106 protein-coding genes, 1 tRNA gene and 1 pseudogene (2 of these 108 only partly in view) are annotated in these 112,676 nt (G+C 60.8%); 63 read left to right on the top strand and 45 right to left on the bottom strand.

Going from position 1 to position 112,676, the window contains the following annotated elements; translation table 11 throughout:
- The 3 genes from F8N66_RS21365 to F8N66_RS21355 all read right to left on the bottom strand — a co-directional run.
- On the bottom strand, positions 1–226 hold the beginning of the coding sequence (locus tag F8N66_RS21365) for a FecR domain-containing protein (RefSeq protein WP_150772071.1). It extends 788 nt beyond the left edge of the window; only the first 226 of its 1,014 coding nucleotides appear in the window; it begins with the start codon at positions 224–226; the stop codon falls past the left edge of the window.
- Entirely contained in the window at positions 226–726 is a 501-nt protein-coding gene (locus F8N66_RS21360) for a sigma-70 family RNA polymerase sigma factor (protein WP_150772070.1), read from the bottom strand. The genes F8N66_RS21365 and F8N66_RS21360 overlap by 1 nt, the downstream gene beginning before the upstream one ends.
- A gap of 161 nt (positions 727–887) precedes the next feature.
- Entirely contained in the window at positions 888–1,598 is a 711-nt protein-coding gene (locus tag F8N66_RS21355) for a GntR family transcriptional regulator (RefSeq protein WP_150772069.1), read from the bottom strand.
- Positions 1,599–1,794: 196 nt separating this feature from the next.
- On the opposite strand from F8N66_RS21355, the gene lapG reads away from it, so the two are divergent.
- Both lapG and lapD read left to right on the top strand, forming a co-directional pair.
- The gene (gene lapG, locus F8N66_RS21350) at positions 1,795–2,487 is read left to right on the top strand and encodes a cysteine protease LapG (protein WP_150772068.1); all 693 of its coding nucleotides are present in this window, start codon (positions 1,795–1,797) and stop codon (positions 2,485–2,487) included.
- Between the two features lie 14 nt (positions 2,488–2,501).
- A complete protein-coding gene (gene lapD, locus F8N66_RS21345; RefSeq protein WP_150772067.1) occupies positions 2,502–4,448 on the top strand; it encodes a cyclic di-GMP receptor LapD in 1,947 nt (648 codons plus the stop codon).
- A gap of 85 nt (positions 4,449–4,533) precedes the next feature.
- Here the strand turns inward: lapD and F8N66_RS21340 are convergent, their stop codons facing one another.
- Positions 4,534–4,899: a tryptophan synthase subunit beta gene (locus F8N66_RS21340; protein ID WP_150772066.1), complete on the bottom strand. Its 366-nt coding sequence runs from the start codon at positions 4,897–4,899 to the stop codon at positions 4,534–4,536.
- Positions 4,900–5,129: 230 nt separating this feature from the next.
- Here F8N66_RS21340 and F8N66_RS21335 point away from each other — a divergent pair, with 230 nt between their 5' ends.
- Genes F8N66_RS21335 through F8N66_RS21320 form a run of 4 tightly spaced genes read left to right on the top strand, consistent with a single transcriptional unit; the run spans position 5,130 to position 8,824 of the window.
- Positions 5,130–6,026 carry a TauD/TfdA dioxygenase family protein gene (locus F8N66_RS21335; protein WP_150772065.1) on the top strand — a complete coding sequence of 299 codons (897 nt, stop codon included), beginning with the start codon at positions 5,130–5,132 and terminating at the stop codon, positions 6,024–6,026.
- 18 nt (positions 6,027–6,044) lie between these two features.
- Positions 6,045–7,070 carry an ABC transporter substrate-binding protein gene (locus tag F8N66_RS21330; RefSeq protein ID WP_150772064.1) on the top strand — a complete coding sequence of 342 codons (1,026 nt, stop codon included), beginning with the start codon at positions 6,045–6,047 and terminating at the stop codon, positions 7,068–7,070.
- Between the two features lie 5 nt (positions 7,071–7,075).
- Positions 7,076–7,936, top strand: coding sequence for an ABC transporter ATP-binding protein (locus F8N66_RS21325; RefSeq protein WP_150772063.1), 861 nt, complete (start codon positions 7,076–7,078; stop codon positions 7,934–7,936).
- Between the two features lie 21 nt (positions 7,937–7,957).
- On the top strand, positions 7,958–8,824 hold the full coding sequence (locus F8N66_RS21320) for an ABC transporter permease (RefSeq protein ID WP_150772062.1): 867 nt from the start codon (positions 7,958–7,960) through the stop codon (positions 8,822–8,824).
- 74 nt (positions 8,825–8,898) lie between these two features.
- On the opposite strand, the gene F8N66_RS21315 is transcribed toward F8N66_RS21320, so the two are convergent.
- Positions 8,899–9,921, bottom strand: a complete 1,023-nt coding sequence (locus F8N66_RS21315) for an RHS repeat-associated core domain-containing protein (protein ID WP_150772061.1) — start codon at positions 9,919–9,921, stop codon at positions 8,899–8,901.
- 276 nt (positions 9,922–10,197) lie between these two features.
- Here F8N66_RS21315 and F8N66_RS21310 point away from each other — a divergent pair, with 276 nt between their 5' ends.
- From F8N66_RS21310 to F8N66_RS21295, 4 genes are all read left to right on the top strand, one after another.
- Positions 10,198–11,118, top strand: coding sequence for a LysR family transcriptional regulator (locus F8N66_RS21310; RefSeq protein WP_150772060.1), 921 nt, complete (start codon positions 10,198–10,200; stop codon positions 11,116–11,118).
- A gap of 293 nt (positions 11,119–11,411) precedes the next feature.
- Positions 11,412–12,944: an MFS transporter gene (locus tag F8N66_RS21305; protein WP_150772059.1), complete on the top strand. Its 1,533-nt coding sequence runs from the start codon at positions 11,412–11,414 to the stop codon at positions 12,942–12,944.
- Positions 12,945–12,969: 25 nt separating this feature from the next.
- Complete coding sequence (locus tag F8N66_RS21300) at positions 12,970–14,037, top strand: HlyD family secretion protein (RefSeq protein ID WP_150772058.1); 1,068 nt, start codon at positions 12,970–12,972, stop codon at positions 14,035–14,037.
- Entirely contained in the window at positions 14,034–15,605 is a 1,572-nt protein-coding gene (locus F8N66_RS21295; RefSeq protein WP_150772057.1) for an efflux transporter outer membrane subunit, read from the top strand. Before F8N66_RS21300 ends, F8N66_RS21295 begins: the two co-directional genes overlap by 4 nt.
- Positions 15,606–15,620: 15 nt before the next feature.
- Here the strand turns inward: F8N66_RS21295 and F8N66_RS21290 are convergent, their stop codons facing one another.
- The gene (locus F8N66_RS21290) at positions 15,621–16,379 is read right to left on the bottom strand and encodes a slipin family protein (protein ID WP_150772056.1); all 759 of its coding nucleotides are present in this window, start codon (positions 16,377–16,379) and stop codon (positions 15,621–15,623) included.
- A gap of 2 nt (positions 16,380–16,381) precedes the next feature.
- Positions 16,382–16,915, bottom strand: a complete 534-nt coding sequence (locus F8N66_RS21285) for an NfeD family protein (RefSeq protein WP_150772055.1) — start codon at positions 16,913–16,915, stop codon at positions 16,382–16,384.
- Positions 16,916–17,111: 196 nt separating this feature from the next.
- Between F8N66_RS21285 and F8N66_RS21280 the strand changes: the two genes are divergently transcribed.
- The 18 genes and pseudogenes from F8N66_RS21280 (at position 17,112) to F8N66_RS32215 (ending at position 32,421) form a co-directional block, all read left to right on the top strand.
- Positions 17,112–17,573, top strand: a complete 462-nt coding sequence (locus F8N66_RS21280; RefSeq protein WP_150772054.1) for an aminoacyl-tRNA deacylase — start codon at positions 17,112–17,114, stop codon at positions 17,571–17,573.
- A 129-nt stretch (positions 17,574–17,702) separates the two neighbouring features.
- Positions 17,703–17,948 carry a DUF2789 domain-containing protein gene (locus tag F8N66_RS21275; protein WP_150772053.1) on the top strand — a complete coding sequence of 82 codons (246 nt, stop codon included), beginning with the start codon at positions 17,703–17,705 and terminating at the stop codon, positions 17,946–17,948.
- 81 nt (positions 17,949–18,029) lie between these two features.
- Positions 18,030–18,275, top strand: a complete 246-nt coding sequence (locus F8N66_RS21270) for a type II toxin-antitoxin system Phd/YefM family antitoxin (protein ID WP_150772052.1) — start codon at positions 18,030–18,032, stop codon at positions 18,273–18,275.
- Positions 18,265–18,546, top strand: a complete 282-nt coding sequence (locus F8N66_RS21265; protein WP_150772051.1) for a type II toxin-antitoxin system RelE family toxin — start codon at positions 18,265–18,267, stop codon at positions 18,544–18,546. The genes F8N66_RS21270 and F8N66_RS21265 overlap by 11 nt, the downstream gene beginning before the upstream one ends.
- A gap of 194 nt (positions 18,547–18,740) precedes the next feature.
- Positions 18,741–19,169 (top strand): MarR family winged helix-turn-helix transcriptional regulator, encoded by a 429-nt coding sequence (locus F8N66_RS21260; RefSeq protein ID WP_150772050.1) that lies wholly within the window; start codon positions 18,741–18,743, stop codon positions 19,167–19,169.
- A complete protein-coding gene (locus F8N66_RS21255) occupies positions 19,166–21,238 on the top strand; it encodes an FUSC family protein (protein WP_150772049.1) in 2,073 nt (690 codons plus the stop codon). The genes F8N66_RS21260 and F8N66_RS21255 overlap by 4 nt, the downstream gene beginning before the upstream one ends.
- Positions 21,235–21,444: a DUF1656 domain-containing protein gene (locus F8N66_RS21250; protein ID WP_150772048.1), complete on the top strand. Its 210-nt coding sequence runs from the start codon at positions 21,235–21,237 to the stop codon at positions 21,442–21,444. Before F8N66_RS21255 ends, F8N66_RS21250 begins: the two co-directional genes overlap by 4 nt.
- Complete coding sequence (locus F8N66_RS21245) at positions 21,441–22,328, top strand: HlyD family secretion protein (protein WP_150772047.1); 888 nt, start codon at positions 21,441–21,443, stop codon at positions 22,326–22,328. Before F8N66_RS21250 ends, F8N66_RS21245 begins: the two co-directional genes overlap by 4 nt.
- A complete protein-coding gene (locus F8N66_RS21240; protein ID WP_150772046.1) occupies positions 22,325–23,773 on the top strand; it encodes an efflux transporter outer membrane subunit in 1,449 nt (482 codons plus the stop codon). Before F8N66_RS21245 ends, F8N66_RS21240 begins: the two co-directional genes overlap by 4 nt.
- A gap of 93 nt (positions 23,774–23,866) precedes the next feature.
- On the top strand, positions 23,867–24,502 hold the full coding sequence (locus tag F8N66_RS21235) for an NADH:ubiquinone oxidoreductase subunit N (protein ID WP_150772045.1): 636 nt from the start codon (positions 23,867–23,869) through the stop codon (positions 24,500–24,502).
- Positions 24,503–24,772: 270 nt separating this feature from the next.
- Entirely contained in the window at positions 24,773–26,278 is a 1,506-nt protein-coding gene (locus tag F8N66_RS21230) for a YdgA family protein (RefSeq protein ID WP_150772044.1), read from the top strand.
- 209 nt (positions 26,279–26,487) lie between these two features.
- On the top strand, positions 26,488–27,051 hold the full coding sequence (locus F8N66_RS21225; RefSeq protein WP_150772043.1) for a YbhB/YbcL family Raf kinase inhibitor-like protein: 564 nt from the start codon (positions 26,488–26,490) through the stop codon (positions 27,049–27,051).
- A gap of 87 nt (positions 27,052–27,138) precedes the next feature.
- Positions 27,139–28,842 (top strand): vWA domain-containing protein, encoded by a 1,704-nt coding sequence (locus F8N66_RS21220; RefSeq protein WP_150772042.1) that lies wholly within the window; start codon positions 27,139–27,141, stop codon positions 28,840–28,842.
- 29 nt (positions 28,843–28,871) lie between these two features.
- Entirely contained in the window at positions 28,872–29,453 is a 582-nt protein-coding gene (locus tag F8N66_RS21215) for an RNA polymerase sigma factor (RefSeq protein WP_224790511.1), read from the top strand.
- Positions 29,450–30,061: a hypothetical protein gene (locus tag F8N66_RS21210; RefSeq protein WP_150772040.1), complete on the top strand. Its 612-nt coding sequence runs from the start codon at positions 29,450–29,452 to the stop codon at positions 30,059–30,061. The genes F8N66_RS21215 and F8N66_RS21210 overlap by 4 nt, the downstream gene beginning before the upstream one ends.
- Before the next feature lie 80 nt (positions 30,062–30,141).
- On the top strand, positions 30,142–30,351 hold the full coding sequence (locus F8N66_RS21205) for a hypothetical protein (protein WP_150772039.1): 210 nt from the start codon (positions 30,142–30,144) through the stop codon (positions 30,349–30,351).
- Between the two features lie 180 nt (positions 30,352–30,531).
- Positions 30,532–31,563, top strand: a pseudogene (locus F8N66_RS32220) (cache domain-containing protein); the annotation flags it as partial.
- Between the two features lie 93 nt (positions 31,564–31,656).
- Complete coding sequence (locus F8N66_RS32215; protein ID WP_412070750.1) at positions 31,657–32,421, top strand: methyl-accepting chemotaxis protein; 765 nt, start codon at positions 31,657–31,659, stop codon at positions 32,419–32,421.
- Between the two features lie 64 nt (positions 32,422–32,485).
- Here F8N66_RS32215 and F8N66_RS21195 read toward each other — a convergent pair.
- Positions 32,486–32,562: transfer RNA gene (locus F8N66_RS21195), tRNA-Arg, on the bottom strand.
- Positions 32,563–32,911: 349 nt separating this feature from the next.
- On the opposite strand from F8N66_RS21195, the gene gabD reads away from it, so the two are divergent.
- The 3 genes from gabD (at position 32,912) to F8N66_RS21175 (ending at position 37,170) form a co-directional block, all read left to right on the top strand.
- Complete coding sequence (gabD, locus tag F8N66_RS21185) at positions 32,912–34,354, top strand: NADP-dependent succinate-semialdehyde dehydrogenase (RefSeq protein WP_150772036.1); 1,443 nt, start codon at positions 32,912–32,914, stop codon at positions 34,352–34,354.
- A 187-nt stretch (positions 34,355–34,541) separates the two neighbouring features.
- Complete coding sequence (gene gabT / locus F8N66_RS21180; protein ID WP_150772035.1) at positions 34,542–35,819, top strand: 4-aminobutyrate--2-oxoglutarate transaminase; 1,278 nt, start codon at positions 34,542–34,544, stop codon at positions 35,817–35,819.
- Between the two features lie 136 nt (positions 35,820–35,955).
- On the top strand, positions 35,956–37,170 hold the full coding sequence (locus F8N66_RS21175; protein ID WP_150772034.1) for a response regulator: 1,215 nt from the start codon (positions 35,956–35,958) through the stop codon (positions 37,168–37,170).
- A 126-nt stretch (positions 37,171–37,296) separates the two neighbouring features.
- Here F8N66_RS21175 and F8N66_RS21170 read toward each other — a convergent pair whose 3' ends face one another.
- Both F8N66_RS21170 and desA read right to left on the bottom strand, forming a co-directional pair.
- Entirely contained in the window at positions 37,297–38,286 is a 990-nt protein-coding gene (locus tag F8N66_RS21170) for a GGDEF domain-containing protein (protein WP_150772033.1), read from the bottom strand.
- Between the two features lie 283 nt (positions 38,287–38,569).
- Positions 38,570–39,751 carry a delta-9 fatty acid desaturase DesA gene (gene desA, locus F8N66_RS21160; RefSeq protein ID WP_150772032.1) on the bottom strand — a complete coding sequence of 394 codons (1,182 nt, stop codon included), beginning with the start codon at positions 39,749–39,751 and terminating at the stop codon, positions 38,570–38,572.
- A 147-nt stretch (positions 39,752–39,898) separates the two neighbouring features.
- On the opposite strand from desA, the gene dibA reads away from it, so the two are divergent.
- The 6 genes from dibA (at position 39,899) to F8N66_RS21130 (ending at position 46,330) form a co-directional block, all read left to right on the top strand.
- Complete coding sequence (dibA, locus tag F8N66_RS21155) at positions 39,899–41,818, top strand: phosphodiesterase DibA (protein ID WP_150772031.1); 1,920 nt, start codon at positions 39,899–39,901, stop codon at positions 41,816–41,818.
- A 288-nt stretch (positions 41,819–42,106) separates the two neighbouring features.
- The gene (gene oscA / locus F8N66_RS21150; RefSeq protein WP_007975618.1) at positions 42,107–42,289 is read left to right on the top strand and encodes a sulfur starvation response protein OscA; all 183 of its coding nucleotides are present in this window, start codon (positions 42,107–42,109) and stop codon (positions 42,287–42,289) included.
- 153 nt (positions 42,290–42,442) lie between these two features.
- Positions 42,443–43,456, top strand: a complete 1,014-nt coding sequence (locus tag F8N66_RS21145) for a sulfate ABC transporter substrate-binding protein (RefSeq protein ID WP_150772030.1) — start codon at positions 42,443–42,445, stop codon at positions 43,454–43,456.
- 175 nt (positions 43,457–43,631) lie between these two features.
- A complete protein-coding gene (gene cysT, locus F8N66_RS21140) occupies positions 43,632–44,450 on the top strand; it encodes a sulfate ABC transporter permease subunit CysT (RefSeq protein WP_008055402.1) in 819 nt (272 codons plus the stop codon).
- A gap of 13 nt (positions 44,451–44,463) precedes the next feature.
- Positions 44,464–45,336, top strand: a complete 873-nt coding sequence (cysW, locus tag F8N66_RS21135) for a sulfate ABC transporter permease subunit CysW (RefSeq protein ID WP_150772029.1) — start codon at positions 44,464–44,466, stop codon at positions 45,334–45,336.
- Positions 45,337–45,340: 4 nt separating this feature from the next.
- A complete protein-coding gene (locus F8N66_RS21130) occupies positions 45,341–46,330 on the top strand; it encodes a sulfate/molybdate ABC transporter ATP-binding protein (RefSeq protein WP_110965778.1) in 990 nt (329 codons plus the stop codon).
- A 97-nt stretch (positions 46,331–46,427) separates the two neighbouring features.
- Here the strand turns inward: F8N66_RS21130 and F8N66_RS21125 are convergent, their stop codons facing one another.
- A complete protein-coding gene (locus F8N66_RS21125; RefSeq protein ID WP_150772028.1) occupies positions 46,428–46,949 on the bottom strand; it encodes a DUF962 domain-containing protein in 522 nt (173 codons plus the stop codon).
- 85 nt (positions 46,950–47,034) lie between these two features.
- Here F8N66_RS21125 and F8N66_RS21120 point away from each other — a divergent pair, with 85 nt between their 5' ends.
- Positions 47,035–47,721 carry a Crp/Fnr family transcriptional regulator gene (locus F8N66_RS21120; RefSeq protein ID WP_150772027.1) on the top strand — a complete coding sequence of 229 codons (687 nt, stop codon included), beginning with the start codon at positions 47,035–47,037 and terminating at the stop codon, positions 47,719–47,721.
- A 139-nt stretch (positions 47,722–47,860) separates the two neighbouring features.
- On the top strand, positions 47,861–48,226 hold the full coding sequence (locus F8N66_RS21115) for a response regulator (protein WP_150772026.1): 366 nt from the start codon (positions 47,861–47,863) through the stop codon (positions 48,224–48,226).
- 132 nt (positions 48,227–48,358) lie between these two features.
- On the opposite strand, the gene F8N66_RS21110 is transcribed toward F8N66_RS21115, so the two are convergent.
- Positions 48,359–49,363 carry an AraC family transcriptional regulator gene (locus F8N66_RS21110; RefSeq protein WP_150772025.1) on the bottom strand — a complete coding sequence of 335 codons (1,005 nt, stop codon included), beginning with the start codon at positions 49,361–49,363 and terminating at the stop codon, positions 48,359–48,361.
- Positions 49,364–49,463: 100 nt separating this feature from the next.
- On the opposite strand from F8N66_RS21110, the gene F8N66_RS21105 reads away from it, so the two are divergent.
- The 8 genes from F8N66_RS21105 (at position 49,464) to F8N66_RS21065 (ending at position 57,149) form a co-directional block, all read left to right on the top strand.
- Positions 49,464–50,537, top strand: coding sequence for a fatty acid desaturase (locus F8N66_RS21105; protein WP_150772024.1), 1,074 nt, complete (start codon positions 49,464–49,466; stop codon positions 50,535–50,537).
- Between the two features lie 481 nt (positions 50,538–51,018).
- Complete coding sequence (locus tag F8N66_RS21100) at positions 51,019–51,600, top strand: alpha/beta hydrolase (protein WP_150772023.1); 582 nt, start codon at positions 51,019–51,021, stop codon at positions 51,598–51,600.
- A 49-nt stretch (positions 51,601–51,649) separates the two neighbouring features.
- The gene (locus tag F8N66_RS21095; protein ID WP_150772022.1) at positions 51,650–52,573 is read left to right on the top strand and encodes a sigma 54-interacting transcriptional regulator; all 924 of its coding nucleotides are present in this window, start codon (positions 51,650–51,652) and stop codon (positions 52,571–52,573) included.
- Positions 52,574–52,845: 272 nt separating this feature from the next.
- Positions 52,846–53,628 (top strand): MetQ/NlpA family ABC transporter substrate-binding protein, encoded by a 783-nt coding sequence (locus tag F8N66_RS21090; protein ID WP_150772021.1) that lies wholly within the window; start codon positions 52,846–52,848, stop codon positions 53,626–53,628.
- Between the two features lie 558 nt (positions 53,629–54,186).
- Positions 54,187–54,852: an amino acid ABC transporter permease gene (locus tag F8N66_RS21080; RefSeq protein ID WP_150772020.1), complete on the top strand. Its 666-nt coding sequence runs from the start codon at positions 54,187–54,189 to the stop codon at positions 54,850–54,852.
- On the top strand, positions 54,833–55,492 hold the full coding sequence (locus tag F8N66_RS21075) for an amino acid ABC transporter permease (RefSeq protein WP_150772019.1): 660 nt from the start codon (positions 54,833–54,835) through the stop codon (positions 55,490–55,492). Before F8N66_RS21080 ends, F8N66_RS21075 begins: the two co-directional genes overlap by 20 nt.
- Positions 55,489–56,271, top strand: coding sequence for an amino acid ABC transporter ATP-binding protein (locus tag F8N66_RS21070; RefSeq protein WP_150772018.1), 783 nt, complete (start codon positions 55,489–55,491; stop codon positions 56,269–56,271). Before F8N66_RS21075 ends, F8N66_RS21070 begins: the two co-directional genes overlap by 4 nt.
- A complete protein-coding gene (locus tag F8N66_RS21065) occupies positions 56,268–57,149 on the top strand; it encodes a transporter substrate-binding domain-containing protein (RefSeq protein ID WP_150772017.1) in 882 nt (293 codons plus the stop codon). The genes F8N66_RS21070 and F8N66_RS21065 overlap by 4 nt, the downstream gene beginning before the upstream one ends.
- 141 nt (positions 57,150–57,290) lie before the next feature.
- Here the strand turns inward: F8N66_RS21065 and F8N66_RS21060 are convergent, their stop codons facing one another.
- Positions 57,291–58,451, bottom strand: coding sequence for an AAA family ATPase (locus F8N66_RS21060; protein ID WP_150772016.1), 1,161 nt, complete (start codon positions 58,449–58,451; stop codon positions 57,291–57,293).
- On the opposite strand from F8N66_RS21060, the gene F8N66_RS31540 reads away from it, so the two are divergent.
- The 5 genes from F8N66_RS31540 to F8N66_RS21040 all read left to right on the top strand — a co-directional run bounded on the left by F8N66_RS31540 (position 58,450) and on the right by F8N66_RS21040 (position 66,291).
- A complete protein-coding gene (locus tag F8N66_RS31540) occupies positions 58,450–58,593 on the top strand; it encodes a hypothetical protein (protein WP_191623032.1) in 144 nt (47 codons plus the stop codon). The genes F8N66_RS21060 and F8N66_RS31540 overlap by 2 nt on opposite strands.
- A 54-nt stretch (positions 58,594–58,647) precedes the next feature.
- A complete protein-coding gene (locus tag F8N66_RS21055; RefSeq protein WP_150772015.1) occupies positions 58,648–59,751 on the top strand; it encodes an efflux RND transporter periplasmic adaptor subunit in 1,104 nt (367 codons plus the stop codon).
- Positions 59,748–60,815, top strand: a complete 1,068-nt coding sequence (locus F8N66_RS21050; RefSeq protein WP_150772014.1) for an efflux RND transporter periplasmic adaptor subunit — start codon at positions 59,748–59,750, stop codon at positions 60,813–60,815. The genes F8N66_RS21055 and F8N66_RS21050 overlap by 4 nt, the downstream gene beginning before the upstream one ends.
- Positions 60,812–63,853, top strand: coding sequence for an efflux RND transporter permease subunit (locus F8N66_RS21045; RefSeq protein ID WP_150772013.1), 3,042 nt, complete (start codon positions 60,812–60,814; stop codon positions 63,851–63,853). Before F8N66_RS21050 ends, F8N66_RS21045 begins: the two co-directional genes overlap by 4 nt.
- A 182-nt stretch (positions 63,854–64,035) precedes the next feature.
- Positions 64,036–66,291 (top strand): glycoside hydrolase, encoded by a 2,256-nt coding sequence (locus tag F8N66_RS21040; RefSeq protein ID WP_150772012.1) that lies wholly within the window; start codon positions 64,036–64,038, stop codon positions 66,289–66,291.
- 38 nt (positions 66,292–66,329) lie between these two features.
- Here the strand turns inward: F8N66_RS21040 and F8N66_RS21035 are convergent, their stop codons facing one another.
- The 13 genes from F8N66_RS21035 to F8N66_RS20975 form a co-directional block, all read right to left on the bottom strand.
- Positions 66,330–66,956 (bottom strand): class I SAM-dependent methyltransferase, encoded by a 627-nt coding sequence (locus F8N66_RS21035; protein ID WP_150772011.1) that lies wholly within the window; start codon positions 66,954–66,956, stop codon positions 66,330–66,332.
- A gap of 158 nt (positions 66,957–67,114) precedes the next feature.
- Positions 67,115–67,468, bottom strand: a complete 354-nt coding sequence (locus F8N66_RS21030; protein WP_150772010.1) for a DUF6124 family protein — start codon at positions 67,466–67,468, stop codon at positions 67,115–67,117.
- A gap of 448 nt (positions 67,469–67,916) precedes the next feature.
- Positions 67,917–68,561 carry a methionine ABC transporter permease gene (locus F8N66_RS21025; RefSeq protein ID WP_150772009.1) on the bottom strand — a complete coding sequence of 215 codons (645 nt, stop codon included), beginning with the start codon at positions 68,559–68,561 and terminating at the stop codon, positions 67,917–67,919.
- Entirely contained in the window at positions 68,551–69,672 is a 1,122-nt protein-coding gene (locus tag F8N66_RS21020; RefSeq protein ID WP_150772008.1) for a methionine ABC transporter ATP-binding protein, read from the bottom strand. The genes F8N66_RS21025 and F8N66_RS21020 overlap by 11 nt, the downstream gene beginning before the upstream one ends.
- Positions 69,673–69,674: 2 nt before the next feature.
- Complete coding sequence (locus F8N66_RS21015; RefSeq protein ID WP_150772007.1) at positions 69,675–70,484, bottom strand: MetQ/NlpA family ABC transporter substrate-binding protein; 810 nt, start codon at positions 70,482–70,484, stop codon at positions 69,675–69,677.
- A 130-nt stretch (positions 70,485–70,614) separates the two neighbouring features.
- Complete coding sequence (locus F8N66_RS21010) at positions 70,615–71,973, bottom strand: LLM class flavin-dependent oxidoreductase (protein WP_150772006.1); 1,359 nt, start codon at positions 71,971–71,973, stop codon at positions 70,615–70,617.
- Positions 71,973–73,166, bottom strand: a complete 1,194-nt coding sequence (locus F8N66_RS21005; RefSeq protein WP_150772005.1) for an SfnB family sulfur acquisition oxidoreductase — start codon at positions 73,164–73,166, stop codon at positions 71,973–71,975. The genes F8N66_RS21010 and F8N66_RS21005 overlap by 1 nt, the downstream gene beginning before the upstream one ends.
- Positions 73,167–73,189: 23 nt before the next feature.
- Positions 73,190–74,431, bottom strand: coding sequence for an SfnB family sulfur acquisition oxidoreductase (locus F8N66_RS21000; protein ID WP_150772004.1), 1,242 nt, complete (start codon positions 74,429–74,431; stop codon positions 73,190–73,192).
- 367 nt (positions 74,432–74,798) lie between these two features.
- Positions 74,799–75,521 (bottom strand): hypothetical protein, encoded by a 723-nt coding sequence (locus F8N66_RS20995; RefSeq protein ID WP_150772003.1) that lies wholly within the window; start codon positions 75,519–75,521, stop codon positions 74,799–74,801.
- Between the two features lie 473 nt (positions 75,522–75,994).
- Entirely contained in the window at positions 75,995–76,750 is a 756-nt protein-coding gene (gene tcyN / locus F8N66_RS20990; RefSeq protein ID WP_150772002.1) for an L-cystine ABC transporter ATP-binding protein TcyN, read from the bottom strand.
- Positions 76,751–76,754: 4 nt separating this feature from the next.
- A complete protein-coding gene (gene tcyL, locus F8N66_RS20985) occupies positions 76,755–77,420 on the bottom strand; it encodes a cystine ABC transporter permease (RefSeq protein WP_150772001.1) in 666 nt (221 codons plus the stop codon).
- Positions 77,420–78,214, bottom strand: a complete 795-nt coding sequence (gene tcyJ, locus F8N66_RS20980; RefSeq protein ID WP_150772000.1) for a cystine ABC transporter substrate-binding protein — start codon at positions 78,212–78,214, stop codon at positions 77,420–77,422. Before tcyJ ends, tcyL begins: the two co-directional genes overlap by 1 nt.
- A 296-nt stretch (positions 78,215–78,510) precedes the next feature.
- Positions 78,511–79,503 carry a D-cysteine desulfhydrase gene (locus F8N66_RS20975; RefSeq protein WP_150771999.1) on the bottom strand — a complete coding sequence of 331 codons (993 nt, stop codon included), beginning with the start codon at positions 79,501–79,503 and terminating at the stop codon, positions 78,511–78,513.
- Positions 79,504–79,693: 190 nt separating this feature from the next.
- On the opposite strand from F8N66_RS20975, the gene epsC reads away from it, so the two are divergent.
- Positions 79,694–80,620: a serine O-acetyltransferase EpsC gene (gene epsC, locus F8N66_RS20970; protein ID WP_150771998.1), complete on the top strand. Its 927-nt coding sequence runs from the start codon at positions 79,694–79,696 to the stop codon at positions 80,618–80,620.
- A gap of 338 nt (positions 80,621–80,958) precedes the next feature.
- The gene (gene betT / locus F8N66_RS20965) at positions 80,959–82,914 is read left to right on the top strand and encodes a choline transporter BetT (RefSeq protein ID WP_191623035.1); all 1,956 of its coding nucleotides are present in this window, start codon (positions 80,959–80,961) and stop codon (positions 82,912–82,914) included.
- Positions 82,915–82,923: 9 nt separating this feature from the next.
- Here the strand turns inward: betT and F8N66_RS20960 are convergent, their stop codons facing one another.
- Positions 82,924–83,184, bottom strand: a complete 261-nt coding sequence (locus F8N66_RS20960) for a hypothetical protein (protein ID WP_150771996.1) — start codon at positions 83,182–83,184, stop codon at positions 82,924–82,926.
- A 136-nt stretch (positions 83,185–83,320) separates the two neighbouring features.
- Complete coding sequence (locus tag F8N66_RS20955; RefSeq protein ID WP_150771995.1) at positions 83,321–84,061, bottom strand: SDR family oxidoreductase; 741 nt, start codon at positions 84,059–84,061, stop codon at positions 83,321–83,323.
- A 115-nt stretch (positions 84,062–84,176) separates the two neighbouring features.
- On the opposite strand from F8N66_RS20955, the gene F8N66_RS20950 reads away from it, so the two are divergent.
- Together F8N66_RS20950 and mgrA are read left to right on the top strand one after the other, a co-directional pair.
- A complete protein-coding gene (locus tag F8N66_RS20950) occupies positions 84,177–85,067 on the top strand; it encodes a LysR family transcriptional regulator (protein WP_150771994.1) in 891 nt (296 codons plus the stop codon).
- A gap of 194 nt (positions 85,068–85,261) precedes the next feature.
- Entirely contained in the window at positions 85,262–86,299 is a 1,038-nt protein-coding gene (mgrA, locus tag F8N66_RS20945) for an L-glyceraldehyde 3-phosphate reductase (protein WP_150771993.1), read from the top strand.
- A gap of 140 nt (positions 86,300–86,439) precedes the next feature.
- Here the strand turns inward: mgrA and tauD are convergent, their stop codons facing one another.
- The 7 genes from tauD to F8N66_RS20905 form a co-directional block, all read right to left on the bottom strand.
- Positions 86,440–87,282, bottom strand: a complete 843-nt coding sequence (gene tauD / locus F8N66_RS20940; protein ID WP_150771992.1) for a taurine dioxygenase — start codon at positions 87,280–87,282, stop codon at positions 86,440–86,442.
- 131 nt (positions 87,283–87,413) lie between these two features.
- Positions 87,414–88,247 carry a taurine ABC transporter permease TauC gene (gene tauC, locus F8N66_RS20930; RefSeq protein ID WP_150771990.1) on the bottom strand — a complete coding sequence of 278 codons (834 nt, stop codon included), beginning with the start codon at positions 88,245–88,247 and terminating at the stop codon, positions 87,414–87,416.
- Complete coding sequence (gene tauB / locus F8N66_RS20925) at positions 88,244–89,038, bottom strand: taurine ABC transporter ATP-binding subunit (protein ID WP_150771989.1); 795 nt, start codon at positions 89,036–89,038, stop codon at positions 88,244–88,246. The genes tauC and tauB overlap by 4 nt, the downstream gene beginning before the upstream one ends.
- Before the next feature lie 15 nt (positions 89,039–89,053).
- Positions 89,054–90,031 (bottom strand): taurine ABC transporter substrate-binding protein, encoded by a 978-nt coding sequence (gene tauA, locus F8N66_RS20920; protein WP_150771988.1) that lies wholly within the window; start codon positions 90,029–90,031, stop codon positions 89,054–89,056.
- A 242-nt stretch (positions 90,032–90,273) separates the two neighbouring features.
- Positions 90,274–91,857, bottom strand: a complete 1,584-nt coding sequence (gene gshA, locus F8N66_RS20915) for a glutamate--cysteine ligase (RefSeq protein WP_150771987.1) — start codon at positions 91,855–91,857, stop codon at positions 90,274–90,276.
- A gap of 271 nt (positions 91,858–92,128) precedes the next feature.
- A complete protein-coding gene (locus F8N66_RS20910) occupies positions 92,129–92,512 on the bottom strand; it encodes a PaaI family thioesterase (RefSeq protein ID WP_150771986.1) in 384 nt (127 codons plus the stop codon).
- Positions 92,512–94,836 (bottom strand): Tex family protein, encoded by a 2,325-nt coding sequence (locus F8N66_RS20905; RefSeq protein WP_150771985.1) that lies wholly within the window; start codon positions 94,834–94,836, stop codon positions 92,512–92,514. Before F8N66_RS20905 ends, F8N66_RS20910 begins: the two co-directional genes overlap by 1 nt.
- Before the next feature lie 360 nt (positions 94,837–95,196).
- Between F8N66_RS20905 and ompR the strand changes: the two genes are divergently transcribed.
- Positions 95,197–95,937, top strand: a complete 741-nt coding sequence (ompR, locus tag F8N66_RS20900) for a two-component system response regulator OmpR (protein WP_020795794.1) — start codon at positions 95,197–95,199, stop codon at positions 95,935–95,937.
- Between the two features lie 115 nt (positions 95,938–96,052).
- Complete coding sequence (locus tag F8N66_RS20895) at positions 96,053–97,366, top strand: ATP-binding protein (protein ID WP_150771984.1); 1,314 nt, start codon at positions 96,053–96,055, stop codon at positions 97,364–97,366.
- Positions 97,367–97,502: 136 nt separating this feature from the next.
- On the opposite strand, the gene rimK is transcribed toward F8N66_RS20895, so the two are convergent.
- Both rimK and F8N66_RS20885 read right to left on the bottom strand, forming a co-directional pair.
- A complete protein-coding gene (gene rimK / locus F8N66_RS20890; protein WP_007972871.1) occupies positions 97,503–98,408 on the bottom strand; it encodes a 30S ribosomal protein S6--L-glutamate ligase in 906 nt (301 codons plus the stop codon).
- Positions 98,405–98,866 (bottom strand): ATP-dependent zinc protease, encoded by a 462-nt coding sequence (locus F8N66_RS20885; RefSeq protein ID WP_191623034.1) that lies wholly within the window; start codon positions 98,864–98,866, stop codon positions 98,405–98,407. Before F8N66_RS20885 ends, rimK begins: the two co-directional genes overlap by 4 nt.
- Before the next feature lie 233 nt (positions 98,867–99,099).
- On the opposite strand from F8N66_RS20885, the gene F8N66_RS20880 reads away from it, so the two are divergent.
- The 3 genes from F8N66_RS20880 (at position 99,100) to F8N66_RS20870 (ending at position 102,424) form a co-directional block, all read left to right on the top strand.
- On the top strand, positions 99,100–99,504 hold the full coding sequence (locus F8N66_RS20880) for an RNA-binding S4 domain-containing protein (protein WP_150771982.1): 405 nt from the start codon (positions 99,100–99,102) through the stop codon (positions 99,502–99,504).
- Positions 99,505–99,798: 294 nt separating this feature from the next.
- Complete coding sequence (gene hslO / locus F8N66_RS20875) at positions 99,799–100,701, top strand: Hsp33 family molecular chaperone HslO (protein ID WP_150771981.1); 903 nt, start codon at positions 99,799–99,801, stop codon at positions 100,699–100,701.
- Positions 100,702–100,882: 181 nt separating this feature from the next.
- Entirely contained in the window at positions 100,883–102,424 is a 1,542-nt protein-coding gene (locus F8N66_RS20870) for a phosphoenolpyruvate carboxykinase (protein WP_150771980.1), read from the top strand.
- 60 nt (positions 102,425–102,484) lie between these two features.
- Here F8N66_RS20870 and F8N66_RS20865 read toward each other — a convergent pair whose 3' ends face one another.
- From F8N66_RS20865 to F8N66_RS20850, 4 genes are all read right to left on the bottom strand, one after another.
- Positions 102,485–103,339, bottom strand: a complete 855-nt coding sequence (locus tag F8N66_RS20865; protein WP_150772083.1) for a DMT family transporter — start codon at positions 103,337–103,339, stop codon at positions 102,485–102,487.
- A 43-nt stretch (positions 103,340–103,382) separates the two neighbouring features.
- Positions 103,383–103,736 (bottom strand): DUF1493 family protein, encoded by a 354-nt coding sequence (locus tag F8N66_RS20860; protein WP_150771979.1) that lies wholly within the window; start codon positions 103,734–103,736, stop codon positions 103,383–103,385.
- Positions 103,737–103,855: 119 nt separating this feature from the next.
- Positions 103,856–104,146: a hypothetical protein gene (locus F8N66_RS20855; RefSeq protein ID WP_150771978.1), complete on the bottom strand. Its 291-nt coding sequence runs from the start codon at positions 104,144–104,146 to the stop codon at positions 103,856–103,858.
- 391 nt (positions 104,147–104,537) lie between these two features.
- Positions 104,538–105,602, bottom strand: a complete 1,065-nt coding sequence (locus tag F8N66_RS20850) for a S8 family peptidase (RefSeq protein WP_150772082.1) — start codon at positions 105,600–105,602, stop codon at positions 104,538–104,540.
- 269 nt (positions 105,603–105,871) lie between these two features.
- On the opposite strand from F8N66_RS20850, the gene F8N66_RS20845 reads away from it, so the two are divergent.
- Positions 105,872–107,806, top strand: a complete 1,935-nt coding sequence (locus tag F8N66_RS20845; protein ID WP_150771977.1) for an ATP-dependent DNA helicase RecQ — start codon at positions 105,872–105,874, stop codon at positions 107,804–107,806.
- 91 nt (positions 107,807–107,897) lie between these two features.
- Positions 107,898–108,329, top strand: coding sequence for an acyl-CoA thioesterase (locus F8N66_RS20840; RefSeq protein WP_412070742.1), 432 nt, complete (start codon positions 107,898–107,900; stop codon positions 108,327–108,329).
- 65 nt (positions 108,330–108,394) lie between these two features.
- Here F8N66_RS20840 and F8N66_RS20835 read toward each other — a convergent pair whose 3' ends face one another.
- From F8N66_RS20835 to F8N66_RS20820, 4 genes are all read right to left on the bottom strand, one after another.
- On the bottom strand, positions 108,395–108,877 hold the full coding sequence (locus tag F8N66_RS20835) for a glycine zipper domain-containing protein (RefSeq protein WP_150771976.1): 483 nt from the start codon (positions 108,875–108,877) through the stop codon (positions 108,395–108,397).
- A 352-nt stretch (positions 108,878–109,229) separates the two neighbouring features.
- Complete coding sequence (locus F8N66_RS20830; RefSeq protein WP_150771975.1) at positions 109,230–111,578, bottom strand: FdhF/YdeP family oxidoreductase; 2,349 nt, start codon at positions 111,576–111,578, stop codon at positions 109,230–109,232.
- Entirely contained in the window at positions 111,575–112,414 is an 840-nt protein-coding gene (gene fdhD / locus F8N66_RS20825) for a formate dehydrogenase accessory sulfurtransferase FdhD (protein WP_150771974.1), read from the bottom strand. The genes F8N66_RS20830 and fdhD overlap by 4 nt, the downstream gene beginning before the upstream one ends.
- Before the next feature lie 92 nt (positions 112,415–112,506).
- Positions 112,507–112,676 carry the 3' end of a LysR family transcriptional regulator gene (locus tag F8N66_RS20820; RefSeq protein ID WP_150771973.1) on the bottom strand. It continues 718 nt past the right edge of the window, so the window shows 170 of its 888 coding nt (coding positions 719–888); the start codon falls outside the window, past its right edge — the gene reads right to left on this strand; the stop codon is at positions 112,507–112,509.

Here is a 112,676-nt window from a genome sequence, read left to right as displayed (position 1 = left end):
CGCCGGGCACCGCTCGCAGGTTGTTGCTCAACTCCGAATGCAGCGACTGCACCCGCTGCCAGGCCAGCTCGTGTTCATGGTGCGCCGCGCGCCAGACATCGCATTGCTGGCGCAGCTTGGGGTTGGCGGCGTTATTGCGCAGTCGCAGCAGCCAGTGGATGGCTTGCTTGACCACCTGTTGCTGCGGCTCCGCGTGCCGGTTCAGCGAGAGGTTATCGACCGGCATCAGGCGTGATACCGCAGCGTGTAGCAATGGAAAAGCGCATCGGCCACATAACGCTCCACCGAGCGCAGGGACAATCCCATGTGCTCGGCAATCTGCTTGTGGGTGAGGCCTTCGCACTGTGCCAGCAAAAATGCCTGGCGCACTTTCGGCTTCAGGCCTTCCAGCAGACGGGCGATGCTTTCCAGCAATTCGAGTACCAGTGCCCGGGATTCGGCGCTGGGCGTTTCGGCCTCGGGCAAATGGGCGATGGTTTCCAGGTAGGCACGTTCGATTTCTTCCCGACGCCAATGATCGATCACCAGGCCGCGTGCAATGGTGCGCAAAAAAGCGCGAGGCGCCTTCAACTCCAGGCGCTCGGTTCTTTGCAGCAGGCGGACAAAAGTGTCCTGGGCCAGGTCCGCGGCATCGGCGGCATTGCCCAGTCGGGCGCGCAGCCACCTGTTGAGCCAACCGTGGTGGCTGCTGTAGAGCGCCTGTACTGCAAACTCGGGTGAGGACATGAACAAGACTGCCCGGACGTCACAAATGATAATTAGTCGCATTGTCATCAAGGGACGGGGAATTTGCAACAGCTGTCGGGGCTTACGTCAGTGCGAGCGCGATATCGTTCATTCGTGAGCAAGCCCGCTTTTGCCTGGGGCGAGGGCTGGACGCCGGGGTTCTATTTCGAGGTCTTTGCGCCCTGAACTTCGGCACTATTGAGGTAGCGGGTAATGACTTCCACCCCACGATTGAGGTGATGTTCCAGCAGCCTGATTGAGGTTTCAACGTCACGATGTTCGGCAGCCAGCAACAGCGCCCGGTGATCTTCCTGGGACAACTTGCCCAAGCCCATGGCTTCCAGGTTGAAGCGCAGGAAACGTTCCTCCTCGTTCAACCCGTCTTCAACCAGTTTCAACAGGCGTTTGTTGGGTGCCTTGCAATAAAGCGACATGTGGAAGAGGCGATTGAGCCGGCCGATCTTGCTGTAGTCGTGTTCGGTTTCCAGTTCGTCGATATAGCGGGCGGCCTGTTCCAGATCCTCGGCCTCAAGCAGCGGGACCGACAGGCGCAGCGCTTCGGACTCCAGCAGGATCCGCAGTGCGTAGGTTTCAGCGGCATCGCCCTGAACCAGCGGCGCAACCACGGCGCCTTTATGGGCGACTACGCTGAGCAATGCCTGGGCTTCGAGCTGGCGCAAGGCTTCGCGCACGGGCATGCGGCTGACGCCAAACAGGTCGGCGAGGTCTTGCTGCCGCAGGGCAATGCCCGTTGGCAAGCGACCATCGAGAATGGCCGAGCGCAGGGTTTCTTCGATCACCGAGCGTGCCAAGTGAGCGGGAATCGGCCCGTCGACCTTGATACTGCTGAGAGGGTTGGGCTTTTGTGTCACTACAACGCACCCTGATTGACTGAAATAATTTTGGATCCAACTGACACTAGTGACTGCCTGAGCGCTTGTCAAACCTGCATTAGAGCGCTTCACCTTCAGTTTAGCGCGCCCGCGGTGATCGCACCGTGCCATTGTTTTTTAACGGGCTAACCTACACCATCAATCGACTTCGACCTGCCTTCCTGGATGCCTCGCCTTGGCGGTACGTTTCCCCCTCCCCCGACTGTTGCGCTGGCCTTGCAGTGCGTTGCTGCTGGCCGGGGTGATGCTGGGCGCTGTACAGGCCGATTGGGATTTTTCCCTGATCAGCCGCAGGGCGCAGGCATTGTACGGAACTTTGGGCGAAGGCCGGCAGCGCATTGAAGACTGGCAACAATTACTGGCCACCGAGCAGCAGGCCAGTGAGCTGGAGCAGCTCAACCGGGTCAACCGTTTCTTCAACCAGCGCATGCGCTACGTTGAAGACATCGACCTGTGGCACCAGGACGATTACTGGGAAACCCCGATCGAGGCCTTGTGGAAAGGTGCCGGCGATTGCGAAGACTACGCTATCGCCAAGTACTTCAGTCTTCGCCATCTCGGCGTTGCCAGTGACAAGTTGCGCATCACCTACGTAAAGGCGTTGCGCCTGAACCGCGCGCACATGGTGCTGACCTACTACGCAAGCCCGGACGCCATGCCGCTGGTGCTCGACAGCCTGATCGACCCGATACAGCCCGCCAGCCAACGTACGGATTTGCTGCCGGTCTACGCTTTCAATGCAGAGGGGCTGTGGTTGCCGGGCGCCAAAGGCAACCAGAAGGTCGGTGATACCAAGCGCCTGTCCCGGTGGCAGGATCTGCTGAAGAAAATGCAGGCCGAAGGATTCCCGGTCGAGACCATTCACTAGGAGCACGCCCACAGATGTCTTTGTTCAAACAGCTGTTGATTGCTATCTGCCTGTTCCTGGTCGTCGCCTTCACCGGCAGCTTCATGGTCAGCCTGGAGAGTTCGCGCACCCAGTACGTCAACCAGTTGCGCTCCCACGCCCAGGATGCAGCGACGGCACTGGCGCTGTCCCTAACGCCGAACATCGACGATCCGGCGATGACCGAGTTGCTGGTCAGTTCGATCTTCGACAGCGGTTATTACGCGAGCATCCGGGTGGTTGATCTGTCCAGCGGCAAGACCCTGGTCGAGCGCAGTGGCATTCCCGCCGATACACGCGTGCCGGACTGGTTCGTCCGGCTGATCGGCCTGGAGCCTGCCGGTGGCGACGCGATCGTCAGCCGCGGTTGGGAGCAGGCGGCGCGGGTCGAAGTGGTCAGCCACCCGATGTTCGCCCTGGCCAAGCTGTGGCAAAGCGCCTTGGGCAGCCTGGCGTGGTTGCTGATCTGCGGCGTGGTCAGCGCGGTGCTGGGCGCGCTGTTGCTGCGTCGGCAATTGAAGCCGCTCGACTACATGGTCCAGCAATCCCACGCCATCGCCCGTCGCGAGTTCCTCAGCTTGCCGCAGCTGCCGCGCACCCCTGAATTGCGGCGTGTGGTGCAGGCCATGAACCAGATGGTCGAGAAGCTCAAGGCGCTGTTTCAGGAACAGGCCGAGCGCAGCGAAAAACTGCGGGTCGAGTCCTATCAGGACAACCTGACCGGGTTGGCCAACCGCCGTTATTTCGAAATGCAATTGAACGCGCGGGTGAGTAACCCCGAGCAGGCCAGCTCCGGTTACTTGCTGTTGTTGCGCGTCAAGGACCTGGCCGGCCTGAACCAGCGCCTGGGCGGTCAACGCACCGATGCGTTGCTCCAGGCGGTGGGCGAGCAACTGTCCCGCGAGTGCGCGCGATACCCCGAAACCCTCAACCTGGTCACCCGGATCCGTGGCGGCGAATTTGCCGTGCTGGCGCCAGGGCTGGTGCGCGAGGAAGCGTTGCAACTGGCGCAGCACCTGGACACGGCCATGGCCAGCCTGCATGCGACCGGCGCCACCGACGTGGCCTCGGTCGCCGCGATCGGGCTGGCGCCTTTTGTTCATGGCGACGCCCCGCAAGCGGTGCTCGGGTTGGCGGATCAGGCATTGGCCCAGGCCGAAGGCCAGGTTGATTCGAATTGGGTCTGCCTGGATCACGGTGCCTTGACCGACATCGGCGATGACCATCACGCCTGGCACAACCTGTTGGATCGGGCGTTGAATCAGCGGCAATTCAGACTGTATTTCCAGCCGGTGGTGGCCAGTCAGGACACGCAACTGGTGCTGCATTACAAAGTGCTGTCACGGCTGATCGATGATCAGGGCCAGAGCATTGCGGCCGGGCGCTTCCTGCCGTGGTTGCAACGCTTCGGCTGGAGCGCGCGGCTGGATCGGCTGATGCTGGAACTGGTGCTGGAGCAGATGGCCGATCACGACGCGTCGCTGGCGCTGAACCTGTCGTCGGCCACCCTGGAAGATCCGCAGGCGTTGAACGCACTGCTCGAACGGCTGCGTGCGCATTCCAATCTGGGGGCGCGGCTGACCCTGGAAATCGGCGAAGAACAATTGCCGGAGCAAGCCATGCTCGAAGACCTGACGCGGCGTTTGCGCGGGCTCGGGTTCTCGCTGAGCCTGCAACATTTCGGCGGGCGCTTCAGCATGATCGGCAACCTGGCGCGGCTCGGGTTGGCGTACTTGAAGATCGACGGCAGTTACATCCGCGCGATCGACCAGGAGAGCGACAAGCGCCTGTTTATCGAAGCCATCCAGCGCGCGGCCCACAGCATCGATTTGCCGTTGATTGCCGAACAGGTAGAGACAGAGGGTGAGTTGGCGGTGATTCGGGAGATGGGGGTGTATGGGGTGCAGGGGCGGTTGGTGGGTGAGCCTGGGCCTTGGGATTGAGCCCAAAAGATCGCAGCCTTCGGCAGCTCCTACCAGGGTACGCGTCTCAACTCAGGCGCTGCCGAGGGCTGCGATCTTTTCGGTATCAGATAAACCCTTCCTCATCATCACCCACCAGATGACTTAACCCGCCCAACGCTTCCCGCGCCTGGGTCCGGTCCATCAGTTTGGCCTGCGCGGCGGCCGGCAGGTCGGTGACGAGAATGACGCCTTTGCTGATCAGCACCTCGATCAAGTCGTCGAGTACCCGGATCATTTCCAGGTCGCTCTGCTTGAGTTGCTTGAGCTGTTTAATCTGCTTGAGCTGGTTGAGGCTGGTGGCCATGACTTCGTTGGCAAACCAGGCCTGGAGATCAGGGTGGTCGGCCGGCAGCGTTTCCGTGGATTCGGCGTAGGCTTCGGCTTCGACGCGCATCAGTTGTCCTTCCCTATTGCGTTGCACGTAGAACATGGAGCATCCCTCAGAAGTGAACCGCGTCATGCTGTCAGCAGCATAGGCGAAATACGCCATATGGTTATTCACTAACGGTATTTAAAATCCTGTTCTTATATCTATAAAGTCACACCCCTGCGTACCTGCCGACCAATCGGCGCGCCGCACGACACGAACCAACACGACATCCGTGAGTTTCTGATCGACGTGCGCGCCCCCTTTGTGCGTGCCGTGCGTGGGAGTGATTTATGTCTTCAGCTACGGCTACCCCAAGCGCCGCGACCATCGCGCCGCAGTTGTTCGAAATCCGTCCGTTCAGTGGCGCCGTCGGCGCCGAAATCATCGGCCTGGATCTGTCCCGCCCGATCAATGATCAGGACTTCGCCCGCATTCACCGTGCGCACCTGGATCATCACGTAGTGGTGTTCCGTGACCAGCGCATTACCCCCGACCAACAGATCGCGTTCAGCCGTCGTTTTGGCGTGTTGCAGATCCACGTGCTCAAACAGTTCCTGCTGGCCGGGCATCCGGAAATCCTCATCGTTTCCAATATCGTCGAGAACGGCCTGAACATTGGCCTTGGCGATGCCGGCAAATTCTGGCACTCCGATCTTTCCTACAAGGAACTGCCAAGCCTGGGCTCGATGCTGCATGCCCAGGAGCTGCCATCGGAAGGGGGCGACACCTTGTTCGCCGACATGCACAAAGCCTGGGACAGCCTGCCCGAGGCGTTGCGCAAAGCGGTCGAAGGCCGCTCGGCGGCGCACTCCTACACGGCGCGCTACAGCGAGACCAAATTCGAAGGCAACTGGCGCCCGACGCTGACCCCGGAGCAACTCGCCCAGGTGGCCGAAGTCATCCACCCGGTGGTGCGCACCCACCCGGAAAACGGCCGCAAGGCGCTGTTCGTCAGCGAGGGCTTCACCACCCGCATCGTCGGCCTGCCGGAGGACGAGAGCCAACAATTGCTGGCCGAGCTCTACGCCCACAGCGTGTTGCCGCAAAACATCTACCGCCATCAGTGGCAGGCCCATGACCTGGTGTTCTGGGACAACCGTTCGTTGATCCACCTGGCTGCCGGATGCCCGAGCTACCTGCGCCGCAAGTTGTATCGCACCACCATTCAGGGCGACGCGCCTTTCTGATTTGCCGGAGATTTGATCATGTCCAAACGTCTTCCCTTTGCACCGCTGGCCGCGGCCATCGGCCTGGGTTTCAGCCTGATCGCCGGCAGCCTGGTGGCGCCCACCGTGGCCCACGCCGAAGGTGAAATCCGCATTGCCGAACAATTCGGCATCGTCTACCTGTTGCTCAACGTCGTGCGCGATCAGAACCTGATCGAGAAGTACGGCAAGCAGGAAGGCATCGACATCAAGGTCGACTGGACCCAGCTGTCCGGTGGCGCGGCGGTCAACGATGCGTTGCTCTCCGGTTCCATCGACATTGCCGGTGCCGGCGTCGGCCCGCTGCTGACCATCTGGGACCGCACCCACGGCAAGCAGAACGTCAAGGCCGTGGCCTCCCTGGGCAACTTCCCGTACTACCTGGTGAGCAATAATCCGAAGGTCAAAACCATCGCCGATTTCACCGAGCAGGACCGTATCGCGGTGCCGGCGGTGGGCGTATCGGTGCAGTCGCGCTTCCTGCAATACGCGGCCGCCAAGCAGTGGGGCGACAAGGAATTCAATCGCCTCGACAAGTACACCATCGCGGTTCCGCACCCCGATGCCACGGCGGCGCTGATCGCTGGCGGTACCGAGCTGACCGGGCACTTTTCCAACCCGCCGTTCCAGGATCAGGCGCTGGAAAACAAGAACGTGCACGTCGTGCTGAACACCTACGACCTGCTCGGCCCGAACTCGCCGACGGTGTTGTTCGCCACCGAGAAATTTCGCAACGAAAACCCGAAAACCTACAAAGCCTTCATCGACGCGCTGACCGAAGCCGCCACCTTTGCCCAGAACGATAAAGGCGCGGCGGCGGACACTTACCTCCGTGTCACCAAGGCCAAGATCGATCGCGCCGCGTTGCTGAAAATCATCGACAACCCGCAGTTCGAATTCAGCGTCACACCGAAAAACACCTATCCGCTGGCCGAGTTCCTGTACCGCGTTGGTGCGATCAAAAACAAACCGGATTCGTGGAAGGATTACTTCTTCCAGGACGCCAAACCGCTGCAAGGGAGCTGACAAAAATGAACGCCCCTTTGCAAGGCCACACGGTCAGCAAACCGGCCACGGCAGCCCAAGCGCTGCTGTCGGTCGATAACGTCAGCCTGGAATACCGCACGCCGCAACGGGTGGTGCGGGCGACCCATCAAGTCAGTTTCGAAATCGATCCGGCGGACCGCTTTGTCCTGCTCGGGCCGTCCGGTTGCGGCAAGTCGACCTTACTCAAGGCCGCCGCCGGGTTCATCCAGCCAGTGGAAGGCGAGATCCGTTTACAGGGCCAGCGCGTCGATGCGCCGGGGCCGGACCGGATCGTGGTGTTCCAGGAATTCGATCAACTGCCGCCCTGGAAAACCGTCAAACAGAACGTGATGTTTCCGCTGCTGGCCTCTCGTACCCTGAAGAAAAAAGAAGCCGAAGAACGGGCGCTGCACTACCTGGAGAAGGTCGGCCTGGCGGCGTTTGCCGACGCCTATCCGCATACCTTGTCCGGTGGCATGAAGGCACGGGTGGCCATCGCCCGGGCCTTGGCCATGCAGCCGAAAATCCTGCTCATGGACGAACCCTTCGCCGCACTCGATGCGCTGACCCGACGCAAGATGCAGGAAGAGTTGCTGCTGCTCTGGGAAGAGGTGCGTTTTACCTTGCTGTTCGTCACGCATTCCATCGAAGAAGCGCTGGTGGTGGGCAACCGCATTCTGTTGCTGTCACCCCATCCGGGTCGGGTGCGGGCGGAGGTCCACAGTCATCAATACGATCTGCACAGCCTTGGCGGCGTGGCGTTTCAGGCGTCAGCGCGACGCATTCACCGGTTGTTGTTTGACGAAGGCCAGTCGCCGGAAACCGAGCGCGAGCTGGATTTCGCCGACATCCGCATCGCTTATTGAGCCAGTTGAGAGGAGGGCCCGATGAGCCATTTATCATCCCCGCGTGAAGAATTTGAAACCGTACTGCATCCCCTCACCAGCGTGCCGCTGGAGCGCGAACTGCCCCTCGGCCAACGATTGTGGCAACAGGGCTGGATTCGCAAAAGCCTGATCCTGATACTGCTGGCGGTGTTGTGGGAAGTGGTGGCCCGCGTGCAGGACAACGACCTGCTGCTGCCCAGCTTCCTGCAAACCTCGCACGCGCTGTACGACGGCTTGCTCAGCGGCGAACTGCTGGGCAAGGTGTGGATTTCCCTGGTGGTGCTGCTCAAGGGCTACCTGATCGGCATCGTCCTGGCGTTCGGCCTGACCACGCTGGCGGTGTCGACCCAGTTCGGCCGCGACCTGCTCAGCACCCTGACCTCGATGTTCAACCCGCTGCCCGCCATCGCACTGCTGCCGCTGGCGCTGTTGTGGTTCGGCCTGGGACAGAACAGCCTGATTTTCGTGCTGGTGCATTCGGTGCTCTGGGCGCTGGCGCTGAACACCTACGCCGGGTTCCTCGGCGTCTCGGAAACCCTGCGCATGGCCGGGCGCAATTACGGCCTCAAAGGCATGCGCTTCGTGCTGTTCATCCTGATCCCGGCAGCGCTACCGTCGATCCTCGCCGGCCTGAAAATCGGCTGGGCGTTTGCCTGGCGCACCTTGATTGCCGCCGAGCTGGTGTTTGGTGCCACCAGCGGCAAAGGCGGGTTGGGCTGGTACATCTTTCAGAACCGTAATGAGCTGTACACCGACAAGGTGTTTGCCGGGTTGGCGGTGGTGATTTTGATCGGGTTGCTGGTGGAGAATCTGGTGTTTGATACGCTGGAGCGGGTGACGGTGAAACGGTGGGGGATGCAGCGTTAGCTTGAATTGGTACCGATCCTGGAATGGCACCTTGTCGATAGAGATGATTTCTGTCCCGTTGATTATCACAATCTTTAGCTTTTTCTTATAAATGTATTTTGGGATTGCCCAGTATCACGATTCACAAAAGCTACAAATGGTACTGGGCTGTTCGAGCGAGAGGAACTTGCGCTGGAGTTGGAGCTGGAACTTGAATTCCAATTATCAAGCGCCGCTTGATTGAGCAGAGGAGGGGGCGGTGGCGGCGGGGGTAGGTGAGCACCGCTATACGGTGATCCTCCCAGAAGGCTCTCTTTTACGAGAATCGGTTCGATTGGAACGGGACCATCGTAGAGAGTTCGAGCCGCGTCAAAGCTGTTCAAGCGTGGTCTTCCAACAGGGCCACTGCCCCCTCCATTGGAAATTGAAGGAGGAGGTGTTGAGCGAGGAGAACGATGCGCAGCAGCGCCCGCCGCGTACCCTGGGTGATGCCTTTTCGTGGTAGCGCCCCACTCACCGATTGCCGGTGAACTGTTTCCTCTCGGGCCGGGAGCCCCACTGACAATTGACCCTACGCCCGTCAGTGCTTTGAGTTCCCCTGTTTTTTCAGGGCGCATCGGCACTGTCACAGCCTCTACTCTTCCTGTGGCTTCCAAAGCTTGGCTTCGGTTGGGACCTGTAACGCCACTGCCACCGAAGAAAAAGTCTGCAGTGCGAGTAACAGCCTTGCGTAGCCCGCGAGGCAAACCAGGAAAAAGCGGAGCATGCCCCGTCGGATCCGAACGGTTTACCGGATCCCCCACGCAATACATATAGGCATTCAACCCACCCCGCCAAAACGGACTCCAACTGTCCGGACTGTGAAAACGCATCAGTGTCGGGTTGTAGGCGCGGTAGCCGTTGCCTAGCAAATACCAGCCAATTTTCGACTCGCGCAACTGCCCGTTGAAGCCCAGTCGCGTTTGCACTGGCTCCGGTGCAGATTGCTCGCCGTAGGCGCAATACGTGATGGCGTTCGTTTTGCCATCGACGACTTCGCCGATCACGGACTGGCTGCTGTCAGTCGCCAGCAGTACTGTGCGTTGTCGGGTCGGGTTGTGTTGATTGAGTTGGGTCATATCGAAAGCCTGGGCGGGAATGCCGATGTGATGACTGGCCTAGTTTTACCCGCCTCGGTAAAGGTTGAGAACTAGCAGAACTGATAGTGGTTCCGGGTGCCTTCGCGGGCAAGCCCGCTCCCACAGGGGGCTGTGGTGAATGCAAAATGTGTGGTCGCCACCGAACGTGTGGGAGCGGGCTTGCTCGCGAAGAGGCCGGAACTCCCAACCCATCAATTGGAAGATGTTTGTTAGCATTGCGTCTGAATCAATCCTGATCGGCCAAGAGTGCTCAGCATGCAACTACCGGACATGAACCTCCTGGTCGCCCTCGACGCCTTGCTCGACGAAGGCAGCGTGGTGGGCGCGGCGCGGCGGATGAACCTGAGTCCGGCGGCCATGAGCCGGACCTTGACGCGGATTCGCGAAGCCATCGGCGATCCGATCCTGGTGCGTGCCGGCAGGGGACTGGTGCCCACGCCCAAGGCGCTGGAGTTGCGCGATCAGGTGCGCGAGGTGGTGGAGCAAGCCGCACAGTTGTTCCACTCGGCGCGCGTGGTTGATCTGGCCAGTCTGCGGCGGCGGTTCAGCATTCGGGCCAATGATTTTTTCATTGGCATTTACGGCGGCAAGTTGTTCGACACCATGGAGCGTCAGGCGCCGCACTGCGAGTTGCGTTTTGTTCCGGAGGGCGATGGCGATGACGAAGCCTTGCGTGAGGGGCGCATCGACCTGAGTGTCAGCAACAACCGGCCGCTGATGCCGGAAGTGAAAGTGCAGAATCTGTTCTCCACCCAGTTTGTTGGCCTGGTGCGCGAGGATCATCCGCTGCTCGATGAAGAGATCACCGCCGAGCGTTTCGCCGGGTTTTCCCACATCAGCATGTCCCGTCGCGGCATCGCTCGCGGGCCGATCGACGCCGCGCTTAACGCGCTCGGGCTGGAGCGGCGGGTGGCGGTGATCGCACCGAGCTTCCATGCGGCGATGTTCGCCTTGCCCGATTCCGACCTGATCCTGCCGGTGCCCAGGGAAACGCTGTTGAGCGTGCGTCGCCTGGGGTTGAAATTGCGCTCATTCACCCTGCCGGTACCCTTACCGACCATCATGCTGACCCAGGCCTGGCATCCGCGATTCGACAATGATCCTGCCCACCGCTGGCTGCGCGAAACCCTCAAGACCTGTTGCGACGAGACGTGGCTGGCCGCTCAGCCGGTTTGAAAATCAAAAGGTCGCAGCCTTCGGCAGCGCCTGCTCATAAACGCGAACTCCTGTAGGAGATGCCGAAGGCTGCGATCTTTCGCTTGTTCTAACACCTATGGATGGTGGTCCTGCCTGCTGTGGCGGTGTTAGCTTTTCCCCGTCGTTTCTGTCGCGGGACACTGTGCTGTCCTCGCCCATTTTCGTGATTTCATTGCTGCGTCCAGCGCACTTATACATTGCCAATAAGTCAGTTTTCGTCAGCGATTGGCCTTCGTAGACTGCCCCCCTACTTTTTTCGGAGTTGTGAACCGATGACCTCCCTGACGGCCTCGGTGCCTCTGGCCGCGCCCACGCCGGCCGCCCCGCCAATGATCTTTGGCCTGCGGATCATCATTGGCCTGGTGGGTGTGCTGCTGGCGGTGCTGGTGTCGGGCCTCAACGAGATGGTGGTCAAGGTGGCGCTGGCCGATATTCGTGGCGCCCTGGCCATCGGCTATGACGAAGGCACCTGGATCGTCGCCGCCTATGCCGCGACTTCAGTGGCCGCCGCGGCTTTTGCGCCCTGGTGTTCCGTTACGTTCTCATTGCGCCGCTTCACCCTCTACGCCATCAGTGCCTTTACCCTGCTGGGCGTGCTGTGCCCGCTGGCCCCGAACTACGAAAGCCTGCTGGTGTTGCGCACGTTGCAAGGCCTGGCCGGCGGCGCGTTGCCGCCCATGCTGATGACCGTTGCCCTGCGGTTCCTGCCACCCAATGTGAAGCTCTATGGCCTGGCCGGTTATACCCTGACCGCCACCTTCGGCCCGGGTCTGGGCACGCCGTTGGCGGGGTTGTGGACGGAGTATGTCGGTTGGCAATGGACCTTCTGGCAAATCGTCATCCCGTGCCTGGTTGCAATGGTCTTCGTGGGCTATGGAATCCCGCAGGACCCGCTGCGGCTGGAGCGATTCAAACAGTTCAACTGGCGCGGTTTGCTGCTGGGTTTTCCGGCGATCTGCATGCTGGTGATCGGCATCTTGCAGGGCAATCGGCTGGACTGGTTCGAATCGAATTTGATCTGCGCCTTGCTGGTGGGTGGTTCGTCGTTGCTGGTGGCGTTCCTGATCAACGAATGGTCGCAGCCTATTCCGTTTTTCAAGATGCAGATGCTCGGCATTCGCAACCTGTCGTTCGCCTTGCTGACCCTGTCCGGGGTGCTGGTGATTCTGCTGGCGGTGATCATTATTCCGTCCAGCTACCTGGCGCAGGTCCAGGGTTATCGCCCGGTGCAGACCGCGCCGATCACCTTGCTGGCGGCGCTGCCACAGCTGATCGCGCTGCCGCTGGTGGCGGCGCTGTGCAACCTGCGCTGGGTCGATTGCCGCTGGGTGCTGGGGATCGGTTTAGCCATGTTGATCGTGTCCTGCCTTGGCGGATCACAGCTGACGTCGGAATGGATTCGCGACGATTTCTACATGCTGCAACTGCTGCAGATTTTCGGTCAGCCCATGGCAGTGCTGCCGCTGCTGATGCTCTCGACCGGCAGTATCAACCCCATGGACGGGCCGTTCGCGTCGTCCTGGTTCAATACCGTGAAAGGCTTGGCAGCGGTGATTGCCACCGGCGTGCTGGAGACGCTGACCACCGCGCGGCTGCACTTTCACTCGACGATGCTGGTCGATCGCCTGGGCAATTCGCCCTTGGCCGATGCCGATAGCGCCGGCCTTGCCCATCGGCTGCATGAGCAGGCCGTGGTGCTGACCGCCTCGGACCTTTACCTGTGCATGGCCGGCATCGCCGTGGCGCTGATTCTGCTGATTTTCTGGATGCCGACGCGGATCTATCCACCGCGCGCACCGACCTGAATGCTCCATTGAAACCGAGGTTTTTATGACAACTCAATCCAAGCAAAAAGTGGCCGTGGGCGTTGCCGTCGTGATTGCGGTGGGCGCGCTGATCTATCTGCTGGTGCCCGGTTTGTCCGGCCAGCGCACGCAACAAAGCACCAATGACGCCTATGTCTCGGCGGACTACACGCTGGTGGTGCCGCGCGTCGCCGGCTTCATCAAGCAAGTGCTGGTGGAAGACAACCAGCAGGTCAAGACCGGGCAGTTGGTGGCGCTGATCGATGACCGCGATCTGCGTGCCGCCGCTGAAGCATCGGCCGCGGAAGCGCTGATGGCCCAGGCGCAGCTGCAAAACGCCCGGGCGACCCTTGAGCGCCAGGCTTCGGTGATCGCCCAGGCGCAGGCTTCGGTGGTCTCGGCCAAGGCTGAACTGGCCTTTGCCGAGCATGAACTCAATCGCTATAACCATCTCGCCGGGGTCGGTGCCGGGACGGTGCAGAATGCGCAACAGGCCCGTACGCGCATTGACCAGGCCAGTGCACGGCTGACCAATGTCACGGCGGTGCTCGCGGCGGAACGCAAGCAGGTGGACATCCTCACCGCCCAGCGTGACGGCGCAGAAGGTGGCTTGAAGCGGGCGCAGGCCAAGCTGGAAATTGCCAGCTACGAACTTTCCTATACGCGCATCGTCGCCCCGCAGGACGGCATGGTGGGCGAGCGGGCGGTGCGGGTGGGCGCCTACGTCACGCCGGGCAGCAAGCTGCTGGCGGTGGTGCCGTTAGCACAGGCCTACGTGGTGGCCAACTTTCAGGAAACCCAGTTGACGAATGTGCAGCCGGGGCAGGACGTGCAGGTGCGCGTCGACACCTTTGGCGGTGCGACGCTGAACGGGCGCGTGGAAAGCATCGCCCCGGCCACCGGCGTGACGTTTGCCTCGGTCAAGCCGGACAACGCGACCGGCAACTTCACCAAGGTCGTGCAGCGGATTCCGGTGAAGATTGTGCTGGAGCCGGGGCAGCCCTTGGCCGAGCGGTTGCGCGTGGGGATGTCGGTAGAGGCGAGGATTGATACCGCCAGTGCCGGTGTCGAACATGAGGTTGCGCAGCGATGAGGATCTTTGGTGATTGGTCTGGCGCTTTCGCGAGCAAGCCCGCTCCCACATTGGGCCGGTGCAATGCACACCATTTTGGCCAAAAAAATGATCCCTTGTGGGAGCGGGCTTGCTCGCGAAGAGGCCGGCTGCCTCAGCTAATTTCCAGTGCCTTGCTCGTGATGAGCCTCACAGCCTGCACCGTCGGTCCGGACTTCCATAAACCCGAAGCCCGACAAATCACCGAATGGTCGGAACCTGCGAAAGCCGCACCCAGCCAGGCCATCACCGAGACCCTGAACGAACGCTGGTGGGAGGTGTTCAACGACCCGACACTCTCGGCCCTGAGCCGGCGTGCCCTGACCGACAACCTCGACCTCAAACTGGCCAGCAGTCGCCTGGAACAAAGCCGCGCCGTGCGCCAGGTGATCACCGCCGATCGCTACCCCACGACCGCCGCCACCGGCAGCTATGCGCGCAAACGCAACAGCAGCGAAGGCCTGAACGACCCGTCGGGGCACAACGGCCATTCCGCGTTCAATCTGTGGGATGCCGGTTTCTCCGCGTCCTGGGAGCTGGACTTCTGGGGCCGGGTGCGCCGCGAAACCGAAGCGGCCGACGCCACCCTGGAAGTCGCGGAAAACGACCGTCGAGGCGTGCTGTTATCGGTGCTTGCCGAAACCGCCCAGGACTACATTCAACTGCGCGGCGTGCAAAACACTCGCGCCGTCACCGAACAGAACCTTGAGGTGGCGCGCCACAGCCTGAAGCTGTCGCAATTGCGCCTGGGCGACGGTGTCGCGACCGACCTGGACGTCGCCGAAGCCGCCGCGCAAGTCGCGGCCATCGAGTCGCGCCTGCCAGCGCTGGAGCAGCGCCAGGCACAATTGATCAACGCCTTGAGCCTGTTGATGGGCGAACCGCCCCAGGCGCTGGCGGCCGAGTTATCCACCGACGCGCCCGTGCCACAGACGCCGCGCCAGGTCGCCATCGGCCTGCCGTCGCAACTGGCCGAGCGCCGCCCGGACATTCGCCAGGCCGAAGCCCGTTTGCATGCCGCGACCGCGAGCATCGGCGTGGCCAAGGGCGATTTCTATCCGCGCATTACCCTGTCGGGCAATGTCGGTTCCCAAGCCATGCAATTGAGCGACTTCGGTTCATGGGGTTCGCGGGCGTTCGGCATTGGCCCGCAATTCACCTTGCCATTGTTCGACGGCGGACGCTTGCGCGGGGTATTGAACCTGCGCGAAGCCCAGCAACAGGAAGCGGCCATTGCCTACCAGCAAACCGTGCTGCGTGCCTGGCATGAAATCGATGACCAGTTGAGCGCCTACAACGCCAGCCAACTGCGCCGCGACAGCCTGGCCGAAGCCGTGCGCCAGAACCGGATCGCCCTGCAAACCGCGCAACGGCAATACGTGGAAGGCGTGGTGGATTTCGTCAACGTGCTCACCGTGCAGGGCGCGCTGCTGGCGACCCAGGAGCAATGGGTCGAAAGTTCGACCGGCGTGTCGCTGGCGGCGGTCGGGTTGTACAAGGCGCTGGGTGGCGGATGGCAGTCGGTTTATCCGTTGACGGCGCAGCGTTGAGTCAGCGCGTGCGGTTCAAGGTTTCGGCGACAAATCCGCCATGCCCTTGAGCAGTTCGATCGGCAACGGAAAGACGATGGTCGAGCTCTTGTCCCCGGCAATCGAACTCAGCGTCTGCATGTAACGCAGTTGCATGGCGCCGGGTTGGCGGCCGAGCATTTCGGCGGCTTGCATGAGTTTTTCCGAGGCCTGCAACTCGCCTTCGGCGTGGATCACCTTGGCCCGGCGTTCGCGCTCGGCTTCGGCTTGTTTGGCGATGGCGCGGACCATCGATTCGTTGAGGTCCACGTGTTTGATCTCGACGTTGGCCACCTTGATGCCCCAGGCGTCAGTCTGGGCGTCGAGCACTTGCTGGATGTCGATGTTCAGCCGTTCGCGTTCGGCCAGCAGCTCGTCGAGCTCGTGTTTACCGAGCACTGCGCGCAGGGTGGTTTGCGCCAATTGGCTGGTGGCCATCAGGAAGTCTTCGACCTGGATGATTGCCTTCTGCGGATCGAGGACGCGGAAGTACAGCACGGCATTGACCTTGACCGAGACGTTGTCGCGGGTGATCACGTCTTGCGGCGGGACGTCGAGGACGATGGTCCGAAGGTCCACGCGAACCATTTGCTGGACCACCGGAATCAACAGGATCAGGCCCGGGCCCTTGACCTGCCAGAAGCGTCCGAGCTGGAACACCACCCCGCGCTCGTACTCGCGCAGGATGCGAAAGGTCGCGCCTGCCAATGCGATCAGCAATAACAGCAGCGCGACAAAACCCAGCTGCAGGCCCATGGTCATTCTCCCATTGGTACCGCGTCAGTCGCGGCCACTTCCAGCATTAAACCCTTGCGTGCCACCACCAGCACCCGCTGGCCGATTTGCAACGGCTTGGCGCTCGACACTTGCCAGCGTTCGCCCTGTAAATGCACCCAGCCGTGACAGGCATCGCCGGCCTGCAATGACAACACCGGCGTCACGCTGCCCAGCAGTCCGGCGTCGCCGCTGACGTTATGGCGCGGTCGGGTTTTCAGGGCACGGACCAGCAGGAATATCAGCAACAGCGCGCTGATCAGCCCCAGGCCGATCATCAGGGGGGCGGGCATTTGGGCATTGGTCAGGATGACCGCACCGATCACGAACATCACAATCCCGCCCAAACCGATCACGCCGTAGTTGGGCAGGGCCGCTTCGGCGATCAGAAAGGCAATGCCGAAGGTGATCAGCCAGAGGCCGACGGGGTCTGGTGTCGGCAGGCTGCCAGGGTCCGCGGCGAAGGCGTAACCGCTCAACGCCAACAGCCAGGCAATGGCAAAACAGTGCGTGTTCACGTGACCCTCCGGGAGAGCCGCAGGTGGTTCTGTATACAGTTTAGTTGACGTGCCAGCTGTCTGGATTTTGCCCGGTTGTCGACCTGTCCGATGGGCGGATTTCCCGCCGGGTCGTGCAGGCCAGCCTAGACTTTCAGTACGTGCAAGAGCGTTAACCATCGTCCGCCAGGCTTTATTGCGGACACCGAGGTGCATCATGCGTATGGCAAGAACCGTGCAGCGAAGCCTGGAAAAGGCTCAATGCGACTATGACATCGTCACCCACCCCCACTCGGCCAGCAGCCTCGAAACGGCGAGGGTCGCGGGCATTCCCGCCGAGCGGGTGGCCAAATCGGTGATCCTCGACGACCACCATGGTCATTACCTGATGGCCGTGCTGCCCGCCAGCCGTCACCTGGACCTGAGCAAAGTGCGCAGCAGCGGCGAATGGCAGGTTTCCCGGGAAAGCAATCTGCCGCACCTGTTCGACGACTGCGAACGCGGCGCTATTCCCGCCCTGGGTGAGGCCTATGGGCTGGACGTGGTCATCGACCCCCTGCTGACCCGGCAGAAAGACATCTACGTGGAAGCCGGCAACCACATCAACCTGCTGCACATGAACATGCCGGACTTCCTGAAAATGGTGCCGCATGCGGAGGTGCGGGAGTTGAGTGATTAGATTTGCGACGACAGTGCTGCCGTCTTCGCGAGCAGGCTCGCTCCTGCAGGGGGTCGCGTTTCTCCTGTGGGAGCGAGCCTGCTCGCGAATGACGGCGAAGCAGTCACCTCACCCGAAAAGGAGCCAGACATGGAAAACCCAACCCACAGCCTTCCTTCCCTGTTCAAGCAACTCGGCCTGCCCGACGACGCCGAAAACATCGACAAATTCATCGCCACCCACTCACCGCTTAAACCGGAACTGCACCTGGCCGACGCGTTTTTCTGGAGCCCGAGCCAGGCGGAGCTGCTGCGCAATGAAATTCTCGATGACGCCGATTGGGCAGAGGTGGTGGATCAACTGGATGTGATGTTGAGGAAGGGGCGGGGGGTATGACAATCCGATAAAGAGCAGCTTTCAAGTTTGCCGCAAGGGTAAAAATAGACCAGAATTACGACCTCATTTGAGGTCTTTATTATGCAAAATGTTCTAGCCGACATGGCTGTAAGCGTATCCGAGCTAAAGAAAAACCCGACTGCCGTTTTGAATGGTGCCCACGGCGGGCCTGTCGCTGTGCTGAATCACAATCGAGTAATGGGTTACATGGTCCCGGCGGATGTCTTCGAGGCGATGATGGAGCGCCTCGATGATCTTGCCTTGGCGGATATTGTGCGCTCTCGTCGTCATGAAACGCCGGTCCCGGTAACCCTGGATGACCTATAAGCTCGAATTCCTGCCGTCCGCACGCAAGGAGTGGGACAAACTGGGTCATACGTTGCGTGAGCAATTCAAAAAGAAACTGGCTGAGCGGCTTGAGCTGCCTCGAATTCAATCCGACGCACTGCATGGCATGCCTGATTGCTACAAAATCAAGCTGAAGTCGTCGGGATACCGGCTGGTCTACGAGGTTATAGATGAGCGTGTAGTCGTTTCTGTGGTTGCTGTCGGAAAGCGCGAACGCAGTGATGTCTATGAACGGGCCAGGAAGCGCTGAAGGTTTTGAGAGTTTTACCGATTCAGGGCCGATCAACTTTCAAACTCAGCAACGACCTTTGACGTGACCTTTACGTGTTCATGGTCGGCTATTTGTTTCAAAACTTGACGGAAAAACCCCTCCAATGCGATATTGATAGTTAGCAAACTAACAGTGTGCATTTCCTCGTGCCGAATACTCTCGACGCTCTCCAGATGAACATCAGCAGCTCCATGGTGGTGGCTGCCCGACATTGGCGGAAGATCTGCCAGACCACGCTGGTCAACTATGGTATTTCCGAAGCCTGCGCCGTCCCGTTGCTGATGATCGGGCGCCTGGGCGATGGCGTGCGGCAGGTGGCGGTGGCGCAGGCGTCCGGGATGGAGAGCCCGTCGCTGGTGCGACTGCTGGACCAGCTGTGCCATGCCGGTCATGTCTGCCGGACCGAAGATGCCCAGGATCGCCGCGCCAAATGCCTGAGCCTGACCGACACCGGCCGCACGCTGGTGCAAACGGTGGAAGTCGAGCTGGTGCGTTTGCGCAATGAAGTGCTCGAAGGCATCGATCCGCGTGATCTGGAAGCCGCGCTGCGGGTATTGAAGGCCTTCGAATCGGCTCGCCATCCGTCGGTGGCCAACCCTTGAACGGATTTTTTACCGGCATGCCCCCGGCGCGCGACTGGTTTTACGGCGTGCGCACCTTCGCGGCCTCGATGATCGCGTTGTACATCGCCCTGCTCATGCAAATGCCGCGTCCGTATTGGGCGATGGCCACGGTGTACATCGTTTCCAATCCGTTTCTCGGCCCGACCACTTCCAAGGCGCTGTACCGCGCCATCGGCACCTTCATGGGGGCCGCCGCGGCGGTTCTATTTGTGCCGATGTTCGTCCAGAGCCCTTATGTGCTGGTGCTGGTCATCGCCCTGTGGACCGGGACGCTGCTGTTCCTGTCCTTGCATTTGCGCACCGCCAACAACTACGCGTTGATGCTGGCCGGCTACACCTTGCCGCTGATCGCCCTGCCGGTGGTGGACAACCCGTTGGCGGTGTGGGATGTGGCCGAGGCGCGCACCGAAGAGATCTTTCTTGGCATCGCCGTCGCGGCGGTGGTCGGCGCGATGTTCTGGCCCCGTCGTCTGGCGCCGGTGTTCAACGATTCGGTGAGCAAATGGTTTGTGGATGCCTCGAACTACAGCCTGCGGTTTCTCGCTCGCAACGTGCAGCCCGACGAAGTCAGCGCGTTGCGCATGTCGATGGTGACGACCTTCAACAGCCTGGAACTGATGATCGGCCAGCTGCCTCACGAGGGTGCGCGGCCGCAAACGGTACGCAATACCAAGGAGTTGCGCGGGCGCATGATTCACCTGATGCCGGTGATCGATGCCCTCGACGACGCGCTGTATGCCCTCGAACGGCGTACGCCCGAGCTGGTGGATCAGTTTGCGCCGCTGCTGGGCGCCACCACCGAATGGCTCCAGCACAAAGACGCTGACCTTGACCGATGGCAGGCGCTGAAGGACCAACTTGAGGCCGCGCAACCCAGCCCCGAGGCGCTGGACGATCGCAGGCAGCTGCTGTTCTCCAACGCCCTGTATCGCCTCGGTGAGTGGATCGATTTGTGGCAGGACTGCCGCAGCCTGCAAATCGCCATCCAGTGCGAAAACCAGGACAGTTGGCGCGCGGTGTATCGGCACTGGCGGCTGGGCCGGCTGACGCCGTTCCTGGACCGTGGCCTGATGTTTTACTCGGCGGCGTCCACCGTCACCGCGATCATTGTCGCCTCGGTGCTGTGGATTCTGCTCGGCTGGACCGACGGTGGCGCCGCGGTGATCCTGGCGGCGGTGGCCTGTAGTTTTTTTGCCTCGATGGACGACCCGGCGCCGCAGATCTACCGGTTCTTTTTCTGGACGGCGATGTCGGTGCTGTTCGCCAGCCTTTACCTGTTTCTGGTGCTGCCCAACCTGCATGATTTCCCGATGCTGGTGCTGGCGTTCGCCGTGCCGTTCATCATCGTCGGCACCCTGACGGTCAAGCCGCAGTTTTACCTGGGCATGTTGCTGACGCTGGTCAACACCTCGTCCTTCATCAGTATCCAGGGCGCCTATGACGCGGACTTCCTCAGTTTCGCCAATTCCAACCTGGCCGGCCCCGTGGGCCTGCTGTTTGCCTTCATCTGGACCCTGGTGGCGCGGCCCTTCGGCGCCGAACTGGCGGCCAAGCGCCTGACCCGTTTCAGCTGGCGCGACATCGTCAGCCTGACCGAGCCGGCGACACTGGCCGAACATCGACACCTGGGCGTGCAGGTACTGGATCGCCTGATGCAGCATTTGCCGCGGCTGGCCATGACCGGCCAGGACACCGGCATCGCCCTGCGCGAGGTGCGCGTGGCGCTGAATCTGCTCGACCTGCTGGCCTATACGCCACGGGTTCACGGCGTACCGCAGGCGTTGCTGCGTCAGGTGGTGGCCGAGGTCGGCGACTACTTCAAGACCTGTCTCAAGGCCGGGGAGCGCTTGCCGGCGCCGAGCCCGTTGCTGATGACCATGGATCGCGCCCGCCGTGCCCTTGCTGGCGCGGGCGACGATGAAACCCGCCTGCACCTGTTGCACGCCTTGAGCGGCCTGCGCCTGGCGCTGTTGCCCGGCGTCGAATTTGTCGGTTCCGCCGAGCCCCAGGAACCGCTGCCCCATGGCATTGATGGAGCGCCTTTATGATCGGTGATCTGGATATCAGCGGGGTATTCCTGCCCACGCTGCTGGTGCTGATGGGCTTTACGTATCTGCTTTACCTGCTGGTGCACGGGGTGCTGACGCGCCTGCACTTTTACCGTCTGGTCTGGCACCGGGCATTGTTTAACGTGGCTCTCTACGCCTTGCTGCTTGGCGTCGTGGACTCACTCAGTCGATACCTGATGACATGAAAAAACCTTTTTTGACCATCGGCCGCGTGGTCTTGACCCTGTTGATCGTAAGTTTCGCCGTTGTCGTGGTCTGGCGCATGGTGATGTATTACATGTTCGCGCCCTGGACCCGTGATGGGCACATCCGCGCCGACATCGTGCAGATCGCGCCGGATGTGTCCGGGCTGATCCAGCAAGTGGACGTGCGCGACAACCAGTTGGTCAAACGTGGCCAGGTGCTGTTCAGCATCGACCAGGACCGTTTCAAACTGGCCCTGCGCCAGGCGAAGGCGGCGGTGGCCGATCGCGAGGAAACCCTCGCCCAGGCCCAGCGCGAAGCCAAACGCAACAAGGGGCTGGGTAATCTGGTGCCAGGCGAGCAACTGGAAGAAAGCCAGTCGCGCGTGGCCCGTGCCCAGGTGGCGTTGATGGAAGCCCAGGTCGCGGTGGATAGCGCCCAGCTCAACCTCGACCGCTCGGTGATCCGCAGCCCGGTGGATGGCTATGTCAACGACCGCGCGCCGCGCACCCAGGAGTTCGTCAGCGCCGGGCGGCCGGTGTTGTCGGTGGTCGACAGCAACTCCTTCCACATCGACGGCTATTTCGAAGAAACCAAGCTGGACGGCATCCATGTCGGTCAGAGCGTCGACATCCGTGTGGTCGGCGACCGCGCGCGGTTGCGCGGGCATGTGGAAAGCATCGTCGCCGGGATCGAAGACCGCGATCGCACCAGCGGCAATAACCTGCTGCCCAACGTCAACCCGGCGTTCAGTTGGGTGCGCCTGGCCCAGCGGATTCCGGTGCGGATCGCCTTCGATGACGTGCCGGCGGACTTCCGCATGATCGCCGGGCGCACGGCCACGGTATCGATCATCGACGATCAGGCCAGGGGGCTGCTGCCATGAGCAAGGCTTCAGGGTGGGCGGTCGCGGGATTGGGTTTGCTGCTGTCGGCGTGCCAGGTGGTCGGGCCGGACTATCACCTGCCGGAAGACGCGGCCATCCACCGTGAAGACCTGCAGGGCGAACTCGCGGTCGACGGCAAGCCGGTGGTCTCCGACCCGGTGCCGGCCGATTGGTGGCGCCTGTATCGGGACCCGCGACTTGACCAGTTGATCCAGCAGGCCATGGCGTCCAACACCGATTTGCGGGTCGCGGCGGCAAACCTGCAACGGTCCCGCGCCCAGGTCGACGAGGCCGAAGCGGCAGGCGGCTGGAGTGGCGGCGTGAAGATGGGCGCCGAACGTTTGCAGGAGTCCGGAGAAGCGTTCCTTTTGCCGGAGAAAGTGCCAGTGGCCAACATCGGCAGTATCGCCATCAGCGCGTCTTACCAATTCGACCTGTTCGGCAAGTTGCAGCGCGGCATCGAAGCGGCCAAGGCCAGTGCCGATGCGACACAAGGCGCCGCCGACACCGCGCGCATCACCCTGGTGGCCGATGTGGTCCGCGCCTACACCCAGGTGTGCGCGGCCAATGAAGAGTGGGAAATCGCCCAGCATTCCCTTGATCTGCAAGCCCAGAGCACCACATTGATCCAGCGCTTGCGCGATGCCGGGCGTGGCGATGAAACCCAGGTCACCCGTTCGCAAACCCAATTCAAATCCCTGCGCGCCGAGATGCCTCGGTATGAGGCGGAGCGTCAGGCCGGATTGTTCCGTTTGTCGATGCTGTTGGCCAAACCGGTGGACCAATTGCCGGCCGGCACCGCGACATGCGCCGAATTACCCAAAATCGCACAGTTGATACCGGTGGGCGACGGCGCATCGTTGCTCAAGCGCCGCCCCGACGTGAGGCAGGCAGAGCGCCGGCTGGCAGCAGCGACCGCGACGATCGGCATCGCCACGGCTCAGCTGTACCCGGACGTCAGCCTCGGTGCGACGGTCGGCACCGTGGGTATTCTGGAGAATCTTGGCGAACCCTCCACCAACCGCTGGGGCTTCGGACCTTCACTGACCTGGACGGTGCCGACCAACGGCGCCCGTGCACGCATCCGCGAAGCCGAAGCGGTCACCCAGGGCGCCTTGGCGCAGTTCGACGGTGTGGTGCTCAACGCGATCCGCGAAACCCAGACGAGCCTCGCCCAGTATTCTGCCCTGCTGCAACGTCGCGACGCCCTGGCGGACGCCGAGCAATCGGCGAAACTGGCGGCCGACCAGACTCACCGTTTCTTTCAGGCCGGTCGCGCCTCGTTCCTGGCCGACTTGCAAGCCACCCGAACCTACACCGATGTCCGCGCGCAACTGGCCGCCGCCAATACTCAGGTTGCCGCCGGCCAGATCAATCTGTTCCTGGCCCTGGGCGGCGGTTGGGAAAGCGGACGAACGCAAGCGTCGAACTCCGGCAAACCCTGAGGCCGTTGCTATGCTTTGAAGTGTTGAAAGGGCGTTCGTGAAAAAACGCCCTTGCTTCGCACAAGGCTTGCGCAGGTCATGGGGAAACCAATAATGAAAAACCCTTATGCTCTCGGCTTCTGGTGTGCCGTCGTGGCGCTGGTGCTGCTCACGGCAACCTATTTCTACGGCATTATGCTGGCCCATCAGATCGACAAGGCGCTGGTGTTTCTCGACAGTGCCGTCGCGCTGATCGCCGTGATGTCCATCGCAGTGGTGGCCTGGGCGTCCGTCCAGAGCCAGCGGATCAAAAAAAGACAACTCGAACAAGGCAAGACCCTGGTGCTGATCTGGGACACCAAGGTCGCGTTGCGCCGTGTCGAAACGGTGTTCGACCGCTATTTCTGGGGCAGTTACTGGCAGCCGGGGCGCACGTTCCAGGAAGTCATGGGCGAACTCACCGGCACGCCGCTGGAAAAAAGCCTCGAAACCCTGAAGAAGCAATGCCTGGAGCTGGACAAGCAAGTGGCGGACGACGGCCGCCACTGGCTGAACAACGCCCGGGAACTGGCCGATGTCGCCACCGCCATGGCCCGCGAGCGCTATCAGCTGGATTTCTGCGACCCGCGTGGGGAAGTGACGGGCGGGGCGGTGATCAATCGGGATTTTGAAGTGCTGGTGTACACCTGGACGGCGCGGCTGAAGACCTTTGATCATCAGCTCGATGAGATCGAGGTCCAATACTCCTGATTGTGTTTTGTCAGTGATGACGCCTTCGCGAGCAAGCCCGCTCCCACATTTGAAATGCATTCCAATGTGGGAGCGGGCTTGCTCGCGAAGGCATCGGCATGAGCACCAAAACCTTCCCCGTCATGACACTCTTTCACCTTTAATCATTCGGGCACCCCGCACACCTGATGCTAATCTGCACCCCACTCAAATCGCAGTCGTGACCGCCACCCGTCATGGGTTCAGGGAAGACGACCACATTTTCAACAACGGACATTGATCGGGTCATTCATGAATAAATCAGCAGGCGTGCTTCTAGGAATTTTGGTCGCCATCGGCGTCATCAGCGCTGGCGGTGCCTGGTACACCGGCACCAAGATCGAAAGTGTGCTGAACACTTCCCTGGCGGACGCCAACCAGCAATTGCAGGCTGCGCTGGTCGGGCACAAGGGCACGGCGAAGGTGGAGCTGGTGTCGCTGGAGCGCCATATGTTTAGCAGCACTGCGCATTATCGGCTCAAGGGCGAAGGTGAAATGTTCGGCGAAGCGCCGATCGAGTTGCTGTTCGTCGATCGCATCGAGCATGGCCCGCTGCCGTTCTCGCGCCTGGTTTCGCTGAAGTGGCTGCCGGTCATGGCCACCAGTCACTACGAGCTTGAAAAAACCCCGCTCACGGAAAAATGGTTCGCCGCCACCAAGGATGCCTCGCCGCTCAAGGGCGTGGTCAACATCGGCTACGACAACGCCACCAACGGCACCTTTGAACTGCTGCCGCTGGAAACGGCGCTGGATGACAAGTCGAGCCTGAAGTTCTCTGGTCTGAAGTTCGACGTCGCGGCCAGTGCCCAGGCGCAGAAGGTCAAGGCCGACGGCTACATGGACAGCCTGAAGCTCACCACTGTTTCCGAAGACCAGGCGCCGGTGCAGGTCGAGTTGAGCGGCCTGACCCTGGCCAGCAACCTGAGCAAAAGTACCTACGGGTATTACATCGGCGAGAACAACATCGCGCTGACCAACAGCAAAACCACCTTCGGCCCGAAACAGTCGGTGCTGGGCTTGAAGAATTTCGAGATGAAAAGCCAGACCTCGGAGACGGGGACCAGCGGGTCCGGACGCGCCGATTACAAGATTGGCGAAGTGTCACTCAATGGCAAGGCTGTCGGTTCTGCGCAGATGGCCGTTAGCCTGAAGAACCTCGACATGCCGGCCACCCTGGCATTGATGCAGATCTACCAGACCAAGCTGCAACCCTACGAGCAGGCTGCCGCCGAAGCGGCCGAGAACGGTCAGCCGGTGCCGGAACTGAACCTGACCGAAGCCGAAGAGGCGCAGCTCAAGACCCATCTGGAGCAATTGCTCGCCGCCGGCCCGCAGGTGGCCCTGGAAAACCTGTCGTTCAACACCAGCAATGGCGAAAGCCGCGCCAACCTGGTGCTCGACCTGACCAAGCCGCAATCGATCGACCTGCCGGCCGATCAACTGGTCAGGCAGTTGATCGCCTTGCTGGACGTCAATGTGCAAGTGTCCAAGCCGATGATCGTTGACGTCCTCACCGTGCAGTCGCAAATCGACGGCCAGACCGACGCCAAACTGATCGCCGATCAGGCCAGCGCCACGGCGGACATGTTCAGCAGCATGGCCGTTGGCAGCCAGTTGGCCAAACTGGAAGGCAACAACGTCGTCAGCAAGCTGCACTACGCCAACAATCAGGTGGATTTCAACGGCCAGAAAATGACCCTTGAGGAGTTTGTCGGTTTCCTCATGAGCAAGTTTGGTGGTGCTGGCGAGGTCCAGTAACAGCCCGGCGACAACGCCGGGTACACGTCATCAAAGTCGAACACCCCTGTAGGAGCTGCCGAAGGCTGCGATCTTTTGATCTTGAAAATCAAAAGATCGCAGCCTTCGTCAGCTCCTACGGGTTTATCCAAATCCCACTGCCACGGCACGAACGGTCCGGCTATAGTTTGCACGCCGACGACGGCCCCACCCGCACAAGGTGCTCCGGTATGACCCGATTGACCTCTCTGAATCCTTGGCTGGCCGCTGTAGCTGTCGCCCTTTGCGTGCAATTTCCGGCACAGGCGGCCCAGGACCGTTTCACCCTGAACATCCCGGGCGTCTCGGATGACCGCTTGTTTACCTCGGCCGCTGCCAGCGATGCCCAGGGTTGCGGCGGGCACAATCAATCGCCGGCGCTGAGCTGGAACGCTGGCCCGGCAGGCACGCAAAGCTACGCCATCGTCATGCACGATCCGGATGGCCAGAAAGGCCAGGGCGTCGATCACTGGCTGCATTACGGGATCAAGGCCAGCACCCATCAGATTGCGGCCGGTGTCGGTGCCAAATCCGCGCTTGAAGGGGTGGGCGGTACGAACAGCAAAGGCACCACGGGTTATGTCGGTCCTTGCCCGCCAGTGGGCGACAGTGCGCACCATTACATCATCCAGCTCTACGCCCTGGACCTGGCCCCGGATGCCTTGCCCGCCGGCCTGACCCGCACGCAGTTCCTGGAAAAAATCAAAGGCCATGTGCTGAGAAACAGCAGCGTGGCGCGGCGTTATCACCGCTGAAAAATTGTTAGCGCGGTTTAACCCGAACCGTTCGGGCTGGCCGTCTCAGAGGATGAATGGATCAATTTCCTCCTGAGGTCAGCCCCCATGTCCTTTTCTCCTTGTTTTCTGCGCCCGGCCACCCAGGGTTTCGCCGCCGGGCTGTTGCTGGCGATGGCCGGTTGCGGCGTGTCGTCCAAGCCCGAGTCCGCGGCGGTGCCGTCACCGGCTCAGCCTGAGTTGAAAACCGAAGCCGTGGTGCAACACGAAGCGGTCATGGCCGATGCTGCACTGGCCAAGCGCAGCGTGCGCGCGGCACCCGCTTTCGCGCCGGTGCCTGCCGGCGAAACTTATCCACAGGGCTACCGCGACGAGCAGCGTGAGCAATACCAGGCCCTGGCCGACAACCCGATCCACAGCGTTGCCGAAACACCGGTCTCGACCTTCAGCGCCGACGTCGACACCGGCGCGTATGCCAACGTCCGTCGCCTGCTCAATCAGGGGCGCCTGCCACCCGAAGGCGCGGTGCGGCTGGAGGAAATGGTCAATTACTTCCCTTACGACTACGCCTTGCCCACCGATGGCTCGCCCTTCGGCGTGACCACCGAGCTGGCGGCATCGCCGTGGAACCCGCACACCCGCTTGCTGCGCATCGGTATCAAGGCGTCGGATCGCGCGGTGGCGGAGCTGGCCCCGGCGAACCTGGTGTTTCTGGTGGATGTGTCCGGTTCGATGGACCGTCGCGAGGGCTTGCCGCTGGTCAAAAGCACGCTGAAGTTGCTGGTCGATCAACTGCGCGAGCAGGACCGGGTGTCGCTGGTGGTCTATGCCGGCGAATCCCGCGTGGTGCTCGAGCCCGTTTCCGGACGGGAAAAAGCGAAAATTCGTACCGCCATCGACCAATTGACGGCTGGCGGCTCCACGGCTGGCGCGTCGGGCATCGAACTGGCCTACCAAATGGCGCAGCAAGCGTTTATCCCCAAAGGCATCAACCGCGTGCTGCTGGCCACCGACGGTGATTTCAACGTGGGTATCAGCGACTTCGACAGCCTCAAGCAAATGGCTGTGGATAAGCGCAAGACCGGCGTGTCCCTGACCACCCTGGGTTTTGGTGTGGATAACTACAATGAACACCTGATGGAACAACTGGCCGATGCCGGCGATGGAAACTACGCCTACATCGACAACCTGCGCGAGGCGCGCAAGGTGCTGGTGGATCAGCTCGGCTCGACCCTGGCGGTGGTGGCGAAAAACGTGAAGCTGCAAGTCGAGTTCAACCCGGCGCAAGTCAGTGAGTATCGGCTGCTGGGTTATGAAAACCGCGCGCTGAAGCGTGAGGATTTCAGCAACGACAAGGTCGATGCCGGCGAAATCGGTGCAGGGCATACGGTAACGGCGTTGTACGAAATTGTCCCCAAGGGCGAGAAGGGCTGGTTGGAGCCGCTGCGCTATGGAAAAGCGGGCGCTGCTGTGGCCGGCAAGAATGGAGAATGGGCGATGCTGCGTGTGCGTTATCAGCTGCCGGAAGGTGGGAATAGTCGCCTGATCGAGCGGCCCATCACAGACAGCGTGAAAGCGGCGAGTGACGACCTGCGATTTGCCGCCGCCGTCGCCGCGTTTTCCCAACAGCTCAAGGAGGGTCGCTACACCGGCGAGTTCAGCCTCAAAGACACCGAAGCCCTGGCCCGTGGCGCACGGGGCGATGACCGCTTCGGCCTGCGCAGCGAGTTCGTGCAGTTGGTGGCGCTGGCGCAGAGCCTGCGCACCACCACGGCGTCGAATCCAACCGCCACTGACCGACGGATTGAATAGTGAGCCGACTCAAGGGGTTCGTCAGCCAGCTGTTTGCGCCTGCGAACAGCGTTGAGGCCAGCAGCGACGAATCGCTGCTGGCCTGTTATCGCGCGGGCGACGGTGCGGCGTTCGAGATTTTGTACGCACGCCATCGCCAAGGTTTGTATCGTTTTCTGCTGGGGCTCAGCGGCAGCGCGGAACGGGCGGAGGAGGTGTATCAGGAGACCTGGCTGAGCCTGATCCGCAGCGGCAGCCAGCCACAAGGCCGGGCGACTTTTCGTACCTGGCTGTACCAGATTGCGCGCAACCGCCTGATCGATCACTGGCGCAAACATGGAGTCCATCAACCGCTGCACGACAGTTACGATGAACAAACCCATGCCCTGGCCGACGAAGCCTCCGATCCGGAGCAACTGCTGAGCCTGAGCCGTGACGGTCAACGCCTGGAAGCCGCGCTGCAAGCCTTGCCCCCTGACCAGCGCGAAGTGTTCCTGCTGCGCGCCTACAGCGATCTCGACCTGCCGCAGATCGCCACTCTCACTGAAACACCGCTGGAAACCGTCAAGAGCCGCTTGCGTTACGCCCAGCAAAAACTGCGTCGGCTGCTGGCCGAGGAGGTACTGACATGACTGACGCCCGCCCGACACCTGAACAGCAAGTGCTCGAACATTACCGCGAACATGGGAGTGAAGAGCCGCCGGCCCATCTTGATGCGTTCATCCTGGGCACTGCGCAGCGTGAAGCCCCTGTATCGAAGCCAACTATTTGGCAGCGCTGGATCCGCGCCTGCCAACAACCCCGCTGGCAAGTGGCATTCGCCAGCCTCGTCGGCGTCGCGCTGATGCTGTCGCTGGTGCAACGCTCACCTGAGCCAGTGCCAAGCTACGACTTCGCACCTGCACCCAAAGCTTCCGCCCCGATGGCCAAAAAAGAAGCCGAATCGGCAGCCACCCGTTCACTCGCCGCCCCGGCCGGCGCGATGCCTGCGCCAGCACCTATGGCGGAATCGGCAGCCCCGGCACAAAGCGAATCCTTCAGTGCCGACCTGGCGGATGAAGCCAAAGTCAGCAAGCGCGTCGCCGCACCGGTGAAATCCCTGGATGAGCAACTGCGCGAAGTCCTGCGCCTGCAAAAATCCGGAAACAGCCAAGCCGCCGACAAGTTGCTGGCGGACCTGCACAAACGCTACCCCGATGAAAATCTCACCACCCGACTCAAGGCCCTGCAAAAAAACTGACCCGCCCAACCCCGGCGATTTGGCATCCGAACCCGAAAGCGCGCACTATCAAGCCATCGCCGATGGGGTTGGAGGAAACCGTGGCAAAAAAAATCGACCGCATCGCCCAAATGCTCAACTGCCCTGAAAAAGGCGAAGAACTTCGGCGCGCGATTACCGAAAGTCGTAAGGATTTTCTGCTGAATCAGCCGGAAGAGGCTGACGCTGAGGAAGAAGACGTTCTTGAAGAGGAAATGTTCGAGGACGACGAGGATGATGAATACGACGAGTTTGACTGGACGACTGAATGACAAAAACCGCTTCGGCGGTTTTTTTGTGCGTCGTATTTGGCGGTTCTGAATTCCAGCTTGCAGGGATATTTCCGACGAGCTTCCGCGTCTAGAAAAACGAACAAACATGTTCAGTATTTAATTCATCGGTCGATACAGCTCGTGCCAATCAACAATAACGCCTTGTTGGACACGACCCGTATGAATAAAAACCTTCGATTCAGCCACAAGATCCTGCTTGCGGCGTCGCTGATCGTGGTAGCCGCTTTCGCGCTATTCACGTTGTACAACGACTACCTGCAGCGCAACGCCATTCGCAAGGATCTGGAAAACAACCTCCATGAAATGGGTCAAGTGACGGCGGCCAACATCAAGAACTGGTTCGACGGCCGCACCTTGCTGGTGGAAAACCTGGCGCAAAACGCGGCCTTGAACCCGGAGATGACCAGCATCACCACGTTGATGGCGCAGAAAACACTGGTGTCGAGCTTCCCCAGCACTTACGTCGGTACCACCAAAGGCGAGTTCGCCATCCTGCCTGATGCAAAGATGCCCGATGGGTACGATGCGCGCACACGCCCCTGGTACAAGCTGGCCGAGGCCAGCAGCTCCGTCGCCATGACCGAGCCGTACGTCGAAATGGCCACTAACACGCTGGTGGTCTCCATGGTGGCAGCCATCCGCAAGTCTGGGCAGACCGTCGGCGTGATCGGTGGTGATGTGAGCTTCGGTGCGCTGGTCGACATCATCAACAAGCTGGATCTGGGCGGAGTGGGTTACGCCTTCATGGTCAGCTCCGATGGCAAGGTGCTGGTCCACCCTGACAAAAACATGCAGATGAAGAGCCTGAGTGATCTCTTCCCGCAGGGGACGCCACGGATCAACGGTGAGTTGAGTGAAGTCCAGGCCAATGGCCAGACCCGCATCGTCACGTTCGCCCCGATCAAGGGCTTGCCTTCGGTGAATTGGTACATCGGCCTGTCGATCGACAAGGACAAGGCGTTTTCCAGGCTCAGTGAATTCCGTGCCTCGGCTGTGGTTGCCACCGTGGTCGCCGTGGTCTTCATCATTGCCCTGCTGGGCATGCTGATTCGTCTGCTGCTGCAACCCCTCCAGGCCATGAGCCGCGCCATGGAAGATATCGCCGAAGGTGAAGGCGACCTGACCAAGCGCCTGGTCATTCATACCCAGGACGAGTTTGGCATTCTCGGGAACGCCTTCAACCGCTTCGTGGAACGTATTCACACCTCGATCCGCGAAGTGTCGTCGGCCACCGAGCAGGTCAACGAAGTGGCCCTGCGTGTGGTGAGTGCCTCGAACGCTTCGATGGTCAATTCCGACGAGCAGGTCAACCGCACCAGCAGCGTCGCTGCCGCGATCAATCAACTGGGGGCTGCGGCTCAGGAAATCGCGCATAACGCCGCGCAAGCGTCGCAACACGCCAGCTCCGCCCGCCACTTGGCCGAAGAAGGCCAGCAAGTGGTCAATCGCAACATTGAGGCCATGAACCGCCTGTCGGACCTGATCGTCACTTCCAGCTCGCACATCGAAACGCTGAACAGCAAGACCGTGAACATCGGTCAGATCCTCGAAGTGATCACCAGCATCTCCCAGCAAACCAACCTGCTGGCGCTCAACGCGGCCATTGAAGCGGCGCGTGCTGGCGAGGCGGGCCGTGGCTTTGCCGTGGTGGCAGACGAAGTTCGCAATCTGGCCCACCGCACCCAGGAATCGGCGCAGCAAGTGCAGCGCATGATCGAGGAGCTGCAAGTCGGCGCCCGTGAATCGGTCAATACCATGGGCGAAAGCCAGCGCCACAGCCAGGACAGCGTGTCGATCGCCAACCAGGCGGGCGAGCGCCTGGGTAGCGTGACCCAGCGCATCGGTGAAATCGACGGGATGAACCAGTCGGTGGCCACCGCCACTGAAGAGCAGACGGCCGTGGTTGACTCGATCAACATGGACATTAACGAGATCAACACGCTGAACCAGGAAGGCATGGAGAACCTGCAGTCCACCTTGCGCGCCTGCTCGGACCTGGAACAGCAGGCCAGCCGCTTGAAGCATTTGGTGGGCAGCTTCCGGATCTGACCGCTACCTGCGGCCACAAAAAAGCCCCAGACCTTGCGGTCTGGGGCTTTCTCGTTTCTATCTATGGTGCACCAGGCGGGATTCGAACCCACGACCCCTGCCTTCGGAGGGCAGTACTCTATCCAGCTGAGCTACTGGTGCAAGCGGGCGCCATGATACTCATATGCATGGCAGGCGTCCATGCTGCTGAATCGCTTGCTGTTTTCACAAGCGTAACCTGCGTTTGCTACGTTGATCAGAAAAAATAGGCAAATGCGGCGTTTTCGTTCTTTTTTTCGAACGCCCTATTGTCCTTTACCCCCTTTGATCCTAGGATTCGTTTGAGATTTCAAACGCTCTTGTCTGGGTGCTGAACCGCACGAGTCCAATCCGTGCGCTATTTATGTGCTTCAGCCCGGTGAATGATTTCCCTGACGGCAGCCTACTGAGGCGCCTTTCTACAATCATAATTTGCTCCGCGCCTGCCGCGGTGCTGTTAAGGAAAGCCGACATGCAGCTTAAAGACACCCAGTTGTTCCGCCAGCAAGCCTTCATCGATGGCGCTTGGGTTGACGCGGATAATGGTCAGACGATCAAGGTCAACAACCCGGCAACGGGCGAAATTCTGGGCACCGTACCGAAAATGGGCGCTGCCGAAACCCGCCGTGCCATCGAAGCTGCCGACAAGGCGCTGCCGGCCTGGCGTGCACTGACCGCCAAAGAACGTGCGGGCAAGCTGCGTCGCTGGTTCGAACTGATGATCGAGAACCAGGACGACCTGGCTCGCCTGATGACCCTGGAGCAAGGCAAGCCATTGGCCGAAGCCAAGGGCGAAATCGTTTACGCCGCTTCGTTCATCGAGTGGTTCGCCGAAGAAGCCAAGCGCATCTACGGTGACGTGATTCCGGGCCACCAGCCAGACAAGCGCCTGATCGTGATCAAGCAGCCTATCGGCGTGACCGCTGCCATCACCCCGTGGAACTTCCCGGCCGCGATGATCACCCGTAAAGCCGGCCCGGCCCTGGCCGCCGGTTGCACCATGGTGCTCAAGCCTGCTTCGCAAACCCCGTTCTCGGCATTCGCACTGGCTGAACTGGCCCAGCGCGCCGGCATTCCTGCCGGTGTGTTCAGCGTGGTTTCCGGCAGCGCCGGCGACATCGGCAGCGAGCTGACCAGCAACCCGATCGTGCGCAAACTGTCCTTCACCGGTTCGACCGAAATCGGTCGTCAACTGATGTCGGAATGCGCCAAGGACATCAAGAAAGTGTCCCTGGAACTGGGCGGCAACGCGCCGTTCATCGTGTTCGACGACGCGGACCTGGATAAGGCCGTCGAAGGCGCGATCATTTCCAAATACCGCAACAACGGCCAGACCTGCGTCTGCGCCAACCGTCTGTACATTCAGGATTCGGTCTACGACGCGTTCGCCGAGAAGCTGAAAGTGGCGGTGGCCAAGCTCAAGATCGGTAACGGTCTGGAAGCAGGCACCACCACCGGTCCGCTGATCGACGAAAAAGCCGTGGCCAAGGTGCAAGAGCACATCGCTGACGCCGTGGCCAAAGGCGCCACCGTGCTGTCGGGCGGCAAGTCCATCGAAGGCAACTTCTTCGAACCGACCATCCTGACCAACGTGCCTAACAACGCTGCCGTGGCCAAGGAAGAAACCTTCGGCCCATTGGCGCCGCTGTTCCGCTTCAAAGACGAAGCCGAAGTGATCGCGATGTCCAACGACACCGAGTTCGGCCTGGCCTCGTACTTCTATGCCCGCGACCTGGGTCGTGTGTTCCGTGTGGCTGAAGCCCTGGAATACGGCATGGTCGGCGTCAACACCGGTCTGATCTCCAACGAAGTCGCGCCATTCGGCGGCATCAAGGCTTCGGGCCTGGGCCGTGAAGGCTCCAAGTACGGCATCGAAGATTACCTGGAAATCAAATACCTCTGCCTGGGCATCTAAGCTCCCCGGCAAAGGCATTGCTTTAAACGCAAAGGGCACGAGAGCGCTGACCCTTTGCGTGCAACAACCGGAATTTTCTCTGTGGCCGGGAACGCTGCGGCAGTCGATCATCGCATGCTGTCGCCGTTACTCCCCGCCGCTTAATCCTTGAACCACGCCGACCGATGAGCGGCGAATGAGGAATGTAATGAGCAAGACTAACGCTTCTTTGATGGCCCGCCGTACCGCTGCTGTTCCACGTGGTGTTGGCCAGATTCACCCGATCTTCGCCGAGTCCGCGAAGAACGCGACCGTGACCGACGTTGAAGGTCGCGAGTTCATCGACTTCGCCGGCGGTATCGCCGTGCTGAACACCGGCCACGTGCACCCGAAAATCATCGCCGCCGTGACCGAGCAGTTGAACAAGCTGACTCACACCTGCTTCCAGGTACTGGCCTACGAGCCGTACGTTGAAGTGTGCGAAAAAATCAACGCCAAGGTCCCAGGTGATTTCGACAAGAAAACCCTGCTGGTCACCACCGGTTCCGAAGCCGTAGAAAACGCCGTGAAAATCGCCCGTGCCGCCACTGGCCGTGCTGGCGTGATCGCGTTCACCGGCGCTTACCACGGTCGTACCATGATGACCCTGGGCCTGACCGGTAAAGTCGTGCCTTACTCCGCTGGCATGGGCCTGATGCCAGGCGGCGTGTTCCGCGCGCTGTACCCGAACGAGCTGCACGGTGTGAGCATCGACGATTCGATCGCTTCCATCGAACGCATCTTCAAGAACGACGCCGAGCCGCGTGACATCGCTGCCATCATCATCGAGCCGGTTCAGGGCGAAGGTGGTTTCTACGTCGCGCCTAAAGAGTTCATGAAGCGTCTGCGTGCCCTGTGCGACCAGCACGGCATCCTGCTGATCGCTGACGAAGTACAGACCGGCGCTGGCCGTACCGGCACCTTCTTCGCCATGGAACAGATGGGCGTTGCCGCCGACCTGACCACCTTCGCCAAATCCATCGCTGGCGGCTTCCCGCTGGCCGGCGTGTGCGGCAAGGCCGAATACATGGATGCCATCGCTCCAGGCGGCCTGGGCGGCACCTACGCCGGTAGCCCGATCGCTTGCGCCGCGGCCCTGGCCGTGATGGAAGTGTTCGAAGAAGAACACCTGCTGGACCGCAGCAAGGCTGTCGGCGAGCGTCTGGTAACCGGCCTGAAGGCCATCCAGGCCAAGTACCCGGTGATCGGCGAAGTCCGTGCCCTGGGCGCGATGATCGCGGTCGAGCTGTTCGAAAATGGCGACAGCCACAAGCCGAACGCTGCTGCTGTGGCGTCGGTTGTAGCCAAGGCTCGCGACAAGGGTCTGATCCTGCTGTCCTGCGGCACCTACGGCAACGTTCTGCGCGTCCTGGTACCGCTGACTTCGCCGGACGAGCAACTGGACAAAGGTCTGGCGATCATCGAAGAGTGCTTCTCCGAACTCTGATCACCGAGTGTGACCTGATCGACAAAAAACCCGCTTCGGCGGGTTTTTTTATGCCAGTCGTAATACAACCCGCGTATTGGCGCTGTAACGAAGGGCCGGCATTGGTTAATGTTCAGGCATTGCCAGGGAGAGCTGTATGACTGTCGTCCATTTACCCGCCGTTCCAAGAGTGTTGATCGCCGAGGCCGACCCCTGGTCCCGGGATCTGCTCAAGGAAGTGCTGTTGAACGTGCGCTGCGATGCGCGTCTGGACCTGTGTGCCGATGGCCAGCAGGCGCTTGAGTTGCTGGCGGCCAATCCTTACGATCTGGTGATCGCCGACTGGGAGTTGCCAGGCGTCGACGGCCTGAACGTGTTGCGCAGTGTCCGTCAGCGCAAACGCAATCCACCGCTGCCGTTCATTCTGATGAGCAGCCGCAACGACAGTGCCAGCGTGCGCGAAGCCCTGCCGCTGGCGCCTGCCGCGTATTTGACCAAACCCCTGAACATGGAAGGCCTGACCCACCGCTTGCAGGATCTGCTGCTCAACGGCGGTGAACAGGTCTCGTGCGAGGTGCCCTCGTTGGCGCCGGGCATGACCTTGTCGGTCTATCTGGAGCGACGCCGTGAGCTGGCGGACGGAGCGCCGCTGATGACCGATGTGCAATTGGCGGTCAAGCGCAGCCTCAATCCCAATGGCCTCGATCTGGCGAAACTGGAAGACGAGATTCGCACCGACCCGCAGGTCACTGCGGTGCTGATCGCCGCCGCCAACAGCGCGGCCCAGCACCATGGCGCCGCCGTGCAGACCTTGTCTCAGGCGTTGCATCGACTGGGCACCGGGCAAAGCATGAACCTGATTCTGGGCCTGGCGCTCAAGCGCAGCGCTCGGCTCAGCGATCCCTACCTGGCGGACTATGCCGAGCGTTATTGGGACCTGTCGCTGCACACCGCCGAATACGCACGAACCCTGGCGCGTTTGCTCGATCTGGATCAGGCGCGTTGCTACTGCGCCGGGATGTTGCATCGCCTTGGTGATCTGGCGTTGTTGCGCTGTTTGCAGGAATGGAAACAGGCCGGGGGCGAGCTGGACGAGCAGGAGGAAGTGGGCGACGCGCTTTGCGAATTCGGCGCGGCCTACGGCTCGGCGTTGCGCACCCGCTGGCGCCTGCCGCTGGAGCTGCGACAGCTGATTGCGGCCGCCTACCAGCTCGGTGGCGGGGTTTACTCCCGCGAGGCGTTGGTGATGAACATGGCGGCGCAACTGGCGCGCCTGACGGAGCATGAGGGCGTTGAAGAACTGGCGAAAAGCCGGACGGCGCGATTGCTCAAGATCGGCTTGCCGGAACTGATGCGGATGCGCAAGCAGTAGGCTTCACGCTAATCCTTGTGGGAGCGGGCTTGCTCGCGAAAGCGGTGAATCAGTCCACATCAATGTTGCATGACGCACTGTTTTCGCGAGCAAGCCCGCTCCCACAGGTGTTTTGCGCAGGACCTGTCAGCCGGTGACGATGCGGTTCTTCCCGTCACGCTTGGCCTGATACATCGCCGCATCCGCGCGGGCAAACAGGCTTTCGATGTTTTTATCTTCGGCCGTGAGGCTGGTCAGCCCCTGGCTGACCGTGATGCCGAATGCCTGGCCTTCATGGTCGAAGCTCAAGCCCTGAATCTCCCGTTGCAGGCGCTCGGCCACTTGCAGGGCCATGGCCGGCGTACAGCCGGGAAACACCGCCGCGAATTCCTCACCGCCAATGCGCCCGAACAGATCACCGCGGCGCAACGCTGCACGGCCGCTGTCGGCAATGCGTTGCAGGACATTGTCGCCTTCCAGATGGCCGTAGGTGTCGTTGACCACTTTGAAATCATCGATGTCCAGCATCAGGAACGACAGCGGCGTGTCGTTTTGCCGTGCCAGTTCGAACTCCTCGTGCGCGCCTTCGAAGAAGTGACGGCGGTTGCTGCTCTGGGTCAGGGCGTCGGTGGTGGCCAGGCGTTGCAGCTCGGTTTCCATCTGCTTCTTGTCAGTGATGTCTTCAGCGATGCCGACAATGATCAGGGGCTGGCCCGGCTCGGCCTGACGATTGATAAAGCATTTGTCGCTGAGCCAGCGCAGTTGGCCGTCGGCGTCGATGATCCGGTATTCGCGGTCTTCTACCGCGCCTTTTTCCAGCACGTCCGCCAGACTGCGTTCGGCGTATTCCAGGTCGTCGGGGTAAACGGCGTCTCGCCACTGGTTGTAGTCGGACAGCAGCAGGTCGGCGCAGCGGCCGAAAATCCGTTCGTAGGCAGGGCTGACGTACAGCACCTGGCGGGTTTCCCAGTTGAAGGCCCAGAGCACGGCGTTGACGCTCACCAGCAGAGTGCTGAGCAACTGTTCGCGCTCGCTCAGGCGTGCCACTTCACCTTGGGCGCGCATCAGCGCCATCAGGGTCTGCGCGGCCTCGGGCCACTGCGAGGGAGAAGGGTCGTTCAGGTTTTTGTTGACCATCGGCACAAATCTCAAAGGGCGTGCGCCGCTTGAGGTTCTGGAGCGGCCACAACGGAGCCCGCCTGGACGGCGAAGTGTCTTTGAGATAGGGGATACGGGATGAAGTTCCCGCTTCGTGTGGCGAGGCAGGGGGATCCCGCCGTACGGCATCCTTGATGCGGGTCGAAAACCAATGTGGGAGCGGGCTTGCTCGCGAAAGCGGGGTGTCAGATGACGACTATGTCGACTGACACTCCGCTTTCGCGAGCAAGCCCGCTCCCACAGTTTTACAGCCTATGCACCGTCAGGCAGCAGGGCGCAGGGAGTAGGTCTTCAATTGATCGGCGAAGTCACGCAGGGATTGAATTCCGCTGGCCTCGGCTTCGTGTACCCAATCCTTGATGGCAGCCAGCATGTCATGCCCGTTGGAACTGGTCTTGACCCAGATCTGCTGCAGCGCAAGGCGTTTTTCGTAGATGACTTTCAGCGCCTGGCTGTGTTCGAGCATGTTCTGGATACGCACGTGATGGCGATCGTCCAGCAGGCTGGTTTCACGCGACAGCAAGCGTTTGGCGCGGCGGAACTGGTGGCGGACCGAGTGATCGACCTTGTCCAGCTCTTGCTTGACCAGCGGGCCGATCACCAATTTGCGGTACTGGGCCATGATCTGGAAGCGGTTGTTGAGGATGGCCATCGCGGTGTCCATGTCCAGGTTGCCCTTGCCTTCGACGCGGTGGGCAATCGGCGCGACGCGCTGGACCTTGGCCAGGCGCAGGAAGCTGAACACTTGAATCCAGGCCCAGCCCAGATCGAACTCCCACTTCTTCACCGACAACTTGGCCGAATTAGGGTAGGTGTGATGGTTGTTGTGCAGTTCTTCGCCGCCGATGAGGATGCCCCAGGGCACGAGGTTGGTCGCTGCATCGCGGCATTCGAAGTTGCGGTAACCGATGGCATGGCCCAGGCCATTGACCACGCCGGCGGCCCAGACCGGGATCCACATCATCTGGATGGCCCAGATAGTGATGCCGATGGTGCCGAACAGCAGCAGGTCGATAACGCCCATGATCGCTACGCCCAGCAGGGGGAAGCGGGTGTAGAGGTTGCGCTCGATCCAGTCTTCCGGGCAGTTCTTGCCGTAGATGCGCAGGGTCTCCGGGTTTTCCGCTTCGGCGCGGTACAACTCGGCGCCTTTGCGCAGAACGGTGGAAAGACCCTTGATGACCGGGCTGTGCGGGTCATCGACGGTTTCGCATTTGGCGTGGTGCTTGCGGTGGATGGCGGTCCACTCGCGGGTGTTCTGCGCCGTGGTAAGCCACAGCCAGAAGCGGAAGAAATGTTTCAGGCCGGCATTCAGCTCAAGCGAGCGATGGGCCGAATAGCGGTGCAGATAGACCGTGACGCCGACAATCGTCACGTGGGTCATCAGCAGGGTGACTGCCACCAGTGACCAGGGCGACAAGCCGAGAAAACCTTCGTACCACATAGGCTATAGGGCCCTCGATAAAGAAAAAAACAGCCGATGCATTATCACCAAGCCCACAGAGAAAACCAGTCGCCCTTTCAGATAAGAGTGGCTGGATGTGTCTTTACTCTATAATCCCGGCATTTTTGTAGGGACATGGACAGCCTTATGTCTGCAAGCTATCGCGATGCCGTGCGCGCAGCACTGCTTTACCTGTTGTTTTCTGTGGTCTGGCTGCAACTCAGTGGCTATTTATTGAACAGTTTCTTCGATAGCTCCGTCGAGCTATCGCGGTGGCAACTGATCAACGGTTATGCCTGGGTGGTGTTCAGCGCCGGGTTCATTTTTATCGCCCGCGCGCGCCTGCTGCGCTGCCTGGGAGTCGGCGCCAAACTGCGCGAGCGCAGCGAAGATCGTGAGCGTTTGCGTCAGGCTGCCGCTGTCTTCGATTGCACCCGGGAAGGGGTGCTGGTGACCGATCGCGCCGGTTTGATCGTTCACGTTAACCCGGCCTTCATGCGGATCACCGGTTACCAGCGCGAAGAGGTGCTGGGCCAGCGACCCAACACGTTCAAATCCGGTCGCCACTCGGCGCAGTTCTACCAGGCGATGTTCGCGACCCTCGACAGCGCAGGCCAATGGAGCGGAGAAATCTGGAACCGTCGCAAAAGCGGCGAGATTTTTCCGCAATGGCAAACCATCCGCGTCATTCATGACGACCAGGGGCGGCGCAGTCACTACGTCGCGGTGTTTTCCGACATCAGCGCGATCAAGAACTCCGAGCACGAGCTGATGCACCTGGCGCACCACGATCCGCTGACCGATTTACCCAACCGCCTGCTGTTCACCGACCGTGCCGAGCAGGCAGTGGCCACGGCGCAGAACAATAAACGCGGATGCGCGCTGCTGATGATCGACCTGGATCATTTCAAGATGATCAATGACAGCCTCGGGCACACCATCGGTGATCAACTGCTCAAGGCGGTCGCGGAGCGCTTGAGGGCCATGTTCGGGCCGGGCATTACCCTGGCGCGACTGGGTGGCGATGAGTTCGCCGTACTGGCCGAAAGCTGTCCGCAATTGGTGCAGGCCGCAGCGCTGGCCCAGCGCATTCTCGATGGGCTCAAGGAGGCGTTCCCGATCGACGGGCATCAGCTGTTTATCAATGCCAGCATTGGTATCAGCCTGTTTCCCAGCGATGCCTTGAGCGCCGAACAATTGTTGCGCAACGCCGATTCGGCGCTGTTCAAGGCCAAGAGTACTGGGCGCAATGGTTATGCGCTGTACACCGAAGAACTGACCGCTCATGCCCAGCAGCGGGTCGAGACGTCATTCGAACTGCGTCACGCCCTGGATCAGCAGCAACTGCGGGTTTATTACCAGCCGGTGCATGACCTGCGAAGCCGACGATTGATCGGCGTCGAAGCGCTGGTGCGCTGGGAGCATCCGCAACGGGGTCTGGTGTCACCGGCAGAATTCATCCCGATTGCCGAACGGACCGGATTGATCGCCGAAATCGACGCCTGGGTGATGCGCCAAGCCTGTCAGCAAATGTGCCAGTGGCAACAGGCGGGGGTGGCGCTGTCGTTTGTCGCGGTGAACGTGTCCTCGCGTCTGTTTGCCCGCCGCGAGCTGTACCAGCAGGTGGCGCAAGCACTGCACGACACCGGGCTGGATCCGGCCTGTCTGGAGCTGGAGGTCACCGAAAGCGCGGTGATGGAAGACCCGGAAGTCGCGCTGGAGCAGATGCATCGCCTGCGTGAGCTGGGTGTGCGGCTGGCGATTGACGACTTCGGCACGGGCTATTCGTCGCTGCTGCGCCTCAAGCGCCTGCCGGTGCAAAAGCTCAAGATCGACCAGGGATTTGTCGCGGGATTGCCATCGGATGAGGACGATGCGGCCATCGTCCGGGTGATCATCGCCCTGGCGCAGAGCATGGGGATGCAGGTGCACGCGGAAGGGATCGAACAGGTCGAGCAGGCGGCGTTCCTGCTCGAACAAGGTTGCGATCTGGCGCAGGGCTACTGGTTCGGGCGACCGGTGCCGGCCGAGAAGCTGGATTGGTCCCCTGCGCCGGTGATCGGTTAAGCACCCGAAACCCTGTGGGAGCGGGCTTGCTCGCGAAGGCGATGGGTCAAACAGCTGAAGTGTTGAATGTTAAACCGCATTCGCGAGCAAGCCCGCTCCCACAGGGATCTGTGTGTTTTTGAAAGGTGTATTCCCCCGCAAACCCTTGTCCCGCCAAATAATGTCTTCTGGTTATATAAACATTCTTAAATAGTCTTTTTAAGAATATCCGCGCCTCTCTACTATTGGTTCCAAGCCGCAAGCAGTACCGCCACTGCCAGGCAACCTCTCAGTCGAAGGAGCAGCACCATGAGCGCATCTCTACGTAGCGTTGACGGCCAGGACGAAGCAACCATTCTGCGCGAAATCCAGAGCGCCCTGCGCGACCTGCGATTTGGCGCGGTGGAAATCACCGTGCACAACGCCCAGGTGGTTCAGATTGAACGCAAGGAAAAATTCCGCTTGCAGCAGCCGGGCAACAAACCGGGCTGAAGTGAAAGATCAAAAGATCGCAGCCTGCGGCAGCACCTACAGATGCACGCAATTTCCTGTAGGAGCTGCCGAAGGCTGCGATCTTTGAGCAGGCAACCCGATTCCAGATCATAAGAAAAGCCAACACATTCAAGAATTCCAGGAGCTTTCACCATGTCGTCGATTCGCCATTTTGCCTTGGCCGCCCTGGCCAGTGCCCTTTTTGCTGGTTCCGCGGTTGCCAAGGATTACGAATTGCTCAACGTGTCGTATGACCCGACCCGTGAGCTGTATCAGGACTACAACGCTGAATTCGTCAACTTCTGGAAGAAAAGCAACCCGGGCGACACCGTGAAAATCCAGCAGTCCCACGGTGGTTCGGGCAAGCAGGGCCGGGCGGTGATCGATGGCCTGCGTGCCGACGTGGTGACCCTGGCCCTGGCCGGTGACATCGACGAAATCGCCAAGTTGGGCAAAACCCTGCCGGCTGACTGGCAGAAGCGTCTGCCGGAAGCGAGCACGCCTTACACCTCGACCATCGTGTTCCTGGTGCGCAAGGGCAACCCTAAAGGCATCAAGGACTGGGGCGATCTGGTCAAGAACGACGTTTCGGTGATCACCCCGAACCCGAAAACCTCCGGCGGTGCGCGCTGGAACTTCCTCGCGGCCTGGGCCTATGGCCTCAAATCCAACGGCGGTGACGAAGGCAAAGCCAAGGAATACGTACAAACCCTGTTCAAGCACGTACCTGTGCTGGACACCGGTGCCCGTGGTTCGACCATCACCTTCGTCAACAACGGTCAGGGTGACGTGTTGCTGGCCTGGGAAAACGAAGCCTTCCTGGCGCTCAAGGAAGACGGCGGCGCCGACAAGTTCGACATCGTCGTGCCTTCGCTGTCGATCCTCGCCGAGCCGCCAGTGGCCGTGGTTGACAAGAACGCCGAGAAAAAAGGCAACGAGCAGATCGCCGAAGCCTACCTCAAGCACCTGTACAGCCCGGCGGGCCAGGAAATTGCGGCGAAAAACTTCTATCGTCCACGTGACAAGGATGTGGCGGCCAAGTACGCCCAGCAGTTCCCGAAACTGGACCTGGTGACCATTGACAAGGACTTCGGCGGCTGGAAAAGCGCGCAGCCTAAATTCTTCAACGACGGCGGCGTGTTCGACCAGATTTACCAGGCGCAGTAATCTGACTTCAGCCACACAATGCGCCTGATGTTCAGGCGCGTACCCTGTGGGAGCGGGCTTGCTCGCGAAGGCGGTGTGTCAGGCGACGTAAATGTTGACTGATGCTCCGTTTTCGCGAGCAAGCCCGCTCCCACATGTTCGCGTTTAACTGATCGCTTTTTAACCAAGGACTTTTATGTCGCGTCGTATCTCCCCCGTCATACCCGGCTTCGGGCTGACGCTGGGCTACACCTTGGTGTACCTCAGCCTGATTGTGCTCATACCACTGGCGGCGATGTTCGTGCATGCCGCTCAACTCACCTGGGATCAGTTCTGGGCAATCATCTCGGCGCCAAGGGTGCTGGCGGCGTTGAAGCTCAGCTTCGGCACCGCGCTGTATGCCGCGATTATCAACGGCATCATCGGCACGCTGCTGGCCTGGGTGCTGGTGCGCTATACCTTCCCCGGACGCAAAGTCATCGACGCCATGATCGACCTGCCGTTCGCATTGCCCACGGCCGTGGCCGGTATTGCGCTGACCGCGCTGTACACCCCCACCGGCCTGGTCGGTCAGTTTGCAGCGGACCTGGGTTTCAAGATTGCCTACACCCCCCTCGGCATCACCCTTGCCCTCACTTTTGTGACACTTCCATTCGTGGTACGTACCGTACAGCCAGTATTGGCCGACATACCCCGCGAAGTGGAAGAAGCGGCGGCGTGCCTGGGGGCCAAACCCTGGCAGGTGGCCCGTCATATCCTGTTGCCCGCACTGCTGCCGGCCTGGTTGACCGGTTTCGCCCTGGCCTTTGCCCGCGGGGTCGGCGAGTACGGTTCGGTGATTTTCATCGCCGGCAACATGCCAATGAAAACCGAAATCCTGCCGCTGCTGATCATGGTCAAGCTCGACCAGTACGATTACACCGGCGCTACCTCCATTGGTGTACTGATGCTGGTGGTTTCCTTCATTCTGTTGCTGCTGATCAACTTGCTGCAGCGGCGCATCGAAACCCCATAAGGAGGCGCAGAACATGTCCCAATCGTCTATTGCTGCCGCTTCCTCGGCCAACGCCGCCCGCCGTGGCAGTGCTACGTCGCGCCGTATCCTGATCGGCCTTGGCTGGCTGATTTTTGCGCTGTTCCTGCTGCTGCCGCTGTTCATCGTGGTGTCCCAGGGCCTGAAGAATGGCCTCGGCGCGTTCTTCACCGCGATCTTTGAACCGGACGCCTTGTCGGCGCTGAAACTCACGGTGATCGCCGTGGCGATTTCGGTGCCGCTGAACCTGGTGTTCGGTGTCAGTGCCGCCTGGTGCGTGAGCAAGTACTCGTTCCGTGGCAAGAGCATGCTCGTCACGCTGATCGACCTGCCGTTCTCGGTGTCGCCGGTGATCGCCGGTCTGGTCTACGTGCTGATGTTCGGCGCCCAGGGGCTGTTCGGCCCGTGGCTGCAGGATCACGACATCCAGATTGTCTTCGCCTTGCCGGGTATCGTGCTGGCAACCATCTTCGTCACCGTACCGTTCGTGGCGCGCGAGCTGATCCCGCTGATGCAGGAGCAGGGCACCCAGGAAGAAGAGGCGGCGCGCCTGCTCGGGGCCAATGGCTGGCAAATGTTCTGGCACGTCACCGTCCCCAACATCAAATGGGGCCTGATCTACGGCGTGGTGCTGTGTACCGCGCGGGCCATGGGTGAGTTCGGTGCGGTGTCGGTGGTGTCCGGGCACATTCGCGGAGTGACCAACACCTTGCCGCTGCACGTCGAGATCCTCTACAACGAATACAACCACGTGGCCGCGTTCGCCGTGGCGAGCCTGTTGCTGATCCTGGCGCTCTTCATCCTGCTGGCCAAGCAGTGGAGCGAAAACCGTATTAACCGCCTGCGCGCCAGCGCCGCGGAGGAATGAATTCATGTCGATCGAAGTGCGTAACGTCAGCAAGAATTTCAATGCGTTCAAGGCGCTGAATGACATCAGTCTGGACATTCAAAGCGGTGAGCTGGTGGCTTTGCTCGGCCCGTCCGGCTGCGGCAAGACCACGCTGCTGCGGATCATCGCCGGTCTGGAAACCCCGGATCAGGGCAATATCGTGTTCCACGGTGAAGACGTGTCCGGCCACGATGTGCGTGACCGCAACGTCGGTTTCGTGTTCCAGCACTACGCCTTGTTCCGCCACATGACGGTGTTCGACAACGTTGCGTTCGGATTGCGGATGAAGCCGAAGAACCAGCGCCCGAGCGAAAGCCAGATCGCGACCAAGGTCCACGAACTGCTGAACATGGTGCAGCTGGACTGGCTGTCGGATCGCTACCCGGAACAACTCTCCGGTGGCCAGCGCCAGCGTATCGCGCTGGCCCGTGCTTTGGCGGTGGAACCGAAAGTGCTGTTGCTCGACGAACCCTTCGGCGCCCTCGACGCCAAGGTCCGCAAGGAACTGCGTCGCTGGCTGGCGCGGCTGCACGAAGACATCAACCTGACTTCGGTGTTCGTGACCCACGACCAGGAAGAAGCCATGGAAGTGGCCGACCGCATCGTGGTGATGAACAAGGGCGTGATCGAGCAGATCGGCTCACCGGGCGACGTCTACGAAAACCCGGCCAGCGATTTCGTCTATCACTTCCTCGGTGACTCGAACCGCCTGCATCTGGGCGAAGACAATCACGTGCTGTTCCGGCCGCACGAAGTGTCGCTGTCACGCCATGAACTGGAAGATCACCACGCGGCCGAGGTGCGGGATATCCGTCCGTTGGGTGCGACCACTCGCGTGACGCTGAAGGTTGAAGGCCAGACTGATTTGATCGAGGCCGAAGTGGTCAAGGATCACGACAGCCTGATCGGCCTGGCCAAGGGTGAGACGTTGTTCTTCAAGCCCAAGGTCTGGCAGAAAGTCGCCAACATATAAAAGCAAAAGCTTCGCGAGCAAGCCCGCTCCCACATTAGACCGTGTTGTTCTGACTAACGCGGTCTAATGTGGGAGCGGGCTTGCTCGCGAAAGCGCACTACGCCGCAGCATTGTCCTGACGCAAACGCACGCCCCCCGCCCGCGCCTCGATCTGCTCTTTGAGCTCATGCCGCATTCCCAGCATGAACGCCAACTCAACCACCACAAACAACGGCCCGACAATCAACCCCGTCACATCATCGACGAACGCCGGCTTGCGCCCCTCGTAGTGATGCCCGACAAACTGAATCGCCCAACCCACCACAAACATCCCGACGCCGCTCGCCAGCCACACCAGCGTGCTTTGCTGCGCCAATACCTGGCCGGCCCATAGGCACAGGCCCAGCAACACCGTCATCAATACGCCGAGGCGCACCTCCAGGCGCAGGTAGAACCACGCCGACGCCAGTGACGCCAGCACTGCCGGCGACAGCCAGCCCCCGGCCCATTGAGGGCGGGACAACAAAACTGCCACCGCCACCACGATCAGCGGAATACCGATGAAATGGCTGGCGATGTTGCGCGGGTCACGGTGGTAAGCGGCGTATTGACTGAGATGGTCAACGAGGCTTTTTTTCATTGTTATTCCTCCTGTAGGGTGACTGAATCATGCCTGGGGGCCGCTTCACGCTCTGTCAGCCAGGCGACAATCTTTAGGAGTTTGCATGGATATGCAGGTCTGGCGTGCGCGCCTGATGCGTGGACAGTGGTTCAGCCATCTGCCTGTTTCCCTACAGGATAGTCTGCTGAAGGCTGCCCGGTTGCGGCAGCTGTCAGCGGGGCAGCGCCTGTTCCAGCGTGGCGACCCGCCCTGCGGGCTGTATGCGGTGCTGGACGGCGCGGTTCGCGTGGGCGCTGTGAACGAGCAGGGTAAAGAGGCATTGCTCAGCCTGGTGGAACCACCGCACTGGTTCGGTGAAATCTGCCTGTTCGACGGACAGCCCCGCACCCATGACGCCTTTGGTGTGGGCCAGAGTACGCTGCTGCACATCCCGCAAACCGTGCTGCTGGCGATGCTGGACGAACACCCCGAGCACTGGCGGCAACTGGCGTTGTTGATGAGCCAGAAACTGCGCATGACCTTTATCAATCTCGAACAACTGAGCCTGCTGCCGGCCCCGGCCCGGCTCGCGCATCGGTTGCTGATGATCGCCGAAGGCTACGGCCAGCTCGACGAACCGCGCCGCGTCCTGCAACTGCCGCAAGAGCAGTTGGCTTCCATGCTGTCGCTGTCGCGCCAGACCACCAACCAGATTCTCAAGGATTTGCAGGGGCAGGGGATTTTGAAGCTGGGGTATGGCGAGATCGAGATTCTGGATGCCGGGCGGTTGCGGGCACTGGCTGTTCTTTGAATCAAAAGATCGCAGCCTTCGGCAGCTCCTACAGGGGTTCGTCATTCCAATGTAGGAGCTGCCGAAGGCTGCGATCTTTTAATGGTGGGTTTTCACCGCGAAGGGGCCTAGCCTGTGCTAACGACAATCGAGGTGTGCCATGCGTGTACTGCTAGTGGAAGACGAGCCCGAGACCGCAAGGCTCCTGGCCCAAGGCCTGAGCGAGGCGGGTTTTGCGGTGGATGTGGCGGTCAACGGCATGGATGGCCGGCGCTTTATCGAGGCTGGCGAATACGAGTTGATCATCCTTGACGTCATGTTGCCGGGGCTCAACGGCTGGCAGTTGCTGCAACAGATCCGCAAGCTCGGCGAGACGCCGGTGCTGTTCCTTACCACCAAAGATGGAATCGAAGATCGCCTGCGCGGCCTGGAGCTGCATGAGGATGATTACCTGCTCAAGCCGTTTGCCGTGAGTGAGCTGGTGGCGCGGGTGCGCAAGTTGTTGCGGCGGGGGCAGGGGCGCTGATTTTTGCGGTGCCTGGACGGGCGCCTTCGCGAGCAAGCCCGCTCCCACAGGTTTTGTGTTCACTTGAGATCAATTGTGGGAGCGGGCTTGCTCGCGAAGAGGCCGGATCTACCAACCCACCTCCCGGGTCAATCAGCGCAACCCATCCCGAAACTGCCCCGGCGTCATCCCCGTCCAGCGCTTGAAGGCGCGGCTGAAACTGCTCGTATCGGCAAACCCCAGCAAATAACTGATCTCACTCAACGAGCATTGCGGATCGCGCAGGTGCAGCAGCGCCAGGTTCTCGCGGCTTTCGTTGAGCAGCGTATCGAACCGGCAGCCCTCATCCGCCAAGTGCCGTTGCAGGCTGCGCAGGCTCAGGTGCAAGGCTTTTGCAATGTGCTCGGCGCTGGGTTCGCCTTCCGGCAATTGCTCTTCGATGGCATCGCGGACCTTGCGCTCCCACGTCAGCGGCTTGAGTTGCGCCAGGGTGCGCTTGAGCACGGTTTCGTTGTGTTCGGCCAGTTCCGGGTTGGCGTCGTCGAGGTGGCTGTCGAAGTCGACGAAGGCGAATTCCAGTCGATCTTCGTCGGCGCCGAAATGCACCGGCGAACGGAACACCTTGTGCCACTGGTGCGGATCCGCCGGTTCCGGGCGACGCAGATACACCGCCAGCGGCGCGTAGTCTCGGCCCAGGCGGTTGCGGCAGGTGCGCACGTAAATCGCCGTGAAGGCGTCAATGGCTTCGAAGGCCGGGGCGAGATTGCCTGGCGGGATTTTCAGGCGGAAGTGGTAGCGGTCTTCAGCGCGGGTCAGTTCCAGATCCAGGGCATCGCTGACCACCTGGTGATAGCGCACGATGCGCTCGAAGACCTCGCGCAAACTGCCGCTGGCGACCAGCGCATAACCCAGGGCGTGAAAGGTGGTCGGGCTGACGAAACGCGAGACGCGCAAGCCAATCGCCGGGTCGCCGCTGACCTGCACCGCAAGCTCCCACAGGCGCGTGGTGCCGGACAACGGGTAACGCGCGTTCGGGTCGTCCATCAGTTGCGGGTCGAGCCCGGCTTGCCGGCAAAGCGCGGTGCTATCGACGCCCAGGGCATCGAGTTGCTTGCGCAGTGCGCGGGTCCAGCTGGCGAGCGAGGTCGGTTCAGTCATGCTGATTGGCGCTTCCGGTCAACAGGTTGGCGTTCACGGCTACCGCTACGAGAGCATGCAGCGGGCAGGATGCGAACATCAATAACCAGAGGATGGAAGCATGCACGGTACTTCTGCAAGTCCCCAGCGACTGAATGCAGCTCAGCGATCAGCGCATATTCGCGAGGTGGTGTTGGCCAAGGGCGTCGAGTTGCGCGAGCGCTACCCGATTCTCAAGCACCAGGACGCCCTGGGCGCGGGCATTCTGGCCTTCGCGCTGGCCGGCATGATCGGGTCGGCGGCGCTCTACATCACCGGGCACATGGCGTGGTGGGCGTGCCTGTTGCTCAACGGATTTTTCGCTTCGCTGACCCATGAGCTGGAACACGACCTGATCCACAGCATGTACTTTCGCAAGCAGCGGGTGCCGCACAACCTGATGATGGGTCTGGTCTGGCTGGCGCGCCCGAGCACCATCAACCCGTGGATCCGTCGTCACCTGCACCTCAACCACCACAAGGTTTCCGGCACGGAAACCGACATGGAAGAGCGGGCGATCACCAACGGCGAACCCTGGGGCATCGCCCGCTTCTTGATGGTCGGCGACAACATGATGTCGTCGTTCATTCGCATGCTGCGAGCGAAAACCCGGGCTCAAAAATTCAGCATCATCCAGCGCACGCTGAAGGTCTACGCGCCGCTGGCGCTGGTGCATTGGGGGGCGTGGTATGTGTTTCTCGGCTTCCATGCCGCCAATGGCATCGCCCATCTGCTGGGCGCGCCGATCGAATGGTCGACGACCACATTGTCGGTGATGAACGTGATCGACATCGCCGCCGTGGTGATCATCGGCCCGAACGTGCTGCGCACCTTTTGCCTGCACTTCATCAGCTCGAACATGCACTACTACGGTGACGTCGAACCGGGCAACGTGATGCAGCAGTGTCAGGTGTTGAACGCCTGGTGGCTGTGGCCGTTGCAGGCGTTCTGCTTCAACTTCGGCAGCAGCCACGGGATTCATCATTTCGTGGTGAAGGAGCCGTTCTACATCCGCCAGATGACGGTCCCGGTGGCGCACCAGGTGATGCGCGAGATGGGCGTGCGCTTCAACGACTTCGGCACGTTCGGCCGGGCGAACCGGTTTGTGCGCCAGGAGGCGACAGAACCGAAGCAGGCCAGCGCTGCTCAGGCCTGAGGCGTGAACCCGGAAACTCAAATGCCAGTCAATCCGTCATCAATTTGACCCAAAGGGACATTAGGTTGTGGTGCAAGCAACGATGATTGGCGGTCGACGTGGGGTCATCGGCTTATTCAATTTAGATCTATTAAAGTAATTAAATATTCCTTTATTGGATAACCGATTTCGCCAATCATCTGTGCCAGGTTGTTGAACAGATTCCGAGTTTCCGGGGCCGTCTCCTTGGCAGGGTGCGGCCCCTTTTTTATTCCGCCCGGAACACCTCAATCCTTTGTGGGAGCGGGCTTGCTCGCGAAGGCGGTGCATTAGCAACATGAATATCGACTGACACTCCGCCTTCGCGAGCAAGCCCGATCCCACATTTGATCGCATTACTTATTCGATATGGGTCTTAATAAATAGCTTCTTATTCCTTAACGAATATAACTCTCCTCCCTATACTCGATCCGTAACAGACACGCAGCAGGAGAGCTCCCCCATGCGCAACGAATCCATTCGCTACCTGATTGTGCCGGGCTGGCAAGGATCGCCAGACGATCATTGGCAAAGCCACTGGCAAAACAGCCTGCCGAACAGCGCACGGGTGGAGCAGGCCGACTGGCTGACGCCGCGGCGTGAAGACTGGGTCGCGGCGCTGGCCGAGGCCATCGCCGCCGACAGCACCCCGGTGATCCTGATTGCCCATAGCCTGGGCTGCATCACCGTCGCCCATTGGGCGGCGACGGCACCACTGCCGTATTTGCGCCAGGTGCGCGGTGCCTTGCTGGTCGCCCCGGCCGATGTCGAGCGCCCGGCGTGCGCACCGGCCCTGCGCAATTTCGCGCCGATTCCGACGGACCTGCTGCCGTTTCCCAGCCAGATCGTCAGCTCCGACAACGACAGCGCCGTCAGTGCGCCGCGTGCACTGGAACTGGCGCGCAACTGGGGCGCCGAGGCGGGGATCCTGTCGGGTGCCGGGCACATCAACGTGAAATCCGGCCACCAGCGCTGGGAGCAGGGTTTTGCTTATCTCTATCGTCTGCAAAACCGCATGGAGCACCACGCCCTGCGCCGCGCTTAATTTTTTTCAACGCCCCCCGTCTCCCGGCGGTTTTGGGCGGGAGACTGCCATGAGCTTTGAAACCTTCGGTCAGCCGCTGCTGACCTTTCCAGACGCCGAAAAAAGTCCCCTGAGCATCCGCGCCAAGGCGCTGGTGTTTGTCGATCCGCGCTCACGGCAGTTGCGCCAGGAAATGGAGCAGCTGGCGCCGCGCGCCATCTCGGTGCTGATCCGTGGTGAAACCGGCACCGGCAAGGAACTGCTGGCGCGGCACATCCATCGCGCCAGTGATCGCGGCGGGTTGTTCGTCTCGGTCAATTGCGGCGCCATCAGCCCGACCTACGCCGACGCCGAACTGTTCGGCTATGCGGCGGGCAGTTACAGCGGATCGGCCAGCAGCCGTGCCGGCTGGTTCGGCTCGGCCAACGGCGGCACCTTGTACCTGGACGAGATCGGCGACTTGCCGCTGCCGATCCAGATCAAACTGCTCGCCGCCCTGGAAAACCACGAGGTCACCCGTGTCGGTGCACACCAGCCGAGCCCGGTGGACGTGCGACTGGTCGCTGCCACCAGCATCGACCTGGCCCAGGCGGTCGCCGCCGGCAAATTCCATGAGCGCCTCTATCACTACCTCAGCGAAGGCCAGCTGGAACTGCCGGCACTGCGCGAACGGGTGGGCGATATCCTGTCTCTGGCGGAGTACTTTCTGGGCATCTACAGCCAACGCCTGGACCTGCCGGTGCCACTGATCAGCGAGGCCGCGCAACGGGTGCTGGAACGGCACAGCTGGCCGGGCAATACCCGGGAGCTGGAAAACGTCATCCACTTTGCGCTGCTGGTGAGTACTGGCGACGAGATTTTGCCGGAGCATCTGAACTTGCCCGATGAAGGTTTGGGACGCATCGAACAGCAGCTCAAACAGATTCTCGGCAATGCCACTGACACTGAAAAAGACGCCCTGAAACAGATACTTAAGCAAACTGGCCTCCTGTAGGAGCGAGCCTGCTCGCGATGGTCGTCAACGATGACGCGGGTTTTCTGGGTGCCCGTGTCGTCCTTGCGTTCATCGCGAGCAGGCTCGCTCCTACAGGGTAATGCGCGGGCTAGAGCTGTATGAACAAAATGGAATATGAAAGTGAATAAAAGATATTGTTCGGGAATAAAAAATCCCGGTATTGTCCGCCTCACGCCGGCGATAGCACTTCACTGGCACACGTACTAATAGCCGTCGCCACAAGCGACTGTGATATTCGATAAGGACACTGCATGAAAAAGGTTCTGTTGTTCACCGCACTGGCGGCTGCCCTGACCGCGGGTCTGGCCCAGGCTGGCGAGAAACTGGTCGTGGCTGCGACCCCGATTCCACACGCCGAAATTCTCGAGCTGATCAAGCCGACCCTCGCCAAAGAAGGCGTGGACCTGGAAATCAAAGTCTTCACCGACTACGTTCAGCCGAACGTACAGGTCGACCAGAAGCGTCTGGACGCCAACTACTTCCAGACCCTGCCGTACCTGAAAAGCTTCAACGAAGGCAAAGGCACCAACCTGGTGACCGTGATCGGCGTTCATGTTGAACCGTTCGGTGGCTACTCGAAGAAAGTCAAAACCCTGGCCGAGCTCAAAGACGGCGCGACCATTGCCATCCCTAACGAAGGCAGCAACAGCGGCCGTGCCCTGATCCTGCTGCAGAAAGCCGGCCTGATCGAGCTCAAAGACCCGAAAAACGCCCTGGCGACCCCGAAAGACATCGCCAAGAACCCGCACAACTTCAAGTTCAAGGAACTGGAATCCGCCATGCTGCCGCGTGTGCTGGATCAGGTCGACCTGGACATGATCAACACCAACTACGCGCTGGAAGCGGGCCTGAACCCGGCTAAAGACGCGCTGGTGATCGAAGGCGCGGATTCGCCTTACGTGAACTTCCTGGTGGCCCGTCCGGACAACAAGGACAGCGCCGCCATCCAGAAACTGGCCAAGGCCCTGACCAGCCCGGAAGTGAAAGCATTCATCGAGAAGAAGTACAGCGGCGCGGTACTGCCGGCGTTCTGATTCGCCAGGTAAACCCCTTCAAGGTTACCAACGCCGACGGCTAGCAATAGCGTCGGCGTTTTTTTGCGCCCGCTTTTCCTGTGGGAGCGGGCTTGCTCGCGAATGCGTTTCCAAATTCGGCAGACCTGTCGACTGACACGCCGCTTTCGCGAGCAAGCCCGCTCCCACAGGTATCTTTGCGCCTCAGGAGACTCTGTCCTTCATCGCCCTGCGCAACGCCACCAGCCACTTGACGATGTCCTGCGGATTCATCGGCTGCGGCACTTTTGCATCTGCCATTTTTCGCTTCCTTGTGATGGTTCGGCCGGGGAGTCTGGCCAAATCCGTTCCGTCCTTGGAGGGTCATTCGAAAAAAAGATCCTTCCTACGGCGCAAGGGAAAATAGCCTTCTTCCGCCGCCCCGGCAAATTCACAGACTAGCTTTTTGAGTGATATCAATATGCTTTAACGGTATTTAAATTCTCATTCTTATACCTTTAAAGTCGATGCTTGCCGGGCCGCCATCATGGCCCGTGGTCAGCACCACCGTCGCTTACCGAGCGGCGTCCAGGATGTTCAATGAACTTCGATTACGCTTTTATCCTCTCCACCCTGCCGGCCTTTCTCAAGGCTGTGGGCGTGACGCTGCAGGTCGGCCTGATCGCTATCGGCACCTCGTTGCTGGTGGCATTGATCAACGCGACGATTCTGGTGTTTCGCACACCGTACCTGCAGCGCCTCGTGGGCCTCTACGTTGAACTGGCGCGCAATACACCCCTGCTGATTCAGCTGTTCTTCGTCTATTTCGCCTTGCCGGTGCTGGGCATCAAGGTGTCGGGTTTTGCCGCGGCAATCATCACTATGACCTTCCTGGGTGGCGCCTACCTCACCGAAGTGCTGCGCGCCGGCGTGGATGCGGTGCCCTTGGCGCAACTGGAGTCCGGGCGGTCCATCGGCCTGTCCCACGGGCAATTGCTGCGCTACGTGATCCTGCCGCAGGCGGGCATCCTCAGCCTGCCGTCGCTGTTCGCCAATTTCATTTTCCTGCTCAAGGAAACCACCGTGGTTTCGGCGGTGGCGGTGCCGGAGATTCTCTACACCACCAAGAGCTACATCGCGCTGTATTACAAAACCTACGAAATGCTCGCCGTGCTGACGTTGATCTGCGTGCTGTTGTTCCTGCCGTTGTCGCTGCTGCTCAGCCGCCTGGAAAGGAGGCTCCAGCATGGCCAGTTCGGGTCTTGAGTTGTTGTGGGTGTCCTTGCCGCAACTGGGCAAGGGGGCGCTGCAAACCCTGTCGATTTCTTTCCTGAGCATTGCCATCAGCACCGTCGGCGGCGTGCTCTACGGCGTGCTGCGCACGCTCAATGTGACGTGGCTGAACGTGATCCTGCGGGTTTACCTGGAACTGTTCCGGGCGATCCCGGTGCTGGTCTGGTTGTATTTGTTGTTCTTCGGCCTGCCGATTTTCCTTGGCCTGAGCATTCCGAGCTTCTGGTGTGCGGTGCTGGTGCTGTCGCTGTGGGGCGCCAGCGAGGTGGGCGAAGTGGTGCGCGGAGCGTTGCACTCGCTGCCGCGCGGCCAGCGTGAAGCCGGGCTGTCGATCGGCCTGGATGGTCCGCAACTCTACGGCTACGTGTTGCTGCCGCAGGCACTGAAACGCATGACGCCGCCGACCATCAACGTCTATACGCGGATCATCAAGACCAGCTCCCTGGCCGTGCTGATCGGTGTGGTGGATGTGATCAAGGTCGGCCAGCAAATCATCGAACGCACCTACGAATCGGTGCTGATCTACGGTGCGCTTTTCCTGTTTTTCTTTTTCATTTGCTACCCGTTGTCGGCCGCCTCGCGTGTGCTGGAACGGCGCTGGACGCAAGCATGAGCGCATTGATCGAGTTCAAGGGTTTCAACAAGTTTTTCGGCGAGCAACAGGTGCTCGACGGCATCGACCTGGGCGTGAAACCGGGCGAAGTCATCGTCATCCTCGGCCCCAGCGGCTGTGGCAAAAGCACCTTGCTGCGTTGCCTCAACGGCCTGGAAGTCGCCCACAGCGGCAGCCTGAAATTTGCCGGCCGCGAACTGCTGGACAAGGCCACCGACTGGCGCGAAGTCCGGCAGCAGATCGGCATGGTGTTCCAGAGTTATCACCTGTTCCCGCACATGAGCGTGCTCGACAACCTGCTGCTGGGCCCGCTCAAGGTGCAAAAACGCGATCGCCATGAAGCCCGCGCCCAGGCGCAGGCCTTGCTTGACCGCGTGGGACTGGCGGACAAGCGTGATGCGTTCCCACGCCAGCTCTCCGGCGGCCAGCAGCAACGCATTGCTATCGTCCGCTCGCTGTGCATGAACCCCAAGGTCATGCTCTTCGATGAAGTCACCGCCGCCCTCGACCCGGAAATGGTCAAGGAAGTGCTGGAGGTCATCCAGGGCCTGGCCCGCGAGGGCATGACCCTGTTGATCGTCACCCACGAAATGGCCTTCGCCCGCGCCGTGGCCGACCGCATCGTGTTCATGGATGCCGGGCGCATCCTTGAACAAAACCCTCCCGAGACTTTCTTTACGAACCCGCAAACCGCACGCGCGCAGCAGTTCCTGGAGAAGTTCTCCTACGTCGCCGCACTACCCAAAACGACTCAAACAAAGGAACTGGAACTGCCATGAAAACTGCCAAGTCGTCACTCTTGCTTCTCCCGCTGCTGGGCCTTGCGCTGCTGGCCGGCTGCAACAAAACCGAAGAGCCGCCCAAACCCAAAGTCGCCAGCGAAAGCGCCGCGCCGGCCGGTTACCTGGAAAAAATCAAGGCGCGGGACAAGCTGATCGTGGGCGTGTTTACCGACAAGCCGCCGTTCGGTTTCGTCAATGAAGCCGGGCGCTATGTGGGCTTCGATACCGACATCGGCCGGCAATTCGCCAAGGATCTGCTGGGCGACGAAAACAAGGTCGAGTTCGTCGCCGTGGAGCCGGCGAGCCGCATTCCGTTCCTGCAAAGCGACAAAGTCGACCTGATCCTGGCCAACATGACCGTCACCCCGGAGCGCAAGGAAGCGGTGGAATTCACCAACCCGAACCTCAAGGTCGCGGTGCAGGCGCTGGTGCCTGCGGACAGCGGGGTGAAAAACCTCGATGACCTGGCGACCCGCACCACCATCGTCACCATTGGCACCACGGCCGACCTCTGGCTGACCAAGAACCACCCGGACTGGAAACTGCTCAAATTCGAGAAAAACTCCGAGTCCTTGCAGGCGCTGGCCAATGGTCGGGGCGATGCCTACGCGCAGGACAACCTGGTGCTGTTCAGCTGGGCCAAGCAGAACCCGGGCTACCGCGTGCTTGAGCAGAAACTCGGCGCCGAAGCACCGATTGCGCCGGCGGTGAAGAAGGGCAATATCGAGCTGCGCGACTGGGTCAATGCCGAGTTGGCGAAGCTGGGTGAAGAGAAGTACCTGCTCAAGCTGTACGACCAATATGTACGTAAAGAGCTGAGCGATGACACCAAGCCTGAGAGCGTGATTGTCGAGGGTGGGAAGTGGCAGGGGTGATTCAGTAACCTCGGCGGCGTTTGCGCTGCCGTCTTCGCGAGCAAGCCCGCTCCCACAGGATCTGTGTCAGGGCACCCTATTGTGTGCAATACAGATCAACTGTGGGAGCGGGCTTGCTCGCGAAGCTTTTTCAGACGCTGATCAATCCGGCCAATACCACGCCGGCTCATCCAGCATCCGCTGCCCGACAATCCCGGTTTGCCCCAGATTTTTCTCCAACACGATGCAATTGCACTCCGGGTCCTCCTGCAAGGCCGAGATCAAGCGCCGTGCATGGGAGACCACCCACACCTGACACTGCTCCGATGCGCGAATGATCAACCGCGCTAACGCCGGCAACAGATCCGGATGCAGGCTGGTTTCCGGTTCGTTCAGCACCATCAAGGTCGGCGGCCTGGGCGTGAGTAGCGCCGCTACCAGCAACAGATAACGCAACGTCCCGTCCGACAGCTCCGCCGCCGACAACGGGCGCAGCAAACCTTCCTGATAAAACTCGATGGCAAAGCGTCCTCCGGCCAGCGGCTGGATGTGCAGCCGCGCACCGGGAAAAGCGTCGGTTATTGCATTCTGCAATGCCTCGGGATCGCCGATTTCGATGATGGTCTGCAACGCCGCCGCCAGATCCCTGCCGTCGTGATGCAGCACTGGCGTGCGAGTGCCCAGTTGTGGCTGGCGCACCGGCGCGTCTGCATCGCTACGAAAGTGATCGTAGAAGCGCCAGCGTCGAATGAACTCGCGCATTTGCAGCACTTCCGGCGAGGCGCGCAGGCTGCCGATCTGGTCGAACAGGCTGTCGAAGTTCGGCGTGTGCTGAGCCAGCACATCCCAGCTGCGGTTGGTGCGGGCGCGGATCATTGGGCCGTCGCGATCCACCAGCAGGCTCGCCTGGCGGTAAAACGGGCCGCTCCAGATGCATTCCTTTTTGATTTCCGGGTCGAGGGAAAACGCGGAGCGACTCGGTTCGGGCAGGCCCAAGGCAATCGAGTAGCTGAACTCGTCCCCGGCAAACCCCAGGCGCAGACGTTTGACACCGTGTCGTACGGTCGACTGAATCGGCACTTCACCATTTCGCATGCGCCGCGAAATGACTTCCGGGCCGGCCCAGAAGGTCGAATCCAGACCGCCCTCGCGGGCCAGTGCGTTGACCACGCCGCCCTGAGCGGTTTCCGCCAGCAGGCGCAACGCTCGGTAGAGGTTGGATTTACCGCTACCGTTGGGGCCGGTGATCAGGTTCAGCCGACCCAGCGGGATCACCAGTTTGTTGATGGAACGGTAATTGGCCACCGCCAGGGTTTTGAGCATGAACAATATTCTCTGTGACCTGCTTCATGTAGGAGCTGCCGCAGGCTGCGATCTTTTGATCTTGATCATTGAAAAGCAAAAGATCGCAGCCTTCGGCAGCGCCTACAGGGGAAAATCCGGATTTTGCGCGGGCGAAGGTTGAACCCTGTTCTAAGCTGACAGACGAATCGCGCCCGTTAAACGCAAAGGAGTCTGCATGGTTGGTCCCGGATTGAGAATAGCCCTTGGCCTGAGCCTGCTGGCCTTGCTGAGTGCCTGTAGCGAAGAGAAGCCGGTCGAGAAGGCCCGGCCACGGGTTTTCGTGCAAGAAGTCAAACCGGCCAACTATGCCACCAGCGTGACCTTGACCGGCGATGTACAGGCGCGGGTGCAGACCGAACTCTCGTTTCGCGTCGGCGGCAAGATCATCCAGCGTACGGTCGACGTCGGTGACCGCATTTCCGCCAAACAGGTGCTCGCCCGGCTTGATCCCAAAGACCTGCAGACCAACGTCGATTCGGCCCAGGCCCAGGTCGTCGCCGAACAGGCCAAGGTCAAACAGAACGCCGCGTCTTTCGTGCGCCAGCAAAAACTGCTGCCCAAGGGCTACACCAGCCAAAGCGAATACGATTCGGCCCAAGCCGCGTTGCGCAGCAGCCAGAGTTCGCTCGCGGCGGCCCAGGCGCAACTGGCCAATGCCAAGGAGCAATTGAGCTACACCGCGCTGATTTCCGATGCGCCGGGTGTGATCACCGCGCGTCAGGCGGAAGTCGGCCAGGTGGTGCAGGCCACGGTGCCGATCTTCAGCCTTGCGCAGGATGGCGACCGCGACGCGGTGTTCAACGTCTTCGAGTCGCTACTGGTCGAGCCGCCGTCGGACAAGTCGGTGGTGGTCAGCTTGCTGGATAACCCGGCGATCAAAACCACCGGCACCGTTCGCGAGATCACGCCGGCCGTCTCCGAGCAGACCGGCACGGTGCAGGTCAAAGTCACCCTGGGTCCTTTGCCGCAGGGGATGCAACTGGGTTCTGTGGTCAGTGCCACCGCTCATACCCGGGGCAAAGCCGCCGTGGAGTTGCCGTGGTCGGCGCTGACCAAGGATGTCAGCCAGCCTGCCGTGTGGCTGGTGGACGGGGAGGGCAAGGCGCAGTTGCACCCCGTCACCGTCGGCCGCTACCTGACCGGAAAAGTCATCATCAGTGGAGGTCTGAACGGTGGCGAAAAAGTCGTCATCGCCGGGGGGCAGTTGCTGCACCCGGGCGTGATCGTGGACGTCGCCGAAAACACCTACAAGGAATTCGCCACGGAGGCCCAGCCATGAGGCGCCTGTTACTGGTATGCGCCAGTGTGATGCTGGTGGCCTGTTCGAAAAAGGAGCCACCGCCGGAGCCGGTACGCCCGGTGTTGTCGATTCTGGTCAAGGCATTCGGCGAGGAAAACCTCGGGCGTTTTGCCGGCAACATTCAGGCGCGCTACGAAAGCAATGTCGGGTTCCGCATACCGGGACGCATTGCCAGCCGTGCCGTCGACGTCGGCGCAGAAGTGAACGCCGGTGACCTGCTCGCCTCGCTCGACCCCACCGACCAGCAGAACCAGCTACGGTCGGCAGAGGGTGACCTGGCGAGTATTCAGGCGCAATTCATCAACGCCCAGGCCACCGCGCGCCGGCAGCAGGATTTGTTTGACCGCGGCGTGGGTTCGCAGGCGCAACTCGATTCGGCGCAAACCGATCTGAAAACCACCCAGGCGTCGCTCGATCAGGCGCGGGCCGCGGTCAACCAGGCCAAGGACCAGCTCAATTACGTTGAATTGCGCGCCGACCACAAATCCGTGGTCACCGCGTGGAACGCCGAGGCCGGGCAAGTCGTTACCGCTGGCCAGCAGGTCGTGACCCTGGCGCAACCGGACATCAAGGAAGCGGTGATCGATCTGCCCGACACCCTGATCGATCAGTTACCCAAGGACGTGGTGTTTCAGGTCGCCGCGCAACTCAACCCGGAAATCACCACCACCGCCACCGTGCGGGAAATCGAGCCCCAGGCCGAAAGCACCACCCGCACCCGGCGCGCACGCCTGACCCTGGCCGAGACACCGACCGCATTCCGCCTGGGGACGGCGATCAGCGTGACCTTGAGTTCAGCCATCAAGCCACGTGTCGAAGTGCCCTTGACGGCCTTGCAGGAGGTAGAGGGTAAAACGCGGGTCTGGGTCGTCGATCCGCAGACGCAAACCGTGTCGTCTCGGGACGTCAGTGTCGTCAGCCGCACCGACAGCAGCGTGGTGCTGGCCTTCGGGGTGAAGAACGGCGAACGCGTCGTCACCGCCGGTGTGAACAGCCTCAAACCGGGGCAAAAAGTGAAAGTCGACGGGGGCAGCCCACAATGAAAGGGAGTTTCAACTTATCCGAATGGGCCCTCAAGCATCAGTCGTTTGTCTGGTATTTGATGTTCGTCGCGCTGCTGATGGGCGTGTTTTCGTACATGAACCTGGGCCGCGAGGAAGACCCGTCGTTCACCATCAAAACCATGGTGATCCAGAGCCGCTGGCCCGGTGCGACCCAGGAAGAAACCCTCAAGCAGGTCACCGACCGCATTGAGAAAAAGCTCGAAGAACTCGATTCGCTCGACTACGTGAAAAGCTACACCCGCCCCGGCGAGTCCACGGTCTACGTGAACCTGCGCGACACCACCAAGGCCAGGGATATTCCGGAAATCTGGTACCAGGTGCGCAAGAAGATCGGCGACATCAAGGGCCAATTTCCCCAGGGCCTGCAAGGGCCGTCATTCAACGACGAGTTCGGTGACGTGTTCGGTTCGGTCTACGCCTTCACCGCCGATGGCTTGTCGATGCGCCAGCTGCGCGACTACGTCGAGCAGGCCCGCGCCGAGATCCACAATGTGCCGGGGCTGGGCAAGATCGAGATGATTGGCCAGCAGGATGAAGTCATTTACCTGAACTTCTCCACGCGCAAACTGGCGGCACTGGGCATTGATGAAGGGCAGGTCGTGCAAAGCCTGCAAAAAGAAAACGCGGTGACCCCGGCCGGGGTGATCGAGGCGGGCCCGGAGCGGATTTCGGTGCGCACTTCCGGGCAGTTCGCCTCCGAAAAAGACCTGGCCAACGTCAACCTGCGGCTCAACGACCGCTTCTATCGCCTGGCCGATATCGCCGACATCCAGCGCGGCTACGTCGACCCGATGACCCCCGAGTTTCGCTTCAATGGCCAGCAAGCCATCGGCCTGGCCATCGCCATGCAGAAGGGCGGCAACATCCAGGTGTTCGGCAAGGCGCTGCACGAGCGCATCAATGAACTGACCGCCGACTTGCCGGTTGGCGTTGGCGTACACAACGTGTCCGACCAGGCTGAAGTGGTGGAAGAGGCAGTCGGCGGCTTTACCAGCGCATTGTTTGAGGCGGTGGTGATCGTGCTGGTCGTCAGCTTCATCAGCCTCGGCGTGCGCGCAGGGCTGGTGGTGGCGTGTTCGATCCCGCTGGTGCTGGCGATGGTGTTTGTGTTCATGGAATACAGCGGCATCACCATGCAGCGGATTTCCCTCGGCGCGCTGATCATCGCCCTGGGCCTGTTGGTGGACGACGCGATGATCACCGTCGAAATGATGGTGTCGCGTCTGGAAATGGGCGATACCAAGGAGCAGGCGGCGACCTTTGCCTACACCTCGACGGCGTTCCCGATGCTCACCGGTACGCTGGTGACCGTCGCCGGCTTCGTGCCGATCGGCCTGAACGCCAGCTCTGCCGGTGAGTACACCTTCACCCTGTTTGCGGTGATCGCCGTGGCGATGATCGTCTCGTGGATAGTCGCCGTATTGTTCGCCCCGGTGATCGGCGTGCACATCCTCAGTACCAACGTTAAGCCGCATTCGGCAGAGCCCGGGCGACTCGGTCGGGCGTTCAATGGCGGCTTGCTGTGGAGCATGCGCAACCGCTGGTGGGCGATCGGCATCACGGTGTTGCTGTTTGTGCTGTCCGTGTTCTGCATGCGCTTTGTGCAGAACCAGTTCTTCCCGTCCTCGGACCGCCCGGAAATCCTGGTGGACCTGAACCTGCCGCAAAACGCTTCCATCGACGAAACGCGCAAAGCCGTGGACAAGCTTGAAGCCACGCTCAAGGGCGACCCGGACATCGTGCGCTGGAGCACCTACATCGGCCAGGGTGCGATCCGTTTCTACCTGCCCCTCGACCAGCAATTGCAGAACCCGTACTACGCGCAACTGGTGATCGTCAGCAAAGGCTTCGAGTCGCGCAAGGTGCTCAGCGATCGTCTGCGCGAACGCCTGCGCAAAGACTTCGTCGGCATTGGCAGCTACGTGCAAGCGCTGGAAATGGGCCCGCCGGTCGGGCGGCCGATCCAGTACCGGGTCAGCGGCAATGACATCGATCAGGTGCGCAAGCACGCCATCGACCTGGCCAGCGAACTGGACAAGAGCCCGCACATCGGCGAGATCATTTTCGACTGGAACGAGCCGGGCAAGGTGCTGCGCATCGACATCGCCCAGGACAAGGCGCGCCAGCTCGGCCTGTCGTCCGAGGACGTGGCCAACCTGATGAACAGCATCGTCAGCGGCTCGACCGTGACCCAGGTCGACGACGACATCTACCTGATCAACGTGGTCGGCCGCGCGGTGGACGCCGAACGGGGCACGCCGCAAACCCTGCAAAACCTGCAGATCGTCACGCCCAGCGGCACCTCGATCCCACTGCTGGCGTTCGCCACCGTGCGCTACGAACTGGAGCAGCCGCTGGTGTGGCGCCGTGACCGCAAACCGACCGTGACCATCAAGGCCGCCACGCTCGGCGAGATCCAGCCCACCGACCTGGTGGCCCTGCTCAAACCCGGCATCGACAAGTTCGCGGCGGCGTTGCCGGTGGGTTACAAAATCGCCACCGGCGGTACGGTAGAGGAAAGCGCCAAGGCCCAGGGGCCGATTGCCAAGGTCGTGCCGTTGATGCTGTTTTTGATGGCCACCTTCCTGATGATCCAGCTGCACAGCGTGCAGAAGATGTTCCTGGTGGCCAGCGTGGCACCGCTGGGCCTGATCGGCGTGGTGCTGGCGCTGGTGCCGACCGGAACGCCGATGGGCTTCGTGGCGATTCTGGGGATCCTGGCGCTGATCGGCATCATCATCCGCAATTCGGTGATCCTGGTGACCCAGATCGACGAGTTTGTGAGCGCAGGCTCTTCACCGTGGGATGCGGTGCTGGAAGCGACCGAGCATCGTCGCCGGCCGATTCTGCTGACGGCGGCGGCGGCGAGCCTGGGGATGATCCCGATTGCCCGGGAAGTGTTCTGGGGGCCGATGGCGTACGCGATGATCGGCGGCATCATCATCGCCACCTTGCTGACGCTGCTGTTTTTGCCGGCGTTGTATGTGGCCTGGTACAAGATTCGCGAGCCGAAATAAAAGCGAGCAAGCCCGCTCCCACATTTGAAATGCATTCCAATGTGGGAGCGGGCTTGCTCGCGAAGAGGCCAGTACAGGCGACGGAATGCCAATGGTTCCAGAACGAAAATTTGGGAACGGTCCTACTTACAGCATGGGTGCGTTACGATACGGTCCCTTCTCCCGATGGAGGAGGGTTCTCGATGTCATACGTTACCCGTCGTTTGTGTTGGGGGCTGTTGTTAGTCGTTCTCTTGCTGTCATCCTCGACGCTGGCCGCCAGCGTGCTGGAAAACCCGCGGTGGCGCGTCGAACTCGATCCCGCCACGCTCGCGATCCGCGTCATCCCCGCACGGCACCCGCCCGTGCAAGCCTCGCTCGGCGTTGTCGGGCACAAGGTCAGCCATCTCAAGCAAAGTACCGACCGCCTGGACTGGAAATGGAATGACGGCGCCTGGACGCTCAGTGCCGTCCTGGATGAGCGTGAGCTGTCCTTGTCCATCACGGCCCGCGATCCCGGTGAACTGACGTTCCTCAAGCAGCCCGGCAGTGCCATGGGCAAAGGCCTGGTCTGGCCGCTGGCCGAGGGGCATTACGTACCCGCGGGGCACTCGCTGTGGCAGCGGTTTCTGCTCGATCAGGGTGGCTTCAACACCACCCAGGACCTGAGCCTGCCGCTGTGGGGCGTCGATCATGGTGGTTTCACGCTGAACTGGCTGATGACCAATCCCTACAACAATCGCCTGACCTTCAGCACCGAAAGCAACACCCTCGCCCTGACGGCCCATCACCAATTCACCTCCCTTGAGCCCCATGCACCGCTGACGTTCAAACTGTCGTTGGGGGATGCCGATCTGTTGGCCGGAGCCAAGCGCTATCGGCAATGGTTGGTTGATACCGGGCAATACGAAACCTTGAGCGACAAACTGTTGAAGACTCCCGAAGCCAAGAAGCTCCTGGGGGCCAGCCATGTTTATCTGTGGGGCAACGACCTGCTCGGCCCGGGCGACGTGCGCAACTGGCCGGCCTTGTTGACCCTGATGCGTGGCAACGGTGCGCTGGCCAGCGCGTTACGCGCAAAATTCGATGTCGAAACCCTTAAGGTTCTCGGCGCCGCGCAACCACCGCTGAACGGATATCAACAAACCACGTTGTTGCGCGGCCTCAACGGCGCGCTCAACACCCGGGCGCGAAAGGGCTGGCAGGCGGTCGTCGAACCGGATATGCAGACACTCGCCGAGGGTTACGGCCCACTGCGTACGACGCTGGCCGCTGAATTTGCCGAAGCGCTGACAGCCCACCCCGAACGCTGGGGCAGCAGCTTGTCCGCGAGCACCTTTGAACAGCTGAAAACGGCAGGGCTTTTGCGCTTGTGGATAGGCCTCGGTGAGGGCTGGGAGGGCGGTCTCTGGCATCCCGAGGCCGTGCGCGAGGCTGTCGCGGGAGGGTATTTGCTGGCGCCGTACGACTCCTACGAAACCGCGCTCAGCGCCAGTGAAAACCCGGACTGGACCACGGCACACCTGGGCTCACGCGCCAACCGGGAATGCGCGATTGTCTTGAACGGGGGCCAGTTCAAAAGCGGGTTCCAGCAATCGGGTCACTACACCGATCCACGCTGCGTGCGCCCATTGCTGGAGGCGCGTATCAAAGCGGTACAGGCCCGTGCCGGTTTCAACAGCTGGTTTCTGGATGCCTACGCCACCGGCATGCTGTTCGACAGCTATCGACCGGGTGCCACCTTGACCCAGGCCCAAAACGCAGCGGGCAATATCGACGCGGCGCGCTGGCTGAATGAAACCTTGCACCTGCCGACGGGTTCCGAGGATGGCAACGCCACGACCTCGCAGGGGATTCTGTTTGCCCATGGCATGCAGACGCCGGTGATCGGCTGGGGTGATGCGGACATGAGTAAAAAACCGGAGTCTATGTATTTCCTGGGCCGTTGGTTCCCCAATGAGCAGCCTCAAGTGTTCTTCAAATCCGTGCCGCTCAAAGAGCCCTACCGGACGGTGCATTTTGCCCCGCAGACGCGCCTGCCGCTGTATCAGGCGGTGTTCCATGGCTCGGTCATCACCACCCATCACTGGCTGTTCGACAGCCTCAAACTGAGCAATGTGCGGGTCGAAAATGAATTGGCCCAACTGCTCTACAACGTACCGCCGCTTTATCACCTCAGCGCCGAGACGTTGAAACAGAGGCTGCCGTTGATGGCGCGCCAGGATGCCTTCTTCCGTCCCCTGCACGAGCGCCTGGCGACCCAGGCGATGACCGGCTTCAGATGGTTGAGCGAGGATCGGCTGGTGCAGCAGACCACGTTTGTCGATGGCACACGGCTGATGGCCAATTTTGATGGGCGTGAACGTGAGGTTGAGGGGGTGCGGCTGGCGGGGCAGAGCATCACAGTGTTTTGGGGGGATGGGGTGGTGGGGAACTATCAGGTTTCTTCTTCGCCCTGAAGAGCTTCGCGAGCACAAACACCCACACCCTGAAAGCTTCACGCCTTACGCCAGACACTCGCCAACCAAGGCTGCTGCTCCCTGGGCAACCCCGCCGGCCGATAGTAATGCTCCAGTTCCACAAACCCCGCCTCGGTCAGCAACTGCTGCCAGGCCGCCAGGTCGTGATACGCCCCATAGCGCGGCCCATTCCAGCCTTCCTGATTCTCGCCACGGGGATTGGAACTGAACAACACACCCGCAGGCTTCAACGCCGCCCGCAGTTCCTGCAACACGCGGGGCAACTCCTGGCGCGGGATGTGGAATAACACCGCATTGGCAAAAATCCCGTCGAAACGCTCATTTGGCAGATCAAGCTTCAAGAAGTCCTGCTGCCAGACCTCGCAACCGCTGTCCTCCCGGGCCATCTGCGCAAATTTTTCCGAACCGTCGAGCCCGACGGCCTTGTGGCCCATGCGGGTGAAGGTTTGCAAGTCGCGACCCGGACCGCAGCCAAAATCCAGGATGTCGAATGGCGCCGTGCCCTGTATATGCCGCATCAGCGCATCGATATTTTGGCTGACGTCGTGATCACGCGTGCCTTCGCGAAAACCTTCGGCCACCGAGTTGTAATGGGCCAGGGTGGTGGCGGTGATCTGGTCGAGGTCGGTGGAGGTCTGTTTCATGGTGGGCTGCGCAGGCAATTGGGATTTGCCGAATATACGCCATGGCGCCGGGGGCTGCTGCGCAGCCATTCGCGAGCAAGCCCGCTCCCACCGTTGACCGCATTCCAAATGTGGGAGCGGGCTTGCTCGCGAAGGCGATTTCACTGACAACCGATGACTCAGCCGTGCTTCATGCCCAAACACTCAATCGACCGATCCACCATCGCCTTGGCAATCTCCAGCAAATGCCACACCGAAAACACCATGGCCCGGTCGGCACCCTTCAGATGATCGCCACACTGATACGCCGTGACCGACGCACAGCGCAGCAGATCGGCAATGTAGAGCTGGGTGTCTTCGAAGCTCACATCCTTGCTGACGTTGTAGAAGCGCAGTTCATCGGGGGGCGAGGGCTGGTCGCCGGTGAGGTAGAAGTCGATGGCGCGGTAGAGGGCGGAGCGGTCTCTGAGCAGGTCGTCAGTGATGGCTTCGTCGGAGGAGGATTCTGGTGGATCGGGGACTGATTTTTCCATGGTTACTCCTATTGCAGAACAGGAGCCATCACTTACCGCCTACTAAGCGATTGGGTGGTGGCTGTGCGCAGGTAGTAGGCCGGTCAATAGGAAAACCGGTGCATCCAAAGATGCCCCACGCACAGCTACCATTTCTGCATGCGGCAACAATCGCCGAGCATGAAATTGCTATGCACCTATTGTCCGGGGCTACTAAACCCGATCACTGATGAGCAGTGACGGGCCGAGACTAGCCAGCAGATTTGGCAGGCGCAAGCGAGCGAAATAATCTAGGAAATGTCCTGCAAAGGAAAGGGATCGGACCTTCGGAATTACTGATTTCCTTGTACGAAATATCGACAAGATCGCAGCCTTCGGCAGCTCCTACAGAGGTCGTGCCGAGCCCGAATTTCGTATCAACACCTCACCCAGTAGGAGCTGCCGAAGGCTGCGATCTTTTGATCCTGATTCAGCGCTTGTTCAGGCCCCGCGCCAACCGATCCCCACCCAGCTGAATCAACGCAACCAACACCACCAGCAGCACAATCACCGTCAACATGATCTGGCTGTCAAAACGCTGATACCCATACCGATAAGCAATGTCGCCCAGCCCACCGGCACCAATTGCCCCGGCCATGGCCGAGGAGTTGATCATCGTCACCAGCGTGATGGTGAACCCGCCCACAATCCCCGGCAGCGCCTCTGGCAACAGCACATGCCAGACGATGTGCTGGCGCCGGCAACCCATGGCCTGCGCCGCCTCGATCAAGCCGTGATCCACCTCACGCAAACTGACTTCGGCAATCCGCGCAAAGAACGGCGTGGCGGCGATGGTCAGCGGCACCACGGCGGCCCACACGCCGTACGTGGTGCCAACGATCAACCGCGTGAACGGAATCAGCGCCACCATCAGGATCAGGAACGGAATCGAGCGAAACAGGTTCACGAACGCGCCCAGCGCACGGTTCACCGCTGGGGCTTCGTAGATGCCGCCCTTGGAGCTGGTGACCAGGATCACTGCCAGCGGAATGCCCGCCAGCAACGCAATCAACGACGACACGCCGACCATCAAAAACGTGTCGATGAAACCCTGCAGCAAGCGATCAAACCACATAACCCAACACCTCCACCTGCTGCGCCCATTGGCTTGCGCGCTGGCGCAATGCTTCGGCGTCGAGGGACGAACCCGTCACCGCCAACAGCAATTGCCCCAGCGCATGGCCCTGAATCCGTTCCACGCCACCTTGCAGCAGGCGCACGCGGCCACCGAGGGCGCTGAACAGGGCGGCGATGTCCGGTTCGTCCTGCGCCGTGCCGGTGAATTGCAGGCGCAACACGACGGCGTCGGCTGAGGACTGCGGTTGTGCCTGCAAGCGGCTTTGCAGCTCCGACGGCAGGGCGTGCTGCAACGGCGCGAGCAAGGTCTTGCTGACTTCGTGCTGCGGGTTGCCGAACACTTCCCAGACCGGCCCCTGCTCGACCACGCGGCCGCGTTCGAGGACCACCACCCGATCGCAGATTTCGCGGATCACCGCCATTTCGTGGGTGATCAAAATGATGGTCAAACCCAGGCGCCGGTTGATCTCGCGCAGCAGGCCGAGGATCGATTGCGTGGTCTCCGGGTCCAGCGCGGAAGTGGCTTCATCGCACAACAGAATCGCCGGGTCATGGACCAGCGCCCGGGCGATGCCGACACGCTGCTTCTGGCCGCCGGACAGCTGCGCCGGATAGGCCTTGTGCTTCGCCTCCAGGCCCACCAGTTCCAACAGTTCACGGACCTTGCGGTCACGTTGTTCCTTGGGCACGCCGGCAACCTTGAGCGGCAATTCGACGTTCTGCCAAACGGTCTTAGCCGACATCAGGTTGAAGTGCTGGAAGATCATGCCAATGCGCCGGCGCAGCGCCACCAGACGGTCTTCATCGAACTCGCCGATGTCCACCTGGTCGATCAGCACCCGACCACTGCTCGGTTGTTCGAGGCGGTTGATGGTGCGGATCAGCGACGACTTGCCGGCGCCGCTGCGGCCGATGATGCCGAACACTTCGCCGCGCTGGATCGCCAGGTCGATGCCGTGCAGGGCGGCCACCGGACCTTGCTTGCCCTCGTAGGTTTTACCCAGGTTGCTGAAGCGCACGTGGGCGTGATTCAGGTCCGGGTGCAGTTCGGCTTGTATCGCTTGCTTAGGCTCTGGAATTTCCAGTCGCATTTGGGTCGCGGCGGTCATTTTCAGCTTTCCCAACCGGCTTGATAGAGCTTGCCGTGGGCTTTATCCAGGGCGGCGCGAACGGCGGGCGAATGCTGGTAGATGTCGACGAATTTGATCAGGCGCGGGTCGGTTTTGCTTTTCGGCTGGATCACGAACTGAATCACGTATTCCTTGTGATCCAGGCCGTCGAACAGCAGGGCCGAGCCGGCATCGAAGGTCTTCGCCAGACGGATGTAGGCCGGGTAACCCTGGACCAGGTCGGCGTCGTCATAGGCGCGCACCAGTTGCACGGCTTCAACCTGGAGAATCTTGATTTTCTTCGGGTTGGCGATGATGTCGTCTTCGGTGGCCTTGTAGCCCACGCCCGGCTTGAGGGTGATCAAGCCGGACTTGGCCAGCAGCTGCAAACCGCGACCGCTGTTGATCGGGTCGTTGGCGATGGCCACGCTGGCGCCTTCTGGCAGCTCGTCGAAGCTTTTGTATTTTTTCGAGTAGAGGCCGACGTTGTTGATGATGCCCGGCGCGAACGGCACCAGGTCAAAGCCGGCGGCCGCCTTGGCGTTTTCCAGGAACGGGATGTGCTGGAAGTAGTTCACGTCGATGTCACCCGACGCGAGGCTGACGTTCGGCGCGATCCAGTCGCTGAACTCCACCAGCTCGACCTTCAGGCCTTGTTTGCCGGCTTCTTCGACGGCCGCTTCCAGCGGAATGGCGAAGGCGGCGGTGGTGCCGATTTTCAGCGCCGGGTCGGCGGCGAACACCGCAGAGCTGAACAGGCCGAGGGCCAGGGCCAGTGCTTTGACTGGGTGAGAGAAGTAAGTCTTGGTCATGATCAGGGTTTCCAGTCAGTGCATTAAATTTTCGGTGTCTATCAGGGCCTCATCGCGAGCAGGCTCGCTCCTACAGGGATTGTGTGAACACCCAATATCCACTGTAGGAGTGAGCCTGCTCGCGATGCTTTTAGCGTCTGTAGGCGGACCCGGTGTGTTGCTCAGGCAAATGCGCCCCTTCGCGAAACAGTTTTTCCCGCAAGCTGCCATCGTCGTAAGCGGTCTTGTACGACCCACGCCGCTGCAACTCTGGAATCACCCGTTCGATGAAATCCACATAGCTTTCCGGCGTGACGATGCGTGTCAGGTTGAAGCCGTCGAGGCCGGTTTCGGCGATCCACGATTCCAGCTCATCAGCCACTTGTCCGGGCGAGCCGACCACGGTGATGTAGCGCCCGCCGAGGGCGTGTTGGTCGAGCAATTTGCGCCGGGTCCAGTCGTTGTTTTGCAGGTTCTTGGTGGCGGACTGGATCGCGTTGCTTTTCACGTACTGGATCGGCTCGTCGATGGCGTATTCGGAAAAATCGATGCCGGTGGACGCCGAGAAATGCGCCACGCCGGCCTCGGCGCTGGCATAGCTCAGGTACTCGGCGTGCTTGGCCCAGGCCAGCTCTTCAGTGGCGCCGACAATCACGTTCAAGCCCATGAACACCTTGATGTCCTCGGGGTTGCGCCCGGCCTCGACGGCGCTGGCGCGGACCTTGTCCACCTGCACTTTGGTCGACGCTTTGTTCTGGCCGCTGATGAACACGCACTCGGCGTGACGCCCGGCGAACAGCAAACCGCGATCGGAACTGCCGGCCTGGAACAGCACCGGCGTGCGCTGTGGCGACGGCTCGCACAGGTGATAGCCCTCGACCTGGTAGAACTCGCCCTTGTGCTCGACCTTGTGCACCTTCTCCGGCTGCGCGTAGATCCGCTGCTGCGGATCGTTCAACACCGCGCCGTTTTCCCAGCTGCCTTCCCAGAGTTTGTAGAGCACCTCCAGGTATTCGTCGGCCTGGTCGTAGCGGCGGTCGTGTTCGACCTGTTCGCTCAGGCCCATGGCCTTGGCGGCGCTGTCCAGGTAGCCGGTGACGATGTTCCAGCCCACGCGACCGCGACTCAGATGGTCGAGGGTCGACATGCGCCGGGCGAACAGGTACGGCGGCTCGTAGGTGAGGTTGGCGGTGAGGCCGAAACCGAGGTTTTTGGTGACCGCGGCCATGGCCGAGACCAGCAGCAGTGGATCGTTGACCGGCAGCTGGATCGACTCCTTCAGCGGCACGTCCACCGAGTGCTGGTACACGTCGTAGACGCCGACGATGTCGGCGATGAACAGGCCGTCGAACAATCCGCGCTCCAGCAATTGCGCCAGTTCGGTCCAGTACTCGATCGTCTTGTATTGGGTCGAGGTATCCCGTGGATGCGTCCACAAACCGTGGTTGATATGCCCGATGCAGTTCATGTTGAACGCGTTGAGCAGGATCTTCTTTTTCGCGTCAGCCATCAGATGGTCCCCCGCAGTGGCGGGTTTTCATCGTTGAGGTAGTAATTGCCGACGGCGTGATACTTCCAGCGCACCGGATCGTGCAGCGTATGCACCCGTGCGTTGCGCCAGTGGCGATCCAGGCCGTGTTCACGCAGGGTCGCCTGGCTGCCCGCCAGTTCGAAGAGTGTGGTGCCGGCGGCGAGGGAAATCTCGGTGCTGATGGCCCGGGCTTCGGCGACGGCAATCGAGGCGGCGGCGACGGTTTCGGCGTTGGTGTTCGCCTGGGCCTTGTCGAGGAATTCACCGGCACGCTCCAGCAGGGCTTCGGTAGCGTGCAGGCGAATGCTCAAGTGGCCGAAGCTCTTGATCGTCAGCGGGTCCTCGGTGGCGATTTCATGGGTGGCGTCGATCCAGGCGCGGGTCTTGGTGCGCACGAAATGCAGCGCATCTTCATAGGCGGCGCGGGCGATGCCGGTGTCGATGGCCGCGTGGAGGATCTGTGCCAAAGGGCCGACCGGGGTCGGGCGTTCGAACGCCGTCTGGAACGGGATCACGTCTTCGGCGGCCACGAACACATCTTCGAACACCACCGAACCGCTGCCGGTGGTGCGCTGGCCGAAGCCGCTCCAGTCGTCGATCACCGTCAGGCCTTGGCTGTTGCTCGGCACGAAAGCCAGTTGCTGCACACCGTTTTCATCGATCACCGAGGTCGGAATGCGCTGGGCGTAGATCGCCCCGGTGGCGTAGAACTTGCGGCCGTTGATGCGATAGCCATTGCCGTCGCGTGTCAGGCGGGTGACGCGGTCGTGGGCGGTTTTAGTGCCCAGTTCAGCGAGTGCATTGCCGAAACGCTGGCCGGCCAATACTTCGGCATACAGGCGTTTTTTCTGTTCCTCGCTGCCGTTCACGCGCAGCACTTCCAGGGCATAGAAATGGTTCTGCGGGATCTGCCCCAGCGAGCCATCGGCCTGGGCAATCAGGGCAATGACTTTGGCCAGCGTCACATTGGACACGCCGGCGCCGCCGTATACCTTGGGCACGCTGATGCCCCACAGGCCCGAACGGGAAAACACTTCCAGCTCCGGGTGTGGCAAACGGCGTTCGCGGTCGCGCACGGCGCTGTCGCGTTTGAAATCTTCGGCCAGGTCGCTGGCGACGATCAGGGCTTGCTCATCGCTGGTGATGACCGCGACGGGGTGAGAAAAAGTCATGAGTTTCTCCAGATGTCTGGTCGTTAAATCCAGGAATGGCGAGCCGGCAACGTGCCGTTCAAGTGATAAGCGCCGACGGCGTGATACTTCCAGCGCACCGGGTCGTGCAGGGTGTGCACCCGGGCGTTGCGCCAGTGGCGGTCGAGGTTGAATTCGGCGAGGGTGGCGCGGCTGCCGGCCAGTTCGAAAAGCTTTTCGCTGGCGAGCAACGAGATTTCGGTGGTCAGCACTTTGGCTTCGGCGACGGCAATCGAAGCGCGAGCGGCGGACTCGGCGGTGAGTGGCGCGGCGTGCACCTGATCGAGCACTTGGCCGGCCTTGCGCAGCAGCGCTTCGGCGGCGTGCAGTTCGATTTTCAGTTTGCCGATGTCGGCGATCACGTACAGGTCATCGCTGGCCCGTTCGACGTTGGCATCGATCCACGGCCGGGCGCGGGTCTTCACGAATTCGATGGCGTCGTCGATGGCGCCCCGGGCAATGCCGGCGTCGATGGCGGCTTGAATCAGCTGCGAGACGGCGCCCTGGGTGTTCGGTTTTTCGTTGATCTTCCAGTTGTCCACCACCAGCTCGGCGTCGACCCGCACGTTATTGAGCAGGATGGTGCCGCTGGCGGTGGTGCGCTGGCCAAAGCCGGACCAGTCATCGACGATCCGCAGCCCTGGCGTGCCGCGACGGACGAACGCGAGTACCTGTTTGCCGTCGTCGTTGAGCGCCTTGACCGCCACCCAATGGGCGAACAGCGCGCCGGTGGAATAGAACTTCTGGCCATTGATGACAAAGCTGTCGCCATCGGCGGTGATGCGCGCCTTGAGTTCCAGGGTGTTTTTGGTGCCGCGTTCCGGCCCGGCATTGCCGATGCGCCAGCCTTCGAGCACGCTCTTGAAGAGCTGTTTTTTCTGCGCTTCAGTGGCGCTGCCCAGTACCAGGTTCAGAATGCCGAACTGGTTCTGCGGGATCTGCCCGAGAGCCGGATCCGCCGCGGAAATGATCGCGAAGACTTCAGCCAGGGTGACGAACGACACCTGTGGGCCGCCGTACTCGCGCGGGATGGCCATGCTGCCCAGGCCGCTGCGGGTGAATTGTTCGATTTCCGACCAGGGCAGCTTGCGCTGCTGGTCGCGCCTGGCCGCTTGCAGACGGGCGACTTGCGCCAGCTCATGGGCGGCCTTGATGGCTTGAGCGTCGTTGCGCAGCACTTGCGCGGGCAACAACAACGGGGCGATGTCCAGGTCACTCTGGACGATTGCATCTGCCAGACTGGACATCAGTGCCGCTCCTTGGCTGCACGCAATGCCCTGGCGATCTGCACTGGGGTGATTGTGTTCCGGACCATACCTACCTCACATCTTGTGGAAGCGCCGCGGTGCGGCGAACGAAAACAAAGAAGGTCCGGTGGTCCGGTGTATATACCCTAAGCGTTTATAAATAAGTTATGAACTAACTTTTAGGAATATATATAGAAGTGTGTCGCCACGAACTGTTGCTCCAGAAACACTTGTTTGCGGGGCAACAGTTCACTGTTCAAATCGGTTTTTCTGTAGGAGCGAGCTCGCTCGCGATGGTCGTCAACGATTACGCGTATTTGTTGGTTAAGCGCGGTGGATTTGAGTCCATCGCGAGCAGAGATCGCTCCTACAGGGAGATGGAGCCTTTCAGGTTAGCGATTTTCAACGTCCGTACCGGCGCCCAGCGCGAGTTGTTCCCGACCCGGTCGAGGATGCAGTAAGTCACCTCCAGCCGCAGATCTTCGCCGGCTTCGGTAATGATTGCTGTCGGAACCCAGACCTGAATCGGCTGCCCCACATCACAGGCCTTGAGCCGAGGCAGATCCATGCGCACATCGCCCCAGCGCAGGGTTATTTCGTCGCCCTCGGCCATGTTGAGGTAAGGCTCGATAGTCAGCGGGACGCCGCGCTGGATCTGTTGCGGATTGACCCCGCGCCGACGGATGGTGGTGGGAAGTGTCACCGGCGCCAGATTCTGGTTTTCGTCACCAAAACGCGGTGAGGGCTGCCCCCCTGGGCAATCGAGTTTGACGTGCATCTTGGTCGCGACCGATAGCGCCGGGTTGCACCCGACCTGCATCACCCGGTAATGCGCGAACGATGTGCCGCTGACGATAAAACTTTCCGGTACCCGCAGACTGACGGGATGGCCAACATCCTCTTTGGTCAGCACGCGAGCGGCGACGAAGCAGTCGTCCCAGAACAACTCGATCAGATCGCCGGTATCCATGCCGGCGTACGGCCCTATGTCGACCAGCAAGTTCGCGGCCGCGAGGATATTGATGCCGGCGTTGCTGGATGGCTCCAGGGTCGGTGGCGCCAGTGGCGGTGTGTGTGAAATGCAGGTCATGGGATTTTCTCCTTGAAGTCTTGCGGCGAAATCCTTTTCTGAAGAAAAGAAGTTCGAACAGCAAAGCCAGCCATTACTTTGAGTTGAAATAATGATTGGGTGTGATGAGTGGAGGCGGCAGGAGAATAGATAAGAGTGCGCTTGAATAAGTGTCAATAGGATTGGTTAGTTGGTGCAAAAGTCTGGGGTTATTCAGAAAGTTCCTACGTGTCGTAGTTAATTAACGCTATTAGTGCGTCGAAATTGACTATGGAGACTGAGGTTTTTCGTGCGGAGTGCAGGGTTCGTGGGGGCTTTGGCTAGACGCAATATGCATGGCGAAAGGATGGCGGTATGTGTGAAGCATATATATGTAACGCGCGAGCTGACAAAAGCCGGCTATTGTTTGTGCGGTTTAGTTGTGCGCAAATAACATTTTGGAAGAGAGGTTAACTTCCGTCCGTGGAAGTTAATGTTTTGTTGCGATGGGTTTGTTAGTTGTGTGTGTTATTTAGAAACTTGCTGAGAAACTGTTTCGTGCGTTCTTCTTTCGGATTGGCAAACAGCGCCTTGGCTTCGCCTTGTTCGACGATCACGCCCTTGTCGAAAAACACCACACGGTTGGCCACGTCACGGGCGAATGCCATTTCGTGGGTCACGATGACCATGGTGCGGTTTTCTTCGGCCAGGCCACGAATCGTCGCCAGCACTTCGCCCACCAGCTCCGGGTCCAGGGCTGAGGTCGGTTCGTCGAACAGGATCACTTCCGGTTCCATTGCCAGCGCGCGGGCTATCGCCACCCGCTGTTGCTGGCCGCCCGAGAGACGGCGCGGGTAAGCGTCTTCCTTGCCCGCCAGGCCGACCTTGGCCAACAGCTTTTTAGCCAGGGCAATGGCATCGTCGCGGGGGACCTTCTTTACGATGATCGGGCCTTCGATGACATTTTCCAGGGCAGTGCGATGGGGGAACAGGTTGAAGTTCTGGAACACGAAGCCCACGTGCTGGCGCAAACGACGCACCAGGCTTTGCTGCTGGTTCAGCGGGCGGCTGGTATCGATTTCGATATCGCCGACCTTGATCCGGCCGCTGGTGGGTTCTTCCAGGAAGTTCAGGCATCGCAGGAACGTGGTCTTGCCCGAACCGCTGGGCCCGATGATCGCCACGACCTCACCTTCCTTTACTTGCAGATCGATGCCGTTGAGCACGACTTGACCCTTGAACTGCTTTGTCAGCTTTTCCACGACAATCATGGGGTCAGGACTCCTGGTCGTGCCGATTGACCCGCTCTTCCAACTTGTTCTGCAGGTGCGAGAGCACCGTGGCCAGAATCCAGTAGATCAGCGCGGCGGCAAGATACATGGTGAACACTTCGAAGGTGCGGGCGGTGATCAGTTGAGCCTGGCGGAACAGCTCCGGCACCTGGATGGTGGCGGCCAGCGCGGTGTCCTTGACCAGCGAAATGAAGCTGTTGCCCAGTGGCGGCAATGCAGTGCGCATCGCTTGCGGAATGATGGCCCGGCGCAGGGTTTGCGCACGGGTCATGCCGATGCTGGCAGCCGCTTCCCACTGTCCGCGTTCAATCGAGCTGATCGCGGCACGCAGGATTTCACAGGCGTAAGCGGCCATGTTCAGCGAGAAGCCGATCATCGCCGCCGGAATCGGATCGAGTTCCATGCCCAATTGCGGCAAGCCGTAATAGATCACGAACAGTTGCACCAGCAACGGCGTGCCGCGAAAGAACGACACGTAGATGCGGGCGATCCAGCTCACCAGTTTGAAGCGCGACAGGCGCATCAATGCCAGGCCGAAGCCCAGCATGAGGCCAAAGAACATCCCGCCCAGGCTCAGGATCACCGTGTAGTACGCGCCCTTCAGCAGGAAGGGCGCAGAGTCCAGCGCGAGTTGAAGACCTGCTTCCATTATTTAGTGACGTCGGCGTTGAAGTATTTCTGCGAGAGTTTGGCCAGGGTGCCATCGGCGCGCAGTTTGTCGATCGCCTTGTTCACAGCGTCCAGCAGTTCCGGCTCGCCTTTGCGCAGGGCAATACCGGCTTCCTGACGGGAGAACGCTTCGCCGGCGGCGATGGTGTCCTTGGCCTTCTGGGCGTATTCCAGTGCGGCCAGGCGGTCGATCAGAATGGCGTCGATGCGGCCGTTGCGCAGGTCCTGGAACTTGGTCGGATCATCGTCGTAGGTCTTGATGATGGCTTTAGGCTGATTGTCCTTGAGCCACTGCTCGTAGTTGGTGCCCAGGCCCACGCCGACTTTCTTGCCGGCCAGATCATCAGCGCTCTTGATGGTGTCTTTGTTCTTGGTCAGGACCAGCGCCTGAATCCCGGAAACGGTGTAAGGCTCGGAGAAGTCATACTTCTTCTTGCGCTCTTCGGAGATGGTCACCTGATTGATCACCGCGTCCAGACGCTTGGATTCCAGCGCCGCCAGGATGCCGTCCCATTTGGTCGGTTGCAGTTTGACCTTCACGCCCAACTCTTTGGCCAGCGCTTCGGAGAACTCGACCTCGAAACCGGACAACTTGCCGTCGGCATCGACGAAGCTGAACGGTGGGTAAGTGCCTTCCAGGCCAACGTTAATCACGCCGGCATCTTTGATTTTTTGCAGCTGCTCACCGGCAACCGCCTGGCCCATCAGGCCAGCGCTCAGTGCCAGGCCCAGCGAACCCACCAGCAGATTTCGACGTAGTGCGGAAAAATTCATGACAAGCCCCTGTGTTTTCTTATGGAAGACGCTTTTAAAAAAGTTGGCGAAATCGGGAATTGGACGACAGCGCTATCCTGCCTTAAAGCAGCGTATGCGTCTCTCGGGAAATTCGCCTGCGGCATGACTATATGATGGCATTCTTAGACTTGAAAATAATAAATTCTAAATTTGATATTCCTTTGGGGAATATGAGATGTCTTGCAAAAGATCGCAGCCTGCGGCAGCTCCTACAAGAGTCGGCGTTCTTACTGTAGGAGCTGCCGAAGGCTGCGATCTTTTGATCTTCGGCTCGGTTACAGAAAATCCTTGTAGGCAAACAACGCCGGCGCCCCACCGGTGTGCAGGAAGATGATCGGACCCTCGTCGAAACGCTGGCGGCCGATGCCGTCCAGCAACCCGGCCATGGCCTTGCCGGTGTACACCGGATCGAGCAGCAGGCCTTCCTGGCTCGCCAGCAGTTTCACCGCGGCCAGGGTCCCGGCATTCGGCTCGCCGTAGCGCGGCGCGAAATATTCGTCCCACAACTCGACCTTGAAACTCGTCGGCAACGTCACGCCCAGCAACTCGGCGGTGCGCTCGGCCAGGCCTTGTACCTTCGGCCGCTGGTCTTCCTCGCTGCGCGACACGGTGACACCGATCACGGGCAGATTCGGCAGGGCTTCATTCAATGCCAGTGCCAGGCCGCTGTGGGTGCCGGCGCTGCCCGAGGCCAGGACGACGGCGGCGAAATTCAGCCCGGTGTCCTTGATCTGCTCGGCCAGTTCCAGGCCCGCACGCACATAACCCAGGGCGCCCAGTGCGTTGGAGCCGCCGATGGGCACCAGATAGGGTTTCTTGCCATTGCTGCGCAGGCGAGACGCCAGTGCCTGCAGTTGTTCGTCGGCATTGTCGAGATTCTCCACCAGCTCGACCTTGGCATCGAACAGGTCCAGCAACAACCGATTGCCGTTGCCGACATAGTTGGCGTCGTCGGTGCCCAGGGGGTTTTCCAGCAGGGCGACACAGCCCAGGCCCAGCTTGGCGGCAATGGCAGCGGTCTGGCGCACGTGGTTCGATTGCAGCGCGCCGGCGGTGATCAGGGTGTCGGCGCCCTGGGCCAAGGCGTCGGCGGCCAGGTATTCGAGTTTGCGCAGCTTGTTGCCGCCCAGGGCCAGCGGCGTCAGATCATCGCGTTTGACGTAGACATCGCGGCCCAGCCAGGTCGACAGGCGTTCGAGTTTTTCCAGGGCGGTGGGCTGAGTGAGCAGGTCGAGACGGTTAAAGCGGGCAAGCTGTTGTTTGATCATGAGTCCGTACTGGCGGTGAATGATCTCAGGACTATAGGCACGCCTAAATGTCTGGGCAACCGTCAATCGCTTATAGCCAATGGTGCTTACCACAGCACAATTGGTTCTTAATTTGGCCCGTGGACCTTGCCGTAAAGTAATCGCCGTCAGTGCGGCCAGACAGTCCGGTCGCCCGTGAGGAGTTTTTACCGTGAGTGAGCGTTCCAGCCATTGGCAATTGCAGACCATCGTCAGCCAGCTGCGCACCGCACGTGATCAGTGGCGTGCGCAAAACGGCCGCGCCAGCACCGAGCAGGGCGGCCGCGAGTTGCCGTCACGGGCGGCCATGGCGGAGATTCTCGAGGCGCTCTGTGGTGCGCTGTTCCCGATGCGTTTGGGGCCGGTTGACCTGCGCGAGGAAAGCGAAGACTTCTACGTCGGCCACACCCTCGATGTGGCGCTCAATGCGTTGCTGGCCCAGGCACGACTCGAATTGCGCTACGCCGCACGCCACAGTGCCCAGGCCGACAACGAGGTCGAGGCCAGGACCATCCAGATCATTCAGGACTTTGCCCTCGCCCTGCCGGGTTTGCGCAGTCTGCTGGACACCGACGTGCTGGCGGCCTACCACGGCGACCCGGCGGCGCGCAGCGTCGATGAGGTGCTGTTGTGCTACCCGGGCATTCTGGCGGTGATTCACCATCGGCTGGCGCACCATTTGTATCGCGCCGGGCTGCCGTTGCTGGCGCGGATCAGCGCGGAAATCGCCCATTCGGCCACGGGTATCGACATTCACCCCGGTGCGCAGATCGGTCGCAGTTTCTTCATCGACCACGGGACCGGCGTGGTGATTGGCGAGACGGCGATCATTGGCGAGCGGGTACGGATTTATCAGGCCGTGACCCTGGGCGCCAAGCGTTTCCCGGCGGATGAAGACGGTCAGTTGCAGAAGGGCCAGCCACGGCACCCGATTGTCGAGGACGACGTGGTGATTTATGCCGGTGCGACGATTCTGGGGCGAATCACCATCGGCAAGGGATCGACCATTGGTGGCAATGTCTGGCTGACCCGCAGCGTACCGGCGGGCAGCAACCTGACCCAGGCGAATCTGCAGCATGATGACGGGACGCAGAAGTAACCCCGGATAAACACCGTTCCTCCCCTGTAGGAGCTGCCGAGTGAAACGAGGCTGCGATCTTTTGATCTTGCTTTTACAAAGACAAAATCAAAAGATCGCAGCCTCGTTTCACTCGGCAGCTCCTACTGTTCGAACATGACCGCCCAGCCCTGCGATTAGTCCTTAGCACCCTATCCATGTTTAACTTGAACGTTCATTCAAGTTAAACCGGTGGTTCGCCGCCCGCTCACAACAGGAGGCTTGCCTTTGCTGAGTCCGATTTCTACAGCCACGTTTCACTGCTTCGAGGTGCACCGTTGATGAGTGCATCGTCCCTTCCTTCCAGCGGCCAGGTCCGCATGAACCCCCCGGTGTTCTGGTTCGCCGCGAGTTTCATCCTGTTGTTCGGCGTCGTGGTCATGGTCATGCCCGAACAGGCCGGTGCCTGGCTGCTGGCAGCGCAAAACTGGGCGGCCAACACGGTTGGCTGGTACTACATGCTGGCGATGACCCTGTATCTGGTCTTCGTGGTGGTCACCGCGTTATCGGGCTACGGCAAGATCAAACTCGGTGCCGACCACGACGAGCCCGAATTCAGTTACCTGTCCTGGGCCGGCATGCTGTTCGCCGCCGGGATCAGCATCACGCTGTTTTTCTTCTGTGTGTCCGAACCCTTGACCCACATGTTGCAACCGCCACAAGGCGAGGCGGGCACGGCGGATGCGGCGCGCCAGGCAATGCAGATTCTGTTCCTGCACTGGGGCCTGCACGGCTGGGGCGTGTTCGCCTTCGTCGGCATGGCGCTGGCTTACTTCGCTTACCGGCACAACCTGCCGCTGGCCCTGCGTTCGGCGCTGTACCCGCTGATCGGCAAGCGCATCAACGGCCCCATCGGTTATGCGGTGGACGGCTTCGGGATCATCGCCACGGTGTTCGGCCTCGGTGCCGACATGGGTTTTGGCGTGTTGCACCTCAACTCGGGTCTGGATTACCTGTTCGGCATCGCTCACACCCAGTGGATTCAGGTCGGCCTGATCACGCTGATGATGGGTGCGGCGATCATCGTCGCGGTGTCCGGCGTCGACAAGGGCGTGCGGGTGATGTCCGATATCAACATGCTGCTGGCCTGCGCGCTGCTGTTGTTCGTGTTGTTCGCCGGGCCTACGCAGCACTTGCTCAACACCTTGATCCAGAACGTTGGCGATTACCTCGGCGCCTTGCCGATGAAGAGTTTCGACCTGTACGCCTACGACAAACCCAGCGACTGGCTGGGCGGCTGGACGGTGTTCTACTGGGCCTGGTGGATTGCCTGGTCGCCGTTCGTGGGGCTGTTCATCGCGCGGATTTCCCGTGGCCGCACCATCCGTGAGTTCGTTTTCGGCGTGCTGTTGATTCCCCTCGGTTTTACCCTGGCGTGGATGTCGATCTTCGGCAACAGCGCCATCGACCAGGTGCTCAACCACGGCATGTCGGCGCTGGGCCTGTCGGCCATCGACAACCCGTCGATGACCCTGTACCTGTTGCTGGAAACCTACCCGTGGAGCAAAACCGTCATTGCGGTCACGGTGTTCATCAGCTTCGTGTTCTTTGTCACCTCCGCCGATTCCGGCACCGTGGTGCTGTCGACGCTGTCCGCCAAGGGCGGTGGTCCCGATGAAGACGGGCCGAAATGGCTGCGGGTGTTCTGGGGTGCGATGACCGCGCTGGTGACCAGCGCGCTGCTGTTCTCTGGCAGCATCGATGCGTTGAAGTCGGCGGTGGTGCTGACCTCGCTGCCGTTCTCGCTGATCTTGCTGTTGATGATGTGGGGCCTGCACAAGGCGTTCTATCTGGAGTCGCAAAAGAAGATCGCGCAGATGCATTCGTTGGCGCCGGTGTCCGGCGCGCGGCGGGGCGGCTGGCGCCAGCGCCTGAGCCAGGCCGTGCATTTTCCCTCGCGGGACGAGGTGTATCGCTTCCTCGATTCGACGGTACGCCCGGCCATCGAAGAAGTGTCGGCGGTGTTCATCGAGAAAGGTCTGCATGTCATCACGCACCCCGAGCCGGTCAATGACTGCGTCAGCCTGGAGATCGGCCACGGTGACCAGCATCCGTTCATCTACCAGGTGCAGATGCGCGGTTATTTCACGCCGTCGTTCGCCCGTGGCGGCATGGGCTCCAAGGAACTCAACAACCGCCGCTATTACCGGGCCGAAGTGCATTTGAGCGAGGGCAGTCAGGACTACGACCTGGTGGGTTACAGCAAGGAGCAGGTGATCAACGACATTCTTGATCAGTACGAGCGGCACATGCAGTTCTTGCATCTGGTGCGTTGAGGGGCGGCTTCAGGTCTCGGCGGTCAGCACCATGAACAACACCAGCGCCGCCACCGGGACACCGAACACGGCGCTGCCCACCGCCAGTTCCGTGCTCAATGGCTGGCCGGCGTGCACCATGCCGACCGCGCCATTGATCATCGTCAGCGCCAGCCACAGCACGATAAAGCTGTAGGCCAGGATGGGGCGGGTGAAGCCGATTTTCTCACCGATGTAGAGCATCAGGGCGAGGAGGATCAGGCCGAAGGTGATGATGATGGTGGTGTGCATGGAGGTTTGCCTGACGGATTTGCATTGACGGGTCGGCCGTCTTCGCGAGCAAGCCCGCTCCCACATTAACACCGCGTCACGGTGTGGGAGCGGGCTTGCTCGCGAAGAGGTCGCCTCGGTCTCAGATAGAGCATAGTCAGACCAACCCGCCATTGACCCGCAAAATCTGCCCATTGACCCAATCCGAATCCGGCCCGGCCAAAAACGACACGACCCGGGCGATGTCTTCCGGTTGCCCCAACCGCTCCAGCGGCGCCATCCTGGCGAAACCCTGGATCTGTTCCTCGCTCTTGCCATGCAAAAACAGCTCGGTCGCCACCGGCCCGGGCGCCACCGCATTGACCGTGATATTGCGCCCGCGCATTTCCTTGGAAAACACCTGGGTCAAGGATTCCACCGCCGCCTTGCTGGCGATGTACACCGCGTAACCCGGCAAATTCAAACCGACGGTGCTGCTGGAAAAGTTGATGATCCGCCCGCCCGCATTCAGGCGCGTGGCCGCTTCACGCAGGGTGTTGAAGGTGCCGCGAGCATGAATGTTGAAGGTCTGCTCGAACAGCTCGTCGCTGTGTTGCGCCAGCGGCATGACCTTGAGGATGCCGGCGTTGTTGACCAGTACATCGACTTTGCCCAGCTGTGTTTCAGCTTCGTCGAACATCCGCCGGACATCCTCGGCATTGGCCACGTCCGCCTTGATCGCCAGAGCTTGATGGCCGGCCTGGCGCAGCTCCACCACGAGTTTCGAGGCCTCGCTGGCGCTGTTGGCGTAGTTGATGGCGACGGCAAAACCCTCGCTGGCCAGTTGTCTGGCAATGACCGCGCCGATGCCGCGGGAGGCGCCGGTCACGATGGCAACTTTCGATGGTTGAGAGGGCATGGTGCTGGTTCCTGTTGATGGGGTGTGAAGCCAATCTCACATGTTTACTCAGGCCGATAAATGCACCAGAGTTGCCTTGACTGTTCAAAAATCGCCAACAATCGAGGAGCCCGCCGTGGATCAGGTCAAAGCGATGAAAGTGTTCGTGCGGATCTACGAGCGCAGCAGCTTCACCCTGGCGGCGAATGACCTGAACCTGCCGCGCGCGACGTTGACCCACACGTTGAATCAATTCGAGGCCTGGCTCGGCACGCGATTGCTGGAGCGCAGCACACGCAAGGTGCGCCCGACACTGGATGGCGAGGCTTACTACCAACGCTGTGTGCAACTGCTCGCAGAGCTGGAAGAAGCGGAGCTGGCGTTTCGCAGCGTCGCGCCGAAAGGGCGGTTGCGAGTGGACTTGCATGGCACCCTGGCCCGGCAATTCGTGATTCCCGCGCTGCCGCAATTCATGGCGCGCTACCCCGACATTGAACTGTCCATCAGCGAGGCCGACCGGCTGGTAGACCTGATCTCGGAAGGCGTCGACTGCGTGTTGCGCGCCGGCACCCTGAGCGACTCCGCACTGATCGGCAAACGCGTCGCCAGCCTGCGCCAGATCACCTGCGCGAGCCCTGCTTACCTGCGTCAATACGGCGAGCCGCAAAGTCTCGACGAGCTGAAAAACCATCGCGCCGTGAATTACGTCTCGCGCACCACGGCCAAGCAGTTTCCATTTGAATTCATGGTCGAAGGCAAGCTCAAGGAAGTGGCGATTGAAGGCGCCGTTTCGGTGTTCGGCGCAGAAATCTACGCCGCCTCCGCCATCGCCGGCCTGGGACTGATCCAGTGCCCGCACTACCGGATGGAAACGCACATCGCCCAGGGGCTGATCAAGGAAATCCTCACCGACACGCCGCCGCCACCGATGCCGGTCTCAGTGCTGTACCCGCACAATCGACACCTGTCGCCACGGGTCCGGGTGTTTGTGGATTGGTTGGGGGAGGTGTTTGCGCAGGCAAGGTAAAGATCAAAAGATCGCAGCCCTGTAGGCGCTGCCGAAGGCTGCGATCCTTGCATTTGTCACATCGTCGAAGATGAAATGTGTGAAACGTTTCAGCAATTAGTCGAGTCCGGGGTTTTTTGGCGTTTGTCTGGGCGTATGCTGGGCGACTGGCAAAGCAGTCGAGACCAGATTCAAGACAGACAAGAGAGGATTCGATGACTTACACCGCTGCCGAAAACCGTTACGACGCCATCCCTTACCGCCGCGTGGGCCGCAGTGGATTGGTGCTGCCGGCACTGTCCCTGGGCCTGTGGCACAACTTCGGCGACAGCACGCCGATCGACACCCAGCGGGCGCTGTTGCGCACGGCGTTCGATCTGGGCATCAACCATTTCGACCTGGCCAACAACTACGGCCCGCCGTACGGCAGTGCCGAGACCAACTTCGGCCGGTTACTGCGTGAAGACTTCAAGCAGTACCGCGATGAGCTGATCATCTCCAGCAAGGCCGGCTGGGACATGTGGCCCGGGCCTTACGGCCAGGGCGGCGGTTCGCGCAAGTACGTGCTGGCCAGCCTCGACCAGAGCCTGCAACGCCTGGGCCTGGACTACGTCGATATTTTCTACTCGCACCGTTTCGACCCGGATACTCCGCTGGAAGAAACCGCCAGCGCCCTGGCCACGGCGGTGCAGCAGGGCAAGGCGTTGTACATCGGTATCTCGTCTTATTCCGGAGTGAAAACACGCGAGATGGCGGCGCTGCTCAAGGAGTGGAAAGTGCCGTTGTTGATTCATCAGCCGGCTTACAACCTGCTCAATCGCTGGGTGGAGAAAGACCTGCTGGACACCACCGATGAACTCGGCACTGGCGTGATTGCCTTTACGCCGCTGGCCCAGGGTTTGCTGACCGACAAGTACCTCAATGGGGTGCCGGCGGATGCACGGGTCAATCGTCCGGGGGGTGGTTCGCTGCTGTCCTCGCACCTGTCCGAGGCCAACATCGCCCACGTGCGGGCGTTGAACGAGATCGCCCGGCGTCGCGGCCAGAGCCTGGCGCAACTGGCGCTGGCCTGGACCCTGCGCGATCCACGGGTGACCTCGGCACTGATTGGCGCGAGCCGGCCGGAGCAGATCATCGAGAACGTCGGGGCGTTGAAGAATCTGAGCTTTAGCGCGGAAGAACTGGCGGAGATTGACCGGTTTGCCCAGGAGGGCGGGATCAACCTGTGGGAGAAGCCTTCGACGGCTGAGTAGGTGATTGGCGCCAGATTTTCTGGTGCCAGTTCCGGCCTCTTCGCGAGCAAGCCCGCTCCCACATTTCAGAAGAACGCGGTCAACTGTGGGAGCGGGCTTGCTCGCGAAGAGGCCATCAGAGTCAGTACAACACTGACTGATCAGCGAAAAAACGGCACATCCCCCAACACCGTCGCCCGCTGCATCACACGTCGCGCCGGCCGGTAATCGTCTACCGCGTAATGCTGGGTCACGCGGTTGTCCCAGAAGGCGATATCGTCTTGCTGCCAGCGCCAGCGAATGGTGAATTCCGGCCGGGTGGTGTGGGCGAACAGGAATTTCAGGATCGCCTCGCTCTCGGTGTCCGACAGTTCATTGATCTTCGAGGTAAAGCCTTCGTTGACGAACAACGAGCGGCGTCCGCTCACCGGGTGTGTGCGGATCACCGGGTGCGACAGTGGCGGATTCTTGCGTCGTGTCTCTTCCCACTGGGCCAGTGCCTCCGGCGTGTTGCCGTAGCGCTCCAGCGGAAACGAGCGGGTGAAATCATGGGTGGCGGTCAGCCCTTCGAGCAGCGTTTTCATCGGCGCCGACAATGCCTCATAGGCGGCGATACCGCTGGCCCACAACGTATCGCCGCCAAACTCCGGCAGCAGCTTGGCGCTGAGCACGGCGCCCATGGCCGGGGTCGGCAGGAACGTCACGTCGGTGTGCCAGATCGCGTTATCGCGCACGTCGGTGACGGCGGTGTCGAGGATCAGCACCTCCGGTTGTTCCGGAACGTTCGGGTAGATTGGGTGGATGTGCAGGTCACCGAAATTGGTGGCGAAGCGTGCCTGTTGCTGCGGAGTGATCGGCTGGTCGCGGAAGAACAGCACTTGATGCTTGAGCAACGCCTGCTCGATGGCGTCGCGTTGTTCCAGGTTCAGCGGCTGGCTGATGTCGACGCCGCTGATTTGCGCGCCGAGGGCCGAGCTTAGGGGGACGATGGTCAGATTACTCATGGTCTTTCTCTTTAACTCGCAGATGCTTTTTTGTGGGAGCGGGCTTGCTCGCGAAAGCGTTGTGTCAGGTTGCATAAATGTCACTGAAACGCCGCGTTCGCGAGCAAGCCCGCTCCCACAGGAAAGAAAAGTCAGTGGGCCTGGCCGTGCCACGGCACCAGTTTGCGTTGCAGGGCGCGCAGGCCCATTTCCATCGCGAAGGCGATCAGCGCGATCACCAGAATCCCCAGCACCACCACATCGGTGACCAGGAACTGCGCGGCCGACTGCACCATGAAGCCCAGGCCGCTGGTGGCGGCGATCAGCTCGGCGGCGACCAGTGTCGACCAGCCCACACCGAGGCCAATGCGCACGCCGGTCAAAATGTCCGGCAAGGCGCTCGGCAGAATCACATGGCGAATCAACTGCGAGCGAGTGGCGCCCAACGACTGCGCGGCGCGCAACTTGGCCGGGTCGACCGTGCGAACGCCAGTGGCGGTCGCGATGGCGATCGGGGCGAAAATCGCCAGGTAGATCAGCAGGACTTTCGACAGCTCGCCGATGCCGCACCAGATCACGATCAGCGGCAGGTAGGCCAGTGGTGGAATTGGGCGGTAGAACTCGATCAGCGGGTCCAGAACGCCACGGGCAATGCGATTGGCACCAATGGCGATGCCCACTGGCACGGCGGTCAGCACCGCAAAACCCAGGCCCAGGCCGATGCGGCCGAGGCTGGCGCCAAGGTGCTGCCATAGGGTCGAATCCATGTAGCCCGTGGTCACCAGCAGCCAGCCTTTTTGCAGCACGGCGGACGGTGGCGGCAGGAACAGCGGCTCGATCATGCCGGTGGCGGTGACGGCCCACCAGATGGCGACCAGGACGACCAGCGTCAGCACGCTGATCCAGCGCGTGCTCAGGCTGCGCCGAGCCGGAATGACCGTCGAACCTGGTTTGACCGCAACGGCCGGAATTTCATAACTGCTCATGCGATCTCCTGCCGCTGGGCGCTGCTGCGTTGGGAGAACACTCGGGCGAGTACGTGTTCGCGGGTTTCGATAAAACGAGGGTCGGACTTGATCGAGCGTGCCGACTCACCGGCGGCGTAACGCTGGCCGAAATCCAGGTTCAGGCGCTCGACGATTTGTCCGGGATTGGGTGCCAGCAAAATCAGGTCGGTGGCGAGGAACACCGCTTCTTCAATATCGTGGGTAATCAGGAACACCGGTTTGGCGGTGCGCCGCCAGACTTGCAGCAGCAGCTCTTGCATCTGTTCGCGAGTGAAGGCGTCGAGGGCGCCGAAAGGCTCGTCCATCAGCAATACGCGCGGATCGGCGGCGAGCGCACGGGCCAGGCCGACACGCTGTTTCTGGCCACCGGACAGTTGCCAGATCCGGCGATTCTCGAAACCGGAAAGGTCTACCAGGGCAAGCATTTCCCGGGCGCGAACTTCACGTTTGTCCCGGGCAATGCCCGCCAGTTCCAGGCCGAAGCCAACGTTGGCCAGCACGTCCTGCCAGGGCAGCAGGGCGTCGTCCTGGAACACCACGCCACGCTCGGCGCTCGGCCCTTTGACCGGCACGCCATCGAGGGTGATGCGCCCGGCGCTGGGTTCGACGAAACCGGCAATCAGGTTCAACAGCGAAGTCTTGCCACTGCCGGACGGGCCGAGGGCCACCAGCAACTGCTGGGGCCCCAGGCTCAGGGATATATCCGCCAGCACAGGTGCAGGGCTGCCGGGGTACTGTGCGCTGATGCGCTCCAGCTGTAGCAAGGCCATCGCGGTTGACTCCGATCAGTTGGTGATGAACTTGGCGCTGACGTACGGTGCGTAGTCCGGCAGCACGGCTTCGACCTTGCCTTGTTCCTTGAGGAACACGGCGGTGTCGGTGATGGCTTTGGTGGTCGGGGCGCCGAGGCTGGTCACTTGGTCAACGGCCAGCGGGTAGACGTTGCCTTGCAGCAGCAGCGGAATGTCGGCGGCCTTGGCACCGGACAGTTTCACCAGCTTGTCGACGTTGGATGGGTTGGCCAGCCAGGCTTTCGGGTCCTTGCGGTAATCGGCGTAGGCATCCAGGGTCACTTTGGCGAAGGCGGTGACGATTTCCGGGTGTTTCTCGGCGAAGTCTTTACGCACGATCCAGGCATCGAAGGTCGGCGCGCCAAACTTGGCCAGCTCGCCGGAAGTGATCAGCACTTTGCCGTTTTCCTTGGCGACACCGAGCGCCGGGTCCCATACGTAGGTGGCGTCGATGTCACCGCGTTTCCAGGCGGCAATGATGGCCGGTGGTGCGAGGTTGAGTACGGTGACTTTCGACGGGTCGATGTTCCAGTGCTTCAACGCGGCCAGCAGGCTGTAGTGGCCGGTGGAAACGAACGGCACGGCGATTTTCTTGCCGATCAGGTCCTGCGGTGTCTTGATCCCGGAACCGTCGCGAGCCACCAGGGCTTCGGCGGCGCCGATCTGGGTGGCGATGAGGAAGGTTTCCACCGGCACTTTACGGGTGATGGCAGCGGTCAGTGGGCTCGAACCGAGGTAGCCGATCTGCACGTCGCCCGAAGCGATGGCGGCAATGATGTCGGCGCCGTTATCGAATTTGCGCCAGCTGATGTCGGCCTTGGTGGCTTTCTCGTAAGCGCCGTCGGCCTGGGCGACTTTCGCCGGGTCCACGGTGGTCTGGTAGGCGACGGTCACGTCAGCCGCCTGGGCAAGGAAACTCGCCGCAGCCAGGGTTGCGGCCGCCAGGAGGCGAAGGGGGACATTCAGTTTCATCGGGAAGCTCCATATCAGGCGACCGAGAGTCGGCGTAAATGGAGACTAAATGATCTAAGAATTCGAAAATAAATAACTTTTTCGAATTAGCTTATGTGCGGAAGATTTTAGAGCGCAATTGGAGGATTGCCCCTGTGGGAGCGGGCTTGCTCGCGAAAGCGGCATGTCAGTCAACATTGACGTCGACTGACACGCCGCTTTCGCGAGCAAGCCCGCTCCCACAAGGAATCTGCGGTTGAGGGTCAGTTGCTGATTGCCAAAATACTGGCCTGATACGATCCGACGAATACGTCGAAATCGCCAACTTCGTTCTGCTCCAGCTCAACCTGCTCCGCCAGCGACGAACGCGCGCGTTCTTCGAATTTGGCTTGTTGCTCGGCCGGCAGCGGCTCGCTGCGGAAATATTTCGCATGGGCCTGGCTCTGGCGCAGCGAGAACTGGGCGAAGCTCTCCTTGTGCTCGGCCATCGCCGCGAGCACCTGTGCCGATGGCGTCAGGGACGGATCCTTGACCTTCGCCATCTGTGCATCCAGTGCCTTGCTGTGAGCATCGCCGCCATGGCTCTGATCCAGCAGTGCCGCCAGTGGCGCGATGTTTTCCAGCAATTGGCCGGCCCACTCTTTCAGGTCCACCGGCTGGCCGTCGCGTTGCAGTTGCAGGCCCGGGCGTCGACCTTCCTTGACCACGCTGAGGAAGTTCGACGTGGCGTTGCCGCAGCTGGTGTTGGTCAGCAGCGGGCTGTCGTTCAGGGCGCAGAACAGCAGGAAGGCGTCGAGGAAACGCGATTCGGTGATATCGATGCCCATCGGCAGGAACGGGTTGATGTCCAGGCAGCGCACTTCGACGTACTGGATGCCGCGGGCCATCAGGGCCTGGATCGGACGCTCGCCGGAATAGGTCACGCGTTTCGGGCGGATGTTGGAGTAGTACTCGTTTTCGATCTGCAGGATGTTGGTGTTGAGCTGAACCCACTCACCGTCCTTGTGCGTGCCGACTTCGACGTACGGGGCGTAGGGCGTGGCGACTGCCTTGCGCAGGCTGTCGGTGTAGCTGGCCAGATCGTTGTAGCACGGCGTCAGGCCGGCCTGGGCGTTGCTCTGGTAACCCAGGTCACTCATGCGCAGGCTGGTGGCGTACGGCAGGTAAAGGGTGTCCGGGTCCAGTTGTTCCAGCTGGTGCGAGCGACCGCGCAGGAAACCGGCGTCCAGTGCCGGCGATGCGCCGAACAGGTACATCAGCAGCCAGCTGTAGCGGCGGAAGTTGCGGATCAGGGCAATGTAGGACGACGACTGGAAGTCGCGGTCGGTGCCGGTAAAGCCTTCGGCCGCCTTGAGCAGTGGCCAGAGTTTTTCCGGCAGGGAAAAGTTGTAGTGAATCCCGGCGATGCACTGCATGGTCTTGCCATAGCGCAGGGCCAGGCCCTTGCGGTAGACGTACTTGAGCTGGCCGATATTGGACGTGCCGTAATAGGCGATCGGGATATCTTCCTCGGCCGGCAACGGGCACGGCATCGATGGGCTCCACAGGTACTCGTTGCCGAGCTTGCTGTAGGCAAAGCGGTGAATGCTGTCCAGGCTCGCCAGCGTATCGGCGGGGTCGGGCAGGGCCGGGGTGATGAACTCCAGCAGCGACTCGGAATAGTCGGTGGTGATTTGTTCGTTGGTCAGCGCGGAACCCAATTCTTCCGGGTGCGGCGTTTGCGCCAGGCGACCTTCGCCGGTCACGCGCAGGCATTCACGTTCGATGCCGTGAAGGCACTGTTCGAGCAGAGAGAGGTTAGCGCGCTCGCCAAGCAGGGCCAGGCGGCGGTTGAGAAGTTCGCTCAAGTTGGATTCCTTCACGCGTCAGTCGCCCCAATATGGGGGTGGGCAAGACGGTCTACAAGGGTGAAGTTAAAACTGGCGTTATCGCCTGGTTTGGAACCGCGCAGGTACTGATTGTCGTAATCCCCTGTGGAAGCGGGCTTGCTCGCGAAGAGGGCGTGTCAGGCAACATTGAGTCGTCTGTCACGCCGCCTTCGCGAGCAAGCCCGCTCCCACAGGAAACTCCGGCGCTGCGGTCACAGCGCCGAAATTACCTCAAATCGATGACGGCTAGCTACAGGACAGCGAAGGTGCCTTGTGCTTTTGCGACCAGCTTGTCGCCTTGCAGCACGTCGGCCTCGACGACCAGGGTGCGGCGGCCCGGGTGGATCACCCGCGCCGTGCACATCACCTCGCCGTCGTCGACGGCGCGGATGTAGTTGATCTTGCACTCTATGGTCGCGCTCTTCTGTTCGAAACCGTGGGTGCTGGAGCAGGCCAGCCCCATGGCAATGTCCACCAGGCTGAACAAGGCCCCGCCGTGCAGCTTGCCACTGCGATTGCGCAATTCCGGCTCCAGCACCAGGGCGACTTGCGCCACCCCGGTTTCCAGACTGTGCAAACGGCAGCCCAGCAGCTTGAAAAACGCGCTTTCGGTGTACCCGGCAGGGATCTCCATCAGCGCTTCTTCAACTGCTTGGCGTTGGCGAACAGCGACGCCATGGCGTTGTTGGTCGGCGCCGCGGCGGTGGTTTCCTTGCGCGGTGCGGTGTTCTGGGATTGGCGAGGCGCCGACCCCGGACGCGCGCCACGGGCACCGTCAATTTTTTCCCCGGGGGTGTCGCTCATGCGCATCGACAGGCCCACGCGTTTACGCGGAATGTCGACTTCCATGACCTTGACCTTCACCACGTCGCCAGCCTTGACCGCTTCCCGTGGATCCTTGATGAACTTCTCCGAAAGTGCAGAGATGTGCACCAAACCGTCCTGATGCACGCCGATGTCGACGAACGCGCCGAAGTTGGTCACGTTGGTCACTACGCCTTCGAGGATCATGCCCAATTCCAGGTCCTTGAGGTCTTCGACGCCTTCCTGGAACTCGGCGGTCTTGAACTCCGGACGTGGGTCGCGACCCGGCTTTTCCAGCTCTTGCAGGATGTCGGTGACGGTCGGCAGGCCGAAGGTTTCGTCGGTGTACTTCTTCGGGTCGAGGCGCTTGAGGAACGCCGCGTCACCAATCAGCGAGCGAATGTCACGGTCGGTCTCGGCGGCAATGCGCTGCACCAGCGGATAGGCTTCCGGGTGCACGGCAGAGGAGTCCAACGGGTTTTCGCCGTTCATGACGCGCAGGAAGCCGGCGGCCTGTTCAAAGGTCTTCTCGCCCAGGCGAGCGACTTTCTTCAACGCCGCGCGGGTCTTGAATGCGCCGTGCTCGTCGCGATGGCTGACGATATTCTGCGCCAAAGTCGCGTTGAGGCCAGAGATGCGTGCCAGCAGCGCCACGGACGCGGTGTTCACGTCCACGCCAACGGCGTTCACGCAGTCCTCGACCACGGCGTCCAGGCCACGGGCCAGTTTCAGTTGCGAGACGTCGTGCTGGTACTGGCCGACACCGATGGATTTCGGATCGATCTTCACCAGTTCGGCCAGCGGATCTTGCAGGCGACGGGCAATCGACACCGCGCCACGGATCGACACGTCGAGGTCTGGGAACTCCTTCGACGCCAGTTCCGATGCCGAGTAAACCGATGCGCCGGCTTCGGAAACCATGACCTTGGTCATTTTCATGGCTGGGTATTTTTTGATCAGCTCGGCGGCCAGCTTGTCGGTCTCGCGGCTGGCGGTGCCGTTGCCGATGGCGATCAGGTCCACCGCATGCTTGGCGCACAGGGCCGCGAGAATCGCCAGGGTCTGGTCCCACTTGTTGTGCGGCACATGCGGATAAACCGTGGCGTGGTCCAGCAGCTTGCCGGTGGAGTCGACCACGGCGACCTTGCAACCGGTGCGCAGGCCCGGGTCGAGGCCCAGGGTGGCGCGCGGGCCGGCCGGAGCCGACAGCAGCAGGTCGTGCAGGTTGTGGGCGAAGACGTTGATCGCTTCGGTTTCCGCGCCGTCGCGCAGCTCGCCCAGCAGGTCGGTTTCCAGGTGGGTGTAGAGCTTGACCTTCCAGGTCCAGCGCACCACTTCGCCCAGCCATTTGTCGGCGGCGCGGTTCTGGTTCTGGATGCCGAATTGCTGGCCGATCATGCCCTCGCACGGGTGCATGGTGCCCGGCAGTTCATCACCGACTTTCAGCGCGGAGCTGAGGATGCCTTCGTTGCGGCCACGGAAAATCGCCAGGGCGCGGTGCGATGGCATGCTTTTGAGCGGTTCGTCGTGTTCGAAGTAATCGCGGAACTTGGCGCCTTCCTCTTCCTTGCCGGCGATCACGCGGGCACTGAGGGTGGCTTCCTGCTTGAGGTAGTTGCGCAACTTGTCCAACAGGCCGGCGTCTTCGGCGAAGCGTTCCATCAGGATGTACTTGGCGCCTTCGAGGGCCGCCTTCACGTCGGCGACGCCTTTCTCGGCGTCGACAAAGCGCGCGGCTTCGACATCCGGGGCCAGCGTCGGGTCGTTGAACAGGCCATCGGCCAGATCGCCGAGGCCGGCTTCCAGGGCGATCTGGCCCTTGGTGCGGCGCTTCTGCTTGTACGGCAGGTACAAGTCTTCGAGGCGGGTCTTGGTGTCGGCGAGCTTGATGTCGCGTTCGAGCTGCGGGGTCAGCTTGCCTTGCTCCTGGATGCTGGCCAGGATGCTGATGCGCCGTTCGTCGAGTTCTCGCAGGTAGCGCAGACGCTCTTCCAGATGACGCAGTTGAGTGTCATCGAGGCTGCCGGTCACTTCTTTCCGGTAACGGGCGATGAAGGGAACGGTAGAGCCTTCATCGAGTAGCGCGACGGCCGCTTCGACCTGTTGTGGGCGTACGCCGAGTTCCTCGGCGATGCGGCTGTTGATGCTGTCCATAAAACCACCTGACAAATTGTGAAAGCAGGCTCGCAGGCGCAGGGATGAAGGCCCGGCGAGTCTGGTTGAGCGGCCTGGCCTGCGCCGCTACCTGGATCAAAAGGTATCCCGTTGACCCGTGAAATCGAACAATTACTGCCGGCGCCATGAAAATAAAAAGCGGCCACCCGGTGTAACGATCAGACGTTGCCTGACACAAAAGGCCGGGCATTATAACCAGCGTTCCGTCATTGGGGGCATCACGAGCGGCGGGTGCAAGGAGCGGTTTTCTGGCGATAAAGGAAAAATCTGCTAACAATGCACACGGTGCGTATAACGGCAGCTACGCCATAATGCGCGCCGAGCTAAAAGGAGCATCCAATGAGCAGCACTGCAAACATTGCTGAAGGCGAAAAAATTCTTATTGTTGACGACGATCCGGGCCTCAGCAGCCTGCTGGAGCGTTTTTTTGTCAGCAAGGGCTACCGCGCCCGCGCCGTACCGAACACGGAACAAATGGACCGCCTGCTGGCGCGTGAAGTGTTCAACCTGGTCGTCCTCGACCTGATGCTGCCCGGCGAAGACGGCTTGACCGCCTGCCGCCGTCTGCGCGGCGCGAACAATCAGATTCCCATCATCATGCTGACCGCCAAGGGCGACGAGTTGAGCCGCATCAAGGGCCTTGAACTGGGCGCTGACGATTACCTGGCCAAGCCATTCAACCCGGATGAGCTGATGGCGCGCGTCAAAGCCGTCCTGCGCCGCCAGTCGGCTCCCGTGCCGGGCGCACCGGGCAGCGAAGACGAAAGCGTGACCTTCGGTGACTACGAGTTGTCACTGGCCACCCGTGAGCTCAAGCGTGGCGAAGAAGTGCACATGCTCACCACCGGTGAGTTCGCGGTACTCAAGGCCCTGGTGATGAACGCCCGTCAGCCGCTGACCCGCGACAAACTGATGAACCTGGCCCGTGGCCGCGAATGGGATGCCCTGGAGCGTTCCATCGACGTACAGATTTCCCGCCTGCGCCGGATGATCGAGCCTGATCCGTCCAAGCCGCGCTACATCCAGACGGTCTGGGGCGTGGGTTATGTGTTCGTTCCGGATGGTGCCGCCACCAAGTGATTGGCGGATTGTAGGTACGGGTCGTGCGGGCGACAGGTCAAATGACCTTGCCCGCAGACTCGCGACCCGCAATATGCGAGCATCGCTCGTTCCTGCAAGTGTGTAGCGTTTATCCATGAAAACCCCGGTTTGGTTCCCCCAGAGTTTCTTCTCCCGCACCCTTTGGCTGGTGCTGATCGTCGTCCTGTTTTCCAAGGCGCTGACCCTGGTTTATCTGTTGATGAACGAAGACGTGCTGGTGGATCGCCAATACAGTCACGGCGTCGCCTTGACGCTACGTGCCTATTGGGCCGCCGATGAAAATAACCGCGACAAGATTGCCGAAGCCGCAACCCTGATCCGGGTGGTGGGCACCGGCGTGCCGGAAGGCGAACAGCATTGGCCCTACAGCGAAATCTATCAGCGCCAGATGCAGGCTGAACTGGGTGCCGACACCGAGGTTCGATTGCGCATGCACTCGCCACCGGCCCTGTGGGTCCGGGCGCCCAGCCTGGGTGACGGCTGGCTGAAAGTCCCGCTGTATCCGCATCCGCTGCGCGGTCAGAAAATCTGGAATGTGCTGGGCTGGTTCCTGGCCATTGGCTTGCTGTCCACGGCCTCGGCATGGATCTTTGTCAGCCAGCTCAACCAACCCCTGAAACGTCTGGTCTACGCTGCGCGGCAACTTGGCCAGGGCCGTAGCGTGCGTCTGCCGATCAGCGACACGCCGAGTGAAATGACCGAGGTGTATCGCGCCTTCAACCAGATGGCCGAGGATGTCGAGCAGGCCGGTCGCGAGCGAGAGCTGATGCTGGCCGGGGTTTCCCACGACTTGCGAACACCACTGACCCGCTTGCGGTTGTCCCTGGAGCTGATGGGGGATCGCAACGACCTGACGGATGACATGGTCCGCGACATCGAAGACATGGATGCGATTCTCGACCAGTTCCTGGCGTTCATCCGCGACGGTCGCGATGAGTCGGTGGAGGAGGTGGACCTGAGCGATCTGGTCCGGGAAGTCGCCGCGCCGTACAACCAGAACGAAGAGAAAGTCCGTTTGCGCCTGGAGCCGATCCAGCCGTTTCCGTTGCGTCGGGTATCGATGAAGCGGCTGCTGAACAACCTGATCGGCAATGCCCTGCATCACGCCGGTAGCGGGGTCGAGGTGGCGGCGTATGTGTCCGGGGATACCAGTGCGCCGTACGTTGTGCTGAGCGTCATGGACCGTGGCGCCGGGATCGATCCGTCGGAGCTGGAAGCGATCTTCAACCCGTTCACCCGTGGCGATCGTGCCCGGGGTGGGAAGGGCACGGGCTTGGGGCTGGCAATCGTGAAGCGAATCGCCTCGATGCATGGCGGCAATGTTGAGCTGCGCAATCGAGAGGGTGGCGGGCTGGAAGCGCGGGTGCGCTTGCCGTTGGGGTTGATGCTGCCGCGGGATGCGGTTTAGGACCGGAAATCTTCGGTGAGGCGCTCTTCGCGAGCAAGCCCGCTCCCACATTTGACCTCACTTACGACTCGCTCAAATGTGGGAGCGGGCTTTTTGCTCGCGAAAGCGGCCTCCTTGCCGCCGCAAGGGCTGGGGGTTAACCCTTACCCTTGGTCCGCGTCATGTTCGGCCCGCCATTCTTCTCCAGATGTTCAATGATGATCCCGGCGACATTCTTGCCGGTGGTGGTCTCAATGCCTTCAAGTCCCGGCGACGAGTTCACTTCCATCACCAGCGGCCCGTGATTGGAGCGCAGGATATCCACACCCGCCACCGCCAGACCCATGACCTTCGCCGCGCGCAACGCGGTCATGCGTTCTTCAGGTGTGATCTTGATCAGGCTGGCGCTGCCGCCGCGATGCAGGTTGGAGCGGAATTCGCCGGGTTTGGCCTGGCGTTTCATTGCTGCAATCACCTTGTCGCCCACCACGAAGCAGCGAATGTCGGCACCGCCCGCCTCCTTGATGTATTCCTGGACCATGATGTTCTGCTTGAGGCCCATGAATGCCTCGATCACCGACTCCGCCGCCGTGGCGGTTTCGCACAGCACCACGCCGATACCCTGGGTGCCTTCCAGCACCTTGATCACCAGCGGCGCACCGTTGACCATTTCGATCAGGTCGGGAATGTCGTCCGGGGAGTGGGCAAACCCGGTGACCGGCAAGCCGATCCCGCGACGTGACAGCAATTGCAGCGAACGCAGTTTGTCCCGGGAGCGGGCGATGGCGACCGATTCGTTGAGTGGGAAAACACCCATCATTTCGAACTGGCGCAACACGGCGCAGCCATAAAACGTGACCGAGGCACCGATTCGTGGAATCACCGCGTCAAAACCCTCCAGCGGTTTGCCGCGGTAGTGGATCTGCGGCTTGTGGCTGGCGATGTTCATGTAGGCGCGCAGGGTATCGACCACCACCATTTCATGGCCGCGTTCGGTACCGGCTTCAACCAGGCGGCGGGTGGAATACAGACGCGGGTTCCGCGACAGCACAGCGATCTTCATGCAACACCTGTGGAGGAGGTAGATACCGGGAACACCGGCTTGTCTTGTACATATTTAATGCCCGGATTGACCACCAACTGGCCGTCGATCAGGGCTTTGGAGCCGAGTAGCAGGCGATAACGCATGGATTTGCGGCAGGCGAGCGTGAACTCGACCCGCCAGACCCGATCACCGAGGGCCAGGGTCGTACTGATCACGTATCGCACTTGCGCGTGACCGTTGGAGCTTTTAATGGTTTTCATTGTTACCAGTGGTGCTTCGCAGCGCCGGTGACGCAATTGCACCACGGTGCCCAGGTGCGCCGTGAAGCGCACCCATTGCTCGCCATCGCGATCGAACGGTTCGATGTCGGTGGCATGCAGGCTGGAGGTGCTGGCCCCGGTGTCGATTTTTGCCCGAAGGCCGGCGACTCCCAAATCCGGGAGCGCCACCCACTCGCGCAAACCGACAACGGTCAAATGGTCAAATGTTTTCAAAATTGCTCAACCGGCAGAAACCGCGGTGGCCGCAGGCGGCCGAATTCGCGGTATTCACGCAGAATAATGGTTAAAAGGCGACAGATATCTACGGCCCGGATTTCCAGCCCCACGGGGAGGTTATGGAATGTCAGCATTGTAATCCGGGACGACGTAATTCTTGGTACGACAGAACGGTAGTACAGTTCACCAATATTTCAGAACGAGGAAATCCCATGGCACAAAAAAACGAAGAGGACGACAAAGTCCGTCTCGATAAATGGTTGTGGGCCGCGCGTTTTTACAAAACCCGTGCCTTGGCCAAGGCGGCGATTGAAAGCGGCAAGGTGCATTGCCGGGGTGAGCGTTGCAAGCCGGGCAAGGAGCCACGCATCGGCGATGAGTTCGTGATTCGCACCGGTTTCGAAGAGCGTACGGTAGTGGTCCAGGCACTGTCGATCGTGCGCCGAGGCGCCCCGGAAGCGCAGACGCTGTACGCCGAGACCGAAGCCAGCATCGCCAAACGCGAAAATGCGGCAGCCGAGCGCAAGGCGGGCGCGCTGGGCGTGAGCACGGATGGCAAGCCGAGCAAAAAGCAGCGGCGGGATCTGTTCAAGTTCCGTGGCAGCAGCAACGACTGATCTTCTGCGATCAGGCAGGCCAATCGCGGTCTCTGATCGAAACAGACTTGTAATTCCTCGAATGCGCAACCATATCGGGGGATTCCCCAATGACGCATCGAGCGGTTGAACAGCCGCTCGTCGAAAATCACCACGGCCTTTGAGCCATGAGCCATAACCAGAGGGCTGGCGCCATCAGGGGCCTGTTCCTAAAATGTCGGGCATGACCGGGCATTTTGCGCACCCCAAGGTTGCAGGCGCAGCGCGATTTTCACCGTTGAAACCCTATTGCTACCCATTCAGATACCCAGACTTATGACCGATCTAGCGGATACCGATTTCACCCAACGCTTCATCTTCGATGACAGCGACACCCGTGGCGAGATGGTCTCGCTGGAACTCAGCTATGCCGAAGTCCTCGCCAAACACGCCTATCCGGAGCCAGTCGCGCAACTGCTCGGCGAACTGATGGCGGCCGCGGCGCTGCTGGTCGGCACTTTGAAGTTCGATGGGTTGCTGATCCTTCAGGCCCGCTCCGAAGGCCCGATCCCGTTGCTGATGATCGAGTGCTCCAGCGAGCGCGACATCCGTGGCCTGGCCCGTTATGAGGCGGACCGGATTGCACCCGATGCGACACTTTCCGACCTGATGCCGGATGGTTCGCTGACGTTGACCGTCGACCCGAGACAGGGCCAGCGCTACCAGGGTGTCGTGGATCTGGACGGCGAAAACCTGTCCGAGTGCTTTACCAACTACTTCGTCATGTCCCAGCAGATTGGTACGCGCATCAAGCTCTGCGCCGATGGCCGTCGCGCCCGTGGCCTGTTGCTGCAGCAATTGCCCGCTGACCGCCTGAAAGACGAAGAAGAGCGCGCCGCCAGCTGGCAACACCTGACCGCCCTGGGCGGTACGCTGACCGCTGATGAACTGCTGGGCCTGGACAACGAAACCGTGCTCCACCGCCTTTATCACGAAGAGCAGGTGCGTTTGTTCGACGTGCAGAAATTGCGCTTCCGCTGCAGCTGCTCGCGCGAACGTTCGGCCAATGCGCTGGTCAGTCTGGGTATGGAAGACGCGCAAAACCTGGTGGTTGAACACGGTGGCAACATCGAGATCGACTGCCAGTTCTGTAACCAGCGATACCTGTTCGACGCCGCCGATGTCACTCAATTGTTCGCCGGAGCGGGCGTCGATACGCCGTCAGATACCCGTCACTAAAACGGTTCAGCGCAGGTAAATTCACTGGTTAGTGCCGGAATAACGCCGTTACGACGGGAGGGCCCTACTCTTTTTGGGCTTTTCTGGCATAATCCGGGCCACTTTTTTCGCGGTAGTAGTGCACGACTTTCTACTACAAAACGTTTGGAGCACACTCGGCCACTGGCCGACGGGGAACCTCATGACGCAAGCCAATAACGCCGTGTACACCGATCTGAGTGTTGATGATCTGGTTAAAGAAGCCTTGAACCGCGGTGAAGGCGAGCTTGCCGATACCGGCGCACTGGTTGTTCGCACCGGTCACCGTACCGGCCGTTCGCCAGTCGATCGTTTCATCGTTGATGAGCCGACTACCACAGGCGCAATCGCCTGGGGCCCGATCAACCGCAAGTTCCCGGCCGACAAGTTCGATGCCCTGTGGGCTCGCGTCGAGGCGTTCAACAACGCGCAAGAGCACTTCGTTTCCCACGTCCACGTAGGTGCGGCTTCCGAGCACTACCTGGCTGTGAAGATGACCACCCAGACCGCCTGGCAGAACCTGTTCGGCCGTTGCCTGTTCATCAACCCGGCCCAGTACAACCCGGCGGGTCGTGAAGAGTGGCAAGTGCTCAACGTTGCCAACTTCGAGTGTGTACCAGAGCGTGATGGCACCAACTCCGATGGTTGCGTGATCATCAACTTCGCCCAGAAGAAAGTGCTGATCGCCGGCATGCGTTACGCCGGTGAAATGAAAAAAGCCATGTTCTCGGTGCAGAACTTCCTGCTGCCGGCTGCTGACGTGCTGCCAATGCACTGCGCCGCCAACATCGGCGAAGAAGGCGACGTGACTCTGTTCTTCGGTCTGTCCGGTACCGGCAAGACCACCCTTTCCGCCGATGAAAGCCGTTATCTGATCGGTGACGACGAGCACGGCTGGGGCGAAGGCGTTGTCTTCAACATCGAAGGCGGCTGCTATGCCAAGTGCATCGACTTGTCCGAGAAGAACGAGCCGGTCATCTGGAAAGCCATCAAGCACGGCGCAGTCCTGGAAAACGTCGTGATCAATGACGCCAAGCACGCCGACTACGACGATGTCAGCCTGACCCAGAACAGCCGCGCCGCCTACCCGCTGGAGCACGTTGCCAAGCGTTCCGAGAAGAACCTCGGTGGCGAGCCGAACGCTGTGATCTTCCTGACCTGCGACTTGACCGGCGTGTTGCCGCCAGTGTCGATCCTGAATGAAGAGCAAGCGGCCTACCACTTCCTGTCCGGCTACACCGCGTTGGTGGGCTCGACTGAAATGGGTTCGGGCAGCGGCATCAAGTCGACTTTTTCCACTTGTTTCGGCGCACCGTTCTTCCCGCGTCCGGCTGGTGAATACGCAGAGCTGCTGATCAAGCGCATCCGCGGCTTTGGCTCCAAGGTATACCTGGTCAACACCGGCTGGACCGGTGGCGGCTATGGCGTCGGCAAGCGCTTCAACATCCCGACCACCCGTGCTGTGATCGCAGCGATCCAGAGCGGCGCTCTGATCGGCACCGAGACCGAGCACCTGGACACCATCAACCTCGACGTGCCGCTGGCCGTACCGGGCGTTGAGACTGTTCTGCTGAACCCACGCAACACCTGGGCTGACAAAGCCGCCTACGACGAGTCCGCCAAGGCACTGGCCGGCCTGTTCATCGAGAACTTCAAGAAGTTCGACGTGAGCGACGCGATCAAGGCAGCGGGTCCGAAGTTGTAAGTGTTGGTTTGAAGCCATGAAAAAGCCGCCCTTCGGGGCGGCTTTTTTGTGCGCGACGTTTCAGGTCTTGAGGTGCAGCACAAATGCCCCGACCAACACCAGCACAACCCCCAGCACCTGCACCTTCGCCAGTCGCTCCTTGAAGAAAAAATACCCCAGAATCGCCGCAATCCCGCCCGATAACGTACTGATGACCGTCACCACCGAAACCGACCCTGCCACCGCGCCCCAGGCGAACGACGAGAAACCCCCCAGGTTCATCAGGCTGGCGCCGGTCAATGTCAGGCAGTTTTTCAGTGGCGGGATCTTCAGGCCGTCGTCGACCCTGAGGACGATCGCTACCAGTACGATCAGGCCCACCAGGTAAGCCAGCCACAGCATGGTCACGGGCCCGAGAATGGGCAGGACGAAGTGGCCTTGCAGCCAGAAACTGCTGCCGTAGAACACCGCCGCCAACAGTGCGTAGCCAATGGAACTGCTCGCCTGAGTGGTGTGTGGCACCTTGGGGTCAGTGTGAACGCTGGAGAGGACTACGCCGATCACGCACAGCGCGATACACGATAATTGAAGCAGGCTGATCTGTTCTCCGCCCGCCCAGGAGAGCAAGGTGGTCACGACACCGTAGGAGGTCACCAGCGGCGCCACGATCGAGGCTTTGCCGAGGGCAAAGGCCTTGGACAGCGCCAGGGCGCCCGATACGGTCAGCATGGCCGCTGCGATACCGATCAGCCAGGTTTCGAGCGGCGCGGCCATGGATCGAAGGATGAATTTGGGGAAGCCGATCAGCAGCAGGCTCATGATGCTGAAACCCAGCGCCTGCCCGAAGTAAACGGCGCGTTTGACACCCACTGCGCGGGCATTCAAGCCCACCAGAAAATCCGTGCCGCCCCAAAGCAAGGCGGCCAACAACCCCATCAGTACGTCCACGCAATGTCCTTATCGTTATGCGCCGGGGACGTTACAGGCCTTCAAGCTCCCGCGTGTCCCAGCGTTGGGCCTTGATAGCCCGGTAGAGCATGCCGATGGTCAATGGTTCCTTGTCGCCGCGACCCTTGGCTTTGCGCTTTAGATACACATCGTAGCCTTCGGGTTGAAAATAGCGGTAGCTGTCGTAATCCACGAAATCGATGGCGAACTGCTCTTCCAGCGTTTCAATCAGATGTTGCGCATCGGCACCGTTGCAGCCGAGGTCGAAATTGATCGAGGTGCTGAGGTGGATGGTTTTGCGTGCGGGCAGGCCGATCTCCTCGTGCAGCAGCTGCATGAGCAGGTGCAGGGTTGGGTCGTCGGGGAGGTTGGGGGCGAGGTGCATTGGGTCAATCCTGTTGGGTGGCGTGGTGAAGCTGTGGTCTGGGTGTCGACAGGTCAACCGCGTTTTCGTTCTTCGTCGAAGCGCCGCCCGGAGCCGGCTCGCTTCCCCAGGGTTTGTGGCTAGCCGGAGGTTTTCGGCAGTCGCTGCCGGGCGATGTCGAGCAGGTCGTTGCCGTCCTGGGTCAGCAGGTACAGCGCGCTGACGATGTTAGGAATGTCGCTGGCGTCGGCCTGTTTGAAGCACAGGCAATACAGGGTTTCGAGCAGGTCGCTGGCGGCGCGGATGCGTTGGCGGGCGGCATCGAGGATTTCCAGGGGATCGGCCTCTGCGTCGATGACCAGCACCGGGGTTTCGCTGTAACTGGATTTAAGCGGGCGATAGCGGTGGGTGATGGGTTCGAGGTTGTTCATCGAGATGGGTCCTGTGCGAAATCGGCAAGTGTTCCCGGCAGGCCGAGACACTGTTTTCAGCCGCGCACGCAACTATAGAAGGGTGTATCACCGAGGGACAAGACGGCGCTAATGGACAGATCTCGTAGGGTTTTTATTGTCGGATGAGGAAAAAACCTACGCCTAGACGCAGGTTTTAACGGTGAAACCGCTATCGGTAAAAATGCCTACGGTGTCATCAGGCGCTTCGCGGTACTTCTTGGTAAAAAGCGCGTCAGAATCTGTGGGGCTTTTCGTATTGGTACAGCTGATAAGTGGAGCGTTGGATGGTCCAGCATTTGGGTGGACAGATAGTCAAACATGACGCGTGTGACAGGCGCGTGTCGGCCCTACGGAATAAGCGGGCGTTTTTTCAGTCAACCTTGAGTTTGGGTGGTGTACTTGATGCGGTATCCAGGTCCATCAACCCCCGCCCATAAGCTTCACTGTTTGCGAAGATGCCCGTGCGATTGGCCGTTGCCAGCAAATGTTCGCGTACCTGTTGCGCGCTGAGCTCCGGGTAGCGGCTTTGCAGGGCGGCCAGTGCGCCGCTGACCAATGCCGTCGCGGGTGATGTGCCTGCGGTTTGCACATAGGTGCCGTCCTTGCCGGTGGTCAGAAGGCCCTGGCCAGCACCCGAATCCCCCCCGGGGACAGCAATGCACCATGCCGCCGCCACGCCGCAGTAATTGGATTTGGCATTGATGGCGACGCCATCGTTCTTCAGTGCGACGACAGCGATCCAGCCTTTCTCCAGCTCCGGCAGGGCCACTGGCAAGCCAGGCTCTGCCAGGGGTTCGCGCTTGAGTTCATTGCCGGTTGGAAAGACCAGTACCGCACCATCCTTGACCAGCTTTCGGGCGGTGACCAGCGATTGCGGCATGACCTGGTTGTAACGCGCCTCGGTGAGCTCGGTGGCGGGAATAGCGTTTGCCCAGGCGTTGCTCAGAATACGCGCACCTTTGTCGAACCCGGCCTGCCAGGACAAGGCAATTTCATCATCGAAAAAGAACGGTTCGTTATCGTCACCGAAACGGAAGGGGATCAGCTGTGCGTTGAACGCGACACCGTGCATGCCCTGATCATTCTTGTTCGCGGCGAGAATCCCGGCCATCTGGGTGCCATGACCGAGGCGATCATGGGTGCCGGGGCGGTTCTCGACATGATCGTATCCGGGGTCGAAGACCCTGCCTTCAAATTCCGGCAGGTCGGTGTTCAGGCCTGAATCGATCAACGCGACGGTCACGCCCTGGCCGGTACCGCCACGCGAATAAATGCTGGATGCCTTGATGACGGCCAGCCCTTTCTGAGCCTGGTACTCGGGCGTTTCGAAAATGCCTGGATCAAGGGTGGGCTGTTCGGGAAGCGTCAAGCATCCGCCAAGAAACAGTGACATTGTCAGCACGAGGGCCAAGGGAATAAACAATGGTTGAGGCATATCCGGTCCTTCGAATGAATTCGCGCCCTTCTGGCAGCTTGCCGTGATGAAGTCTTTGCGCAGCGTTGCGTTGTGGGGGGATGAAACCTTACCTGTGGATGGGTAGAGGTTGTCAGGTGGCGAAGTGCTCTGTGTGTTGCAATTTGTGGCGCGGGCAGGGTGGGTTGAGCCTGTATCATTGCGTATCGTTTTTACCCCGACCTTTTCTCGACGCACTGCAATCGCCAGCTAGGCTTTGCTCACCGCAGCGGTCGACGGAGTGACAGCTTATGCACAACACCCTGGAACAGGTTTTCGGTTTTCCACAGTTTCGTCCCGGGCAGGAGGCGGCAGTCAGTGCGGTGTTGGCCGGGCGTTCGGCGGCGGCGATTTTCCCCACCGGCTCCGGCAAGTCCCTCTGCTATCAGTTATCGGCGGTCATGCTGCCGCACCTGACGCTGGTGGTCTCGCCACTGTTGGCGCTGATGCAGGATCAGTTGGAGTTCCTGCAACGCCATGACATTGCGGCGGGCAGTATCGATTCGGCACAGAGTCGCGATGACGCCAGCGATGTCATGGCTCGCGCCAGGTCCGGCGAATTGAAGATTTTGATGATTTCCGTGGAGCGCCTGAAGAACGAACGCTTCCGTCATTTTCTGCAGCAGGTACCGATCTCGCTGCTGGTGGTGGACGAGGCGCATTGCATTTCAGAATGGGGCCACAACTTCCGCCCGGATTACCTCAAGCTCCCCGACTATCAACGCGAGTTCAACATTCCGCAGGTTCTACTGTTGACGGCCACCGCAACGCCCAAGGTGATCGCGGACATGCAGGCCAAGTTCGCCATTGCTCCCGGGGACGTGGTGACGACCGGCTTCTATCGGCCGAACCTCAATTTGTGGGTCGAACCGGTGCGCGGGCAGGACAAGCGCCGGCGCCTCGTCGAGTGGATGAGCGAGCGTCCCGGCCAGCCGAGCATCGTCTATGTCACCCAGCAAAAAACCGCCGAGCATATCGCCGAGCACCTGTGCCGCAACGGCATTCAGGCCGAGGCCTATCACGCGGGTTTGCCCCACGACCAGCGCGATGGCATCCAGAAGCGCTTCATGGGTGGACAGTCCAATTGCATCGTCGCCACCATCGCGTTCGGCATGGGCATCGACAAGAGCAACATCCGCAATGTCGTGCATTTCGATCTGCCCAAATCCATCGAGAACTACAGTCAGGAAATCGGCCGTGCCGGACGCGACGGGCAGCGGTCCGACTGTCTGGTGCTGGCCAACCGCGACAGCCTCAACGTGCTGGAAAACTTCGTCTACGGCGATACGCCCGAGGGCGACGGCATACGCCGGGTACTCGACGAGCTGCAAGCTTGCGCACCTGAAGGGCAGTGGGAGTTTCTGCTGGGGCCGCTGGCGGATAACAGCAACATTCGTCAGCTCCCGCTCAAGACCTTGCTGGTGCAGCTGGAGCTGCGTGGAATCATCGCACCGCGTTACGCGTACTACGCCGAATACCGTTTCAAGTATTTGCAGGAACCCGAGGAACTGCTGGCCCGCTTCGAAGGCGAGCGCAGGGATTTCGTCGCGGCGATCATCCAGACCTCCAAACGTGCGCGAAGCTGGGCCACAGTGAATTTCGAGAGTTTGTACGAGCAGTATCAGGCTGAGCGAAGTCGGGTGGTCAAGGCGCTGGATTATTTCCAGGAGAAGGGCTGGGTGGAGCTTGAAAGCAAGCTGATGACCGAGGTCTACAGCCTGCTGCAAGCGGATTTTGATCCCCAGGCCCTGAGCGCTGAACTGCATGCTGACTTCGTTCGGCATGAGAAAACCGAAATCGGCCGAATCCACGCCATGCTGGATCTGTTCGCCACCGACCACTGCCTGGGTTATCGCCTGGCCGAGTATTTTGGTGATGAAAATGCGCCCCGACAGTGTGGGCATTGTTCAGTCTGCCATGGGCAAGTGGCACGTTTGCCGGAGCCACCGGCATTGCCAGCCCTTGTGGATAAAAATTTCGAGGGCTTGTGCGGTGATTTTATCCACAGGCATGAGCAGCACACGGGCAGCGTGCCGCCAGCCGAGCGCGTGACGCGATTCCTGTGCGGGATCAGTGTGCCGTTGTTTACCAAACTCAAGGTGCGGACGATTTCCGGGTATGCAGCGTTGGAGGATTATCCCTATGCCGAGGTGCGGGCGTGGGCTCAAGCGCATTTACCGGAATGAACCTTTATCAATGCAGGAGCGAGCTCGCTTGCGATGAGTACGACGTGGATTTTTCTGCAAGATGGCCATTCAACCTCAGGAACCGATACTGATGTCCAACCCCATGCCCCTGCGCACCGACTACCCACACTTCCAGCCCATCACCACCCGCTGGCATGACAATGATGCCTACGGCCACGTCAATAACGTCACCTACTACAGCTTTTTTGACACGGCGGTGAACACCTACCTGATCGAAGTCGGCGACCTGGATATCCATGATGGCGAGGTGGTGGGCTTCGTGGTGAGTTCGGCGTGCGATTATTTTGCTTCCATCGCGTTTCCGGACCGGATCGAGATTGGCCTGAGGGTAGGCAAGCTGGGCAACAGTTCGGTGCAGTATGAGTTGGCAGTGTTCAAGCAGGGGGAAGACGAGGCTTGCGCAGCGGGGCGCTTCGTCCATGTATTCGTTGACCGTGCGTCGAACCTGCCGGTGGCAATCCCGGCGGGTTTGCGCAACGCCCTGGAGCGTTTGGTGGTTTAGTACAGGCAAAAAAATCGCAGCCCTCGGGCTGCGATTTTTTATCTGCCAGCGAAACCATTCCGGTCTCAGCGACGATGACGGTAATACTTGTGATGCTTGCGATGGCCGTAGTGGTGACCGCGATCGTGGCGATGGCCATCACGGTAGTAGCGGCGATCACCGCGACGATCATCATCGTCGTCGTCATCAGCCTTGTTGCCCATGTAGTTGCCCAGCGCGCCACCGGCGCCGCCACCTGCCGCGGAGCCAATCAGGCTGCCCGTGGTGCCGCCCATGCTGCGGCCGACCACGTTGCCGCCTGCCGCGCCCAACGCACCGCCAATGGCGGCTTCGCCACGGCTGCGTTTGTCTGCGCCGACTGCGCTACCACCCGCGCCACCCAGGGCCGCGCCGATGGTAGAACCTGTATTGCCGCCAAGTGACTGACCGACGACCGAGCCTAAAACCCCGCCCAATGCGCCGCCCACACCTGCTTCGGTGGTGCCGCCGGCCGTAGCGAAGCCACTGACCAGGCCAAGGGACAACAAGAGAATCGAGGAGAACTTCATGGAGGAACCTCAAGGGGATGACGGCGCGATCCTGAGGCTGTGTCATGGGCGTGACAATCGAAATCCGACGAGTAACACGACTTGAGCACATTTCTATAAGTTACTGTTTTTTAGGCGGAACTTAACGGTTTTTCGCCGGTCTTTAGTTACTTCGGACAGGCCGTTTTTGTGAAAAAACGGCCTTTTTTGTGGGCGTTTGAAAGTGTCGAATGATCCGGATCATGTTGCCATGTCGGGCGCTTTCGCGGGCAAGCCACGCTCCACAGAAATTGTGTCGTACATGGAGAATGCGTGCGACACAAATCCTGTGGGAGCGTGGCTTGCCCGCGAAGAGGCCAGACCTGCTAGCGCATCAAGCCGACCTGGCCATGATCAACCCTGTCTCACTCGCCGCTTCCAGGCGGATCGCCACGAACTTCGACGTCGGGGTATGGCTGCCATCCCCGGTGCTTTCCAGCGGCACCAGCGGATTCACTTCCGGATAATACGCCGCCGCCTGCCCGGCCGGGATATCAAACGCCAGCAAGGTAAAGCCTTTCACCCTGCGTTCGACGCCATCGTCCCAGAGCGACACGATGTCGGCCTTTTGCCCTGGCTTGAAGCCCAGGCGAATGATGTCGGCTTCGTTGACGAAAACTACATCGCGCTGACCCTTCACCCCGCGATACCGGTCGTTGAGCCCGTAGATCGTGGTGTTGTACTGATCGTGCGAGCGCATCGATTGCAGGATCAGGTCCGGCAATACGCCTGTGGCGCGGGTGCGTTCGTGCACCAGGTCCTTGGGCAATGCGTTGGGACGGAAATTGGCCCGGCCTGACGCGGTGTTCCACTTGCGCGCGCCCGCGCTGTTGCCCAGATAGAAACCGCCCTTGTTCTTGATCTTCTCGTTGAAGTCCTTGAAGTTGGGAATGGTGTCGGCGATCAGGTCGCGGATGCGCCGGTAGTCGGCCACCAGCCAGTTCCAGTCCACCGGGTGGCTGCCCAGTGTGGCAGCCGCGATACCGGCAAGAATCGCCGGTTCCGAGCGCATCTGGTTCGACAGCGGTTCCAGCTGGCCGTTGGAGGCGTGGACCATGCTGAACGAGTCTTCCACGGTCACCGCTTGCGGGCCTTCGGTTTGTCGGTCGATATCGGTGCGGCCCAGGCACGGCAGGATCAACGCTTCCTTGCCGTGGGCCAGGTGGCTGCGGTTGAGCTTGGTGCTGATCTGCACGGTCAGGTCGCAATTGCTCAGGGCCTGGAAGGTGCGCGGGCTGTCGGGGGTGGCCTGGGCAAAGTTGCCGCCCAGGGCCATGAACACTTTTGCCCGACCTTCGGCCATGGCGTGGATCGCCTCGACCACGTTGTGGCCGTTTTCACGGGGCACCTTGAACTGGAAGCGACGCTCCAGTGCATCGAGGAACGCCACCGGTGGGCGTTCGTTGATGCCCATGGTGCGGTCGCCCTGCACGTTACTGTGGCCGCGCACCGGGCACAGGCCCGCGCCCGGCCGGCCGATGTTGCCGCGCAGCAACATCAGGTTGGCGATTTCCTGGATGGTCGCCACCGAGTGGCGATGCTGGGTGATGCCCATGGCCCAGCACATGATGACGTTCTTGCCCTTGGCGTACATGCGTGCCGCTTGTTCGATCTCGACAAGGGGCAGGCCCGACTGCTCGACGATCTGCTCCCACGAGGTGTCGTCGATGACGGCCAGGTAGTCCAGCACGTTGACGCTGTGTTCGTTGAGGAAGTCGTGATCGAACACCGCCGGGGTGCCAGCCTTCTGCGCATCGCGCTCCCATTGCAGCAGGAACTTGGCCATGCCGCGCATGATCGCCATGTCACCGCCCAGTGCCGGGCGGAAATACGCGGTGTTGGTCGGCTTGTCGCCGTTGGTGAGCATTTCGATCGGGTGCTGAGGGTGCTGGAAACGTTCCAGGCCACGCTCCTTGAGCGGGTTGATACAGACCACCTGCGCGCCGCGTTTCACCGCTTCACGCAAAGGTTCGAGCATGCGGGGATGGTTAGTGCCGGGGTTCTGGCCCCAGACGAAAATCGCATCGGCGTGTTCGAAGTCATCGAAGGTCACGGTGCCTTTGCCGACGCCAACACTTTGCGACAACGCAACACCGCTGGCCTCGTGGCACATGTTCGAGCAGTCGGGGAAATTGTTGGTGCCGTAGGCGCGCACGAACAACTGATAAAGAAACGCCGCCTCGTTGCTTGCCCGCCCGGAGGTGTAAAACTCGGCCTGATCCGGGCTCGACAAGCCGCGCAGGTGTTTAGCGATCAAGGCAAAGGCATCGTCCCAGCCGATGGGCTGGTAGCGATCGGTTTCGGCGTTGTACACCAGCGGCTCGGTGAGGCGGCCCTGGTATTCGAGCCAGTAGTCGCTCTGTTCCAGCAATGAGGTGACGCTGTGCCTGGCGAAGAACTTGCCATCGACGCGGCGCTTGGTCGCTTCCCAGTTCACCGCTTTGGCGCCGTTCTCGCAGAACGCCACCATGCCGGCTTCATTGGAATCGCCCCAGGCACAACCCGGGCAGTCGAAGCCACCGTTCTTGTTGGTCTTGAGCATCATGCGCAGGTTTTTCAGCGCGTTGTCGCTGGTCAACCAGGCCTGGGCGACGCTGATCAGCGCGCCCCAGCCACCGGCCGGACCTTTGTAGGGTTTGTAGCGAGGAACGGGTGTCTGGTCGGCTTGACGGTGTTGACTCACGCTTGGTTCTCCAACGCTGGGCTGTAAACCCGCGGCGCATTCTTTTGTGGCAGATGGATGAGATTGAGGTTGTGGCGGCGGGCCCATTGCACGGCAAGACCGGTGGGCGACGACAGGCTGACCAGGGTCTGGATGCCGGCGCGCAAGACTTTCTGGATCAATTCGAGGCTGCAACGGCTGGTGACAATCGCCAGTCCACCGGTGATCGGGATGTTGCGACGGATCAGTCCGCCGATCAGCTTGTCGAGGGCGTTGTGCCGGCCAATGTCTTCACGGCCGAGCAGCAACTCGCCTTGGTCGTTCATGAACACTGCCGCGTGCACCGCGCCGCTGTACTGGCCCAGTGGCTGGAACGCGCCGATGCGCTGGCGCAGGCCATCGAGCCATTCGGCGGGCGGCAGGGGGGCGCCGGGCAACACCTTGAGGTCCGGCAGTGCCTGTTCGACAGCTTCGACACCGCAGAGCCCGCAGCCACTGGTTCCGGCCATTTGCCGGCGCTGCTGCTTGAGGTTCCAGAATGCGCGGTTGGCGATGGTTACTTGCGCGTACTGCGCTGCGCCCGAGCCGCTGAGTTGCAGGTCGTAGATGTCAGTGGCGTCCTGGATGATGCCGCCGCCCAGGCTGAAGCCGACGATGAAGTCTTCGAGATCGGTCGGGGTCACCAGCATGACGGCCTGGCTGATGCCGTTATAGGCAATCGCCAACGCCACTTCCTCGGCCAGCGCAGTGCTGTCCGATTCAGTCCGTTCAATATTGCTGTAGCTGTAGGTCTGGCTGGCAGCAGGCGCTGGCGTTTCGAGGGCAGGCGCCGCGCAGGCAGGGCGCTTGTCGTTCATGGCATCACCGACGGTTTGATCAGCTTTAAGACTAGGCGCGACAACTTGTCGCGTCTAATTGCTATTACTGATCTACCGATAGATGCCGTCGATCAAGCGCCCTTCTGCGATTGCTGATAAATCGCGAAACAGGCTTCCGCCAATGCCGAACGCGGCGCGCTGTGACGCATGATCAGCCCCAGCCGGCCGAGGGTCTGGGCGTTTTCGATGGGTTGCAGGCGCAAATGATCGGTCAGCCCTTCCAGCCCGCCGTCCAGCGGCA

This window comes from Pseudomonas fluorescens (assembly GCF_902498195.1).
In the GTDB taxonomy this organism is placed as follows: Bacteria; Pseudomonadota; Gammaproteobacteria; order Pseudomonadales; family Pseudomonadaceae; genus Aquipseudomonas; species Aquipseudomonas fluorescens_BU.
This window is presented reverse-complemented; position numbering and strand designations above follow the sequence as displayed.

What these genes read in the sequence shown, in the direction of transcription:
- F8N66_RS21360 (WP_150772070.1), bottom strand. Translation starts at nt 726, where the DNA reads ATGTCCTCACCCGAGTTTGCAGTACAGGCGCTCTACAGCAGCCACCAC.
- lapD (WP_150772067.1), top strand. Translation starts at nt 2,502, where the DNA reads ATGTCTTTGTTCAAACAGCTGTTGATTGCTATCTGCCTGTTCCTGGTC.
- F8N66_RS21340 (WP_150772066.1), bottom strand. Translation starts at nt 4,899, where the DNA reads ATGTTCTACGTGCAACGCAATAGGGAAGGACAACTGATGCGCGTCGAA.
- F8N66_RS21335 (WP_150772065.1), top strand. Translation starts at nt 5,130, where the DNA reads ATGTCTTCAGCTACGGCTACCCCAAGCGCCGCGACCATCGCGCCGCAG.
- F8N66_RS21330 (WP_150772064.1), top strand. Translation starts at nt 6,045, where the DNA reads ATGTCCAAACGTCTTCCCTTTGCACCGCTGGCCGCGGCCATCGGCCTG.
- F8N66_RS21325 (WP_150772063.1), top strand. Translation starts at nt 7,076, where the DNA reads ATGAACGCCCCTTTGCAAGGCCACACGGTCAGCAAACCGGCCACGGCA.
- F8N66_RS21320 (WP_150772062.1), top strand. Translation starts at nt 7,958, where the DNA reads ATGAGCCATTTATCATCCCCGCGTGAAGAATTTGAAACCGTACTGCAT.
- F8N66_RS21315 (WP_150772061.1), bottom strand. Translation starts at nt 9,921, where the DNA reads ATGACCCAACTCAATCAACACAACCCGACCCGACAACGCACAGTACTG.
- F8N66_RS21310 (WP_150772060.1), top strand. Translation starts at nt 10,198, where the DNA reads ATGCAACTACCGGACATGAACCTCCTGGTCGCCCTCGACGCCTTGCTC.
- F8N66_RS21305 (WP_150772059.1), top strand. Translation starts at nt 11,412, where the DNA reads ATGACCTCCCTGACGGCCTCGGTGCCTCTGGCCGCGCCCACGCCGGCC.
- F8N66_RS21300 (WP_150772058.1), top strand. Translation starts at nt 12,970, where the DNA reads ATGACAACTCAATCCAAGCAAAAAGTGGCCGTGGGCGTTGCCGTCGTG.
- F8N66_RS21295 (WP_150772057.1), top strand. Translation starts at nt 14,034, where the DNA reads ATGAGGATCTTTGGTGATTGGTCTGGCGCTTTCGCGAGCAAGCCCGCT.
- F8N66_RS21290 (WP_150772056.1), bottom strand. Translation starts at nt 16,379, where the DNA reads ATGGGCCTGCAGCTGGGTTTTGTCGCGCTGCTGTTATTGCTGATCGCA.
- F8N66_RS21280 (WP_150772054.1), top strand. Translation starts at nt 17,112, where the DNA reads ATGCGTATGGCAAGAACCGTGCAGCGAAGCCTGGAAAAGGCTCAATGC.
- F8N66_RS21275 (WP_150772053.1), top strand. Translation starts at nt 17,703, where the DNA reads ATGGAAAACCCAACCCACAGCCTTCCTTCCCTGTTCAAGCAACTCGGC.
- F8N66_RS21270 (WP_150772052.1), top strand. Translation starts at nt 18,030, where the DNA reads ATGCAAAATGTTCTAGCCGACATGGCTGTAAGCGTATCCGAGCTAAAG.
- F8N66_RS21265 (WP_150772051.1), top strand. Translation starts at nt 18,265, where the DNA reads ATGACCTATAAGCTCGAATTCCTGCCGTCCGCACGCAAGGAGTGGGAC.
- F8N66_RS21260 (WP_150772050.1), top strand. Translation starts at nt 18,741, where the DNA reads ATGAACATCAGCAGCTCCATGGTGGTGGCTGCCCGACATTGGCGGAAG.
- F8N66_RS21250 (WP_150772048.1), top strand. Translation starts at nt 21,235, where the DNA reads ATGATCGGTGATCTGGATATCAGCGGGGTATTCCTGCCCACGCTGCTG.
- F8N66_RS21245 (WP_150772047.1), top strand. Translation starts at nt 21,441, where the DNA reads ATGAAAAAACCTTTTTTGACCATCGGCCGCGTGGTCTTGACCCTGTTG.
- F8N66_RS21240 (WP_150772046.1), top strand. Translation starts at nt 22,325, where the DNA reads ATGAGCAAGGCTTCAGGGTGGGCGGTCGCGGGATTGGGTTTGCTGCTG.
- F8N66_RS21235 (WP_150772045.1), top strand. Translation starts at nt 23,867, where the DNA reads ATGAAAAACCCTTATGCTCTCGGCTTCTGGTGTGCCGTCGTGGCGCTG.
- F8N66_RS21230 (WP_150772044.1), top strand. Translation starts at nt 24,773, where the DNA reads ATGAATAAATCAGCAGGCGTGCTTCTAGGAATTTTGGTCGCCATCGGC.
- F8N66_RS21225 (WP_150772043.1), top strand. Translation starts at nt 26,488, where the DNA reads ATGACCCGATTGACCTCTCTGAATCCTTGGCTGGCCGCTGTAGCTGTC.
- F8N66_RS21220 (WP_150772042.1), top strand. Translation starts at nt 27,139, where the DNA reads ATGTCCTTTTCTCCTTGTTTTCTGCGCCCGGCCACCCAGGGTTTCGCC.
- F8N66_RS21210 (WP_150772040.1), top strand. Translation starts at nt 29,450, where the DNA reads ATGACTGACGCCCGCCCGACACCTGAACAGCAAGTGCTCGAACATTAC.
- F8N66_RS32215 (WP_412070750.1), top strand. Translation starts at nt 31,657, where the DNA reads ATGGTCAATTCCGACGAGCAGGTCAACCGCACCAGCAGCGTCGCTGCC.
- gabD (WP_150772036.1), top strand. Translation starts at nt 32,912, where the DNA reads ATGCAGCTTAAAGACACCCAGTTGTTCCGCCAGCAAGCCTTCATCGAT.
- gabT (WP_150772035.1), top strand. Translation starts at nt 34,542, where the DNA reads ATGAGCAAGACTAACGCTTCTTTGATGGCCCGCCGTACCGCTGCTGTT.
- F8N66_RS21175 (WP_150772034.1), top strand. Translation starts at nt 35,956, where the DNA reads ATGACTGTCGTCCATTTACCCGCCGTTCCAAGAGTGTTGATCGCCGAG.
- F8N66_RS21170 (WP_150772033.1), bottom strand. Translation starts at nt 38,286, where the DNA reads ATGGTCAACAAAAACCTGAACGACCCTTCTCCCTCGCAGTGGCCCGAG.
- desA (WP_150772032.1), bottom strand. Translation starts at nt 39,751, where the DNA reads ATGTGGTACGAAGGTTTTCTCGGCTTGTCGCCCTGGTCACTGGTGGCA.
- dibA (WP_150772031.1), top strand. Translation starts at nt 39,899, where the DNA reads ATGTCTGCAAGCTATCGCGATGCCGTGCGCGCAGCACTGCTTTACCTG.
- oscA (WP_007975618.1), top strand. Translation starts at nt 42,107, where the DNA reads ATGAGCGCATCTCTACGTAGCGTTGACGGCCAGGACGAAGCAACCATT.
- F8N66_RS21145 (WP_150772030.1), top strand. Translation starts at nt 42,443, where the DNA reads ATGTCGTCGATTCGCCATTTTGCCTTGGCCGCCCTGGCCAGTGCCCTT.
- cysT (WP_008055402.1), top strand. Translation starts at nt 43,632, where the DNA reads ATGTCGCGTCGTATCTCCCCCGTCATACCCGGCTTCGGGCTGACGCTG.
- cysW (WP_150772029.1), top strand. Translation starts at nt 44,464, where the DNA reads ATGTCCCAATCGTCTATTGCTGCCGCTTCCTCGGCCAACGCCGCCCGC.
- F8N66_RS21130 (WP_110965778.1), top strand. Translation starts at nt 45,341, where the DNA reads ATGTCGATCGAAGTGCGTAACGTCAGCAAGAATTTCAATGCGTTCAAG.
- F8N66_RS21125 (WP_150772028.1), bottom strand. Translation starts at nt 46,949, where the DNA reads ATGAAAAAAAGCCTCGTTGACCATCTCAGTCAATACGCCGCTTACCAC.
- F8N66_RS21120 (WP_150772027.1), top strand. Translation starts at nt 47,035, where the DNA reads ATGGATATGCAGGTCTGGCGTGCGCGCCTGATGCGTGGACAGTGGTTC.
- F8N66_RS21115 (WP_150772026.1), top strand. Translation starts at nt 47,861, where the DNA reads ATGCGTGTACTGCTAGTGGAAGACGAGCCCGAGACCGCAAGGCTCCTG.
- F8N66_RS21110 (WP_150772025.1), bottom strand. Translation starts at nt 49,363, where the DNA reads ATGACTGAACCGACCTCGCTCGCCAGCTGGACCCGCGCACTGCGCAAG.
- F8N66_RS21105 (WP_150772024.1), top strand. Translation starts at nt 49,464, where the DNA reads ATGCACGGTACTTCTGCAAGTCCCCAGCGACTGAATGCAGCTCAGCGA.
- F8N66_RS21100 (WP_150772023.1), top strand. Translation starts at nt 51,019, where the DNA reads ATGCGCAACGAATCCATTCGCTACCTGATTGTGCCGGGCTGGCAAGGA.
- F8N66_RS21095 (WP_150772022.1), top strand. Translation starts at nt 51,650, where the DNA reads ATGAGCTTTGAAACCTTCGGTCAGCCGCTGCTGACCTTTCCAGACGCC.
- F8N66_RS21090 (WP_150772021.1), top strand. Translation starts at nt 52,846, where the DNA reads ATGAAAAAGGTTCTGTTGTTCACCGCACTGGCGGCTGCCCTGACCGCG.
- F8N66_RS21080 (WP_150772020.1), top strand. Translation starts at nt 54,187, where the DNA reads ATGAACTTCGATTACGCTTTTATCCTCTCCACCCTGCCGGCCTTTCTC.
- F8N66_RS21075 (WP_150772019.1), top strand. Translation starts at nt 54,833, where the DNA reads ATGGCCAGTTCGGGTCTTGAGTTGTTGTGGGTGTCCTTGCCGCAACTG.
- F8N66_RS21070 (WP_150772018.1), top strand. Translation starts at nt 55,489, where the DNA reads ATGAGCGCATTGATCGAGTTCAAGGGTTTCAACAAGTTTTTCGGCGAG.
- F8N66_RS21065 (WP_150772017.1), top strand. Translation starts at nt 56,268, where the DNA reads ATGAAAACTGCCAAGTCGTCACTCTTGCTTCTCCCGCTGCTGGGCCTT.
- F8N66_RS31540 (WP_191623032.1), top strand. Translation starts at nt 58,450, where the DNA reads ATGAACAATATTCTCTGTGACCTGCTTCATGTAGGAGCTGCCGCAGGC.
- F8N66_RS21060 (WP_150772016.1), bottom strand. Translation starts at nt 58,451, where the DNA reads ATGCTCAAAACCCTGGCGGTGGCCAATTACCGTTCCATCAACAAACTG.
- F8N66_RS21055 (WP_150772015.1), top strand. Translation starts at nt 58,648, where the DNA reads ATGGTTGGTCCCGGATTGAGAATAGCCCTTGGCCTGAGCCTGCTGGCC.
- F8N66_RS21050 (WP_150772014.1), top strand. Translation starts at nt 59,748, where the DNA reads ATGAGGCGCCTGTTACTGGTATGCGCCAGTGTGATGCTGGTGGCCTGT.
- F8N66_RS21045 (WP_150772013.1), top strand. Translation starts at nt 60,812, where the DNA reads ATGAAAGGGAGTTTCAACTTATCCGAATGGGCCCTCAAGCATCAGTCG.
- F8N66_RS21040 (WP_150772012.1), top strand. Translation starts at nt 64,036, where the DNA reads ATGTCATACGTTACCCGTCGTTTGTGTTGGGGGCTGTTGTTAGTCGTT.
- F8N66_RS21035 (WP_150772011.1), bottom strand. Translation starts at nt 66,956, where the DNA reads ATGAAACAGACCTCCACCGACCTCGACCAGATCACCGCCACCACCCTG.
- F8N66_RS21030 (WP_150772010.1), bottom strand. Translation starts at nt 67,468, where the DNA reads ATGGAAAAATCAGTCCCCGATCCACCAGAATCCTCCTCCGACGAAGCC.
- F8N66_RS21025 (WP_150772009.1), bottom strand. Translation starts at nt 68,561, where the DNA reads ATGTGGTTTGATCGCTTGCTGCAGGGTTTCATCGACACGTTTTTGATG.
- F8N66_RS21020 (WP_150772008.1), bottom strand. Translation starts at nt 69,672, where the DNA reads ATGACCGCCGCGACCCAAATGCGACTGGAAATTCCAGAGCCTAAGCAA.
- F8N66_RS21015 (WP_150772007.1), bottom strand. Translation starts at nt 70,484, where the DNA reads ATGACCAAGACTTACTTCTCTCACCCAGTCAAAGCACTGGCCCTGGCC.
- F8N66_RS21010 (WP_150772006.1), bottom strand. Translation starts at nt 71,973, where the DNA reads ATGGCTGACGCGAAAAAGAAGATCCTGCTCAACGCGTTCAACATGAAC.
- F8N66_RS21005 (WP_150772005.1), bottom strand. Translation starts at nt 73,166, where the DNA reads ATGACTTTTTCTCACCCCGTCGCGGTCATCACCAGCGATGAGCAAGCC.
- F8N66_RS21000 (WP_150772004.1), bottom strand. Translation starts at nt 74,431, where the DNA reads ATGTCCAGTCTGGCAGATGCAATCGTCCAGAGTGACCTGGACATCGCC.
- F8N66_RS20995 (WP_150772003.1), bottom strand. Translation starts at nt 75,521, where the DNA reads ATGACCTGCATTTCACACACACCGCCACTGGCGCCACCGACCCTGGAG.
- tcyN (WP_150772002.1), bottom strand. Translation starts at nt 76,750, where the DNA reads ATGATTGTCGTGGAAAAGCTGACAAAGCAGTTCAAGGGTCAAGTCGTG.
- tcyL (WP_150772001.1), bottom strand. Translation starts at nt 77,420, where the DNA reads ATGGAAGCAGGTCTTCAACTCGCGCTGGACTCTGCGCCCTTCCTGCTG.
- tcyJ (WP_150772000.1), bottom strand. Translation starts at nt 78,214, where the DNA reads ATGAATTTTTCCGCACTACGTCGAAATCTGCTGGTGGGTTCGCTGGGC.
- F8N66_RS20975 (WP_150771999.1), bottom strand. Translation starts at nt 79,503, where the DNA reads ATGATCAAACAACAGCTTGCCCGCTTTAACCGTCTCGACCTGCTCACT.
- betT (WP_191623035.1), top strand. Translation starts at nt 80,959, where the DNA reads ATGAACCCCCCGGTGTTCTGGTTCGCCGCGAGTTTCATCCTGTTGTTC.
- F8N66_RS20960 (WP_150771996.1), bottom strand. Translation starts at nt 83,184, where the DNA reads ATGCACACCACCATCATCATCACCTTCGGCCTGATCCTCCTCGCCCTG.
- F8N66_RS20955 (WP_150771995.1), bottom strand. Translation starts at nt 84,061, where the DNA reads ATGCCCTCTCAACCATCGAAAGTTGCCATCGTGACCGGCGCCTCCCGC.
- mgrA (WP_150771993.1), top strand. Translation starts at nt 85,262, where the DNA reads ATGACTTACACCGCTGCCGAAAACCGTTACGACGCCATCCCTTACCGC.
- tauD (WP_150771992.1), bottom strand. Translation starts at nt 87,282, where the DNA reads ATGAGTAATCTGACCATCGTCCCCCTAAGCTCGGCCCTCGGCGCGCAA.
- tauC (WP_150771990.1), bottom strand. Translation starts at nt 88,247, where the DNA reads ATGAGCAGTTATGAAATTCCGGCCGTTGCGGTCAAACCAGGTTCGACG.
- tauB (WP_150771989.1), bottom strand. Translation starts at nt 89,038, where the DNA reads ATGGCCTTGCTACAGCTGGAGCGCATCAGCGCACAGTACCCCGGCAGC.
- tauA (WP_150771988.1), bottom strand. Translation starts at nt 90,031, where the DNA reads ATGAAACTGAATGTCCCCCTTCGCCTCCTGGCGGCCGCAACCCTGGCT.
- F8N66_RS20910 (WP_150771986.1), bottom strand. Translation starts at nt 92,512, where the DNA reads ATGGAGATCCCTGCCGGGTACACCGAAAGCGCGTTTTTCAAGCTGCTG.
- F8N66_RS20905 (WP_150771985.1), bottom strand. Translation starts at nt 94,836, where the DNA reads ATGGACAGCATCAACAGCCGCATCGCCGAGGAACTCGGCGTACGCCCA.
- ompR (WP_020795794.1), top strand. Translation starts at nt 95,197, where the DNA reads ATGAGCAGCACTGCAAACATTGCTGAAGGCGAAAAAATTCTTATTGTT.
- F8N66_RS20895 (WP_150771984.1), top strand. Translation starts at nt 96,053, where the DNA reads ATGAAAACCCCGGTTTGGTTCCCCCAGAGTTTCTTCTCCCGCACCCTT.
- rimK (WP_007972871.1), bottom strand. Translation starts at nt 98,408, where the DNA reads ATGAAGATCGCTGTGCTGTCGCGGAACCCGCGTCTGTATTCCACCCGC.
- F8N66_RS20880 (WP_150771982.1), top strand. Translation starts at nt 99,100, where the DNA reads ATGGCACAAAAAAACGAAGAGGACGACAAAGTCCGTCTCGATAAATGG.
- hslO (WP_150771981.1), top strand. Translation starts at nt 99,799, where the DNA reads ATGACCGATCTAGCGGATACCGATTTCACCCAACGCTTCATCTTCGAT.
- F8N66_RS20870 (WP_150771980.1), top strand. Translation starts at nt 100,883, where the DNA reads ATGACGCAAGCCAATAACGCCGTGTACACCGATCTGAGTGTTGATGAT.
- F8N66_RS20865 (WP_150772083.1), bottom strand. Translation starts at nt 103,339, where the DNA reads ATGGGGTTGTTGGCCGCCTTGCTTTGGGGCGGCACGGATTTTCTGGTG.
- F8N66_RS20860 (WP_150771979.1), bottom strand. Translation starts at nt 103,736, where the DNA reads ATGCACCTCGCCCCCAACCTCCCCGACGACCCAACCCTGCACCTGCTC.
- F8N66_RS20855 (WP_150771978.1), bottom strand. Translation starts at nt 104,146, where the DNA reads ATGAACAACCTCGAACCCATCACCCACCGCTATCGCCCGCTTAAATCC.
- F8N66_RS20850 (WP_150772082.1), bottom strand. Translation starts at nt 105,602, where the DNA reads ATGCCTCAACCATTGTTTATTCCCTTGGCCCTCGTGCTGACAATGTCA.
- F8N66_RS20845 (WP_150771977.1), top strand. Translation starts at nt 105,872, where the DNA reads ATGCACAACACCCTGGAACAGGTTTTCGGTTTTCCACAGTTTCGTCCC.
- F8N66_RS20840 (WP_412070742.1), top strand. Translation starts at nt 107,898, where the DNA reads ATGTCCAACCCCATGCCCCTGCGCACCGACTACCCACACTTCCAGCCC.
- F8N66_RS20835 (WP_150771976.1), bottom strand. Translation starts at nt 108,877, where the DNA reads ATGAAGTTCTCCTCGATTCTCTTGTTGTCCCTTGGCCTGGTCAGTGGC.
- fdhD (WP_150771974.1), bottom strand. Translation starts at nt 112,414, where the DNA reads ATGAACGACAAGCGCCCTGCCTGCGCGGCGCCTGCCCTCGAAACGCCA.